Origin of the sequence: Caballeronia hypogeia (assembly GCF_001544875.2) — a bacterium.
GTDB classification, from domain to species: domain Bacteria; phylum Pseudomonadota; class Gammaproteobacteria; order Burkholderiales; family Burkholderiaceae; genus Caballeronia; species Caballeronia hypogeia.
In genome coordinates, this window is sequence record NZ_FCOA02000003.1 from 228,850 (window position 1) to 340,780 (window position 111,931).

Annotated in this window: 109 protein-coding genes, 1 tRNA gene and 1 pseudogene (2 of these 111 running past the window's edge); 52 read left to right on the forward strand and 59 right to left on the reverse strand. The window is 64.3% G+C overall.

Annotated elements, in window-relative coordinates; all coding sequences use genetic code 11:
- From AWB79_RS07095 to purT, 4 genes are all read right to left on the reverse strand, one after another.
- Window positions 1–102, reverse strand: the 5' end (the start) of a protein-coding gene (locus AWB79_RS07095; protein ID WP_061166694.1) for a DEAD/DEAH box helicase. It extends 1,395 nt beyond the left edge of the window; the window shows 102 of its 1,497 coding nt (coding positions 1–102); its start codon is at window positions 100–102; its stop codon lies off the left edge, out of view.
- Window positions 103–587: 485 nt separating this feature from the next.
- Window positions 588–944 (reverse strand): MliC family protein, encoded by a 357-nt coding sequence (locus tag AWB79_RS07100; protein ID WP_061166695.1) that lies wholly within the window; start codon window positions 942–944, stop codon window positions 588–590.
- Window positions 945–999: 55 nt separating this feature from the next.
- Window positions 1,000–1,170, reverse strand: coding sequence for a DUF6726 family protein (locus tag AWB79_RS40005; protein ID WP_198398985.1), 171 nt, complete (start codon window positions 1,168–1,170; stop codon window positions 1,000–1,002).
- A gap of 32 nt (window positions 1,171–1,202) precedes the next feature.
- The gene (gene purT, locus AWB79_RS07110; protein ID WP_061166697.1) at window positions 1,203–2,435 is read right to left on the reverse strand and encodes a formate-dependent phosphoribosylglycinamide formyltransferase; all 1,233 of its coding nucleotides are present in this window, start codon (window positions 2,433–2,435) and stop codon (window positions 1,203–1,205) included.
- 337 nt (window positions 2,436–2,772) lie between these two features.
- On the opposite strand from purT, the gene AWB79_RS07115 reads away from it, so the two are divergent.
- Together AWB79_RS07115 and AWB79_RS07120 are read left to right on the forward strand one after the other, a co-directional pair.
- Window positions 2,773–3,297, forward strand: coding sequence for an META domain-containing protein (locus AWB79_RS07115; protein WP_061166698.1), 525 nt, complete (start codon window positions 2,773–2,775; stop codon window positions 3,295–3,297).
- A gap of 211 nt (window positions 3,298–3,508) precedes the next feature.
- A complete protein-coding gene (locus AWB79_RS07120) occupies window positions 3,509–7,201 on the forward strand; it encodes a DNA translocase FtsK (protein ID WP_061166699.1) in 3,693 nt (1,230 codons plus the stop codon).
- A gap of 13 nt (window positions 7,202–7,214) precedes the next feature.
- Here the strand turns inward: AWB79_RS07120 and AWB79_RS07125 are convergent, their stop codons facing one another.
- The 3 genes from AWB79_RS07125 to AWB79_RS07135 all read right to left on the reverse strand — a co-directional run bounded on the left by AWB79_RS07125 (window position 7,215) and on the right by AWB79_RS07135 (window position 10,316).
- Window positions 7,215–8,270, reverse strand: a complete 1,056-nt coding sequence (locus tag AWB79_RS07125; RefSeq protein WP_232470838.1) for a transporter — start codon at window positions 8,268–8,270, stop codon at window positions 7,215–7,217.
- A gap of 88 nt (window positions 8,271–8,358) precedes the next feature.
- Window positions 8,359–8,922, reverse strand: a complete 564-nt coding sequence (locus AWB79_RS07130; protein ID WP_061166701.1) for an antimicrobial peptide resistance and lipid A acylation PagP — start codon at window positions 8,920–8,922, stop codon at window positions 8,359–8,361.
- A gap of 68 nt (window positions 8,923–8,990) precedes the next feature.
- Window positions 8,991–10,316 (reverse strand): lactonase family protein, encoded by a 1,326-nt coding sequence (locus tag AWB79_RS07135; protein WP_061166702.1) that lies wholly within the window; start codon window positions 10,314–10,316, stop codon window positions 8,991–8,993.
- 198 nt (window positions 10,317–10,514) lie between these two features.
- On the opposite strand from AWB79_RS07135, the gene AWB79_RS38075 reads away from it, so the two are divergent.
- A complete protein-coding gene (locus tag AWB79_RS38075) occupies window positions 10,515–10,667 on the forward strand; it encodes a DUF3096 domain-containing protein (protein ID WP_074168899.1) in 153 nt (50 codons plus the stop codon).
- 172 nt (window positions 10,668–10,839) lie between these two features.
- Here the strand turns inward: AWB79_RS38075 and AWB79_RS07140 are convergent, their stop codons facing one another.
- Entirely contained in the window at window positions 10,840–11,088 is a 249-nt protein-coding gene (locus AWB79_RS07140) for a hypothetical protein (RefSeq protein WP_061166703.1), read from the reverse strand.
- Here AWB79_RS07140 and AWB79_RS40770 point away from each other — a divergent pair.
- From AWB79_RS40770 to AWB79_RS07155, 3 genes are all read left to right on the forward strand, one after another.
- Complete coding sequence (locus tag AWB79_RS40770; RefSeq protein WP_269767919.1) at window positions 11,087–11,221, forward strand: hypothetical protein; 135 nt, start codon at window positions 11,087–11,089, stop codon at window positions 11,219–11,221. The genes AWB79_RS07140 and AWB79_RS40770 overlap by 2 nt on opposite strands.
- Before the next feature lie 399 nt (window positions 11,222–11,620).
- Window positions 11,621–13,513, forward strand: a complete 1,893-nt coding sequence (locus tag AWB79_RS07150; protein WP_061166705.1) for a glycoside hydrolase family 15 protein — start codon at window positions 11,621–11,623, stop codon at window positions 13,511–13,513.
- A gap of 353 nt (window positions 13,514–13,866) precedes the next feature.
- Entirely contained in the window at window positions 13,867–15,138 is a 1,272-nt protein-coding gene (locus AWB79_RS07155) for a polyhydroxyalkanoate depolymerase (protein ID WP_061166706.1), read from the forward strand.
- Window positions 15,139–15,254: 116 nt separating this feature from the next.
- On the opposite strand, the gene AWB79_RS07160 is transcribed toward AWB79_RS07155, so the two are convergent.
- Window positions 15,255–15,887, reverse strand: coding sequence for a TetR/AcrR family transcriptional regulator (locus tag AWB79_RS07160; protein ID WP_061166707.1), 633 nt, complete (start codon window positions 15,885–15,887; stop codon window positions 15,255–15,257).
- A gap of 379 nt (window positions 15,888–16,266) precedes the next feature.
- On the opposite strand from AWB79_RS07160, the gene rsxB reads away from it, so the two are divergent.
- The 3 genes from rsxB to AWB79_RS07175 all read left to right on the forward strand — a co-directional run bounded on the left by rsxB (window position 16,267) and on the right by AWB79_RS07175 (window position 18,283).
- Window positions 16,267–17,127 (forward strand): electron transport complex subunit RsxB, encoded by an 861-nt coding sequence (gene rsxB / locus AWB79_RS07165; RefSeq protein ID WP_061167001.1) that lies wholly within the window; start codon window positions 16,267–16,269, stop codon window positions 17,125–17,127.
- Between the two features lie 16 nt (window positions 17,128–17,143).
- Window positions 17,144–17,788 carry an endonuclease III gene (gene nth / locus AWB79_RS07170; protein WP_061166708.1) on the forward strand — a complete coding sequence of 215 codons (645 nt, stop codon included), beginning with the start codon at window positions 17,144–17,146 and terminating at the stop codon, window positions 17,786–17,788.
- 63 nt (window positions 17,789–17,851) lie between these two features.
- A complete protein-coding gene (locus AWB79_RS07175; RefSeq protein ID WP_061166709.1) occupies window positions 17,852–18,283 on the forward strand; it encodes a DUF1841 family protein in 432 nt (143 codons plus the stop codon).
- Window positions 18,284–18,380: 97 nt separating this feature from the next.
- Here the strand turns inward: AWB79_RS07175 and AWB79_RS07180 are convergent, their stop codons facing one another.
- The gene (locus tag AWB79_RS07180) at window positions 18,381–18,761 is read right to left on the reverse strand and encodes a c-type cytochrome (RefSeq protein WP_061166710.1); all 381 of its coding nucleotides are present in this window, start codon (window positions 18,759–18,761) and stop codon (window positions 18,381–18,383) included.
- A 42-nt stretch (window positions 18,762–18,803) separates the two neighbouring features.
- Window positions 18,804–19,169 (reverse strand): c-type cytochrome, encoded by a 366-nt coding sequence (locus tag AWB79_RS07185; protein ID WP_061121774.1) that lies wholly within the window; start codon window positions 19,167–19,169, stop codon window positions 18,804–18,806.
- 397 nt (window positions 19,170–19,566) lie between these two features.
- Here AWB79_RS07185 and AWB79_RS07190 point away from each other — a divergent pair, with 397 nt between their 5' ends.
- The 7 genes from AWB79_RS07190 (at window position 19,567) to AWB79_RS07220 (ending at window position 25,537) form a co-directional block, all read left to right on the forward strand.
- Window positions 19,567–20,409: an AAA family ATPase gene (locus AWB79_RS07190; RefSeq protein WP_061166711.1), complete on the forward strand. Its 843-nt coding sequence runs from the start codon at window positions 19,567–19,569 to the stop codon at window positions 20,407–20,409.
- A 9-nt stretch (window positions 20,410–20,418) separates the two neighbouring features.
- Complete coding sequence (locus tag AWB79_RS07195; protein ID WP_061166712.1) at window positions 20,419–21,009, forward strand: GNAT family N-acetyltransferase; 591 nt, start codon at window positions 20,419–20,421, stop codon at window positions 21,007–21,009.
- Between the two features lie 20 nt (window positions 21,010–21,029).
- Entirely contained in the window at window positions 21,030–22,205 is a 1,176-nt protein-coding gene (locus AWB79_RS07200) for a vWA domain-containing protein (RefSeq protein WP_061166713.1), read from the forward strand.
- 10 nt (window positions 22,206–22,215) lie between these two features.
- On the forward strand, window positions 22,216–23,424 hold the full coding sequence (locus AWB79_RS07205) for a benzoate/H(+) symporter BenE family transporter (protein WP_061166714.1): 1,209 nt from the start codon (window positions 22,216–22,218) through the stop codon (window positions 23,422–23,424).
- A gap of 68 nt (window positions 23,425–23,492) precedes the next feature.
- Complete coding sequence (locus AWB79_RS07210) at window positions 23,493–23,738, forward strand: hypothetical protein (RefSeq protein WP_061166715.1); 246 nt, start codon at window positions 23,493–23,495, stop codon at window positions 23,736–23,738.
- A 185-nt stretch (window positions 23,739–23,923) separates the two neighbouring features.
- Window positions 23,924–24,877: a transaldolase gene (gene tal, locus AWB79_RS07215; protein ID WP_061166716.1), complete on the forward strand. Its 954-nt coding sequence runs from the start codon at window positions 23,924–23,926 to the stop codon at window positions 24,875–24,877.
- A gap of 225 nt (window positions 24,878–25,102) precedes the next feature.
- On the forward strand, window positions 25,103–25,537 hold the full coding sequence (locus AWB79_RS07220; RefSeq protein ID WP_061166717.1) for a VOC family protein: 435 nt from the start codon (window positions 25,103–25,105) through the stop codon (window positions 25,535–25,537).
- Between the two features lie 12 nt (window positions 25,538–25,549).
- Here the strand turns inward: AWB79_RS07220 and AWB79_RS07225 are convergent, their stop codons facing one another.
- From AWB79_RS07225 to AWB79_RS07255, 7 genes are all read right to left on the reverse strand, one after another.
- The gene (locus AWB79_RS07225; RefSeq protein WP_061166718.1) at window positions 25,550–26,653 is read right to left on the reverse strand and encodes an FUSC family protein; all 1,104 of its coding nucleotides are present in this window, start codon (window positions 26,651–26,653) and stop codon (window positions 25,550–25,552) included.
- Window positions 26,654–26,791: 138 nt separating this feature from the next.
- A complete protein-coding gene (mctP, locus tag AWB79_RS07230) occupies window positions 26,792–28,342 on the reverse strand; it encodes a monocarboxylate uptake permease MctP (protein ID WP_061167002.1) in 1,551 nt (516 codons plus the stop codon).
- A complete protein-coding gene (locus AWB79_RS07235) occupies window positions 28,342–28,587 on the reverse strand; it encodes a DUF3311 domain-containing protein (protein WP_061166719.1) in 246 nt (81 codons plus the stop codon). Before AWB79_RS07235 ends, mctP begins: the two co-directional genes overlap by 1 nt.
- Window positions 28,588–28,811: 224 nt before the next feature.
- Window positions 28,812–29,702, reverse strand: coding sequence for a class I SAM-dependent methyltransferase (locus tag AWB79_RS07240; protein ID WP_061166720.1), 891 nt, complete (start codon window positions 29,700–29,702; stop codon window positions 28,812–28,814).
- A complete protein-coding gene (locus AWB79_RS07245; RefSeq protein WP_061166721.1) occupies window positions 29,699–30,181 on the reverse strand; it encodes a DNA-deoxyinosine glycosylase in 483 nt (160 codons plus the stop codon). The genes AWB79_RS07240 and AWB79_RS07245 overlap by 4 nt, the downstream gene beginning before the upstream one ends.
- The gene (locus AWB79_RS07250) at window positions 30,178–30,822 is read right to left on the reverse strand and encodes a chorismate--pyruvate lyase family protein (RefSeq protein ID WP_061166722.1); all 645 of its coding nucleotides are present in this window, start codon (window positions 30,820–30,822) and stop codon (window positions 30,178–30,180) included. Before AWB79_RS07250 ends, AWB79_RS07245 begins: the two co-directional genes overlap by 4 nt.
- A 154-nt stretch (window positions 30,823–30,976) precedes the next feature.
- Window positions 30,977–33,067, reverse strand: coding sequence for an alpha/beta hydrolase (locus tag AWB79_RS07255; RefSeq protein ID WP_157695707.1), 2,091 nt, complete (start codon window positions 33,065–33,067; stop codon window positions 30,977–30,979).
- 306 nt (window positions 33,068–33,373) lie between these two features.
- Here AWB79_RS07255 and AWB79_RS07260 point away from each other — a divergent pair, with 306 nt between their 5' ends.
- Window positions 33,374–33,631: a hypothetical protein gene (locus tag AWB79_RS07260; protein ID WP_061166724.1), complete on the forward strand. Its 258-nt coding sequence runs from the start codon at window positions 33,374–33,376 to the stop codon at window positions 33,629–33,631.
- Window positions 33,632–33,686: 55 nt separating this feature from the next.
- Here AWB79_RS07260 and htpG read toward each other — a convergent pair whose 3' ends face one another.
- Window positions 33,687–35,591, reverse strand: a complete 1,905-nt coding sequence (htpG, locus tag AWB79_RS07265; protein WP_061166725.1) for a molecular chaperone HtpG — start codon at window positions 35,589–35,591, stop codon at window positions 33,687–33,689.
- Window positions 35,592–35,803: 212 nt separating this feature from the next.
- Here htpG and AWB79_RS07270 point away from each other — a divergent pair, with 212 nt between their 5' ends.
- A complete protein-coding gene (locus AWB79_RS07270; RefSeq protein WP_232470839.1) occupies window positions 35,804–36,298 on the forward strand; it encodes a Rhs element Vgr protein in 495 nt (164 codons plus the stop codon).
- On the opposite strand, the gene AWB79_RS07275 is transcribed toward AWB79_RS07270, so the two are convergent.
- On the reverse strand, window positions 36,295–37,758 hold the full coding sequence (locus tag AWB79_RS07275; protein WP_061166726.1) for an aminotransferase-like domain-containing protein: 1,464 nt from the start codon (window positions 37,756–37,758) through the stop codon (window positions 36,295–36,297). The two genes, AWB79_RS07270 and AWB79_RS07275, sit on opposite strands and share 4 nt — an antisense overlap.
- A 181-nt stretch (window positions 37,759–37,939) precedes the next feature.
- On the opposite strand from AWB79_RS07275, the pseudogene AWB79_RS07280 reads away from it, so the two are divergent.
- From AWB79_RS07280 to AWB79_RS07310, 6 genes and pseudogenes are all read left to right on the forward strand, one after another.
- Window positions 37,940–38,611, forward strand: a pseudogene (locus tag AWB79_RS07280) (VOC family protein); the annotation flags it as partial.
- 156 nt (window positions 38,612–38,767) lie between these two features.
- On the forward strand, window positions 38,768–39,706 hold the full coding sequence (locus AWB79_RS07285) for a DMT family transporter (protein ID WP_061166728.1): 939 nt from the start codon (window positions 38,768–38,770) through the stop codon (window positions 39,704–39,706).
- A gap of 88 nt (window positions 39,707–39,794) precedes the next feature.
- Window positions 39,795–40,991 (forward strand): aminotransferase-like domain-containing protein, encoded by a 1,197-nt coding sequence (locus tag AWB79_RS07290; protein WP_061166729.1) that lies wholly within the window; start codon window positions 39,795–39,797, stop codon window positions 40,989–40,991.
- Between the two features lie 73 nt (window positions 40,992–41,064).
- The gene (locus tag AWB79_RS07295; RefSeq protein ID WP_061166730.1) at window positions 41,065–41,526 is read left to right on the forward strand and encodes a RidA family protein; all 462 of its coding nucleotides are present in this window, start codon (window positions 41,065–41,067) and stop codon (window positions 41,524–41,526) included.
- 86 nt (window positions 41,527–41,612) lie between these two features.
- On the forward strand, window positions 41,613–42,503 hold the full coding sequence (locus tag AWB79_RS07300; protein ID WP_061166731.1) for a PhzF family protein: 891 nt from the start codon (window positions 41,613–41,615) through the stop codon (window positions 42,501–42,503).
- 441 nt (window positions 42,504–42,944) lie between these two features.
- Window positions 42,945–45,374 (forward strand): bifunctional diguanylate cyclase/phosphodiesterase, encoded by a 2,430-nt coding sequence (locus AWB79_RS07310; protein WP_061167004.1) that lies wholly within the window; start codon window positions 42,945–42,947, stop codon window positions 45,372–45,374.
- 33 nt (window positions 45,375–45,407) lie between these two features.
- Here AWB79_RS07310 and AWB79_RS38860 read toward each other — a convergent pair whose 3' ends face one another.
- From AWB79_RS38860 to AWB79_RS07320, 3 genes are all read right to left on the reverse strand, one after another.
- Window positions 45,408–46,394: a fimbrial protein gene (locus tag AWB79_RS38860; RefSeq protein WP_232470848.1), complete on the reverse strand. Its 987-nt coding sequence runs from the start codon at window positions 46,392–46,394 to the stop codon at window positions 45,408–45,410.
- Between the two features lie 117 nt (window positions 46,395–46,511).
- Complete coding sequence (locus AWB79_RS40775) at window positions 46,512–47,126, reverse strand: fimbria/pilus outer membrane usher protein (RefSeq protein WP_269767920.1); 615 nt, start codon at window positions 47,124–47,126, stop codon at window positions 46,512–46,514.
- Window positions 47,068–48,861, reverse strand: coding sequence for a fimbria/pilus outer membrane usher protein (locus AWB79_RS07320; protein WP_269767921.1), 1,794 nt, complete (start codon window positions 48,859–48,861; stop codon window positions 47,068–47,070). Before AWB79_RS07320 ends, AWB79_RS40775 begins: the two co-directional genes overlap by 59 nt.
- Before the next feature lie 44 nt (window positions 48,862–48,905).
- Between AWB79_RS07320 and AWB79_RS07325 the strand changes: the two genes are divergently transcribed.
- The 3 genes from AWB79_RS07325 to tnpC all read left to right on the forward strand — a co-directional run bounded on the left by AWB79_RS07325 (window position 48,906) and on the right by tnpC (window position 51,250).
- Window positions 48,906–49,322 (forward strand): transposase, encoded by a 417-nt coding sequence (locus AWB79_RS07325; RefSeq protein ID WP_074169338.1) that lies wholly within the window; start codon window positions 48,906–48,908, stop codon window positions 49,320–49,322.
- Window positions 49,319–49,654 carry an IS66 family insertion sequence element accessory protein TnpB gene (tnpB, locus tag AWB79_RS07330; RefSeq protein WP_061167005.1) on the forward strand — a complete coding sequence of 112 codons (336 nt, stop codon included), beginning with the start codon at window positions 49,319–49,321 and terminating at the stop codon, window positions 49,652–49,654. The genes AWB79_RS07325 and tnpB overlap by 4 nt, the downstream gene beginning before the upstream one ends.
- A 63-nt stretch (window positions 49,655–49,717) precedes the next feature.
- On the forward strand, window positions 49,718–51,250 hold the full coding sequence (gene tnpC / locus AWB79_RS07335) for an IS66 family transposase (RefSeq protein ID WP_061166734.1): 1,533 nt from the start codon (window positions 49,718–49,720) through the stop codon (window positions 51,248–51,250).
- Between the two features lie 21 nt (window positions 51,251–51,271).
- Here tnpC and AWB79_RS07340 read toward each other — a convergent pair whose 3' ends face one another.
- From AWB79_RS07340 to AWB79_RS07380, 9 genes are all read right to left on the reverse strand, one after another.
- On the reverse strand, window positions 51,272–51,598 hold the full coding sequence (locus AWB79_RS07340; RefSeq protein WP_082862292.1) for a FimD/PapC N-terminal domain-containing protein: 327 nt from the start codon (window positions 51,596–51,598) through the stop codon (window positions 51,272–51,274).
- A gap of 211 nt (window positions 51,599–51,809) precedes the next feature.
- The gene (locus tag AWB79_RS07345) at window positions 51,810–52,550 is read right to left on the reverse strand and encodes a fimbria/pilus periplasmic chaperone (RefSeq protein WP_061166736.1); all 741 of its coding nucleotides are present in this window, start codon (window positions 52,548–52,550) and stop codon (window positions 51,810–51,812) included.
- Window positions 52,551–52,865: 315 nt separating this feature from the next.
- Window positions 52,866–53,438, reverse strand: a complete 573-nt coding sequence (locus tag AWB79_RS07350) for a fimbrial protein (protein ID WP_061166737.1) — start codon at window positions 53,436–53,438, stop codon at window positions 52,866–52,868.
- Between the two features lie 346 nt (window positions 53,439–53,784).
- Window positions 53,785–54,447 carry a retropepsin-like aspartic protease family protein gene (locus AWB79_RS07355; RefSeq protein ID WP_061166738.1) on the reverse strand — a complete coding sequence of 221 codons (663 nt, stop codon included), beginning with the start codon at window positions 54,445–54,447 and terminating at the stop codon, window positions 53,785–53,787.
- Window positions 54,448–54,546: 99 nt separating this feature from the next.
- Entirely contained in the window at window positions 54,547–55,005 is a 459-nt protein-coding gene (locus tag AWB79_RS07360) for a CopD family protein (RefSeq protein ID WP_061166739.1), read from the reverse strand.
- Window positions 55,006–55,194: 189 nt separating this feature from the next.
- Window positions 55,195–57,513 carry a DNA topoisomerase IV subunit A gene (gene parC, locus AWB79_RS07365; protein WP_061166740.1) on the reverse strand — a complete coding sequence of 773 codons (2,319 nt, stop codon included), beginning with the start codon at window positions 57,511–57,513 and terminating at the stop codon, window positions 55,195–55,197.
- A 32-nt stretch (window positions 57,514–57,545) separates the two neighbouring features.
- The gene (locus AWB79_RS07370; RefSeq protein ID WP_061166741.1) at window positions 57,546–59,525 is read right to left on the reverse strand and encodes a DNA topoisomerase IV subunit B; all 1,980 of its coding nucleotides are present in this window, start codon (window positions 59,523–59,525) and stop codon (window positions 57,546–57,548) included.
- A gap of 326 nt (window positions 59,526–59,851) precedes the next feature.
- Entirely contained in the window at window positions 59,852–61,786 is a 1,935-nt protein-coding gene (locus AWB79_RS07375; protein ID WP_061166742.1) for an ATP-binding cassette domain-containing protein, read from the reverse strand.
- Window positions 61,787–62,003: 217 nt separating this feature from the next.
- The gene (locus AWB79_RS07380) at window positions 62,004–62,414 is read right to left on the reverse strand and encodes a DUF4399 domain-containing protein (protein ID WP_061167006.1); all 411 of its coding nucleotides are present in this window, start codon (window positions 62,412–62,414) and stop codon (window positions 62,004–62,006) included.
- A 250-nt stretch (window positions 62,415–62,664) separates the two neighbouring features.
- Between AWB79_RS07380 and AWB79_RS07385 the strand changes: the two genes are divergently transcribed.
- On the forward strand, window positions 62,665–62,847 hold the full coding sequence (locus AWB79_RS07385) for a rubredoxin (RefSeq protein ID WP_061166743.1): 183 nt from the start codon (window positions 62,665–62,667) through the stop codon (window positions 62,845–62,847).
- Between the two features lie 41 nt (window positions 62,848–62,888).
- Here the strand turns inward: AWB79_RS07385 and AWB79_RS07390 are convergent, their stop codons facing one another.
- The 3 genes from AWB79_RS07390 to AWB79_RS07400 all read right to left on the reverse strand — a co-directional run bounded on the left by AWB79_RS07390 (window position 62,889) and on the right by AWB79_RS07400 (window position 64,623).
- Window positions 62,889–63,620, reverse strand: a complete 732-nt coding sequence (locus AWB79_RS07390; protein WP_061166744.1) for a class I SAM-dependent methyltransferase — start codon at window positions 63,618–63,620, stop codon at window positions 62,889–62,891.
- On the reverse strand, window positions 63,620–64,417 hold the full coding sequence (locus tag AWB79_RS07395; RefSeq protein ID WP_061166745.1) for a bestrophin-like domain: 798 nt from the start codon (window positions 64,415–64,417) through the stop codon (window positions 63,620–63,622). The genes AWB79_RS07390 and AWB79_RS07395 overlap by 1 nt, the downstream gene beginning before the upstream one ends.
- A gap of 131 nt (window positions 64,418–64,548) precedes the next feature.
- Window positions 64,549–64,623: transfer RNA gene (locus tag AWB79_RS07400), tRNA-Arg, on the reverse strand.
- Window positions 64,624–64,795: 172 nt separating this feature from the next.
- Here AWB79_RS07400 and AWB79_RS07405 point away from each other — a divergent pair.
- Window positions 64,796–65,113 (forward strand): hypothetical protein, encoded by a 318-nt coding sequence (locus AWB79_RS07405; protein WP_061166746.1) that lies wholly within the window; start codon window positions 64,796–64,798, stop codon window positions 65,111–65,113.
- A gap of 16 nt (window positions 65,114–65,129) precedes the next feature.
- Here AWB79_RS07405 and AWB79_RS39365 read toward each other — a convergent pair whose 3' ends face one another.
- Both AWB79_RS39365 and AWB79_RS07410 read right to left on the reverse strand, forming a co-directional pair.
- Window positions 65,130–65,294, reverse strand: coding sequence for a hypothetical protein (locus AWB79_RS39365; RefSeq protein WP_157695709.1), 165 nt, complete (start codon window positions 65,292–65,294; stop codon window positions 65,130–65,132).
- Window positions 65,295–65,354: 60 nt separating this feature from the next.
- Window positions 65,355–67,244: a bifunctional sugar phosphate isomerase/epimerase/4-hydroxyphenylpyruvate dioxygenase family protein gene (locus AWB79_RS07410; protein WP_061167007.1), complete on the reverse strand. Its 1,890-nt coding sequence runs from the start codon at window positions 67,242–67,244 to the stop codon at window positions 65,355–65,357.
- Between the two features lie 269 nt (window positions 67,245–67,513).
- On the opposite strand from AWB79_RS07410, the gene AWB79_RS07415 reads away from it, so the two are divergent.
- Window positions 67,514–68,371 (forward strand): shikimate dehydrogenase, encoded by an 858-nt coding sequence (locus tag AWB79_RS07415; protein ID WP_061166747.1) that lies wholly within the window; start codon window positions 67,514–67,516, stop codon window positions 68,369–68,371.
- Between the two features lie 73 nt (window positions 68,372–68,444).
- Here AWB79_RS07415 and AWB79_RS07420 read toward each other — a convergent pair whose 3' ends face one another.
- Window positions 68,445–69,125 carry a TetR/AcrR family transcriptional regulator gene (locus AWB79_RS07420; protein ID WP_061166748.1) on the reverse strand — a complete coding sequence of 227 codons (681 nt, stop codon included), beginning with the start codon at window positions 69,123–69,125 and terminating at the stop codon, window positions 68,445–68,447.
- A 130-nt stretch (window positions 69,126–69,255) separates the two neighbouring features.
- Between AWB79_RS07420 and AWB79_RS07425 the strand changes: the two genes are divergently transcribed.
- Window positions 69,256–69,657 (forward strand): hypothetical protein, encoded by a 402-nt coding sequence (locus tag AWB79_RS07425; RefSeq protein ID WP_061167008.1) that lies wholly within the window; start codon window positions 69,256–69,258, stop codon window positions 69,655–69,657.
- A 10-nt stretch (window positions 69,658–69,667) separates the two neighbouring features.
- Here the strand turns inward: AWB79_RS07425 and AWB79_RS07430 are convergent, their stop codons facing one another.
- Window positions 69,668–71,146 carry a sensor domain-containing diguanylate cyclase gene (locus AWB79_RS07430; RefSeq protein ID WP_082862300.1) on the reverse strand — a complete coding sequence of 493 codons (1,479 nt, stop codon included), beginning with the start codon at window positions 71,144–71,146 and terminating at the stop codon, window positions 69,668–69,670.
- A 297-nt stretch (window positions 71,147–71,443) separates the two neighbouring features.
- On the opposite strand from AWB79_RS07430, the gene AWB79_RS07435 reads away from it, so the two are divergent.
- The 6 genes from AWB79_RS07435 (at window position 71,444) to AWB79_RS07460 (ending at window position 75,683) form a co-directional block, all read left to right on the forward strand.
- A complete protein-coding gene (locus tag AWB79_RS07435) occupies window positions 71,444–71,947 on the forward strand; it encodes a YbhB/YbcL family Raf kinase inhibitor-like protein (RefSeq protein WP_061166749.1) in 504 nt (167 codons plus the stop codon).
- Window positions 71,948–72,056: 109 nt separating this feature from the next.
- Window positions 72,057–73,424, forward strand: coding sequence for an MFS transporter (locus tag AWB79_RS07440; protein WP_061166750.1), 1,368 nt, complete (start codon window positions 72,057–72,059; stop codon window positions 73,422–73,424).
- A 104-nt stretch (window positions 73,425–73,528) separates the two neighbouring features.
- Window positions 73,529–74,080 carry a type 1 glutamine amidotransferase domain-containing protein gene (locus AWB79_RS07445; RefSeq protein WP_061166751.1) on the forward strand — a complete coding sequence of 184 codons (552 nt, stop codon included), beginning with the start codon at window positions 73,529–73,531 and terminating at the stop codon, window positions 74,078–74,080.
- Between the two features lie 23 nt (window positions 74,081–74,103).
- Window positions 74,104–74,670 (forward strand): DUF4142 domain-containing protein, encoded by a 567-nt coding sequence (locus tag AWB79_RS07450; protein WP_061167010.1) that lies wholly within the window; start codon window positions 74,104–74,106, stop codon window positions 74,668–74,670.
- Window positions 74,671–74,753: 83 nt separating this feature from the next.
- Complete coding sequence (locus tag AWB79_RS07455; protein WP_061167011.1) at window positions 74,754–75,041, forward strand: DUF1488 family protein; 288 nt, start codon at window positions 74,754–74,756, stop codon at window positions 75,039–75,041.
- 69 nt (window positions 75,042–75,110) lie between these two features.
- The gene (locus tag AWB79_RS07460; RefSeq protein WP_061166752.1) at window positions 75,111–75,683 is read left to right on the forward strand and encodes a glycine zipper domain-containing protein; all 573 of its coding nucleotides are present in this window, start codon (window positions 75,111–75,113) and stop codon (window positions 75,681–75,683) included.
- 45 nt (window positions 75,684–75,728) lie between these two features.
- Here AWB79_RS07460 and AWB79_RS07465 read toward each other — a convergent pair whose 3' ends face one another.
- Window positions 75,729–76,022 carry a hypothetical protein gene (locus AWB79_RS07465; protein WP_061166753.1) on the reverse strand — a complete coding sequence of 98 codons (294 nt, stop codon included), beginning with the start codon at window positions 76,020–76,022 and terminating at the stop codon, window positions 75,729–75,731.
- A 159-nt stretch (window positions 76,023–76,181) separates the two neighbouring features.
- Between AWB79_RS07465 and AWB79_RS07470 the strand changes: the two genes are divergently transcribed.
- Entirely contained in the window at window positions 76,182–76,634 is a 453-nt protein-coding gene (locus tag AWB79_RS07470; RefSeq protein ID WP_061166754.1) for a PA2169 family four-helix-bundle protein, read from the forward strand.
- A 118-nt stretch (window positions 76,635–76,752) separates the two neighbouring features.
- Here AWB79_RS07470 and AWB79_RS07475 read toward each other — a convergent pair whose 3' ends face one another.
- Both AWB79_RS07475 and AWB79_RS07480 read right to left on the reverse strand, forming a co-directional pair.
- A complete protein-coding gene (locus AWB79_RS07475; protein ID WP_061166755.1) occupies window positions 76,753–76,974 on the reverse strand; it encodes a hypothetical protein in 222 nt (73 codons plus the stop codon).
- 306 nt (window positions 76,975–77,280) lie between these two features.
- Complete coding sequence (locus AWB79_RS07480) at window positions 77,281–77,619, reverse strand: BON domain-containing protein (RefSeq protein WP_061166756.1); 339 nt, start codon at window positions 77,617–77,619, stop codon at window positions 77,281–77,283.
- Window positions 77,620–78,077: 458 nt separating this feature from the next.
- Between AWB79_RS07480 and AWB79_RS07485 the strand changes: the two genes are divergently transcribed.
- Window positions 78,078–79,565, forward strand: a complete 1,488-nt coding sequence (locus tag AWB79_RS07485; protein ID WP_061166757.1) for an RNA polymerase factor sigma-54 — start codon at window positions 78,078–78,080, stop codon at window positions 79,563–79,565.
- Between the two features lie 144 nt (window positions 79,566–79,709).
- Here the strand turns inward: AWB79_RS07485 and AWB79_RS07490 are convergent, their stop codons facing one another.
- The 9 genes from AWB79_RS07490 to AWB79_RS07530 form a co-directional block, all read right to left on the reverse strand.
- On the reverse strand, window positions 79,710–80,618 hold the full coding sequence (locus tag AWB79_RS07490; protein WP_061166758.1) for a YihY/virulence factor BrkB family protein: 909 nt from the start codon (window positions 80,616–80,618) through the stop codon (window positions 79,710–79,712).
- Between the two features lie 131 nt (window positions 80,619–80,749).
- Window positions 80,750–81,097: a hypothetical protein gene (locus tag AWB79_RS07495; protein WP_061166759.1), complete on the reverse strand. Its 348-nt coding sequence runs from the start codon at window positions 81,095–81,097 to the stop codon at window positions 80,750–80,752.
- Window positions 81,098–81,227: 130 nt separating this feature from the next.
- Window positions 81,228–82,682, reverse strand: a complete 1,455-nt coding sequence (gene otsA, locus AWB79_RS07500; RefSeq protein WP_061166760.1) for an alpha,alpha-trehalose-phosphate synthase (UDP-forming) — start codon at window positions 82,680–82,682, stop codon at window positions 81,228–81,230.
- Window positions 82,683–82,871: 189 nt separating this feature from the next.
- Window positions 82,872–83,108: a hypothetical protein gene (locus tag AWB79_RS07505; protein ID WP_061166761.1), complete on the reverse strand. Its 237-nt coding sequence runs from the start codon at window positions 83,106–83,108 to the stop codon at window positions 82,872–82,874.
- Window positions 83,109–83,351: 243 nt separating this feature from the next.
- The gene (locus AWB79_RS07510) at window positions 83,352–83,570 is read right to left on the reverse strand and encodes a hypothetical protein (RefSeq protein ID WP_061166762.1); all 219 of its coding nucleotides are present in this window, start codon (window positions 83,568–83,570) and stop codon (window positions 83,352–83,354) included.
- 227 nt (window positions 83,571–83,797) lie between these two features.
- Complete coding sequence (locus AWB79_RS07515; RefSeq protein ID WP_061166763.1) at window positions 83,798–85,201, reverse strand: sigma-54-dependent transcriptional regulator; 1,404 nt, start codon at window positions 85,199–85,201, stop codon at window positions 83,798–83,800.
- Between the two features lie 359 nt (window positions 85,202–85,560).
- Window positions 85,561–85,797, reverse strand: a complete 237-nt coding sequence (locus tag AWB79_RS07520; protein ID WP_061166764.1) for a hypothetical protein — start codon at window positions 85,795–85,797, stop codon at window positions 85,561–85,563.
- 94 nt (window positions 85,798–85,891) lie between these two features.
- Complete coding sequence (locus tag AWB79_RS07525; protein WP_061166765.1) at window positions 85,892–86,209, reverse strand: ElaB/YgaM/YqjD family protein; 318 nt, start codon at window positions 86,207–86,209, stop codon at window positions 85,892–85,894.
- A 69-nt stretch (window positions 86,210–86,278) separates the two neighbouring features.
- A complete protein-coding gene (locus AWB79_RS07530; RefSeq protein WP_061167012.1) occupies window positions 86,279–86,635 on the reverse strand; it encodes a hypothetical protein in 357 nt (118 codons plus the stop codon).
- Window positions 86,636–87,272: 637 nt separating this feature from the next.
- Between AWB79_RS07530 and AWB79_RS07535 the strand changes: the two genes are divergently transcribed.
- From AWB79_RS07535 to AWB79_RS07545, 3 genes are all read left to right on the forward strand, one after another.
- The gene (locus tag AWB79_RS07535; protein WP_061166766.1) at window positions 87,273–88,340 is read left to right on the forward strand and encodes a sigma-54 interaction domain-containing protein; all 1,068 of its coding nucleotides are present in this window, start codon (window positions 87,273–87,275) and stop codon (window positions 88,338–88,340) included.
- A 297-nt stretch (window positions 88,341–88,637) separates the two neighbouring features.
- The gene (locus tag AWB79_RS07540; protein ID WP_061167013.1) at window positions 88,638–89,192 is read left to right on the forward strand and encodes a hypothetical protein; all 555 of its coding nucleotides are present in this window, start codon (window positions 88,638–88,640) and stop codon (window positions 89,190–89,192) included.
- Window positions 89,189–89,713 carry a hypothetical protein gene (locus AWB79_RS07545; protein WP_061166767.1) on the forward strand — a complete coding sequence of 175 codons (525 nt, stop codon included), beginning with the start codon at window positions 89,189–89,191 and terminating at the stop codon, window positions 89,711–89,713. Before AWB79_RS07540 ends, AWB79_RS07545 begins: the two co-directional genes overlap by 4 nt.
- Before the next feature lie 61 nt (window positions 89,714–89,774).
- Here AWB79_RS07545 and AWB79_RS39370 read toward each other — a convergent pair whose 3' ends face one another.
- From AWB79_RS39370 to AWB79_RS07555, 3 genes are read right to left on the reverse strand one after another with little or no spacing between them, the layout of a single operon-like run.
- Window positions 89,775–89,975 carry a type II toxin-antitoxin system HicB family antitoxin gene (locus AWB79_RS39370; RefSeq protein ID WP_157695710.1) on the reverse strand — a complete coding sequence of 67 codons (201 nt, stop codon included), beginning with the start codon at window positions 89,973–89,975 and terminating at the stop codon, window positions 89,775–89,777.
- Between the two features lie 18 nt (window positions 89,976–89,993).
- The gene (locus AWB79_RS07550; RefSeq protein ID WP_061166768.1) at window positions 89,994–91,349 is read right to left on the reverse strand and encodes an ABC transporter ATP-binding protein; all 1,356 of its coding nucleotides are present in this window, start codon (window positions 91,347–91,349) and stop codon (window positions 89,994–89,996) included.
- Between the two features lie 12 nt (window positions 91,350–91,361).
- Complete coding sequence (locus AWB79_RS07555) at window positions 91,362–93,125, reverse strand: ABC transporter permease (protein WP_061166769.1); 1,764 nt, start codon at window positions 93,123–93,125, stop codon at window positions 91,362–91,364.
- Between the two features lie 743 nt (window positions 93,126–93,868).
- Between AWB79_RS07555 and AWB79_RS07560 the strand changes: the two genes are divergently transcribed.
- Both AWB79_RS07560 and AWB79_RS07565 read left to right on the forward strand, forming a co-directional pair.
- A complete protein-coding gene (locus tag AWB79_RS07560; RefSeq protein ID WP_061166770.1) occupies window positions 93,869–95,554 on the forward strand; it encodes a sensor domain-containing diguanylate cyclase in 1,686 nt (561 codons plus the stop codon).
- Between the two features lie 125 nt (window positions 95,555–95,679).
- A complete protein-coding gene (locus AWB79_RS07565; protein WP_061166771.1) occupies window positions 95,680–95,943 on the forward strand; it encodes a hypothetical protein in 264 nt (87 codons plus the stop codon).
- A 30-nt stretch (window positions 95,944–95,973) separates the two neighbouring features.
- On the opposite strand, the gene AWB79_RS07570 is transcribed toward AWB79_RS07565, so the two are convergent.
- Both AWB79_RS07570 and AWB79_RS07575 read right to left on the reverse strand, forming a co-directional pair.
- A complete protein-coding gene (locus tag AWB79_RS07570) occupies window positions 95,974–97,317 on the reverse strand; it encodes an ATP-binding protein (protein ID WP_061166772.1) in 1,344 nt (447 codons plus the stop codon).
- A complete protein-coding gene (locus tag AWB79_RS07575; protein WP_061166773.1) occupies window positions 97,301–98,023 on the reverse strand; it encodes a response regulator in 723 nt (240 codons plus the stop codon). Before AWB79_RS07575 ends, AWB79_RS07570 begins: the two co-directional genes overlap by 17 nt.
- Window positions 98,024–98,270: 247 nt before the next feature.
- Here AWB79_RS07575 and AWB79_RS07580 point away from each other — a divergent pair, with 247 nt between their 5' ends.
- Entirely contained in the window at window positions 98,271–98,852 is a 582-nt protein-coding gene (locus tag AWB79_RS07580) for a Spy/CpxP family protein refolding chaperone (RefSeq protein WP_061166774.1), read from the forward strand.
- Window positions 98,853–98,920: 68 nt separating this feature from the next.
- On the opposite strand, the gene AWB79_RS07585 is transcribed toward AWB79_RS07580, so the two are convergent.
- Window positions 98,921–99,619 (reverse strand): pirin family protein, encoded by a 699-nt coding sequence (locus AWB79_RS07585; protein WP_061166775.1) that lies wholly within the window; start codon window positions 99,617–99,619, stop codon window positions 98,921–98,923.
- Window positions 99,620–100,144: 525 nt separating this feature from the next.
- On the opposite strand from AWB79_RS07585, the gene AWB79_RS07590 reads away from it, so the two are divergent.
- From AWB79_RS07590 to AWB79_RS07610, 5 genes are all read left to right on the forward strand, one after another.
- Window positions 100,145–100,831 carry an ABC transporter permease gene (locus tag AWB79_RS07590; protein ID WP_061166776.1) on the forward strand — a complete coding sequence of 229 codons (687 nt, stop codon included), beginning with the start codon at window positions 100,145–100,147 and terminating at the stop codon, window positions 100,829–100,831.
- Window positions 100,832–100,846: 15 nt separating this feature from the next.
- Window positions 100,847–101,560 carry an ABC transporter permease gene (locus tag AWB79_RS07595; protein WP_061166777.1) on the forward strand — a complete coding sequence of 238 codons (714 nt, stop codon included), beginning with the start codon at window positions 100,847–100,849 and terminating at the stop codon, window positions 101,558–101,560.
- A gap of 29 nt (window positions 101,561–101,589) precedes the next feature.
- A complete protein-coding gene (locus AWB79_RS07600) occupies window positions 101,590–102,369 on the forward strand; it encodes an ABC transporter ATP-binding protein (protein WP_061166778.1) in 780 nt (259 codons plus the stop codon).
- Between the two features lie 558 nt (window positions 102,370–102,927).
- A complete protein-coding gene (locus tag AWB79_RS07605) occupies window positions 102,928–104,076 on the forward strand; it encodes a porin (protein ID WP_061167014.1) in 1,149 nt (382 codons plus the stop codon).
- Between the two features lie 321 nt (window positions 104,077–104,397).
- Window positions 104,398–105,555: a porin gene (locus AWB79_RS07610; RefSeq protein WP_061167015.1), complete on the forward strand. Its 1,158-nt coding sequence runs from the start codon at window positions 104,398–104,400 to the stop codon at window positions 105,553–105,555.
- A gap of 96 nt (window positions 105,556–105,651) precedes the next feature.
- Here the strand turns inward: AWB79_RS07610 and AWB79_RS07615 are convergent, their stop codons facing one another.
- Complete coding sequence (locus AWB79_RS07615; protein ID WP_061166779.1) at window positions 105,652–107,841, reverse strand: patatin-like phospholipase family protein; 2,190 nt, start codon at window positions 107,839–107,841, stop codon at window positions 105,652–105,654.
- 326 nt (window positions 107,842–108,167) lie between these two features.
- Between AWB79_RS07615 and AWB79_RS07620 the strand changes: the two genes are divergently transcribed.
- Together AWB79_RS07620 and AWB79_RS07625 are read left to right on the forward strand one after the other, a co-directional pair.
- Window positions 108,168–109,463, forward strand: a complete 1,296-nt coding sequence (locus AWB79_RS07620) for an MASE1 domain-containing protein (RefSeq protein ID WP_061166780.1) — start codon at window positions 108,168–108,170, stop codon at window positions 109,461–109,463.
- Window positions 109,460–111,007, forward strand: coding sequence for an acyl-CoA-binding protein (locus AWB79_RS07625; RefSeq protein WP_063963454.1), 1,548 nt, complete (start codon window positions 109,460–109,462; stop codon window positions 111,005–111,007). The genes AWB79_RS07620 and AWB79_RS07625 overlap by 4 nt, the downstream gene beginning before the upstream one ends.
- Window positions 111,008–111,100: 93 nt before the next feature.
- Here the strand turns inward: AWB79_RS07625 and AWB79_RS07630 are convergent, their stop codons facing one another.
- Window positions 111,101–111,931, reverse strand: the 3' portion of a protein-coding gene (locus tag AWB79_RS07630) for a bifunctional transcriptional regulator/glucokinase (RefSeq protein ID WP_061166781.1). It continues 1,092 nt past the right edge of the window; the window shows 831 of its 1,923 coding nt (coding positions 1,093–1,923); the start codon falls outside the window, past its right edge; its stop codon occupies window positions 111,101–111,103.

Here is a 111,931-nt window from a genome sequence, read left to right on the forward strand (position 1 = left end):
CTCGCGCACCGCTTTCAGGATGTCGGCGGACAAACCGAACTGGTCGAACGTCGGCTCGGCGGCCTGTGCGGTGGACGGGTTCGTGGCGACGGAATCGGACATGGTGAATATATTGGCTTTCGCTAAAGTGCCGCTTGACGCGGCGCGTAAGAAATCGGTCGGGATACGGTCGATCGGGTGCGACCGGTCGCTTACGCGGATGTGTTTCGTGGCGCTCGCGGCGCAGTTGGCGCGCGCGGGCGCGTGATGCCGGGCATTACGGCTCGTTTTTGCCAGATCGGGCGAGCCCGGGTCGCCCGTTTTCCGCCCGTTTCCTTTCACGCGAGCCGGCGTTCCGATGGAACACCGCTTCGATGACGCCTTCAAGACAGGCGACAACGCTCTAATCTGGTCCGGCGGCTCGCTCGCGGTCATGACCGCTGACCGCGCCGCTGGCGAATGCTTGCGCTCAGGTCGGCATCGGACGGCGACGCCGCAAAGTTCGTGATTCTTCGTGGCCGCGGATTTCGAGGCCGTAAAGCCGTGCATTGTAGCACCGCGCGGGCGAGCGCTCCGGCGGCGCGCCACCGCGCCCGCCGCTTCCCGCGCTACTTCTTGCGCGCCTCGCAATCGGCGAGCAGCGGCGGGGCATCCTTCGCGGCCATTTCATCGTAGAGATTGGCCTGCGGGCCCTTGGTCCACCATGTGTACTGATCCGCCACATATTTCGCGCCGGAACCCGCGATCACGTTGACGAACAGCAGTTTGCGCCCGTCGACGGTCAGCGCCGCGAAACTCTGACGGTTGCGCGTGTTGGTGTATTGCACCGACACGCTCTTGCCGTCCTTGCAGTCATAACGCGTCGTCTGCGTCGATGCGGTCTGGATCTGCGGCACGGTGAGCGGCATCGCGGTTGCGGCCTGGGCGACGAGCGACGCCGCTGTGAGGGCAAGAAGTTTCTTCATCGTTCGGTTCGCTTGTTGGTTGAACGGGATGCGGGTGGCACGGTTTCCGGATGGATCAGGGATCGATGACGTCCGCGCACGCGTCGGTGGGCGCGGCCGCGACGTGGCCGACGACCGGCACGATCTTGAGCCCCGCCGACGCGATCCGGCACGGCGCGGCCGCGAGGCCACAGCCCGAGAGACCCAGAGAAGCCACGACGAACGCGGCCAGCACTTTCCATTTCACGTTGCTCGCTCCCGCCGACGCCGCAGCGCCGCTCAACTGGCCGAAACCGGCCTTACCTTCGACGCCGCCAGCTTCGCGCGCTCACGCGCCTCGCCGGTGTCGGCGCCGCTTGCCAGCGCGACGCCCATGCGGCGCTTCACGAAGCTCTCCGGCTTTCCGAACAGACGCAGATCGGCGCCCGGCACGGCAAGCGCTTCGGCGACGCCTTCGAACGCAATGCCCGCCTCGTCCAATCCGCCATAGATCACGGCGGACGCGCCCGGCGTGCGCAAAGAAGGATCGACCGGCAGGCCGAGGATCGCGCGCGCGTGCAGCTCGAATTCGGAGAAGCGCTGCGTCGCGAGCGTGACGAGACCGGTGTCATGCGGACGCGGACTCACTTCCGAGAACCAGACATCGTCGCCGCGCACGAACAGCTCGACGCCGAAGAGCCCGCGCCCGCCCAGCGCCGTCACTACTTTCGCTGCGACATCGCGCGATTTTTCCAGCGCCGCGGGGCTCATCGCCTGCGGCTGCCAGGATTCGACGTAATCGCCCGCCATCTGCAAGTGGCCGATCGGCTCGCAGAAATACGTCTGCGTCGCGCCGCTCGCCGGGTCCGCCGCGCGCACGGTGAGCTGCGTGATTTCATAGTCGAAATCGATGAAACCCTCGACGATCACGCGCCCGTGATTCACGCGGCCGCCCGCCATCGCGTAGTTCCAGGCGGGCTCGATATCGGCGTCGCTCTTCAGGACCGATTGCCCTTTGCCCGACGACGACATCACCGGTTTCACGACGCACGGAAAGCCGATCTTCGCGATCGCGGCCCTCATCTCGTCGAGCGATTGCGCGAACGCGTACGGCGAAGTCGGCAGGCCGAGCTCCTCGGCGGCCAGGCGCCGGATGCCCTCGCGGTTCATCGTAAGCTGCGTGGCGCGCGCCGTCGGGATGACCGTGGCGAGGCCGGACGCTTCGATGTCGGCGAGCGCGTCGGTTGCGATCGCTTCGATTTCCGGCACGATCAGATGCGGCCGCTCCTGCTCGACGAGCGCCTTGAGCGCGGCGGCGTCGGTCATGTCGATCACGTGCGCGCGATGCGCGACCTGATGCCCCGGCGCGTTCGCGTAGCGGTCCACGGCGATCACTTCGACGCCGAGACGCTGCAGCGCGATGATCACTTCCTTGCCGAGCTCGCCGGCGCCGAGCAGCATGACGCGCGTGGCGCCGGACGAAAGCGGCGTGCCGATGCGCGCGGCGGGCGCGCGAAGTGGATCAACTTGCATGAGTGCTCCGGACGAAAGTCGTGTGATGAGGCGGCATCGGGTGCGATGTTTGGGCGCGATCCTAACACGCAGCACCAGCGGCCATACAGCGTCGTCACAAGCGGTATTGACACGCGATCGGGCAGCGGAATTCCCTGCGCGAAGCCGATCGAAACCGGCCCCGCGGCAACGTCGGCGTGCATTTTGTTGCACGCCAGAGCTAGACAAATGGTTGGACGAGTGCGATACGCTTACGGTTTCGCCAGCTTCAGGATCATCGATGCCAACGCACTTCCATCGCGCGAGCGCAACGCACGCTCCACGCTCATCGTCACGTTTCCTGTCGCGTCGCCCGCAGATGTCTTCGCCGGTCTCGCGCGCGGGCGTGCTTGCTTGCACTGTGCTCGTCGCGACCAGCCTCATCGCCGGATGCGCGATGCCGAAGCACTCCGACGCGAGCGCGCCGCCCACCGATCCGTACAATCCCGCAGCCACCCAACTGCTCGACGACACGCAATGGCAACTCGCGAGCTGGACCGATGCGAACGGCCAGCCGCGCGCGCTGCCGCAAGCAGGCCAGGACGGCGCGCAGCCGCTGACGCTGGATTTCTCGACCGCGAGCGGTCGTCGCCGGGCAAGCGGCTATTCGGGCTGCAACCGTTTCACGGGCGCGTACGAACTGAAAGACGGCAAGCTGAACTTCGGTCCGCTCGCCGGTACGCGCATGGCGTGCGTGTCCGGCGCGGGCGCGGCGCTGGAGCAGCCGTATCTCGACGGACTGGCGCACGTCGCTAAAAGCGGCGTGCAGATGAACCCGCCACAGGCGCTGCAACTGACGCTCGAAAACGGTCAGGTGCTCACCTTTGCGCCGCGCGGCAAGTAAGCACGGCGGCGTGCGCGAATACGTCGCGCGTCGCGAACATGCGCGGTGTTGCGTAGTTGCGGCATACGCGTCGCGGGCGCGCCGCAGCCGTTAAACTCTCCGATCGAACTGCCCGGCCGAAAGACGCACAGAAAAGACCAATCGGGAAACCCATTGGCGCGGCCGGGCCGCAGTCTCATTCGTTTCACCCAACATTGGTTCACTCTCAAGCATGCACATGGTAGTTCTCGGCTGGTTCGGTGCATCGGTCGTATGGTTCCTTCCGCTCATCTGGCGCATCGTCAAGCTGGTGCTGCCGGGCGGCGATGGCCTGCGCGGCCCCGGCACGATCCGCCTCTGGCTCGGCTTTCTCGCCGTGCTGCTCGCGAGCAGCACGCTCGAGGGCGCGCTCGCGGGCTCGTTCGAAACGCAAGCGAACATCAATCTCTGCGGGCGCGCGCTCGCCGGCGCGTTGAGCGGACTTGCACATCCGTCCGGGGCGGGCGTAATCGCGGCGCTCGTGCTCGCGGTCTTTCTGCCGTGGCTGATCGAATTCAGCTGGCGTTCGGTGCTCGCCTGGGCTGACGAGGCATTCGGCTTCGGCCTGCCGCAAAGCTGGATCACGCCGCGCGAACGCCAACGCGATACCGAGCCGCGGCCGGCGAAGGAAAGGCGCGAGAAATCGCGTGACAGGTTGGCCGGCTGGTTCGAGCGGCGGGCGCGCGCGAGCGCCGCGCGTGACAGCGGTGAACGCGGATTGCGCAGCGAGCGCAACGAGCGTGGCGACGCGCCGCCTTCGCGCAGCCTGCCCGACGAGCCGACGCTCGGGCTGCCGGCCGGCCCTCGCAGCAGCCGCTACCAGCGTCCGACCGTGTGGCGCCCGCCATCGGTAAGCAAAGGCAATGCAAGCCGTGCGGCTGCCGCCGGCGCAGACGCTGTGGCCACCGCCGAGGCATATGCCAAGCGCCCCGCTTACGAGGCAGCGGGCGTCGCGCCGCCGGTCACGCAGACCGAGCCCGTCCCCCCCGCAGGTTGGCTGAATCCGGGTTTCGACACCGCGGCGCGCGATAACCGTGCGCATTTTCCGCCACGCCAGGCGTCGGCGTTCACGCCGTCGGGGTCGGGGTTGCGCGCGTCGGTAGCCGTCGAGCCGACCGTGCCGCCGGCGCGCAAAGCGCCTATGGCCGAACCGCGCGCCGAGCGCCCGCGCAGTTCGGCGACCTCGATGCCGGCGTCACGCGCGACCGGAGTCGCGAGCACCACTGCATCCGTCGCGACGGGCGCGATCGGCGCAACCGGCGCACGGACCGTGGGCCGGCCGACGTCGCCACAGACGCCTCCGGGCATCGTGCGGCGTCCTCCGGTGCGACCGGCCGTGAACAGCGCCGCCCGCGAGTTCGCGCCGGCGCCGCTCGCGGCACCGGCATTCTCGCGTCCGGCCACGCCGCCCGGACCGCCCACGCCGCCGCCCGCGCCCGAATCGATTCAGGCGACACTGCGCTCCATCGAGGAGAAGACGGCGCTGTGGACCTCGCTCGCGGGCGCCAGTCTCGCGCGCGGACACGTGGCTATGGCGAAATCGGCGCAGCCGGATGTGGCGGTGGCGCCATCGCCGACGCCATCGCCGATTGTTGAAGCTGATGCTTCGCCGATCATCGAGGCGGTCGTAGAAGTCGAGCCGACGTACGCGACACCCGAGCCGATAGTTCAGCAATCGGAGCCGTCGGTTCCAGCGTCTGCGGCAGACGAGCCCGTGATCAACGAACGCGACGAACGCATCGAAGCGCCGGTGATCGATGCGCACACCATCGCGCCCGCGCTTGTCGAACCGCCGCCGCTCTTCGCGATGCCGCAATTCGGCGCGACGCTTTCGGCCATCGCGCCGGCCGCGCCGGCCGTACCCGCGACGATCAAGCCGATCGAGCCGCTCGCGCCGGCAACAAGCGACGAAGCAAAGCCGGCCGACTCCGCGCCTGTAGAAGCCGCGCAGAAACCCGAAATTTTCGAAGAACCCGAAGTCGCGCCGACGCCGCGCATCGCGATGCCGTCCGAACCGCCGCTGCCCGTGTCGAGCACGTCCGCGACTTCGGCGCCGCAAGCTCCCCGGAACGTCCGCGACCTCACGCAGATCCCGCCGTGGCTCGACGCCATCGCGGCACGCGAGCACGCGAACCAGCCCCCTGCCCCGCCGCTTCCCGCTATCGTCGATGAGCAGGAAACCGAACTCGAAACGCAAGAAAACGAAGCAGAACCCGTCGCCGAACCCCAGGCGGCAGTCGATGAACTCGCCCCGCCGTCGAACATCGTGCGCTTTCCGGTAGCGAGCAGCGCGCCGGTCGCGCCGCTCGCACCGGCTCCGGTCTGCGCTCCAGCCGACTCGCGCGCCGCGCTGCGCGGCTCGGCGCCGACCGAGTTCGAATTCCACGCGCCGCACGCATCGGCGGTGGAACTGCCGACGCTCGATCTGCTCGAACCCGCATCCGGCGAAGTCGAGCCCGTCCCGGAGGAACGCCTCCTCGAAACCGGCCAGCTGATCGAGCAGCGCCTGCAGGAATTCAAGGTGCCGGTCACGGTGGTCGGCGCATCGGCGGGACCGGTGATCACGCGCTTCGAAGTGGAACCGGCGCTCGGCGTGCGCGGCAGCCAGATCGTCGGCCTGATGAAGGATCTGTCGCGCGGTCTCGGCCTCACGTCGATCCGCGTCGTCGAGACGATTCCCGGCAAGACCTGCATGGGCCTCGAATTGCCGAACCCGAAGCGCCAGATGATCCGCCTGTCCGAGATTCTCGAAGCCGACGTGTACCGCCATTCGAAGTCGAACCTGACGATCGCAATGGGCAAGGACATCATCGGCAATCCGGTCGTGACGGATCTCGCGAAGGCGCCGCACATGCTGGTCGCGGGCACGACGGGCTCGGGCAAGTCGGTCGCGATCAACGCGATGATCCTCTCGCTGCTTTACAAGGCGAAGCCCGAGGACGTGCGCCTCATCATGATCGACCCGAAGATGCTGGAGCTTTCCGTCTACGAAGGCATTCCGCATCTGCTCGCGCCGGTCGTCACCGACATGAAGCTCGCGTCGAACGCGCTCAACTGGTGCGTCGGCGAAATGGAGAAGCGCTATCGGCTGATGTCGGCGGTGGGCGTGCGCAATCTGCAGGGCTTCAACCAGAAAATCCGCAACACCGAAGCCGCCGGCAAGAAGCTGACGAACCCGTTCTCGCTCACGCCCGACGCGCCCGAGCCGCTGTCCACGCTGCCGCTCATCGTGGTGGTCATCGACGAACTCGCCGACCTGATGATGGTCGCCGGCAAGCAGATCGAGCAGTTGATCGCGCGTCTCGCGCAGAAGGCGCGCGCGGCCGGCATCCACCTGATTCTCGCGACGCAGCGGCCTTCGGTGGACGTGATCACCGGCCTCATCAAGGCCAACATTCCGACGCGCGTGGCGTTCCAGGTGTCGTCGAAGATCGATTCGCGCACGATTCTCGACCAGATGGGCGCGGAATCGCTGCTCGGCGCGGGCGACATGCTGTTCCTGCCGCCCGGCACCGGCTATCCGCAGCGCGTGCACGGCGCGTTCGTCGCGGACGACGAAGTGCATCGCGTGGTCGAGCATCTGAAGCAGTTCGGCGAGCCGGAGTACGAGGAAGGCATTCTCTCCGGGCCGACTTCCGAAGGCGGCGCGACGGGCGATCTTTTCGGCGACTCGCCGGACGCCGAAGCCGATCCGCTCTACGACGAAGCCGTGGCCTTCGTCGTGCGCACACGGCGCGCATCGATCTCGTCGGTGCAGCGGCAATTGCGCATCGGCTATAACCGCGCGGCGCGGCTCGTCGAGCAGATGGAATCGGCGGGCCTCGTCTCGCCGATGGGCAGCAACGGCAACCGCGAAGTGCTCGCGCCACCCGGCCCCGCCGAATAACGCGCGCCCTGCCCTACCAGAGCCGCAGGCGGCGCAGCAGGAAGATCGTGATGGCGGCGCAGCCCGTCATCACGCCGACCACGATCCAGAACGCAGCCGGGTCCTTCGTCCCCGGCAAGCCCGCCACGTTCATGCCGAAGATGCCCGTCACGAGCGTGGCGGGCAACAGCAACGCGGACATGATGGCGAGCCACAGCAGCTTGCGGTTCATGTCTTCCGCGAGCGCCGCGGCGATCTCGTCCTGCAGCAGCTTGGCGCGTTCGTAGAGGCCTTCGAGGCCTCCGCCCAGTCCGTTGAGCACCTGAATCGCCTGCACGAGCGATTCCATCGAACGCGGCTCGGCCCATTCGAGCCGGCGCAACACGAGTTGCGTCAGCGCATTGCGTTCCGGATCGATGAAGCGCTTCACCTCCACGATGCGCCGCCGCGCCTCGCCCAAAGTCGAGCGGCATTTGGAATGGCCGCCTTCGAGTACGGTTTCCTCGACGTCGTCGAGACAGTCGCCGATTTCATCGATGCGATCCGCGAAGGTGTCGTTCAGCGCGCGAATCAGCCCCGCGAACAGATCGACGGTGTCGCGGAAAGTCGCGCCTTCGAGCACCGCGTGACGCAGCCGGTCGGTCGACTGCAGCGGCCGCGCGCGCACGGTGACCATGCGGTGCTTGTCGACGTAAAAGCGCAGCGCGCCGGTCGCGCGATTGGCCTCGCGCGCGTCGGGCGCGGCGGCATCGGGCGTCTTGGCGACCAGTTCCAGATCCGCGACCACGCCATACATGAAGTTGCCGCCAATATGCACGCGCGGGCGCTTGTCCTCGCCGTTCAGGAATTCGCGCGCGACATCGGGCATCGAGGTGACGCCTTCGAGCCAGCCTTCGACGGCGTCGTCGTTCGCGGACAGATGCAGCCACGTCGGGCCGGTGCCCGCGATCGACTCGCGCGCTTCGTCCCAGGTCAGCCGGATCGCTTCGCCGCCCGCGAAGCTGAATGCGCTGATGAAGCCCGGCGGCGCCGCTTCGTTGCGCGCAAGCGAGGCGCGCCCGTTCGCGCCGAGTGTGGAAGTCGTATTCAATCTTGCGTTCCCTGCCATTTCCTTTCGATTTCCTCAGTACGCCTTTCAATTTCATTCGATGTGACAGGCGCAGCGGAAATGCATCGTACTAGAACTCGTAACGCCCCCAGAAAAACGCGACGTTACCGTCGTTCAGGCCCGGCAGACGCGGAATGAAGGTCGCCATGATCGAAGCGCGCCGGTAGCGGATCGAGCCGATCGGCAACGCGAGCGGCAACGGCAGGTAATGCGCGACATCGGCGCGCGCCGTGAACCCGACGAAGAACCCGCCGCCCGCCTGCAGGCCGCCCATCACCGGATTCGTGAACCACTGCCGCGCGTAGCCGCCGATCGGCTCGAAGTTGTGATGCGAGTCGGAGAAAGCGAACGCGAACAGAATGTCCTCGTTGCCGTTCGCATCGGTCCAGTGCTTGCCCGCGCCGCCGCCCCACGACCACGGATTCAGCTCGCTGCGATTGCTGTAGCCGTCAATGTGCCAGCCGTAGCCCGTCACGTAGAGATCCCAGGTGCCGTCGTGCACGACGCGCATCACGCGCTCGCACGCCGACGACATCCAGTCCCGCTTGTAATCGCACTCCTTGTCGCCTGCGCGGGCCGCGAGCGGCGCCCACAACAGTGAAACCGTGACCGCCTTGACCAGTGCTTTTTTCATTTCTTTCTGACCGCGTGTCGCCTGGGGGCGCGGCGCTGTCGCCGCCTCGGATCACGCCGCCGCGCGCATCAGGAAGGCGAAACGAACTTGAAATCGACCGGCGAGCCGATCGACAGCTTCTTCGGGTCCGAAGCAAGCTCACCGGTCTGCGGATCGCGACGGAAGAAGTACGCGCTGTCGCTTTCCTGATTACCGACGATGAGCCAGCGCCCCGTCGGATCGATCGCGAATTCGCGCGGCGTCTTGCCGAGCGTCGGATAGCGTTTGACGAGCCTGAGATGACCACTGTCCGGATCGATCGCGAACTGCACGAGCTCGTTCGCGTCGCCTCGATTGGTCGCATAGAGAAAGCGCCCGTCCGGCGACAGATGAATCGCGCCGCCGCCGATCTTGCCGCGGAAGCCCGGCGCGATCATCGACACGGCCTGCGCTTGCGTGAGGTTGCCGTCGCGGTAATTGAAAACGAGCACTGACGCGTTCAGCTCGGTCGTCAGATACGCGTGCTTGCCGCTTGCGTCGAAAACCAGATGGCGCGGGCCCGAGCCCGGTTTGATGGCCGTATAGCGCGCCTCGGTCGGGCCGAACAAGCCGCGGCTCGACGCGGACGGATCGGGCGTGTAGCGGTAGGCGAACACCTTGTCGATGCCGAGATCCTGCGCGAACAGGTATTTGCCATCGGGCGAGAACACGGTCGAGTGGACGTGCGAGTTGTCCTGCCGCCCTTTCACCGGCCCGGCGCCTTCATGATGCACCGTCAGCACCGAGGCGCCGACGCGTCCGTCGGAGGCCAGCGGAAACACCGCGAAGCTGCCGCCCGGATTCGACGCGACCGAGTAGTTGGCCGTGAGCAGATATTTGCCGTCCGGCGAAATGGCGAGATAGCACGGATCGTTGCCATCGGACGAAACGCGGTTGAGGAAGCTCAGCTGGCCGCTCGCGCGATCGAAGCGGAACGCGCTGACGCCGCCGCGTTGCGTCGCCGGACCGTTGTCGCCGGGCAATTCGTTCACTGCGTACACGTAATTTCGATCACTGCTCACGACCAGATACGACGGATTTACTGTCTGCGCCGACGCGATGCGCGACAGCTCGCCACTGCCCGTATCGAAGCGATAGACATAGATGCCCTCGCTCTTGCCGCCGCCGGTGTAGGTGCCGATGAGCAGGTCGTAGACTTCGCCGCTGGCCGCGCCCGTCGCGCCCGCGGCGGACGCGCCGCTCGCCGCGCCAGGCGCGGCCGATGTCTGGGCGAAAGCCTGCGCCGCCGCCAGCGACAGCACCAGCGCCAGACCTTTCGCCCAGGCGACGCGTTTCGCGGTTCCGACCCGCGGCGGGCGCGCGTCTTGCAAGACGGGAATCGGCGGCTGCGCGCCGCGGGGATGGCTCGGGTGCATGAAACCTCCTCATCGTCTCTTTGCTGCTTGTTATCAAGGGCGACGCGCGTAATCGCCAGCATCGCAAGGCCATCGATGTGCGGGAGCAAGTTCCGCTCCAAAGATGTGCGCCGTCCGCGAGAACGCGACCGCCGCCGCAATGCGCCTTGCACGTCAGGTCAACCGACACGATTCGAACCAACAACAGGAGTTGCCGCGATGACTATCCATCTGAGCCTTGGACCGCTGGTCTCGCTGATCGCCGGGATCCTCATTCTGATCATGCCGCGGCTTTTGAATTTCATCGTCGCGATCTATCTGATCGTGATAGGCCTGATCGGGCTGTTCGGCATGGGATCGGCTCATTTCTGAGCGTTGCCTGAGCTATCGCGCGTCAGTCGTTGTGACGCAAATTCGCGCGCGCGGTTCCATGGCGGTACGCCATGCACGCCCATGCGTGCACGCTCGCGCGCGGTCGATCCGCGCGCGGCGCGAAGCGTCACGAAAGGAGGCACGCGAACTGGCCGAGCCCTCTGCGGAACGGTCAGCCGTTGGCCAACTGGTCCAGGCGCAGGCGTCCTTGCAGCGACAACGCGCCGACCGAAACCCCGGCGACGCCGAAGGTGTAGTGGCTGAAGCAGCCGCGCTCCGTGAGGAAAGCGGCGGCGGCGTCCATCGCATTGCGCGACAGACCGAGGTGTTTGTGGTCGAGCGCAAGGAGCGGCCCGGCAGCGGACACTCCGCTCGCGGCGGAAAGAATGGCGATGCAGTCGGCTTTCGACGGATAGAGCATGGGATTCCGTTCCTCGAAACGCTACGTGATGAATCACAAGGGACCGGTCGGCAACGACGGCGAAACCGGCCTGCGCACGACGTACTGGGAAGCGCTGCATGGTCCGCCGGAAGCTTGCCGGGGGCATGCATGAAAGACAACTGAAAGGAAAAAGAGTTTCCGCGTGTTGCGGAATTTGGGAGAAGCACAGCGGCGTCTCACGAAGCTTCATTCTAAACATCAGTCGAATGATTTATCAACGGCGTGACGGAATCAAATCGGGCGCGATCGGCCGTTCGTTCGCGCCTTTCCGCCAAGGCGGCGCGAAGGTGCGCTGCGCCGCCGTTGCGCGTCGCGCTCACGCGTGGCCCGGTTTCCTGCTCGGATCGAACGATTGCGGCAGAATGCGGCCAGAAAGCATGCGTGGTGTCCATGACGTCGATAGACGTGGCGCCACGCTTCGCGCGGGGCGTGCAGCGCGCCCCGCTTCTTTTGCACAACCCGCGGCGCGCTTCCTTGCCGGAACGCGCCGCCAGCAGGAAGAAGTTCGCTTATGCCAGCTTTGATCGAAGACTATGCGATGGTCGGCGACGGCCACACCGCAGCCCTCATCTCACGCGACGGTTCCGTAGACTGGCTCTGTTGGCCGCGTTTCGACTCGGGCGCCTGTTTCGCCGCGCTGCTCGGCGCGCCCGAGCATGGCCGATGGCTTATCGCGCCAGAGATGCCCGACGGCGAAACGCCAGTCATCAAACGCCGCTATCGCGAGGACACGCTGATCCTCGAAACCGATTTCGAGACCTCTCAGGGCGCGGTGACCCTCGTCGACTTCATGCCTTCGCGCAACGGTCATTCGGAACTGGTGCGCATTGTCATCGGTCGGCGCGGCACCGTGCGCATGAAAATGGAACTGGTGCTGCGCTTCGACTACGGCTCGGCCGTGCCGTGGGTCAGCCGCCTGCCCGACGACAGCGGCATTCGCGCGATCGCCGGACCCGATCTCGCGGTGTTGCGCACGCCGGTCGATCTCGTCGGCGAGAACATGCACACGACCGCGTGCTTCGATGTCAAGCCGGGCGAGCGCGTGCCCTTCTCGCTCTGCTATTCGCAGTCGCACCTGCGTCTGCCGCACGCGTCCGACCCGCACACGCAACTCGCGCGCACGGAGAATCACTGGCGCGAATGGTCCGGCCAATGCGAACTCAAAGGCCGCTGGGCGAGCGCGATCCGCCGTTCGCTCATCACGCTGAAGGCGCTCGCTTACGAACCGACGGGCGGCATCGTCGCCGCGCCGACCACGTCGCTGCCGGAGCAGCTCGGCGGCACGCGCAACTGGGACTACCGCTACTGCTGGCTGCGCGACGCGACCATCACCCTGCTCGCCATGATGCGCGGCGGGTACTACGACGAAGCCCGCGCATGGCGCGCGTGGCTAGGCCGTGTGATGGCGGGCTCGCCTTCGCAGATTCAGATCATGTACGGCATCGCGGGCGAACGCCGCCTGCCCGAATGGGAGATTCCGTGGCTGCCGGGTTACGAGGGCGCGGCGCCGGTGCGCATCGGCAATGGCGCGGTCGATCAGTTGCAGCTCGATGTCTACGGCGAGGTGATGAACGCGCTGCACCTGGCGCGCGTCGGCGGCCTGCAAAGCGACGAAACCGCGTGGTCGATCCAGTGCGCCATGCTGCAACACCTCGACACAGTGTGGGAACAACCCGACGAAGGCATCTGGGAAGTGCGTGGCGGCAAGCAACACTTCACGTTCTCGAAAGTGATGGCGTGGGTCGCGTATGACCGCGCGATCAAGTCGGCGGAGAAGTTCGAACTGCCCGGCCCGATCGACCATTGGCGCGAAATGCGCGCGCGCATCCGCGCAGAGGTGCTGAAGAAGAGCTGGAATCCGAAGCTCAACTCCTTCACGCAGGCCTACGGCAGCGATGCGCTCGACGCGAGCCTGCTGCTCATTCCTCTGCTCGGATTTTTGCCGCCAAAAGATCCGCGAGTGACCGGAACCGTACATGCGATCGAGACGAAATTGACGCACGATGGACTCGTGAAGCGCTATCACACCACGGAAGTCGCCGACGGCCTGCCGCCCGGAGAAGGCACGTTTCTGGCTTGTAGCTTCTGGCTGGTCGACAACCTGGCGTTGCAGGACCGGATCGACGAAGCACACCAGATGTTCGAGCGCCTGGTCGGTCTGGCGAACGATGTCGGGTTGCTGGCCGAGGAATACGACACCGTGGCGAAGCGCATGGTCGGCAATTTCCCGCAGGCGTTCACCCACGTGGCGCTGGTGCACACCGGGATGAACCTGATGCGGCACGAAGAGGAAATGGCAAAGGCGACAGGGCAGCCTACCGGCTCGGGAGATCACGATGGCCATGAAAGCCGCGAGGACGCCGATGCCCAAACCGCTGTCGATGCTGCAACAGGAAAATCCTAAAGGACTGTTTTTTCTGGCGAATTAATCAATTCAACGGTAATATTGGTGCAACGCACAAAATATAAGCTGGTGAATGTGTTGTTTCTTGTCCGGCATTTTTAACCGGTTGGTTGAAGAGAACGTTTAATGCGCGGAAAATCTTGCGTCGACTCAAGGCGCGTCGCCTTGGGCCGTTAATTGCGCAGACAGATCTGGCAACAACGCATCATCGCAGGAACAGACAGTGCCCCGGCGCGCGGCGACAGCCCGTCGCGCCGCCGGGGATCATCGAATGCCGTTGAAGCGCATTGCCGGAAGCAGGTTTGCCGGGATCAACGGGCGTACCGGGTTTTACCGGAGTTATCGGGGCAACCATGCTCTATCAAATTCACGAATTCCAGCGAGCCTTGCTGTCTCCCCTCACGGCATGGGCTCAGGCCGCGTCGAAATCCTTCGTCAATCCGGCTAGTCCTCTCGCCTATGTGCCGGGATCGAGCCGGCTGGCCGCCGGTTACGAACTGCTGTACCGGCTCGGCAAGGACTACGAGAAGCCCGAGTTCGAACTTCACCAGATCGTCAAGGACGGTCACAACATTCCGATCGTCGAGCAGACGGTGATCGAGAAGCCGTTCTGCCGTCTGCTGCGCTTCAAGCGCTTCGCCGACGACAGCGCAACCGTCACCAAGCTCAAGAACGAGCCGATCGTGCTGGTGTGCGCGCCGCTCTCCGGCCACCACTCCACGCTCCTGCGCGACACGGTCAAGACGCTGCTCCAGGACCACAAGGTGTACATCACCGACTGGATCGACGCGCGCATGGTGCCGATCGAAAACGGTCCGTTCCATCTGGACGACTACGTCGAGTACATCCAGGAATTCATCCGTCATATCGGCGCGAAGGACTTGCACGTGATTTCCGTGTGCCAGCCGACCGTGCCGGTGCTTGCCGCCATTTCGCTGATGGCGAGCCGTGGTGAGGACACTCCGCGCACCATGACCATGATGGGCGGCCCGATCGACGCGCGCCGCAGCCCGACGTCGGTCAACTCGCTCGCGAACGAACACTCCTACGAGTGGTTCGAGAACAACGTCATCTACACGGTGCCGGCGAATTATCCGGGCGTGGGACGCAAGGTTTATCCGGGGTTCCTGCAACACGCGGGATTCGTCGCGATGAATCCGGAACGCCATCTCACGGCCCACTGGGACTTCTACCAGAACCTGCTGCGCGGCGACGATGACGACGCCGAGCAGCATCGCCGGTTCTACGACGAGTACAACGCCGTGCTCGACATGGCCGCCGAGTACTACCTGGAGACAATCCGCGTCGTGTTCCAGGAATTCCGGCTTGCGGAGGGCACATGGGAAGTCAACGGCGAGATGGTGCGTCCGCAGGACATCAAGCACACCGCGCTCTTCACGATCGAGGGCGAGCTCGACGACATCTCCGGCAGCGGCCAGACGCGCGCCGCCCACGATCTCTGCACGGGCCTTTCGGCGAAGCACAAGCGCCATTTCACCGCCGAGAAAGCTGGCCACTACGGCATTTTCTCGGGCCGTCGCTGGCGCACGATGGTCTACCCGCAGTTGCGCGAGTTCATCCTCGAACACGACAAGACGCCCAAGACGGAAGCCGTGCCCGCATAGTTACGCCCGGGACCGATTCCAGCGTTGCAAATGAAAACATCGCGCCTTGCAAGAGGCGCGATGTTTTTTCTTGGCCGAATTCGCGCCGTCGGCGCAAGCGCGATAACAGCTGCTTATCAGCGGCGTGTCAGATACGCCAGCAGCAATTCTGTATTCATGCGCACGATCTGATCGCGTTGAGACTGCTCGCTGAAATCGAGCCCGAAAGTCGCTTCCAGCGTGAAGCGATTCGAGACGATGTAATAGCCAAGGCCAGAGAGCGTCACATAGAACCTGAGCGGATCGACGTCGGGGCGAAACAATCCGGCTTTTTGGCCGCGATCGAGAATGGCCGTGAGCGTCGTGACGATCGGCGAAATGAGCTCGCGTATCCGGTTCGATCCTTTGATATATCGCGCCTCGTGCAGATTCTCGTTATTGATGAGACGCAATAGCTCCGGATGATCCCGGTAGTAATCCCAGACGAAATGCGCGAGGCGCGTCATGGCTTCGATCGGCGCGACGCCGTCGAGCTCGAGCGTGCGTTCGGCATCGACCAGCGCGGCGAGCGCGTGTTCGAGCACGGCCGTGAATAACTGCTCCTTGCTACCGAAGTAGTAATAGAGCATGCGTTCATTGGTTTCCGCCCGGCGCGCGATCTGATCGACGCGCGCACCAAACAGGCCTCCGGCAGCGAACTCTTCCGCGGCGGCAAGCAAAATGCGACGCCGGGTGCCTTCAGGATCTCTTTTGATTTTCGGCTGATTCATGGTGGCATGATTCGGGAGCCGCGTTGCCGGATTAGCGTCACGCGGCCCGCATTGGGGTACATGACGTGAACGGGCGCTGCCCAGGGTTATTGGGAAACACCGTCCTGCGGTCAAACGGAAAAGCGCTTCGATTATGCGCACATCGAAGAACATTGGCAATTGGGATCGAAGGCCTCCGGTCACCCCGCTTGCCGACTTCGGCGATAATGTCGATCTAAGCCGAGCGCGCGCCCATTCATTCGGGACGCGCGCCGAAAGAAGCAGTGTGCCGTCGTCGTGGACGCCGAAGTGTCAGCAGTCGTTTCGACGCATTCCGGAAGCGAGCCGCGATGCCCCGACTTTCACGCTGCGCCCGTCCCCCGCATCATCGTCATCCCTCGTGACTTCAACCGTTTCCAGCACGCTCGCCGAGCGCATCGAAGACCTGCTGCCGCAGACCCAGTGCACCAAGTGCGGCTATCCCGCCTGCCGGCCGTACGCGCAAGCCATCGCCGCGGGTAAGGCGAATTACAACCGGTGTCCGCCGGGCGGCGCCGAAGGCATCGCGCGGCTCGCGGCGCTTCTCGGCAAGCCCGATATTCCGCTCGATACAACGCATGGCGTGGAGCGCGCACGGCCTGTCGCCGTCATCGACGAGAACGTGTGCATCGGCTGCACATTGTGCATGCAGGCCTGTCCGGTCGATGCGATCGTCGGCGCTGCGAAGCAGATGCACACGGTCATCGCCGAACTGTGCACCGGCTGCGATCTGTGCGTGCCGCCCTGCCCCGTCGACTGCATCGCGATGATCCCCGTCACCGGCGAGCGCACCGGCTGGGATGCCTGGAGCCAGAAACAGGCGGACGCCGCCCGCGTGCGCCACGAGCAACGCGAGGCGCGTCTCGAACGCGAGCGCGCGGCGGCCGAGGCGCGGGCGAATGCGCGACAGGCGGCGCGCACGGCGCAGGCTACGCCCGAGACGAATGTAGAAGCGCAATCGGAAAAGCCCGCCACGAACGAAACAAATACCGACGCCGAAGCGAAGAAACGCGCGATCATCCAGGCCGCGCTCGAACGCGCCCGCAAGAAGAAGGAAGAGATGGCGCGGCAGGGCGCGGGCCCGAAGAATACCGAGCACGTGAGCGCCGCGGTGCAGGCGCAGATCGATGCCGCCGAAGAACGGCGTCGCCGGCTCGGGTTGTCGGAAGGCAAATCGGAAGACAAGAATGCGTCGCAGCCCGACGACGACAAAACCGCGTGAGCACGGATCACGAACCATGAACGCCACGAAGCGCCGCGCCATTTACGAGACGTTGCAGAGCCTCGATCCGCATCCGACGACCGAGCTCGAATACACGACGCCGTTCGAACTGCTGATCGCCGTGATGCTGTCGGCGCAGGCCACCGATGTCTCCGTGAACAAGGCAATGCGCAAGATGTTCCCTGTCGCCAACACGCCGGCCGCGGTGCTCGCGCTGGGCGAGGAAGGCGTGTCGGAATACATCCGCACGATCGGGCTCTATCGCACGAAGGCGAAGAACGTGATCGCGACGTGCCGGATTCTGATCGACCAGCATGGCGGCGAGGTGCCCGATGATCGCGAGGCGCTGGAGGCGCTGCCGGGCGTCGGCCGCAAGACGGCGAACGTCGTGCTGAACACCGCGTTCGGGCAACCGACCATCGCCGTCGATACGCATATCTTTCGCGTCGCGAACCGCACGGGGCTCGCGCCCGGCAAGGACGTGCGCGCGGTCGAAACGGCGCTCGAGAAGTTCACGCCGAAGGAGTTTCTGCAGGACGCGCATCACTGGCTGATCCTGCACGGGCGCTACGTGTGCAAGGCGCGCGTGCCGGAGTGCTGGCATTGCGCGATCGAGCCGCTGTGCGAATATCGGCCGAAGACGCCGGCGCCCGTCGAATGAGCAGGCGAAGGCTTCGCGATCTACAATGACGGGTCGAGAAACCCGCAATCGAATCAATACCTTATGTTCAATCCCAGCCGCGACGAAGTTCGCCAGTTCTTTACCGAAACCTGGCGCAAGGAGCGCGCCGGCGAGATCCTGACGCCGCTCGAGAGCATGGCCGCCGACTGGATCGGCGAGCATCCCGAGTATCACGACGCGCTCGCCAACCCGGATGCGCGCGAGGCCGACTATTCGCCGGATCGCGGCCAGACCAATCCGTTTCTGCATCTGTCGATGCATCTCGCGATCAGCGAGCAACTGTCGATCGATCAGCCGCCGGGCATCCGCCGCGCGCACGACCGGCTCGTCGCGCGTCTCGGTTCTCCGCACGACGCGCAGCACGCGATCATGGACTGCCTCGGGCAGGTGATCTGGGAAGCGCAGCGCTCGGGCACGCCGCCCGATACCGATGCGTATCTCGCGCTCATCGAACGGCGTGCTTCGCGCGACTAAGCAACGACGCATCGAGAGCGCATGCACCAAAACAAACACCCCGCATGCGCGGGGTGTTTTGCCTGACCGCCTGCGCGCGGAGAACCGCGCGCCCGGCTTACTTCTTCAGCACGAGACTGCCGTCGAGCGATTCGATGTAAGCCGCGAGGTCCTTCAGATCGCCCTGCGACAGGCTCTGAACCTGAGCCGCCATGATGGCGTTGTTGCGGCCGAAATTCGGATTGCCGTTGCCGATCTGATACTGGCGCAATGCCCAGTAGATGTAGGTCGCATGCTGACCCGCGAGACGCGGATACTCACCGCTCACCGGCTTGTTGAGGCCGGGGCCGTGACAGGCCGCGCAGTTGTGGCTGTCGGAAAGCGCCTTGCCGTTCGAGACGTCGGCGGCGTGCGCGCTGCCGAACACCGTCATGCCGATCAGCGCCGCTGCCGCGCCTGCTGCCTTGAAGCTTGAGTGAAGTGCCTTGGAGGGCTTCATGAATTCTCCTACCCGTTGTCGCTTTGCGTTGTCACGCGCGGATTACTTGTCGGGATTGTTCTTCGATTGGGGAGTTTGCGCGGCGTAGTACGCGGCGATATCGGCGATGTCCTGATCCGACAGCGTCGTCGCGATGGCGCGCATGGTGTCGAAATGACGGTCGCCCTTCTTGTAGGCATGCAGTGCATTGGCGATGTACTGCGCGTTCTGGCCGCCCAGCATCGGCACTTCATAGACTTCGGGGTACGCAGTCCGATAGCCCGGGATGCCGTGGCAGCCGATGCACATCGCGACCTTGCCCTCTGCGGCCTTCGCGTTGCCGACGACGTCGGCCGACGCCTGGGTCGCGAAGCCGGCGAGACCCGACAGCGCTGCAATCACGGCACATTTGCCGACGAAATTGTTCATAGCTCTTCTAACCTGGCTTGAGGGGAAATCCGGCGCTCACAAGGCCGCGGCCCGCGCCGAGCGCATTACAAGCTTCTCGGGACTGTTTGCTGCTACGGGGTCTGTCGCCACGCAGGCCAAAAAAATCGCGCTAATTGTACCGCGCGACCTACCCTCCGTCCACACGCGAACCGCGCAGAAGCCCTGCCGACAAGGGGAATCGGCTGAAAAGCAGCAGATCTCACTGCGACAATTCGTCCCTGTACAAGCGATGAACCCGCCTGCGCGCTCGCTTTCGACGACATCGGACGAACGGCCGAATCCGTCCGTGGAGCGGCTCAAACGATACCCGGCGGGGCTCAGTGCGGAAAGGTCTTCTGACTTATACTGGGATTTTTTCTCCGACCGGATCTTCGTCATGCGTTTCGAAGGCTCATCGCAATACGTCGCAACCGACGATCTCAAGCTCGCGGTGAACGCCGCGATGACGCTGCAGCGGCCGCTGCTCATCAAGGGCGAACCCGGCACCGGCAAGACCATGCTCGCGGAGGAAGTCGCGGGAGCGCTCAAGATGCCGCTCCTGCAATGGCACATCAAATCGACGACGAAGGCGCAACAGGGCCTCTACGAATACGACGCCGTCTCGCGCCTGCGCGACTCGCAACTCGGCGACGAACGCGTGAAGGACATCCGCAATTACATCGTCAAAGGCGTGCTGTGGCAGGCGTTCGAGTCGGACCAGCAAAGCGTGTTGCTGATCGATGAGATCGACAAAGCCGACATCGAATTTCCGAACGACCTGTTGCGCGAACTCGACCGCATGGAGTTCTACGTCTACGAAACGCGCGAGCTCGTGCGGGCGAAGCATCGGCCGCTCGTCATCATCACGTCGAACAACGAGAAGGAGCTGCCCGACGCGTTCCTGCGCCGCTGCTTCTTCCACTACATCAAGTTCCCGGACGCCGAGACGATGAAGGCGATCGTCGAAGTGCACTTTCCGAACATCAAGCAGGAGCTGCTCGCAGCCGCGATGCAGAGCTTCTTCGAGTTGCGCCAGGTGTCGGGGCTGAAGAAGAAGCCGTCCACGTCCGAACTGCTCGACTGGCTCAAGCTGCTGCTCGCCGAAGACATTCCGCCCGAAGCGCTGCGCTCGGAAGACCAGAAGCAGATCGTTCCGCCGCTGCATGGCGCGCTGCTCAAGAACGAACAGGACGTCGCACTGTTCGAGCGTCTTTTGTTCATGAACCGCAACCATCGCTAAGACAGCAACATGAGCCGCTGGATCGAACCCGTCACGCTGGAAGGCGAATACGTGAAGCTCGTGCCGCTCACGCTCGAGCACGAACAGGCGCTCACCGCCGCCGCCAGCGACGGCGAATTGTGGAAGCTCTGGTACACCTTCGTGCCCTCGCCCGACAAGACGCGCGCCTATATCGAGACCGCGCTCGACATGCGCGACCGGCTCGGCGCGCACCCCTTCGCGGTAATCGATACGAAAACCGGCGAGATCGTCGGTTCGACGCGTTACTTCGCCGTCGAGGAAGCGCACCGGCGGCTGGAAATCGGCCATACGTGGTACGCCAGGCGCGTGCAAAAAACGCCGCTCAACACCGAAGCCAAGCTGCTCCTGCTCACGCACGCGTTCGAGAAGCTGAACGCCATCGCCGTGGAGTTCCGCACGCATTTCATGAACCACGCGTCGCGCACGGCGATCGCGCGGCTAGGCGCCAGACAGGACGGCATCCTGCGCAACCACCAGATCGGAAAAGACGGCGTGCTGCGCGACACCGTCGTGTTTTCCATCATCCAGTCCGAGTGGCCGGCGGTGCGCGCCAATCTCAATTTCCGGCTCGACCGCTGAACCGCGATGGAGAGCGCGCCATGCTGATCGACTTCTTCTACTCGTTGCGCGATGCGAAGCTGCCCGTCTCCGTCAAGGAATATCTGACGCTGCTCGAAGGGCTGAAAGCGCAGGTCATCTCGCCATCGCTCGACGAGTTCTACTTCCTCGCCCGCATGACGCTGGTCAAGGACGAGAAGTACTTCGACAAGTTCGATCGCGCGTTCGGCGCGTATTTCCATGGCGTGACGCAACTGCCCGACGAGGCCTTCGACATCCCTCTCGACTGGCTGAAGAAGCGGCTCGATCGCGAGTTCACGGCGGAGGAGAAGAAGCGCATTGAGGCGCTCGGCGGTCTCGACAAGCTGATGGAACGCCTCAAGGAACTGATGGACGAGCAGAAAGGCCGTCACGAAGGCGGCAACAAGTGGATCGGCACGGGCGGCACGTCGCCGTTCGGGCATGGCGGTTACAACCCGGAAGGCATTCGCATCGGCGGGGAGTCGTCGGGGAATCGCACGGCCGTGAAAGTGTGGGACGAGCGCGCCTACAAGGACTACGACGATCAGGTCGAAATCGGCACGCGCAACATCAAGGTCGCGCTGCGGCGGCTGCGGCGCTTCGCGCGCGAAGGCGCGGCTGAAGAGCTGGACCTGCCCGACACGATTCGCAGCACGGCCGCCAACGCGGGCTGGCTCGACCTGAAGATGGTCCCCGAGCGGCACAACAACGTGAAAGTGCTGATGCTGCTCGACGTCGGCGGATCGATGGACGATCACATCAAGCGAGTCGAGGAGCTGTTCTCCGCAGCGAAGGCGGAGTTCAAGCATCTGGAGTTCTATTACTTCCACAACTGCGTGTACGACTATCTGTGGAAGCACAATCGCCGCCGTCACGCGGAACGCACGCCGACCTACGACGTGCTGCACAAGTTCACGCCCGACTACAAGCTGATCTTCGTCGGCGACGCGACCATGAGCCCCTATGAGGTACTGCAGCCGGGCGGTTCGGTCGAGTACAACAACGCCGAGGCGGGCGCGGTGTGGCTGCGCCGTCTGGCCGATCAGTTTCCGCATCACGCCTGGCTCAATCCCGAGCCCGAGCGGCTGTGGGAATACCGGCAGTCGATTTCCGCGATTCGCAACGTGCTCGGCAATCGCATGTACCCCCTGACGATGGCCGGCCTCGAAGCCGCAATGCGCGCGCTGTCGAAATAAGAACTCGAAAATGAAAACGTCCACCTCGGCGCCCGCTGCGCCGCGTTTCCTCTTTGACACGTCTGTCTCGACCATCGTCGCCGGCTTCGTCGCGATGATGACCGGCTACACCAGTTCGCTCGTGCTGATGTTTCAGGCGGGTCAGGCCGCGCATCTGAGCGACGCGCAGATTTCCTCGTGGATCTGGGCGCTCTCGATGGGCATGGCCGTCTGCACGATCGGCCTGTCGCTGCGCTATCGCGCGCCGATCGTCGTCGCGTGGTCGACGCCGGGCGCGGCGCTGCTCGTCGCGTCGCTGCCGAACGTCGCCTATGCCGACGCCATCGGCGCATTCATCGTCTGCGCCGTGCTGCTCACGGCCGTCGGCCTGACCGGCTGGTTCGACACGCTGATGAAGCGCATTCCGTCGGGCATCGCCGCGGCGCTGCTCGCGGGCATCCTGTTCGAGATCGGCATAGAGATCTTTCGCGCGGCGGAGCATCGCACTGCGCTCGTGATCGTGATGTTCTTCACATATCTCGCAGGTAAACGCTTCGTGCCGCGCTACGCGATTCCGGCGACGCTCCTCGCGGGTATCGCGCTCGCGGGCGCGCTCGGGCTGCTCGACTTCTCGCGCTTTCATGTAGCGCTCGCGCATCCCGTCTTCACGAGGCCCGCGTTCTCGCTGGCGTCGGCGATCAGCATCGGCATACCGCTGTTCGTCGTCGCAATGGCGTCGCAAAACGTGCCGGGCATCGCCGTGCTGCGCGCGGACGGCTACACGACGCCTTCCGCCCCGCTCATCTCGACGACCGGCATCGCCTCGCTCGTGCTCGCGCCGTTCGGCTCGCACGGCGTCAATCTCGCCGCCATCACCGCCGCCATCTGCACCGGCCGCGAAGCGCACGAGAATCGCGACAAGCGCTACACGGCGGCCGTCTGGTGCGGCGTCTTCTATCTGATCGCGGGCACCTTCGGCGCGACCATCGCGGCGCTGTTCGCGGCCTTTCCCAAGGAACTCGTCGTCTCGGTCGCGGCGCTCGCGCTGTTCGGCTCGATCATGAGCGGCCTCGCCAATGCGATGCAGGACGCCCGTCAGCGCGAACCGGCGCTCGTCACGTTCATGGTGACGGCCTCGGGTCTGACGCTGGCGTCGATCGGCCCGGCGTTCTGGGGGCTGATCGCGGGTGTCGTGACACATTTCGTGCTCAACGCCGGACGGCAACAACGCGGAGCCTAAAATGACGGAATCGGCCCTTTTTCCGGCCGACATCGCTCCGCAACAGATTTTCCGAGTTTCCTTCCGTCATGGCTTTGATCGACAAACTGCTGGCGCGCAGCGCGCCCGCCGGCGCCCCGAAACGCAAGACCATCGTGCGCGTGCTGCTCGACGACGCCGGGATCGTGCAAGACGTCGTGTTGAAGATGAGCTGCGGCGACACGACGAAAGACACGCATGCAGTCGACGAAGTTCGCAAGATGCGCTTCGCGCGCGGCCAGCTCGGCTCCGGCACGGTGCGGCGCTGGCACGAGCTCGCCTACGCGGCGGATTGAACGCGGACTCGCGCGCCCTGTCGAAACCGTCTCGCGCGGCGTCAGCGCGTTTGCCGCGCTCGGGACTAGAATGAGGGAATGAATCAGAGGCGCGCCGCGCGAAGGAAGTCGCCGCGCGGCGTCGCAATCATGGGCAATCCGCGGGTTACCGCAATTTGACAAGGCGCACGCGCCTGAGACTCGACATGACATCCGCTCTCGACCAGCTCAAGCAATACACGACCGTCGTCGCCGACACGGGCGACTTCCAGCAATTCATCCAGTTCAAGCCGCAGGACGCGACCACGAATCCTTCGCTGATTCTGAAGGCCGTCCAGAAGGACGACTACAAGCCGCTGCTCGAAAAGACCGTCAAGGAGCACGCGAAGAAGCCGATGCCGCAGATCATCGACAATCTGCTCGTGGCGTTCGGCACCGAGATTCTGAAAATCGTCCCGGGCCGCGTCTCGACCGAAGTCGATGCACGACTTTCATTCGACACCAAAGCATCAATCGACAAGGGACGCGAGATCATCAAGCTGTATGAGAACGCCGGCGTCGACCGCAAGCGCGTGCTCATCAAGCTCGCTTCCACGTGGGAAGGCATCCGCGCGGCGGAAGTGCTGCAGAAGGAAGGCATCCACTGCAACATGACGCTGCTGTTCTCGCTGGCGCAAGCGGTCGCCGCAGCCGAAGCGGGCGCGCAACTGATCTCGCCGTTCGTGGGCCGCATCTACGACTGGTACAAGAAGTCCGCGGGCGCGGAGTGGGACGAAGTGAAAAACGGCGGCGCGAACGATCCCGGCGTGCAGTCGGTGCGACGCATCTACTCGTACTACAAGAAGTTCGGCTACAAGACCGAGGTCATGGGCGCGAGCTTCCGCACGGTGAGCCAGATCACCGAGCTCGCGGGCTGCGATCTGCTGACGATCAGCCCCGATCTCCTGAAGAAACTCGCCGACAGCAACGACAAGGTCGAGCGCAAGCTTTCACCGGAGAACGTGAAGAACGAGAACATCGAGAAGATGGCCGTCGACGAACCCACCTTCCGCTTCCTCGTCAACGACGACGCCATGGCGACCGAAAAGCTCGCGGAAGGCATCCGCGCGTTCGCCGCCGATGCAATCAAGCTCGAAAAGCTGATCGCCGCGTTGCAGTGACGCCCTTCCCGCCCGAGGACGCGTGAAGATTCGTCCGCGTCCGATGGCCAGGGATGCGTCAGAGAGACCGCAAACGAACCAATTCATTGGTTCGATTTGCGGTTTTTTTTGTTGCGCCGATTCTTGACGCAATTTGACTTTTTCCGAGTCGGCATGGCATTTCGTTGCAATAGACTTTCGAGCTTTGGCGGCATGTCCGCTTCTCATGCACGGAGTCTTTCGGTCATGCAACTAGATACCTATGTTTTCTTCAACGGCGAGTGCGCCGCGGCGCTCGAACTCTATCAGGCCGCGTTCGGCGCGCAGATCGTGGCGCTGGTCCGCTTCCGGGACGCGCCGGACGGCGGCAATGCCCCGGCTGACTGGCAGGACAAAGTCATGCACGCCGTCTTCTGCGTCGGCCCGAATGCGATTCTGGTTTCAGACGGTCGTTACGGACAGCCCCGCAGCGACTATGCGGGCTTCACGCTGTCGATCTCCGCGGACGATGCGCAATCCGGCGAGCGCATCTTCAACATGCTCGCGGACGGCGGCACGATTCTCACGCCGTGGCAATCCACCTTCTGGACGCACGGTTTCGGCATGCTGACGGATCGTTTCGGCGTGCCCTGGCTCATCAACGTCGTCAACGAAAGCGAAGCGCAGGCAGCCGCTGCCTGAGCGCCAGGCATCTCAACCGTTGAGCGGCCGCGCGCCTTCGATATTCCACTGCCGCTCGATCTCCGACAGACGCAGCCGCAAGCGTTCCACCTGCTCGACGAAGCGCATCGCGAGCCAGTGCATGCCCTGCGTCGTTTCGTTGCCGTGGTCCGGGCAGGGTTGCGGCGCCGCTTGCGAATCCACCGTGCGGTAAAGCAGGCCGACACGCCCGAAACGCAGCGCGCGCGCCATCTGCAAAAGCTGCTGCCGCACCGCGTACTCGCGCGGTGAACACGCGACCGCGAAGCGGCTCGGCGACGCGCCCGAGACTTCCGGCATCGACATCACCAGCATTTCCAGCGCCGCGAGAATCGAGCGATGCAGCCGCTGGATTTCCTCCAGCCGCGCGATCGGCACATCGGTTTCCTTCGAGACCGACTCCATCAGCCCGCGCGACTGCACGAGACGCTGGCTCATCGCGAAGAAGCGGCGCGCGGTTTCCTCCGCGTGAAGCGGCGTGCCGTCGAGCAGACTGCCGTAGATCTTCGCGCATTCGCGCAGATTGTCCGCGAGCCGATAGCGCCACGAATAGGTCGCGTATTGCGGCAGCACGAACGAGAACGCCAGCGCGATCACCACGCCGATCATCACATTGGCCGTGCGCCACAGGCCGGTGGTGAACGGCAGGTCGCCATGTCCGGAGACGATGACCATCGTGATGCCCGTGAGCAGCGCGACATAGCCCGCCTTGCCGATCGCGTAATAGGCGCAGCCGCCCGCGATCACGCACATCAGCACGAAGAACACCATCAGCGAGCCGGTCAGCGTCTGGGCGAGAATGAGGACGAGGCCGAAGCCCGCGCCGAGCATCGTACCGATGGCGCGCTCACCCGCCTTCTTGCGGATGTTGCCGTAATGTTGCAAGCCGCCCACCACGACCAGCACCGAGACTGTCGCCCACACGCCGTGCGGCACGTCGATTCCTGTGGTGACGGCGATCGACATCGCCACGGCAAGCCCGACGCGCAAACCGTGAATCAGATTGGCGTGCCGGTAACGGAAGTACGGCGAGCCGATCCAGTGAAGCAGGCGCGAGACACGGCCGCGCCTGAGTGAGCCCGATGTCGGAGAAAGCATGGTTCGCTCGCGTCGATGAAGACACCCGCCTGTCACGAAGGCCGCCGGAAAGCACAACGCCCGTAGCGGCCAGCGGCTGCTACGGGCGTTTTACCAGCTTTTCGCGTGCCGCGCCGGGCACGCGCGCGTTCGCTTGAATCAGCTTTCCACGATATCCAGATAGTCTTCCGGACGCGTGCGGTCTTCCGAGCGCTTGAGGCCCAGCACGCGCACGAGCGCGGAAACGACGATCGAGACGATCAGGTTGACGATCAGCGCCCACACGGCCGCATAACCCGGCACGACATAGCCGAACAGGTGCAGCGGATAGATCGAGCCCTTCAGTTGCAGCGACACGGCCATCCACGTACCGACGCCGATACCGACCGCCCAGCCGATCAGCAGGCCGCGATGATCGAGCACGCGCGTGTAGAGGCCGAGCACCAGCGCGGGCAGCGTCTGGATGATCCAGATGCCGCCGAGCAGTTGCAGTTGAATGGCGTAGGTCAGCGGCAGCGCGAGAATGAACACGACCGCGCCCACCTTCACGATCAGCGACACGAGCTTGGCGACGTTGGTTTCCTGCTCCGGCGTCATCGACGTGTTGATGAACTCGCGATGCACGTTGCGCGTGTACAGGTTCGCCGCCGCGATCGACATGATCGCCGCCGGCACCAGCGCGCCGATGCCGATCGCCGCGAACGCCACGCCCACGAACCACGACGGGAAGTAATGCAGGAACAGCGCCGGCACCGCGAAGTTCGCGCCGTAGGCCTTGAAGTACGACGCGAACTCGGGCATGTCCTTCACGCCCGAGGCGAGCGCCATGTAGCCGAGCAGCGCGAGCAGGCCGAGCACCAGCGAATACGCCGGCAGGAGCGCCATGTTGCGACGGATCGTGTTGCCCGAGTTCGACGAGAGAATCGCCGTGACCGAGTGCGGATACAGGAACAGCGCGAGCGCCGAGCCGACCGCGAGCGTCGCGTACGCGCTGTAGCCGTTCAGGCTGGCCGCGTCGGGCGCCTTCAGCAGGATCTTCTCCGGCGGCACGACGCTGAAGATATGGCCGAAGCCGCCGAGCTGAGCCGGAATCACGATCATCGCGGCGATGATCGTGATGTAGATCAGCACGTCCTTCACCACGGCGATCATCGCGGGTGCGCGCAGGCCCGACGTGTACGTGTACGCGGCGAGAATCGCGAACGCGATGATCAGCGGCAGATCGCCCATGAAGCCCTGCGTGCTGAAGCCGAGCGCGCCGATCACCACTTCGATGCCGACGAGCTGCAGCGCGATGTACGGCATGGTCGCGACGATACCCGTCAGCGCGATCGCCAGCGCGAGCATGCGGCTGTTGTAGCGCGCATGCACGAAGTCGGCGGCGGTCACGTAGCCGTGACGCTTCGCGATGCTCCACAGCTTCGGGAACACGACGAACGCGAACGGATAGATCAGGATGGTGTACGGGAGCGCGAAGAAGCCCGTCGCGCCCGCGCCGAACACGAGCGCCGGAACCGCGACGAACGTGTAAGCGGTGTAGAGATCGCCGCCGAGCAGGAACCACGTGACGATGGTGCCGAAGCGGCGTCCGCCGAGCCCCCATTCGTCGAGCTGGGCGAGATCGCCTTTACGCCAGTGCGCGGCGATGAAGCCGAGAATCGTCACCCCGACGAAGAACAGAACGAAGACGAAGGTTGCGGTGGTGTTCATCATCGCGCGCCTCCTTGCCGTTTCGACGGCAGCGCCTTCGTCTTCTTATAGACGACGGCGGTGATGACCGCGCTGATCAGCACCCACAGAAGCTGATACCAGTAGAAATACGGAAAGCCCCACAGAACGGGCTCGATCTTGTTGTAAAACGGCACCCATACCACACCGATCCAGGGAAGGATCAGAAGCCATAGCCAATGCTTGTTGCGCGGTTGTCCGGTGCCGGTCGCAGCTTCGTGAGCCATAACCGTCTCCTCTTGTTTTGATTCGCTTAGTTATTGCGAGCCCGGCGGGATTGCCGGTCGTCGGATAGACATGCCGCTGAAAGCGCCCCGAAATAACAGAGGGAGTATATGGACCCTTAAAAGACGGTCAAGCAGGGAGAATCCCGACTATTCCGCTGATTTGAAAGGAATTTGTAAATAGGCCAAAACCCTCGTAAGAGCGCTTTGGCCGAGCGCGTCCCAAATCAGATGGAGAACGAGCCGCTGGTCGGGACGCCCGCGCTTTCGGCGAGACCCTTCACCCATTTGCGCGCGGGCAGATCGAGTTGCGCTTCGATCAGCTTCGCGCGCGTTTCGAGCGCGGCGAACGGCACCTCGAGCGCGGGTCCGGCGAACGCCAGCGCGACGCGATTGCCGTCGTGCACTTCCGGCAGCGCGATCACGCGATGATCGAACGCCTCGTTCAGATGGCGCATGTTGCGCACGAAGCTCGGATGGTCGCCGAACAGGTTGATCGTGACGACGCCCGCTTCCGGCGTGAGGCACGCGCGGCAGGCGCGATAGAACGACACGCTGTCGAGCACGGGGCCGCGCGCGGTGGCGTCGTACAGATCGATCTGCAAGGCGCCGATGGTGCCGTGATTCGCGCGGTCGTTGGCGAATTCCCACGCGTCGCGCTCGGTGACGGTGAGGCGCGCGTCGTCGTAAGGCAAGCCGAACATCGCGCGCGCGGCGATCACGACCGCCGGATTCAATTCGACGGCTTCGACCTTCGCGCGCTTCAGAAAACGATGGCAGAACTTCGTCAGGGCAGCCGCGCCGAGACCGAGCTGCACGATGCGCCCGGGCGTTTCGATGAAAAGCAGCCACGCCATCATCTGCTGCGCGTATTCGAGCTCGATGTGATCGGGCTTGCGCAGACGCATCGCGCCCTGCACCCATTCGGTGCCGAAGTGCAGATAGCGCACGCCGCCCTCTTCCGAGAACGTTACGGGCGCGAAGCGCGGCTTGCGCGGCGCTTCGATACGCGGCGCGTTGGCGAGATCGTCTTCGTCGCGATCGCGTCTGGATTTGCTGTCTTTCTTGCGGCCGAACGCGCGGGCTTCAGCGGACGCACGCTTGATGAGGTTCGTCATTGTGTAATGAGGATGTCGCGCCAGATGCGCAATTTTTGGTCGAACGAGAGGATAGCATTGGCCGCGCTCGACGACGGCAGCACGAGCGTTGCGTAGCCCGCGGCGGCGAGCACGGGCGCGAACTTGCCCGAGGTCTTGCCGTTGAAGCACACGCGCCGCAGCTTCGGAAAGCGCGTACGGAACGCGGCGAAGTCGTTGGGCGATGCGTTGCGGATCGCGCTGTCGAGACTGCCCTCGCGCTCGCAGGCGGCGAGCACGTCCCACAGGCCGATGCCATGCTCGATCAGACGCGCCAGGCGCGCGTCGTAGTCAAGCCCGTGCAGATCCTCGCCTATCGCCGCGCCGACGAGCCGCCAGAACTGGTTGCGCGGATGGGCGTAATACTGGGTCGCCGCGAGCGACGCGACGCCCGGAAAGCTGCCGAGTATCAGCGTATGCGTCGCTTCATTGCCGACCGGCTCGAATCCGGCGAGCTTCATTTCGCCTCGCCGCGCGCAACGCGTTTCGCATGCGAGCTCAGATGATCGTAGGAACGCACGTGTTCGCGATGACGCCTTTTATCGTCCGATGTCGCGAGCCGGGTCCACAAGGCATCGAGCATGCATTCCGTGACCATCAGCGGCGCACCGTGACGCCTGAATACCGAGCGGCGCGCGACCAACGCATGCGCTGCCTGCCCGCCCTGCGCCGATGCAAGCCGATAAAGCGGATGCCGCGCCGTGAGCACGCGGTTCGTCAACACCGAGCGCGACACACTGCTGTCGCTGTAGAGCAATTCAGCGAGCGGCCGCGTGCGCAAACGGCGCATGGACTGCCAGATGCCCGTGCTGTGCGCGAGCGGCACGATGCTGTGCGCGACGACGAACGGCACGCCATCGACCTTCAACACGACTTCGCGCGTCCAGACAGGCGTGCGCGGCGTGACGCCGAGCGCGCGCGCTTCGTCGCGCCAGGGAAGATCGACGGCCTCGCGCGTGACTTCGACCGTCACCGTGCCGAGCGTACGCAAGTGCGCGGTCAGCGAACCGCCGCGTGTGAGCCAGTCCTTTTTAACGTCGGTGAGGGAGGGAAACGGATTGATGCGCCAGTCGGCGCAGACCGGATCGATGGGCGTTGGCATGCCGCCGATTATAAGACGAGCGCCTGCCACGCCCCGGCGAACCCACGGACACCGCGTGCCGCAACGGTGTCCGTGGAACGCGCGCGCTCACCGGTCCGCGCGTGAGTCGCTCCAGGAAAAGGAGCGCAACGCGCGAACCAGTCTCACGCGAACTTCACTGCGGACGGCCGAAGTTCTGGAATTCCAGATCCGTGAACACGATCGAGCCCGAAGCCTTCGGCAGCGCGAACTCGACCTTGGCGAGGCTCGACTTGTCCACGCCCTTGAACGCCGCGAACGGGAGCGACACCATGTTCAGCAGTTGAGCAGGTGCGCCCTTGGATGAGAACGGCTCGTCTTGCGGATCGTCCACGAGCGGCCGGCCGTCGCCCTTCGGCTTCGGAGCGAGATACAAGGCGTCGCTGAAGTCGCTTGCGTTGAGCGACGCCGACTTGCCTTTGGTGTCGGTGAGCGTCACGACCACTTCCTGGCCCATCGGGCGCACGACGGCGACGCGGAACGTGAGCGAGTCGTACGCCGCCGCCGACACACCCTTCAGGTCGGTGCTGATCTTTGCGTTCGGTTGAGTCCAGGTCAAGCGCAGCGCGTCGGCGACCGAAAGATAGCCGCCGCCTGCCGGCGCCCTGCCGGCGGGATCCAGATGATCCTGCATCGTGAACTCGGCAGGCGTGTCGGGCATGCACAACGGAAAGAACCACGGCCTCGGCGAATAGGGAATTGCGCAGGCGGCCATCTGGTCGAAGCCCGTCACGAAGAAAGCGCCGCCCAGGAGATTGCTGGACCACGCGTTCATATCCTGGAAGCGCTGTAACATTTTCGAATCCGACGCTGGCTTCTGGATCGTCAGGAGAGCTCGCTCGTCACAGACCGAAGAACCGGCCGGGCATGCGGCGGACGGCAACTGCGCAAGGCCGTTCCAGTAGTCCGCGAACTTCGTCTCGCTGCCCACGAAATAGCGCATGAACGAATTGATGAGGAACGTTCCGGCTCGCCGCTGATCGTCCGCCGACAAGCGCGGACCACCGTCCCGTACGGAACAATACGACTTGAAATTCGCGTTCAGTACTGGGTTGGTAGCCATGTCGTCCTTTACCCAGACGGTGTTGAAGTAGTTGTGATTGGCACCGTTCACCACGACCTGGAATCGCGGGGCCGCGTCGTACTGGGTTCCGATCCGGTTCCGATCGAAAGCCTGCGCGCCGCTCAGCATGGAGACGTCTCCGTCGCAGGACGGCACCAGGACAGCCAGCGGGACATTGCTCACCCCGACGTTCTGATTGCTGTCCGTGGTCCCGACCATGATGCCCGCGCGAATGTTGTAGGGGGGCGCCGTCTCGGCTCCCGCGGCAAAGAAGATGTTGTACTTGGTGATCGCCGCCGTGAATCCGTCGTTGTTGATTTTCGAGCCGTCTCCCACAGCCGCGACGAGATCGGGATAGTCGCTGAAGTCCGACGGCTTGGCGACGATGGCGCGCATCAGTTCTTCGACGCTCACGCCCTTGCGCGTCAGGTTGTATTTGATGGCGTACGAAACGCCCTGTCCGCCGCGTGAATGTCCCATGATGCCGACCCGATCGAAATCCAGCTTGCCTCGCAGCGCGCTCAGCACGCCCGGGCCGCCGTTCGCGTCGATCTGGCGCATGCGGTCGAGTGTACCGAGCAACAACTGCGCGCGCGTCTGGCTCGACATATCGCCCATGCCGACGCCGCTGATCTTGCCTGCGTCGAGCGACAACACCACGTAACCCTGCTGTGCCAGATCGCGCGCGAGATAGTCGTAGCCCTGATAGCTCGGGTCGGTCGGTTCATGGTTGCCGTGCAGGAAGAGCACGACCGGATAACGGTCGGTGCGGGCATCGGCAGTCGCGGCCGCGACGGGATAGCGCAGCCAGCCGCGCACGGCAAAGGCGTAAGCGGTCGGAGTCACGACAACCGGATTGCCCTTGTCGTCGGAGAACGACGCAGAATCGCTCGAGCTTGTCACCACCGTGCCGAGGTCGTACTGAATCGCGAGAGAAATGGCGTACTTCGCCGCGTCGCTCGTCGCGGGCGCGACGCTCACGAAGCGGCTCGAAGACGGCGTCTTCGAGCCGCCCGTGTCCAGCGCGGGACTGGGCGGCGGCAAATCCGTCCCCGGCACCGGGACCGCACTTCCCTGAACCGATCCACCACCACCGCATCCGCTCAATCCGAGCGATACGCCGAGCGCGCACACCAGGAGCGCCACCATCACACGTCGTTTCATTTTCCTTTTCCCTCTGAGACCCCAGCCTTCTGAGGTCGGATCCGAATGAACGCGGTCCGGACGCGTTCGGGCGGCGGGAGTCTAGGGGACGAGCGATTGAGCGATCAATGCCAACTGACAATTAACTACAAACGAACGGCGGGCCGATTCGTGTCGCCGCGCCGCGCTCGAGGACACAATTCACGGCGCGTTGATTGCCGCTGTTAAGAAGATTCGTATGGAGCCACCCGGGGGACCGTCTGAAACTGACTCACCCGCACGTACGCGCGGCGAAAACGTTGACCCGTCCAAACAAGAGGCTCCCGAATGTCGGAAAACAAGAAACAGACATCGAAGAAGGTCGCGCATCTGGCAGCGGACACGCTGCACGATCCCAAAGCGTCGAAAATCGCCAGGAGCCTCGCCGCTTCCGCGTTGTCACAGTCACATTCCCGCAAGCAGACTGGCGCGGAAATGGAGCGCAAGGCAAGCGAAGTGCTTCATAGTCCGAAGTACTCGAAGGACACCAAAACGCTCGCCGCATCCGTGCTCGCTCAGTCCAACAAGGAGCGCAAGAGCAAATAAAAACGCGCCGCCGGTTCCCCGGCGGCGCGTTCACTTTTCAGCGCTCCGCTACACCTCAGCGCGACAGCAACAGCGCATTGGTCCGCTTCACGAAGCTCGCCGGATCATCCAGCGCGCCGCCTTCCGCGAGCAAGGCCTGATCGAACAGCAGATGGCACCAGTCGACAAAGTTGGCGCTGTCGGCCTGCAACGCCTTCACCAGCGGATGCTCCGGGTTTACTTCCAGAATCGGCTCGGATTGCGGCGCCTTCTGCCCCGCCGCCTTCAGCATGCGTTGCAAGTAACCGCTCATGTCTCCTTCGTCCGCCACGAGACAGCTCGGCGAATCCGTCAAGCGGAAGGTGAGGCGCACGTCCTTCGCCTTGCCTTCGAGCGCTTCCTTCATCTTCTCGACGAGCGGCTTCAGCTCCTCGCCGACCTTTTCCTGCTGCTGCTTTTCCTCGTCGTTCAGCGCGCCGAGATCGAGGTCGCCGCGCGCGACGCTGACAAGCGGCTTGCCGTCGAATTCGTTGAGGAACGACAGCATCCATTCGTCGACGCGATCCGTGAGCAGCAGCACCTCGACGCCCTTCTTGCGGAACACTTCCAGATGCGGGCTGTTCTTGGCGGCCTGCCAGCCGTCGGCGGTAACGTAGTAGATCTTCGTCTGCTCGGGCTTCATGCGCGCGACGTAGTCCGCGAGCGAGACGGTCTGTTCGTCGGAATCGTTTTGCGTCGATGCGAAACGCACCAGCTTCGCGATGCGCTCGCGATTGCCGAAGTCCTCGCCGATGCCTTCCTTCAGCACCTGGCCGAACTCGTTCCAGAAGCCCTGATACTTCTGCTTTTCAGCGTCATCGGTCGCTTCCGCCGACGCGCTCGCGACCTCTTCCAGCATCGACAGCACGCGCTTGGTCACGCCTTCGCGGATCGCCTTCACATCGCGGCTTTCCTGCAGGATTTCGCGCGATACGTTCAGCGGCAAATCCGCCGAATCGACCACGCCCTTCACGAAGCGCAGATATGCGGGCAGCAGTTGCTCGGCGTCGTCCATGATGAACACGCGCTTCACGTAGAGCTTCAACCCGCCGCGATGCTCGCGGTTCCACAGATCGAACGGCGCGTGCTTCGGCACGTACAGCAGTTGCGTGTACTCGCTGCGGCCTTCGACGCGGTTATGCGTCCACGCGAGCGGCTCGTCGTGATCGTGCGAGACGTGCTGATAGAACTGCTTGTACTGCTCGTCGCTGATGTCGTTCTTCGGGCGCGTCCAGAGCGCGCTCGCCTGGTTGACGGTCTCGTCTTCGTCCTTCGTGACCATCTCGCTCTTCTCGGCGTCCCATTCTTCCTTTTTCATGAGAATGGGCAGTGCGACGTGATCCGAATACTTCTGGATGATCGATTTCAGCCGGTGCGACGACAGCAGATCGTCCTCGTCCGCACGCAGATGCAATGTGATGGTCGTGCCGCGTTGCGCGCGCTCGATGTCCTCGACTTCGAAATCGCCCTCGCCCGCGCTCGTCCAGCGCACGCCCTGGCTCGCCGGCAGCCCGGCGCGGCGCGTCTCGACGGTGATCTTGTCCGCGACGATGAAGCCCGAGTAAAAGCCCACGCCGAACTGGCCGATGAGGGCGGCGTCCTTCTGCTGGTCGCCGGAGAGCTTCGAAAAGAATTCCTTGGTGCCCGAACGCGCGATGGTGCCGAGGTGCGAAATGGCTTCCTCGCGGCTCATGCCGATGCCATTGTCGTCGATGGTGACGGTGCGCGCGGCCTTGTCGAACGACACGCGAATGCGCAGGTCCGGATCGGTCTCGTACAGCGCGCTGTTCTCGATGGCTTCGAAGCGAAGCTTGTCCGCGGCGTCGGACGCGTTGGAAATCAGCTCGCGCAGGAAAATTTCCTTGTTGCTGTACAGCGAATGGATCATCAGGTGCAGAAGCTGCTTCACTTCTGCCTGAAAGCTCATGGTTTCTTGCGCCATGGTCGGGTCCTCTGGTGTTGATTTCGTGAATGCGATCGATTCGGCATGCGCCTCGTTCCACGCGGCCAATTCGTGCGATATAAGGGCGTCCAGATGTTTTTCAAGAGCGCGCCCCGGATAAGATGGAACTTCCGAACGACCGATCTTTCGCGATGCCATTCCTGCGCCAACACGACCGCCATGCCCGGCCGCTCACAGCCAATGAAGTCGACATGGCTCGGCTCGTGTTCCGCGACGCGATCGATTATTCGCGCGTGAAGGTTTTCGCCCGGGCCTATCTGCCGTTCGGCCTGCAGCCGCGCCGTACCGCGATGGCGCCCAACGGCAACCTCTATTTTCCACGCGGCTGCTTCCAGGACGACTTCTCGGCCTGCGACCTCGTCGATCGCATGTGGTTCATTCACGAGATGACGCACGTCTGGCAATTCCAGCTCGGCTATCCGGTCAGGCTGCGGGGCGCGATCCGCATCGGTCTGCCATATGCGTACCGGCTCGCGGACGGCAAGCGCCTGTCCGACTACAACATGGAAGCGCAAGGCAATCTGCTCGCCGACTGGTTCGCGCTCAGGTACTGCGACGGCCAGGCCCGGCTCTACGAGCATCGTTACCGGCATCTGCCGGGCGCGCTGGCGCTTTATGAAACCGTGCTTGCGGATTTCATTCGCGCGCCGTCCGGGCGCCGCAACCTGCCCGGGCGCATGCGCTAGGCGCTGCGCCGCGACCCTTTATCCAGATAGCTGGCGAGAAACTCGGACAGCGCCGGATCGCCGCAATTGGCGATGTTGAAGCGCATCCACGTCGTCGGCGACTGATGCGGCGAGAACAGACTGCCTGGCGTCAGCAGAAAGCCCGCTTCATGCCCGGCTGCGGCGAGCCCGTCCGAGTCGACGCTCGCGTCCGCCCACAGAAACATGCCCGCCGACGGCGTCGCGAACAGCCGAAATCCGGTGCGCTCCAGCATGCGCGCGGTTTTCTCGCGCACGCCGTCGAGCCGCGCGCGCAGCCGCTCGACGTGCCGCCGGTAGTGCCCTTCGGTCAGCACCTTGTAGACCACGCGCTCGTTGAGTTCGGGACTCGTCATGCCGACGAGCATCTTCTGATCGGCGAGCGCCTTCGCCACCTCCGGCGCCGCCGCGATATAGCCTACGCGCAGATTCGCCGCGAGCGTCTTAGAAAAACTGCCGAGGAAGATCACGCGCTTCAACTGATCGAGCGAGGCGAGGCGCGTCGCGGCAAAGTTCGTCGGACAGAGATCGCCGTAGACATCGTCCTCGACGACGATGAAGTCGTATTCCTGCGCGAGTTGCAGAATGCGATACGCCTGCGCGGCCGTCAGCGACGTGCCGGTCGGATTCTGCAGCACCGAATTGATGATCAGCATTTTCGGCCGCCACGTCGCGACGAGCGTCTCCAGCGCGTCGAGATCCGGGCCGTCCGGCGTGTACGGCATGCCGACCAGCCGCGCGCCCTGCGACGCGAAGCGGCCGAACATCTGAAACCACGCCGGATCGCCGACGATCACCGCATCGCCGGGTTTCACATAGAGGCGCGAAATCAGGTCGATGGCCTGCGTGATGCCCGACACCAGCACGATCTGCCGCGCCGCCGAAGCACCGATCTCCAGTTCCTCCAGACGCGTCTGCAACTGCTGGCGCAGCGGCAGAAAACCTTGCGGCGTACCGAAGCCGAGCATCTGCGCGCCGCTCTGGCGCGACAGCGCACGCAGCGCGTTGGTGATGAGTTCGCCGTCCAGCCAGCGGCCGGGCAGATAGCCGAGTCCCGGCCCCTTCTCCGGGCTCGACGTATGCAGCATGTTGCGCAGCAGCCAGACCACGTCGATCGTGTTCTGCACCGGCTCGCGCTCCGCCGCCGCGACGGGCGGCTCGCCTTTCGCGACGAGCGTGGGCGCGCCGCGCTCGCGCACGTAGAAACCGGAGCCGCGGCGCGAATCGAGATAACCGTGCGCGACGAGACGTTCGTACGCCTCCACGACGGTGAAGCGCGACACGCCCTTGTCGAGCGCGAGCTTGCGGATCGACGGCATGCGCATGCCGGGACGGAACACGCGCTCGTCGATGCGGCGCCGGCCCCATTGCACCAGTTGATCGACGAGCGTGAGCTGCGCGGCGTCGTGCGGGGCGGGAATCTGGTCGAGCGGAACGGACATGCGGGCCTCCGGAGTTCGGCTGGACGCACGGGTGCGTCGATATGAACTGTACCGAATAGTATTGGGCCGATTGTACCGTTACTGTTACGGTGTTAGCGGCTACATTTTGCGTTCGGGCTGCCCGGCGTGCGGCCAAGGAAGCGTTATCCTGTCGGCCCCTGTTTTCCTCGCCGCGCCAGCCATGACCGAACATCGACTCAAACTGGATCACCTCGTGATCGCCGCCCGCACGCTCGACGAAGGCGCGCGCTTCGTCGCCTTGAAATTCGGCGTCGAAACGGCGCCGGGCGGCGCGCATCCATTGATGCGCACCCACAACCGGCTCCTGAATCTGTGGGGCGGCGCGTATCTCGAAGTCATCGCGATCGATCCGCTGGCCGAATCGCTCACGGCCGAATCGCCGCGCCCGCGCCTCTTCGCGCTCGATGACCCTGAAATGCAGCGCCGCCTCGAAGAGCACGGCCCGCAACTCGTGCACTGGGCCGCGCGCGTCGACCGGCCGAAATCGCTCGTGCGCTGGCGCGAGCAATATCCCGAGCGCATTGCGCCGGTCGCGGCGATGTCGCGCGGCGGCAACACATGGGGCCTTACCGTGCCCGACGACGGCGCGTTCCCAGCGTGGCAAGGCGCAGGGGACGGCGTGCTGCCTTCGCTGATCCAGTGGGACACGCCGCGCCATCCGAGCGGCGCACTGCCGGAAACGGGCATCGCGTTGCGTGCGCTGACCGGGTTTCATCCCGACGCGGCAGCGGTCGCGGAGCAGCTCGAGTGGCTCGGCGCGGCGCACCTGATGCGGGTCGAGCCGACGGCGGGCGCGCCGGCGCTGGTCGCGCAGTTCGATCTGCCGGACGGCTCGGCGCTCACGCTCGGCGAATCGGCGGAGCAGGCGCAGGCGCGCGAGGAAGAGGCGCAACAGGCGGCCAGGCGCCGTCGCGTGAAGAAGACCGAAGAGCCGCAACCCGCATCACCCGATACACCCGATACATCCGAATAAGGGAGACACCCCACGATGAAAACCCGCGAAACCGAAGGCATGTTGCTCGGCCTGATCGGCGTCGTCATTTTCAGCCTGACGCTGCCGATGACGCGCATCGTCGTCGCGGAAGTGCATCCGCTGCTCAACGGCCTCGGGCGCGCGCTCGTCGCGGCGCTTCCCGCCGCCGCCCTGCTCGCGTGGCGCCGCGAAAAGCTGCCGACCTGGCCGCAGGTCAAGAGCCTCGCCGTCGTATCGCTCGGCGTGATCATCGCGTTTCCGGTGTTTTCGGCGTGGGCCATGAAGACCGTGCCCGCGTCGCATGGCGCGGTCGTCAATGGCCTTCAGCCGCTGTGCGTCGCGATCTATGCCGCGTGGCTCTCGCACGAGCGGCCGTCAAAGGCGTTCTGGGCGAGCGCGATCGCGGGCAGTGCGATCGTCGTCGCGTTCGCGTTGCAGGCGGGCGGCGGCGGCTTGCAGGCGGGCGATCTCCTGATGCTCGTCGCGGTCGGCATCGGCGCGCTCGGCTATGCGGAAGGCGCGCGACTCGCGCGTCAGATGGGCGGCTGGCAGGTGATCTGCTGGGCGCTCGTGCTCTCCGCTCCATTCCTGCTGCTGCCCGTCGCCTGGCTCGCGTGGGCGCATCACGCGGCGCATCCCGAGCCGCTCGCGCTCAAGACCTGGCTCGCGTTCGGCTATGTCACGCTGTTCTCGCAGTTCATCGGCTTCTTCGCCTGGTACGCGGGCCTAGCCATGGGCGGCATCGCGCGCGTCGGACAAGTGCAACTGCTGCAGATCTTCTTCACGATGGCGTTTTCCGCGCTGTTCTTCGGCGAGCACGTGAGCGCGTCGACGTGGCTGTTCGCAGCCGCCGTCATCGTGACCGTCGTGCTCGGCCGCAAGGCGGCGGTGCGTCCGGCGCCGCTTGCCGGCGCGGCCCCGTCGGCGGCGGCCGGCACGACGCACGCAAGGTGACGCACTCGCGCGATAATTGCTGCTTCCGGCCCGCGCCGCGATAAAAACCGATCCAGCGACAACCCCCCAGAGACAACCGAGGCATTTCATGAATCAAGCCGATCTCCGCGCCACGCCGTGGCAACTCTCCGAACGCGCCCGCAAGCTCACCAGCTCGGCGATTCGCGAAATCCTGAAAGTCACGGAGCGGCCCGAAGTCATTTCCTTCGCGGGCGGCCTGCCCTCGCCGGCGACTTTTCCGGTCGAGGAAATGCGTCACGCGTCGGAACGCATCCTGCGCGATCAGCCGTCGGCGGCGCTCCAGTACAGCGCGACGGAAGGCTTCATGCCGCTGCGCGAATGGGTCGCGGCGCGCTACTCGGTGAACGGCGTGACCATCCGCCCGACACAGGTGCTCATCACGACCGGCTCGCAGCAGGCGCTCGACCTGCTCGGCAAGACGCTCGTCGATCCGGGCAGCCGCGTGCTGGTCGAGACCCCGACGTATCTCGGCGCGCTGCAATCGTTCTCGCTGTTCGAGCCGCACTACGTGCAGGTGCCGACCGACGAATCCGGTCTGATTCCCGAAGGACTCGACGCCGCGCTCACCGCGAACGCGCGCCTGCTCTACGCCCAGCCGAACTTCCAGAATCCGACCGGCCGTAGGCTGCCGCTGGAACGCCGCCGGGCGCTCGCCGCGTTCGCGCAAAACGCCGCCTTCCCGGTGATCGAGGACGATCCCTACGGCGCGCTCGACTACGCCGGCGCCCCGCTGCCGACGCTGCTCTCGATGTCGCCCGACCACATCGTGCATCTCGGCTCGTTCTCGAAGGTGCTCGCGCCGGGCTTGCGCGTGGGCTACATCATCGCGCCCGAGGAACTGCACTTCAAACTCGTGCAGGCCAAGCAGGCGACCGACCTGCACACGCCGAGCCTCACGCAGCGCATCGTCTACGAAGTGGTGAAGGACGGCTTTCTCGATCAGCACGTGCCGAAGATCCGCGCGCTCTATCGAGACCAGTGCGAGGCGATGCTCGCTGCGCTGGAACGTCATATGCCCGCCGGAGTCGAATGGAACCGTCCGGAAGGCGGCATGTTCGTGTGGGTCAAGCTGCCCCGGCACATCGATTCGATGAAACTGCTGGAACAATCCATCGCGCAGAACGTGGCCTTCGTGCCGGGCGGTCCGTTCTTCGCGAACGAAGCCGAGCACAATACGATGCGCCTGTCGTTCGTGACCGTGCCGCCCGCGATCATCGACGAAGGCGTGGCGAAGCTCGGCGCGCTGATTCGCGCGAGCATCTGATTCTTCGGGGGCGCAGGTCCGCGCTTCGCGCCCCTTCTTCTTTCATCCAGTTTCCAGTTACGAGGAGCAACCGATGGCATCCAACGTGTACGACAAGCTGAAGGAACTCGGCATCGAACTGCCCGCCGCGGGCGCACCCGCCGCCGCTTACGTGATGAGCGCGCAAAGCGGCAACACGGTGTATCTGTCCGGGCATATTGCAAAGAAAGACGGCAAGGTGCACGCCGGCAAGCTCGGCGACAACATCACGACCGAGGAAGGCCGAGCGGCGGCGCGCAGCGTGGCCATCGACCTGATCGCGACGCTGCATGCGCACGTCGGCGATTTGAACAAAGTGAAACGCATCGTCAAGGTGATGAGCCTCGTGAACTCCACGCTCGATTTCACCGAGCAGCACATCGTGACGAACGGCGCGTCCGAGCTGATCGCGGAAGTGTTCGGCGATGCCGGCAAGCATGCGCGCTCGGCCTTCGGCGTGGCGCAGATTCCGCTCGGCGCATGCGTCGAGATCGAGATGATCGCGGAAGTCGCATAAGCCGCGCCCTGCTCGCTTGCAAGCGAAACCCGACGCGTTGTGCGCGTCGGGTTTTTTTATGTCCTGAAAGAGGCCAAACGAAAGCCATGCCCACACGCACCGTCCAGTTCAAGCAGGTCGATGTCTTCACGGCGATTCCATTCAAGGGCAATCCGCTCGCCGTGATCTTCGACGCCGAAGGTCTTTCCACTGAACGCATGCAGGAAATCGCGCACTGGACCAATCTCTCGGAGACGGCCTTCCTTATGCCGCCGACCGACCCGCGCGCCGACTATCGCGTCCGCATCTTCACGACGGCGCTCGAACTGCCGTTCGCCGGACATCCGACGCTCGGCAGCGCGCATGCGCTGATCGACAGCGGCTATGCACCCAAAACTCCCGGCCGGCTGGTGCAGCAATGCGGTGTCGGACTGGTCGAACTCGCCGATCGCGGCGATGGCGAATGGGCATTCGCCGCCCCGCCCGCCACCATCGCGCCGCTCGACGCAACCCAGAACGAACGCCTGGCCGGCGCGCTCGCACCGGCCGTAATCGATTTCAGCGCGCCGCCATCCGCCGTGAACAACGGCGTGCCGTGGCTCGTCGTGCGAGTGCGGGACGCGGCGCAGTGCCTCGCGATGTCGCTGCATGGGCCCGCGCGTGCAACGCTCGAAGCGCTCGTCGCGGAAACCGGCACGCATGGCATCGCGGTTTATGGACCGCATGAGCCGGACGGTCCCGCGACCTTCGAGTTGCGCGTGATCCTGCTCGGCGCGGAGAACATCGAGGATCCCGTCACGGGCAGCGCCAACGCGGCGCTGTCGACGCTGCTGACGGCGCAAGACAAGCGCCCCGGCATGCGATTCACGGTGCGGCAAGGCACGGCGCTCGGGCGCGACGGCCGCGTCAGCATCACCTACGACGACACGGCGAGCGGCGCGCCGGTGTGGATCGGCGGGCGCTCGGTAACTGTGATCGACGGCACATTCGGCATCTGAAACAATGACCTGAGCGACTCCAGCGGCCGCGCGTATACCCCCAAGCGCGGCCCCTTTCTTAATCCCGGAGCCTTCGTTAATATCTGAACAATCGGGGATCAGAAAGCAATCGCGGTCCACATCGACGCAACCCAGGCGTCGTCAGCGTGGACGGCTCGCGCCGCAGCGCAAACGTATGCTCCTAATAACGCCGAAAGCTCGTCGTCACGCTCATGCCGGGCTTCGGGCGTTGCTGCGCAAAACGGCTCGCCGAACGGCCGTTGCGATGCTTCCCGACACGTACCGAATCCCGGTTAGACAATCCGCCGACTCTCCGTTGCGCGCCGCGCGCGGTATATTCACTCGTCCCGACCGAACGCCCCAGAACATGCATCGCTTCATCCACTTCGCGCAGTTCGCAGCACGTCACGCGCCATGCGACGCGGCGTGGACGGACGCGCCATGAAGCGCATGCGCATGCACGCCTTCAGCGACGCGCTGCTCGGCGCGCCCGCCGCGCGGCGCCGGCGCGCGCTGCTGGCCATTCCGGTGCTCGGCAGCTTCGTGCTGGTGCTGTTGTGGGCGGTGATCTTCGCGCGGCTTTCCGTCGAACGCGAGGCGACCACGCACGAATCGATGGCCTCCGCCGCGATCCTCTCGTCGGCGCTCGAGCAACACACCATCAAGGCGATCCATCAGGTCGACCAGATCACGCGCTTCGTCAAGTTCGAGTACGAGAAGTCGCCCGACAACTTCGACCTGATCGCGACGGTCGAGAAAGGCGTCGTGCAAAGCGACACGCTCGTGCAGGTGTCGCTCATCGACGAATACGGCACGCTGATCGCGAACACGCAGGACCCGCATCCCAAACCCATCGACTTGTCCGATCGCGAGCACTTCAAGATCCACGCGCATTCCAACGACGACCTGCTCTACATCAGCCGGCCTGTGCGCGGGCGCGTCTCGGGACTCTGGACCTTGCAGATCACGCGGCGGCTCAATCATGCGGACGGCTCGTTCGCGGGGGTGGTCGTCGTCTCGGAAGATCCGGCGTATTTCACCAGCGACTTCTACAACGTCGCCTCGATCGGGCGCGAAGGCGTGATCGCCGTCGTGTCCGACAACGGCTCGGTGCTCGCGCGCAGCACGGGCGGCAGCCTCGCCGAGGGTGCCGCGTCGAGTGCGGTGACGAAAGGCGGCGCGCATAGCGCGAGCAGCACGGGCAGCGAGCGCGCGCACGGCGAATTCAGCGCGAGCGGCGTCTATCCGACGACCGAGCATGCGTCGGGCATCTATGTCGATCCGATCGATCATGTGAAGCGCATCGTCGCGTACCGGCATATCGACGGCTACCCGCTCGGCGTGCTCGTCGGCCTTTCCGAGCGCGAGGAGATGGTGGATTACAACCACACGCGCAACGTCTATCTCCTGATGGCGAGTTTCATCTCGCTCGCCATGCTCGGCTTCTTCGCGGTGGCGACGGGCCTGATCGGCAAATTGCTCGGGCGCGAGCGCGAGATGACGCATCTGGTCGAATACGACCTGCTCACGGGTTTGCGCAACCGCTACTCGACGCTGCGCGCGCTGCGCCTGGATGTCGCGCAACAGGAGAACATCGGGCGGCTCGCGCTGCTGTTCATCGACCTCGACAACTTCAAGACGGTCAACGACACGCTAGGCCACAACGCGGGCGATATCGTCCTGCAGATGACGGCGTCGAGGCTCGCGGAGACGGTCGGGCAAAGCGGCACGCTGTCGCGCATCGGCGGCGACGAGTTCGTGGTCGTCGTCAAGGGCGACGATGTCGAGCAGCGCGCGGTCACGCTCGCCAACGACATCTCCACGATGTTCGCCACGCCCTTCGACGTGCGCGGCAGCGCGTTCGTGCTGCATGCGAGCATCGGCATTGCGCTGTTCTCGGTGTCGAGCGAAAGCGAGATCGATCTGCTCAAGAAAGCCGACCTCGCGATGTACAGCGCGAAAGACGCGGGGCGCAACTGCTATCAGTTCTATTCGCCGCAGTTGTCGCATCGCGCCGATCATCTGATGAAGTGGGAGCAGCAACTGCGCGTCGCCCTCACCGAGCAGCAACTGTTTCTCGTGTATCAGCCGAAGATCGATCTGTCGCGACGCTGTATCACCGGCTTCGAGGCGCTCGTCCGCTGGAATCATCCGCAGCATGGGCTGATTCCGGCGAACGAGTTCATTCCGGTGGCGGAGTCGACCGGGCTGATCGTCGCGGTGGGCGATTTCGTGATCCACACCGCGTGCATGCAGCTCGCGCAATGGCAGCGCGATGGTTATACGGGACTGTCGCTCGCCGTGAACATCTCGGCGGTGCAGTTCTGGCGCGGCGATCTGCTGGAGACGGTCGCACGCGCGATCGAGACGAGCGGCATTCCGCCCGACAAGCTGGAGCTCGAAATCACCGAAACCGTGATGGTCGAATATCCGGAACTCGTGCAGGAGAAGATCGTCGCGCTGAAGCGGCTGGGCGTGCGCATCGCGCTCGACGACTTCGGCACGGGCTATTCGTCGCTGTCGTATCTAAACCGTTTTTCGGTGGATACGCTCAAGGTCGATCGCTCGTTCATTCAGGCTATTCCCGAGGACCGCAGCGTCTGCGTGATGGTGTCGGCGATCGTCAATCTGGCGCGCTCGCTGGGATTGACGGTGGTCGTGGAAGGCACCGAACGCGAAGAACAGATCGCGTGGCTGGCGGCGCTCGGGCCCGTGGAAGCACAAGGCTTCCTGTTCTCGCGGCCGGTTCCGGCGGATGGCGTGCAGGCGCTGCTGGATCGCTTTGGCGTATGCGGATGGCTGCGCGGGTCGTCGCCGCGTGGCCGGCGGGAGGCGTCGAATACCGCGCTCAGCGACGAGCGCGGCGGGTGATGGCGCGTCGAGACGACAGGTGCGCGCGTATTCCTACTGATAGGACATCGTGAACGTCGCCAGGCCCTTGACCGTCCCGGCCGTGACCGCGCCCGTGCGAACGTAGCGCGCCGTCAGGGGAATCTGCAACATCCCGTTCGGAGAGTCGCCGATGGGCCATTGGTTCGCGTTGCCCGGCGTGGCGGAATCCGCGCCGAAAACAACCGGTGAACCGGCCGTGTTGAGAATCTGAATACCGATACCGGCTGCGCTCGAATCGGCAGTCAGTTGCAGGCTGGTGCCGCGATTGGCCGGATTCACCGCATCGGTCAGCGTGATGAGCACCTTCGCCCCGGTCTGGCACGTCAACGACAACGTGAACGGCTGCGGCGCCGCTACCGCGCCCAGGCCCGAGGAAAACGCCCGCGTGTCGGCGGTGGGCATGATCACTGAAACGGAAGTCTGATTCACCGAGCATGTCGCCTGTGTGAGCACGCCGTTTGCGCTGCCGGTATAAAGCGGGCTCTTGGCCCAGCTGCCGCCTGAATCGCTGTGACGATAGTTGATGTTCACTCGCGGTGCCGACGTGAGCGTCGCGGCGCCCGCTGCAATCTGGCCTGTTACGACGAAGCTCGCAGTGACGGTCAGGTCGGGCGAATAGGCGTCTATGGGGCCCGTGAATGAACAAGTCAGCGTCATCCCGCCATTTGCCAATACGACATTTCGTGCACCGCAATAAGCGGAGTTAAAGCTGTAACGCACGCCAAGCCCGGGAACGCCTGTCGGATAGACATCGGAAAACCCTGAAGCCGGGGCGACCGGTACGCTCAGGTCGGCCCAGAGAGTCGACGCTTGCCCGGCAGGCAGCCAGCAGGGGAATTGGAACCCATCGGGTGCGAGCGTGGCGACGGTTTGCCCGACGGCCGCGCCGACCGGCACCGGAATGGTTCCTGCAGAAATGGTTTTATTGACGTTGGCCACCTCGCAACTGAGTCCTGCATGGGCGCTGCACGAAAAGAATCCCAGCAATGCCACCATCACGATGCGCAAGATATTCCTCAAGCATGGCGACTTCGGTCCGCTTCTGCGCGCAGCGCCCCCGGGAAGCCAGGACGGTTCGTTCTCGATGAGAAGAAACGCGTCCATCTCCGTTGGCTCTCAGTGTGCGCCCGAAGGCATCTTCGAATTTGTCGCCACCAGCGAAACGCCGACACAATGCGTCTCGACCGACGCATAGCCCGCGCTGCTCTTCTCGCTCTTGCCCTTCTCCGCCGGTAACGAATACGCAATCGTGCAGCGATTGCCCGTCGCGTCGCCCCATCGCACCGTCAACGTGCCGCTGTCCTCCATGCCGCGCGCGAAAATCCGGCTGTCCTGCGCGACGACGCCGACCACGCGGCCTTGCGCATCCGTCACCTCCGCGCCGAACGGCAACGCTTCGCCGCCCATGCGCGGCGCGCGGATCAACGCGGCGCGGCCCGTCACCGTCTTGTACTTGAGCAACACGACCGAGCCGAAATGCGGCGCGGAACGTTCCGACGTCGATTCGAATTCCACTTCGGTCGACGTGCCCTTCGGATCGATATCGACGGTATTCATGCTATAGGGCGTCATGAACGGCACCACCGCATAACCACGCGAATCGACCTTCACGCCGCTCGAACCCGACACCGATGCGCCCTCCGCGCCCTTCGCCTCGACGATGCCGAACGTATCACCCACCGTTTGCGACAAGGTCACGCCGCCCGGATGCGCGACGATCGAACCGCTCACGCCCGCCGAAACCTGCGACGAGTTCGCGCCCCCGCACCGACGCCGACACCTGCGCGTAAGGCGCGCGATAAATGCCGCTCGCGCCGGCGTTCGCGCCGATGTCCGACCCTGCGCCCTGGCTGGCGGCGCCATACACGTTGTATGAGTACTGGTTGCTCGCGCCGGCCGCGCCGCTCAGGCTCGCCTGCACGCTCGACGCATTCCTGGCGGCGTTCGCGTTCATCGTCAGTTGCGGCGCATGTTGCGAGTGACCGAGCGGAATGGTCGTGCTCAGCATGATCTCGTTCGACATGGTGCCGTCCGCGTTTGCCGTGCGCCCGGCCGTCAGGCTATATGTGCCGTACTTGAAACTGTTCGAATACCCCGTCTGGAAGAATAGATCACGCCCGCCGCGATTCCAGTACGTTTGCGACGAGGCGGTCGCGAACACCGACGCATTGTTTTTCAGCGGCTGATTCACCGTCAATTGCGTGCGGCCGCGCTGCCGGTCCGTGACGTCGCCGCCGTGCTCGGCATAGTCGCGTACGCGCGCGGCATCGGAGAAACCGAGATAGCCTGCGTCGGAATACCGATATGAACCGAGCGTGAAGCTGGTATGGGTCGCGTCGATGAACTTGCTGTATGCGATGCGCAAGCTCCGGCCGCTCGCCGTCTGCACGCCGGGAATCTGCGTGCGCGCCGTGGTGACGTCCGCGGAGAAGGCGCCGAGCTTCGTGTTCAGCGCCGCGCCCACATTCGCCGCGAGGTAGCCCTGGGCTGCGATCGTGCCGCCATAGAGCGTGACCAGATTGGTGAGACCGCGCTGCACGGTCAACTGGGCGAAGTTCGGCTTGCTTTCGAGGGACTCGTCGCGCAACTGGCCGGCGGTGACGGCGAAGCGCGTGGTGCCCGGGCGCAACGACTGCGCCACGGCCGCATAGGGCACGGAGAACTGCTTGGTGCGGCCATCGGCTTCGGTCACGGTGACGTCGAGATTGCCGCCGTAGCCTGTCGCGTACAGATCCTTGATCTCGAACGGGCCCGGTGACACGCTCGTCTCGTAGATGACCTGGCCGTTCTGGCGCACCGTCACGCGCGCGTTCGAATCCGCCGTGCCGCGCACGACTGGCGCATAGCCGCGCAGGGATTCCGGCAGCATGCGGTCATCGGTTGCGATCTGCGCGCCGCGAAACGCGACGCTGTCGAACACGTCGCCGGTGGTTTGCGCGTCGCCGAGCGTGGCCTGCGCCTTGAACTTCGGCAAGTCATGCTGCACGTAGGTCGCGATGTTGTCGAGCTCCGTGGCCTGCCCGGTCGAAGCCGTCACCGACGACTGATGCCTGAAATGCCATGCGCCGATATTCACGCCCGCGTTCAATCCCAGGTATTCCTGCGTCGAGTGCGCGCCGCCGGCGTTGGTCTGATACGCGTTCGCGTTGTAACTGAGGAAACCGGCGTTCACGCCCTTGTCCCACAGTTCCGGCGAGACATAACCGCGCGCGATATTGCGCGTGTATTTCTGGGGGATGGAAATCGAGAGCTTCTGCTCGGCGAAATCGAAGTCAACGGAAGCGCCCGGAATTTGCGCACGCGGGTCGATGCACGCGTCGGCGTTCTGAAGAGCCGCGTCCTGCGAGTGCTCCGCGGCGATCTTCTCGAAGTCGACGCCGAAGCCTTCGAGCATCTTGCGGGTGAGGCACGGCGTGGCGTTCGCGCCGCCGTTCGACGCAACGAAGCGGATGTCGTCAGTAAGCAACCGGCGAAGTCATCTTGATCTGCAAGTCGAGCAGCCGGACGATCATGTCCATTCAGATTTTAAATGGACATGTGTACATGATGGACGAACCCGAGGTGGTCCAGGATGTTGTTCAGCCGACACGGCGCCGGCGGCATAGCAAGGAATTCAAGCAGATGGTCATTCGGGCGGCAATGCAGCCAAACGTGTCGATTGCGGCCGTGGCACTGCATTACCGGTTGAACGCCAACCTGCTGCGCGGTTGGGTTGCGGCGCAGGAGGAGCGCGATGTCGCTGAAGCGGCGCGACAGGAGTTGAATGTCTCGACGTCGGAATTTGTTCCACTGCAGATGCAAAATGGTTTTGCAGGGGCGACGCACATCGAGATTGAGGTGCGCAGAGGCGCGACGTCGATCACGGTGCGCTGGCCGCTGTCGGCCGCGAGCGACTGCGCAACTTGGCTGCAGGGGTGGTTGCGTTGATTCGCATCGATGCCATCTGGCTCGCGACGGAGCCGGTCGACATGCGCGCCGGTGCTGATACGCTGCTTGTGCGCGTGGTCAAGGTGTTCGGGTCAGTGAGGCCCCATCATGCCTACCTGTTTGCCAATCGTCACTCGACCCGAATGAAGGTGCTGGTCTACGATGGTCTGGGTATATGGCTCGCCGCACGCCGGCTGAACAAGGGGCGCTTCGTCTGGACGAACGGCGAGCAGGCAGTGAGCGTTGGGCTGAGCCCTGAACAGCTTCGGGCTCTCGTGATGGGACTGCCGTGGCGCACTCTCGCGCCGGATCATGCAATCACAGTGGTTTGAGCCCTGTGACTACGTAAACTGTTTCGCTTCACCGATGTACGGGGTTCTGGCAGACTGGTCTGCATGAAACTGCCCGCCGATCTCGACGCCCTCAGTACCGAACAGATACGCGAACTGAACGCGAAGCTGATGGCCGAAATCGCCGAGAAAGAAAGAGAGTTGCAGTACCGGCAAACACGTATCGACCAGCTTACGCACGAACTCTCGGTCATCAAACGGCAGCAGTTCGGCAGGCGCAGTGAGCAGCTCAACAAGGAGCAACTGAGCCTGCTCGAGGAAGCGCTCGATGCGGATCTGGCGGCGATCGGGCTTGAGCTGCAGGGGCTGAAGTCCGGCGAGCGGGCTGGTAAACCACGTCAACAGCCAAAGCGGGCACCGCTTCCTCCCGAGCTGCCACGTACCGACATTCATCACGAGCCGGATAGCACGATCTGTACGTGCGGCTGCGAACGCGTTCGTATCGGCGAGGACATCAGCGAAAAGCTGGATTACACGCCCGGCGTGTTCACGGTAGAGCGGCATATCCGGGGAAAATGGGCGTGCAAGGCATGCGAGACGCTGGTGCAGGCTGCGGTGCCGCCTCATGTGATCGACAAGGGTATCCCGACCACCGGCCTGCTCGCCCAGGTGCTGGTCGCCAAGTACAGCGATCACCTGCCGTTGTATCGACAGGAGCGCATCTTTGCGCGGGCGGGTCTGGCAATCGCGCAATCGACGCTCGGCGCCTGGGTTGGCGAGTGTGGCGTGCGCCTGCAGCCCCTGGTCGATGCACTTCGCGAAGAAGTGTTGCAGCAGGCGGTACTGCATGCCGACGAGACGCCGGTACAGATGCTTGCGCCGGGAAAGGGCAAGACCCATCGAGCCTATCTGTGGGCGTACAGTACCACGCAGTTCTCCGATCTGAAGGCTGTGATCTACGACTTCGCCGAGAGCCGCGCTGGCGAACATGCACGCGCATTTCTAGGCGAGTGGCGCGGCAAGCTGACGTGTGACGACTATGGAGGCTATAAGGCCAGCTTCCAGAGCGGCGTGACGGAAACGGGGTGCCTGGCCCATGCGCGTCGTAAATTCTTTGATTTACACGTCAAGCACCAGAGCGAGCTGGCCGAGCCCGCGCTGCGATACTTCGGCGCATTGTATGAAATCGAACGCGACGTCGCGGAACTCGAGCCCGATAGAAGACGTCTTGTGCGTCAAGAGCGGGCTCGCCCCATCGCCGACGAGCTTCATGCATGGTTGCTCACGCAACGGCAGCGTGTGCCGGACGGATCCGGGATCGCCGCAGCACTCGACTACAGCCTCAAACGTTGGGAAGCGCTTACGCGCTATCTGGATGACGGGCATGTGCCTGCGGATAACAACTGGGTCGAAAATCAAATACGGCCATGGGCCTTGGGAAGGTCGAACTGGTTGTTCGCAGGCTCTCTGCGTGCCGGAAAACGCGCGGCCGCGATCATGACATTGATCCGCTCTGCACAACTGAACGCGCATGATCCGCTGGCTTACCTCAAGGACGTGTTGACGCGCTTGCCGACACACCGAGCCTCCGACATCGCGCAACTGCTTCCTCATCGTTGGACGCCGGCCGCTGCTTGATCATTTACGCGATTGCCCACGTCAAGATGCCTTCCCCGCGTGCTTACTGTCGTCACGGGCGACGCGACTCTCGTTCACGAAGATATCGACGGCGTAGACACCCGGCGAAACGACATTGCCGCGCGCGAAGCGTGAGACGTCGACACCCCGGTTCGCGTCGAGTTGCAGGAAAGTCGCATCGAACTCGACGTCCTGATTCGCTTCGCTTGCGTGAAGCTCCGATGCAAGGCCGATGCCGGCGCCCATCGCGAACGCGTACATGACGAGCGCCGCCACGGGGCGCAGCATGAACGACGACGCCGTTTGCGCGGGGGCTGAAGCGTGCGGTGCATCTCGACGTGCTCTCATGTCCTTGGCCTCGGTTCCGACCGATTTTCCTGAATCAGTGCGATGAACCGATGCTAAGGATTTATGAGATACGAATATCTAGGACGATTGCTAGTTTTGAGATACGAAACTGAAACAGATCATTTACATCGCACCGTTATAAGTGAGGCAGCCGATGTTTTCGAGATGCACGGGCGTCGATCTGCCGGGTATTGCCCGGTTGCGGGTGAGCTCACTCGGAGACGTTGGCATCCCCTTCTATGGGGCCGCCGAAATCGCTGATGGCAAGGTAGTGCACTTTGCCCGCGCGCACGCCACTCATCTGCGGCACAGGGATGACCTCGGTGCCGTGCGGCGGCACCATGCCGCCTCTTTCGTTCTTGTACGTGCGTCCGTTCGCGGTGACCTGAATTTCGCTAAACGAAACGTAGTAAGCACTCGGATTCGAAACGGCCAACGCATTACCTGCGCCCTCCGACGCAGGCACGATTTTCCATGCGAGCGCCTGGGGAGCCTCTTCTGGCTTGCCAGGGAGCTTCGGCGGCCGCATAAAAACCTTGATGCGCGTGCGGTAGGCCAGCTGGAGCGTATTGGCGTCGGACTTGGCGTCGACCTTGGGCGGCACATCGAGCACGTTGAGCCAGTAAATCGACTCCCGGTCCTGCGGCAATGCAGCGCCGCTGAACATGACCCGCAACGTCTGCGACTTGTTCGCATCCATGCGGAAAATGGGGGGAGTGATGACAAAGGGCGCCTTGCTGTCGCCGGGCTTGGTGTTCGCGTCGCCATCGTCCATCCAGACTTGGACGAGAGATGGATTGCGGCTGTCGTTATTGAGCTTGACGGTGACTTCGCGCTGATCCAGCGGATAGACCACGCGCGTTCCGTTGATCGTTACGCTTGCCTGAACCGTGGCTGTGAATATTGCAAGGGATGAGGTCAATGCAACAAGTTCGGAAGTCAGTGCTCTCATTGCGGCCGCCTGTAGATTGCCACGAACACTGTTATCTATAGACCCGAACACGTGCCTACGCAAATGCTCGGGTCTATCGTGCTGCTTTTGCTTCCACTGCATTGCTGCTACTGCAACTACTCAACTTTCACTACTGGACTGCTATTTCTTCACTTCTACTGCGTCACTTCTACTGCGTCGCTTCTACTGCATTAATGCTACTGCAACTACTCAACTTTCACTGCTGGACTGCTATTGCTTCACTTCTACTGCATCACTTCTACTGCGCTACTGCTGCTTCAGCTACTCAACTTTCACTGCTGGACTGCTACTGCCTTACTGATACTGCACCGAGTATTGAACCGATGTGTTCACGCTACCCGCGCTCGCCTTGCCAGTTGCGTAATACTGAGCGAAGTAGTTCAACGTTGCCGCGCCGCCCGAGATCGCCGCGCCGTTGCTGGCGACGTCATTGTTCGCGTTCGTCAGGATGTTGATCGGCTGCATGTTCTGGTTCAACAAGCGCACCTGCACGTTAGCGGCCGGCGACGCGGAAGCCTGATTCACCAGGTTGCCGCTACCTTGATCGACGGTCGGGCCGTTTTCGAAACGGGCCACCACCTTCGTCGCCGTGCCTGAGCAACCGCTCAGTTTCAGCGTGATATCGCCGAGGCTCGACATACCCGCCGTCGCCCCAGCGGACGACAGAGCGCCCGCCGAAACCGTCGGCAAGGTTGCGGCGACGTTGGCCGGCGAGCCGTTCGCCACGCTGTTGATCGAGCAAGTCGAGTCCGACACCGCGCCGGCGATCGAGATCGTGCCGTCCGCCGCGTGAGCCGTATTCATGGACATGAGGGCAACGACGGCCATCGACGAAAAGGCTGCTGCAAGTGTGAGACGCTTCTGCATGGTTTGCTCCGAAAACTTGGATAAGGGATTGCTTTCAAGCCAAGACACGCCGAAACGAATATGTCGTCACGCGATGCCTGAAATTCACGCTTTCCATCCGTCCCGCTCTGAAGCGCGGTTGAGTTCTGCGGTGTTTGGCGTTGAGAGAATGTTAGGGGAGCGATACTAGGATTGCTCTAATCCAATTCTCAATTCGAATCGGATAAGACTAGGACCATGTTTCAAAAGTGTGCGCACAGCAGCGCTCTCATGGACATGGGGAATCCGCCGCGGACGCCGGAGTGCGTTGCTGAAATTTTGGCTCAGCGCTCTGACGAGCGCGGATCTCAGCGTAGTCGCGGTTCGATCATCGGCGCGCGATCGGCCACTGAGCGGGCGCAAAACGCACGTCGAAGCGCGACAGAAACGACTGTCCCAGCAAGCCATCGACACCGGCGCCGAACGCGGCGCCACCACTGTCGACCGTCACCGGCACGTTCGCAGCCGACACGCTTTTCAAAGTAACGGAATTGGCCTGCGTGAGTTTCGCGACGCGTATGCCGTTCGCCGTCTGAACATGGATCGGACGCGCGCGTTCGCTGGCGACGCGGGCCCGTTGCGCGAACGCGGACGTCAACGCCACGTACGAGGCTCCCGTATCCACGATGAAGACGCCCTCCGCGCCATTGACCCTGGCGCGGACGCGGATGGTCGTGCCCGCGGAACGCGGAAAGCTTGCCTGTCCCGTCGCATAGTCCGACACGCACGCCTGCTTCGATGCGTAGCGGGCGATCATCGACTGCGCCTGTGCGTTGCCGGCGCGATCGGGGCTTGCGGACTCCCACATCCGGATCATGCTGGCCGCGTCGCAATAACGCCCCGCCCGCGCGTAGATAGCGGCTGTGCGAATGAAGAGATTGCTGCTGACGGTGGCGCGGTCGGGTTCGAGCGCGAGCACCTGCATATAGTCGGCTAGCGCCTCGTCGACGCGTTCCGCGCCCTCGTACGCGCGTCCGCCGAGTGCCTTCATCGCCGCCCGGTTGCACGGCTGTTCGCTCAACCGATCGATGAGCCTGCATCGGCCGAGAATAGGAAAAGCTCGAAATCACGCGGACACGCGCATGAAGCCTCAAAACCCGCGCGACAACACCGCCGTGCCGATCGTCACCACGCCCAGCACGAGATTGATCACTACGAGCCGCCTGACCGTGGCGACGGCGCGCGCGCCATCGGGCCAGTTCTGCGCCTGCACCGCGCGACGGATGCGCGGAAACACCGCGAAGCGGATATGCCCGAAGATGAGCATCATCACGATGCCTAGGCCCGCCATTGCATGCAATGTCCACACGGCGTGGCCACCGCCGAACTCCATCAGCAGAAAGCCGCCGGTGATCAGAATCACCAGCACGGCGCCGCCGACCCAATTGAAGAAGCGCGCGAAAACCGCTTCCCAAAGCGGCAGACGCAATTGCGGCGTGAGATCGCCGAGCGCGGGGCGCAGACAGAAGTGCGCGAAGACCATGCCGCCGATCCAGACGGCTACGCCAAGCAAGTGCAGAAAGAGCGCGGCTTCGATGGCTTTGTTCATTGTGTTCCCGGGCTGACTTCGTTAGCTAAAGTTTGGCCGTTCGACTGAAGCTTCGCGCAGCAGTTCCAGCCGGCTTGCGACAAACACAAAAAAAGAAGCGCCTCGCCGCATGATCGCGACGAGGCGCTCCTCGATGATGCCCGCATGCGCGATGCCTGCATGTCGGCATCGCTTCACGAAAGTTCAGGCTTACTCTGCAAACACCGGCCGCAACTCCGTCACCTTCAACGACGAATCCGGCGCGCGTCCCTTCCTCGCACGCTTGCCCAGATGCAACTGCAACTGCGAGCCGGCAAGCTTCTCGTCCCTCACCTTGCCGCCACGCCCGGTGCCGATCATCATCACGCCGCGTGCGTCGATCGCGAGCGCCTGACGCAGCGTTTCCTTCGGATCGAGCGCCATCAGCGTGACGCCGCGGCCGCCGCCCGAGAGCGTCTTCATCTCGTCCATGCCGAATACGAGCAGACGGCCCGTGCTCGACAGACACGCGATATGGTTCGCGCCCGGCAACACCGGCATCGGCGCGAGCGGCGCGGCGCCTTCGTCGATGGTCATGAAGGCCTTGCCCGCCTTTTGACGGCTCACCATGTCGCCGAGCTTCGCCACGAAGCCGAAGCCATTGCTCGACGCCAGCAGCAGTGGCTGCTCCGCATTCGCCGCAAAGTAATGCAGCAAATGCGTGCCCGATTCGAGTTCGATCAGCGACGTCACCGGCACGCCGTCGCCGCGCCCGCCCGGCAGCCCCGCGACCGGCACGGAATACACTCGCCCTTTGCTGCCCCACGCGATGAGCGAATCGGGCGTGCGCGCCTGGAATGCCGCGTAGAGGCCATCACCCTGCTTGAAGGTGAAGCCCGCCGGATCGAGTCCGTGGCCCTTCAGCGCCCGCACCCAGCCCTTCTGCGACACGACGACCGTCACCGGCTCGTCGACCACGCGCGCCTCGAACGTCGCGCGCTTTTCCTGCTGAATGAGCGTGCGGCGATCGTCGCCGTACTGCTTCGCGTCGGCTTCGATTTCCCTGATGAGCAGACGCTTCATCGCCGCGTCGCTGTTGAGCAGTTCTTCGAGCTTCTTCTTTTCGTCGCGCAAGTCGGACAGCTCCTGCTCGATCTTGATCGCCTCGAGCCGCGCCAGTTGACGCAGCCGGATTTCGAGAATGTCTTCCGCCTGCCGGTCGGAGAGATTGAAGCGCGCGATCAGCGCCTGCTTCGGTTCCTCGGATTCGCGGATGATTCGAATGACTTCATCGATATTCAGGAAGACGATCATCCGCCCTTCGAGAATATGGATGCGGTCATCGACCTTGCCCAGACGATGCTGCGTACGCCGCGTGACCGTGACGAAACGGAAGCCGATCCACTCGTGCAGGATCTCGACGATGCCCTTCTGACGCGGACGCCCGTCCGAGCCGATCATCACAAGGTTGATCGAAGCATTCGATTCGAGGCTCGTATGCGCGAGAAGCGAGTTGACGAACTCGGTCTGATCGAGACGGCTCGACTTCGGTTCGAACACGAGCCGCACGGGCGCGTCCTTGCCGGACTCGTCGCGCACGGCGTCGAGCAGGCCGAGCAGCGTCTGCTTGGTCTGCTGCTGCTCCGGCGTGAGGGTCTTCTTGCCGAGCTTGATCTTCGGATTGGTGAGTTCCTCGATTTCCTCGAGCACCTTCTGGCTCGACACACCCGGCGGCAATTCGTTGATGACGACCTGCCACTGACCGCGCGCGAGTTCCTCGATCTTCCAGCGCGCGCGCACCTTCAGGCTGCCGCGCCCCGTCTCATATGCGGTCGAGATTTCGGCGGGCGACGAGATGATCTGGCCGCCGCCCGGGAAGTCCGGTCCGGGCAGCTTTTCCATGAGACCGGCGTGTCCGATCTTCGGATCGCGGATCATCGCCACCGCCGCGGTCGCGACTTCGCGCAGATTGTGCGACGGGATTTCCGTCGCGAGTCCCACCGCAATGCCCGATGCGCCATTGAGCAACAGGAACGGCAGACGCGCGGGCAGAAGCTTCGGCTCTTCGAACGAGCCGTCGTAGTTCGGCATGAAATCGACGGTGCCCTGATCGATTTCATCGAGCAGCAGGCGCGCGATGGGTGTCAGGCGCGCTTCGGTATAACGCATGGCCGCGGCGCCGTCGCCGTCGCGCGAGCCGAAGTTGCCCTGACCGTCGATGAGCGGATAGCGCATCGAAAAGTCCTGCGCGAGACGCACGAGCGCGTCGTATGCCGACTGATCGCCGTGCGGATGATATTTACCCAGCACGTCGCCGACCACGCGCGCCGACTTCACCGGCTTGGCGTTGGACGCGAGGCCCATCTCGCTCATCGCGAACAGGATGCGGCGCTGCACTGGCTTTTGTCCGTCGCAGACATCGGGCAGCGCACGGCCCTTCACCACGCTCACCGCGTAGTCGAGATAGGCGCGTTCGGCGTAGTCGCCGAGGGTCAGTTGTTCGCCGTCCGGTGCGGTCTGTTCGGCGAAAAGATCGTCTGTGATTCCCATCGATTATCCGTTGTGCGTTGCTTAAGTCGAGCTCAGATGTCGGCTTCGACTTCGTTGCCCTTCTCCTCGAGCCAGCTTCGGCGCGACGCGGCTTCGCCCTTGCCCATCAGCATCGTCATGCGCGCGACGGTCAGATCGAAGCCGAGATCGCCGAGCGCAACCGGCAAGAGGCGCCGCGTGTCGGGATTCATCGTCGTGTCCCAGAGCTGCTCCGCGCTCATTTCGCCGAGCCCCTTGAAGCGGCTGATGGTCCATGCCGTTTCGCGCACGCCGTCCTTGCGCAGCTTGTCGAGGATCGCTTCGAGTTCGCCTTCGTCGAGCGCGTAGAGCTTCTGCGCGGGCTTCTTGCCGCGCGCGGGGGCGTCGACGCGAAACAGCGGCGGACGCGCGACGCACACATTGCCGCGCTCGATCAGTTGCGGAAAGTGCTTGAAGAACAGCGTCAACAGCAACACCTGGATATGCGCGCCGTCGACGTCCGCGTCCGACAGGATGCAGATCTTGCCGTAGCGCAGATTCGAGAGATCGATCTGCTCGTCAGGGCCATGCGGGTCGACGCCGATCGCCACCGCGATGTCATGCACTTCGTTGTTCGCGAAGAGCCGGTCGCGTTCGGTTTCCCACGTGTTCAGCACCTTGCCGCGCAGGGGCAGGATGGCCTGGAATTCCTTGTCGCGGCCCATCTTCGCCGAGCCGCCCGCCGAGTCGCCCTCGACGAGGAACAGTTCGTTGCGCGTGATATCGGTCGATTCGCAATCGGTGAGCTTGCCCGGCAGCACGGCCACGCCCGAGCTCTTCTTTTTCTCGATCTTCTGGCCGGCGCGGGTGCGCGCCTGCGCCTGACGGATCACGAGTTCCGCGAGCTTCTTGCCGTATTCGACGTGCTGATTCAGCCACAGCTCCAGCGCCGGCCGCGAAAACGACGACACGAGCTTGACGGCGTCGCGGCTGTTGAGACGCTCCTTGATCTGCCCCTGGAACTGCGGATCGAGCACCTTCGCCGAGAGCACGAACGACACGCGCGCGAACACGTCTTCCGCGAGCAGCTTCACGCCTTTCGGCTGCAGGTTATGAATCTCGACGAAGTTCTTCACGGCCTGAAACAGGCCGTCGCGCAGGCCGGATTCGTGCGTGCCGCCGGCGGGCGTCGGAATCAGGTTCACATACGATTCGCGCAGCAACGGACCTTCCTCGCTCCACGCGACGACCCACGACGCGCCCTCGCCTTCCGCGAAGGTTTCCTCGGTGTTCTTCGAGCTTTCCGCGTAGCGCTCGCCTTCGAACAAGGGAATCAGCAGGTCGCTGCCGCCCATGCCTTCGAGCAGGTAGCCGCGCAGGCCGTCTTCGTACTTCCACGTCTGCCGCTCGCCGGTCTTCTCGATGACCAGCACCACTTCGACGCCCGGCAAAAGCACCGCCTTCGAGCGCAAGAGACGCTGCAATTCACCGAGCGGCAGATTGGCGGAATCGAAGTATTTCGGATTCGGCCATGCGCGCACGCGCGTGCCGCTTTTCTTCTCGCCGCGTTCGGGCGCGCGCGTCTTGAGCTGCTCGACGACATCGCCATTGGAGAACGCGAGTTGCGCGACCTTGTTGTCGCGCCACACGGTCACTTCGAGACGCGTGGCGAGCGCGTTCGTCACCGAGACGCCAACGCCGTGGAGACCGCCCGAAAACGTGTAGGCGCCGCCCGCGGCCTTGTCGAACTTGCCGCCCGCATGCAGTCGCGTGAACACGATTTCGACGACCGGCACGCCTTCTTCCGGATGCAGGCCGAACGGAATGCCGCGGCCGTCGTCGTCGACGGACACGGAACTGTCGTTGTGAAGTGTGACGACGATCTGCTTGCCGTAGCCGCCGAGCGCTTCGTCGGAGGCGTTGTCGATGACTTCCTGAATGATGTGCAGCGGATTCTCGGTCCGCGTGTACATGCCGGGCCGCTGCTTGACCGGCTCCAGGCCCTTGAGCACCTTGATCGATGCTTCGCTGTAGCCGGCCGCCTTGGCTTGCATGACAGATCGCTTGCCTCGTGTCGAATCTGCCGCCATTGCGCTGGATTTTTTCGTGGACATAGTTGAACGTTGGTCCGGCTTCTCGTGCGTCCTCGCGGAAAAGGTCACGACGTGACGCCCGAAATGCCGGCGCATGCTTGATGTTGTGCCTGGCCGGATGCCTGCCGGACGGGACAAAAACCCGTCCGCCGATCCGAGCCGCGCAGAGAGAATAGCGGTTTTCGCCCGCCGCGCCCACCTCGGGCGCAGAAAACGGACGCGGCGCGGGACCGCTTTCGCGCGGTCGGCGGTCATCGATGCGCCCTGCGCGCGGCCCGCAAAAGCGCTTACTTGCGCTTGGCTTCCAGCTCTTCCCAGCGCTCCAGCGCAACCAGCAATTCCTCTTCGATCGCCGCGTGCCGCTCCGAAAGACGCGCGCCTTCCTTCGCGTCCTTCGCGAAGATCGAACCGTCTTCGAGCTGCGCGCCGATCGCCTTCTGCTCCTCTTCGAGCTCGGCGATGCGCGCGGGCAGCGCTTCCAGTTCGCGCTGTTCCTTGAACGACAGCTTCACGGTGCGCTGCGCGTTGCGGCCCGCAGCGCTTTCCTTGGGCGCCTCGTCTTTCGGCGCTTCCTTCGCGCTCTGACGCGCCGCTTCCTCCGCGATACGCTCCGAACGTTCGCGCTGAATCTGCCAGTCGGAGAAACCGCCGACATACTCGCGCCACTTGCCGCCGCCCTCCGCCGCGAACACCGACGTCACCACGTTGTCGAGGAACGCGCGGTCGTGGCTCACGAGCAACACGGTGCCGTCGTAATCCGCCAGCAGTTCCTCGAGCAGTTCGAGCGTGGGAATGTCGAGATCGTTGGTCGGCTCGTCGAGCACGAGCACGTTCGCGGGACGCGCGAACAGGCGCGCGAGCAACAGGCGATTGCGCTCGCCGCCCGACAGCGAACGCACCGGCGAGCGCGCGCGCTCGGGCGCGAACAGGAAGTCGCCGAGATAGCTCATCACGTGCTTCTTCACGCCGTTCACTTCGACCCATTCGCTACCCGGGCTGATGGTGTCGGCGAGCGACTTGTCGAGATCGAGCTGCGCGCGCATCTGATCGAAATACGCGACCTGAATGTTCGTTCCGGTCCGCACGCGCCCTTCGTCTGGCTGCAGTTCGCCGAGAATGAGCTTGAGCAAGGTGGTCTTGCCCGCGCCGTTCGGACCGACCAGACCGATCTTGTCGCCACGCATCACAGTGGCCGTAAAGCGGTCGACGATCGTGCGCTCGCCATAGCGCTTGGTCACATCGGTCAGTTCAGCGACGATCTTGCCGGACTTCTCGCCCTGCCCGACATCGAGCCTGACATTGCCCTGCACGTTGCGGCGTTCGGCGCGTTCCTGGCGCATTTCGACGAGCCGCGCGATGCGCCCGACGCTGCGTGTGCGCCGCGCCTCGACGCCTTTGCGAATCCACACTTCCTCTTGCGCGAGCAGCTTGTCGAATTTGTCCTGCTCGATTTTTTCGACTTCGAGCTGCTGCGCCTTGCGCGTCTGATAGGCGCTGAAATTGCCCGGATACGACAGCAGCCGCCCGCGATCCAGTTCGACGATGCGCGTCGCCACGCGATCCAGAAACGCGCGATCGTGCGTGATGAACAGCAGGCCGCTTCGCAGCGTGACCAGCAATTCCTCGAGCCAGCGGATGCCGTCGAAGTCGAGATGGTTGGTCGGCTCGTCGAGCAGCAGCACGTCCGGCTGGACGACGAGCGCGCGCGCCAGTGCGACGCGCTTTTTCATGCCACCGGACAGGTCGCCCGCACGCGCGTCGCCGTCGAGGCCGATCTGCGCGAGCGTGGTCGCGACGCGCGTGCGCCAGTTCCACGCGTCGCGCGTGTCGAGCGCCGATTGCAGCGCGTTCATGCGCGCGAGCAGCTCGTCGTGCTTCGCGCCTTCGGGCGTGTCGGCCAGCGCGTGCGCGACGGCGTCGTATTCGTCGAGCAGCGCGCGCGCATCGGTCAAGCCGGAGGCGACGACATCGAACACGGAGGCGTCGAGATCGAATTCGGGCTCCTGCGGCACGTAGACGGTCGTGAGCTCGCTCTGACGCGTGACGAGGCCGTCATCGGGCGCCGCGAGACCCGCGACGATCTTCAGGAGCGACGACTTGCCCGCGCCGTTGCGGCCGATCAGCCCGACGCGCTCGCCGGCTTCGAGCGAGAAATCGGCATGGTCGAGCAAGGCGACGTGGCCGAACGCGAGCTGCGCGTCCGATATGGAATAAAGCGACATGGGGAAAACCGGATGAAGTGCGAACAGTGGGCGCAATGAGCAGGCGAAGCGCAACCGCCGATGGAAGCGGCCATTGTACCGGGCGCGCCGCGCCGCGCCGCTGCCTGCGTCGTGCGTTGGCCGAACGGGCTAGGCGCAGCCCGAATCGTGCCTGAAAGAAAAAGCAAAAAGGCCGCCCGGATGCGCTCCGCGACGGCCCTTCCTGGCGGCGACGCGCCTACTGCTGCACGTGCACCTTGATGGTCGAGCTCATTTCCGGCCCGTACGAGCGATGCTCGCCGTCGCCGAACTGCATCGTCAGCGTGTGGTCGCCGGGCGGCAGCTTCACATCGGCTTCGGTCTGGCCCTTGCCGAAGTGCAGCGACGTGTCGTTGGCCGGAATGACGGTTCCCTTCGGCAGCGGCTTGCTGTCGATCAGCAGATGATGATGCCCCGTGCCCGCGGTCGTCGTGCCGGCCGGCGCCACCGACATGCCGTCGACGCCGAATTTCACGTGGACCGGGCTGGTCACCGTCGCGCCGTCCTTCGGCTCGACGAAATAGACGCGCGCCTGCGCGTGCGCCGCGCCGGTGTACGACAGCACGAGCGCACCGGACAGCATCGCACCCAAGAACTTCTTGTTCAGCATCGTCTTCTCCATGTGAGGGAAACCGGTCGATGGCGCGGGATCGGCGCCGGAAAGCGGAAAAAAGCATACACCGCGCTTTCGATCGAGCGTATCGGGACCATCCTGCGGGCGATCCGAGCCGCACGACGCCGCGGTTCGCGGCCCGATCGGGCAGGATTCATCCCAATTACTGTAAGATGCCGGGTCGCCGCGGCGCGCGTCTCTCACGCGCCTCGCGATCCGTTTATTTCTTTCGAATCAAGAGTCTGTCGTGAGCGAAGTCATCGAATTCAAAAGCTGGGTCTGCCTCATTTGCGGCTGGATCTACAACGAGGAAGAAGGCCTGCCGGACGAAGGCATCGCCGCCGGCACCCGTTTCGACGACATTCCCGCCGACTGGCGCTGCCCGCTGTGCGACGTGGGCAAGGCCGATTTCGTCGTCGTCGAGTTCTGATGCGCGGCCGCCGCCCTCTCGCGCGGCGGCTTTCATGCGATTCAGCGCGCCACCGCGATCAGTTCGCGGCTCGTTTCGGCCACCGGCGCGCGATCCCAATCCCCGTACCAGTCGATTTGCGCGAATCCCGCCGCGTGCAGCAGGCGCGTCAGCTCGTCGCGCGTGCGAAAGCGTAATTCGCTCGCCGCCTCCAGCGTCTCTCCCTCCGCAAAGCGATAGCGCGTCGTGAACGCGACACGCCCGGACGTCCCCGGATCGGGCTCGGCATGTCGTTCCTGCCAAACTTCGACCATCGTTCCGTCGGGCGCTTCGATGCGCCGCGTCGAACGCTCGCGCGTCCAGTTCTCCCACGCGCGGGCGGCCGGATTGCGGCTCTCGAACGCGATCACGCCACCTCGCCGCAGCGCGCGACGCGCGGCTTTCAAGGTCGCGAGCAGCGCGTCGTCGTCGGGAAAGACTTGCGCGACGTGGCCCGTCATCAGTAGCAAATCCGCCGCACCGACGAACGGCAGCGCCTGCGCATCGCCTTCTACCCAGGTCACGCGGTCAGCGTCGGGACGCGCACGCGCCACGCGCAACATCTCCCGCGACGGATCGATGCCCGTCACGCGATGCCCGCGCCGCGCGAGTTCGCACGCGAGCATGCCCGTGCCGCAGCCGAGATCGACCACATGCCGCGCCGAATCCGCCAGTGCGATGTAGAACGACGTGTCCGGCGCGAACGGATTGAGCGCGTCGTAGAGCGCGACCAGGCGCGGGTCGTGATAGAGCATCAGCGGCTCTGATACGCGAGCGCGTCGCGCATCGGCTGGCTGCCGACGATGATCGGGCCGGTGAACGGCGTATCGAGATCGAGGATCACGAGCACGGCGGAGGCGATCGACAGCGCGCCGAGCATGATCGTCACGAGGGAAAGCGCGTTGCGCGGCGCGATCAGGCCGAAGCACAGAAAGATGATGAGCAGCCAGCCGACGAGAATCCGGTCGAACGGATAGGAAATCGACCCGTGCGATTCCTCGATCAGCTTCCAGCGCAGCGCGAGCAACTGTTCGAAGCGCGCGGCGCTCTCGGTGGCGAGCACGTGATGATAGGCGTCCTGCGGCTGCAGCATGCGCACGGCGTGCTGGGCGCGGCTCAGCATCGCGCCGAGTTCGGGGCTCGCGAGATCCTCGTTCTTCTTCAACGGCTCGATGGCCGGATAGTCGCCCGGCGGATGCGGTTCGAGCGGCCAGGTGCTGGCGATCGCCGCCGCGGTATAAGACTTCAGGACACGGCGGGCATCGTCGAGTTCGGCGCCGTAGTCGCGCATCGCGCGGTCGAGTTCGATCAGCGAGGTCGCGTAGCTGCGCATGTCGTTGTTGGTCGTATCGAACATGGTTTTCGCCGATGCGGTCAGCAGACCGAGCACGAGCGCCGCGAACGTGACCAGCATACCGACGAGCAACTGGATCAGTTGCACCGTCTCCTGCGCCTTGTGCTCCTCCGGCAGCAAAGGCCGCACGATGGCGCCCAGGCCGGTGGCGGCGAGCAGGAGAGCGAAGACGAGCACCGCGGACTGGATTTCGGTCATGAAAGCATGAGCCGTGACGGCGACACTGGGGTGGTCGCATTATCGACGGGAAATCGCTTCCGGTTCAATGCGGGAGAGTGAAGAACAGGCGGGAAAAGACCGGGACCGCGATGGACGGCGCGTGAGATTCGTGGTCCCCCCGGCAGGAATCGAACCTGCATCTAGCGCTTAGGAGGCACTCGTTCTATCCATTGAACTACGGGGAGCGGACCGCGCGCGGCCGAGAGCATCGGCGAGCGAGCGCAGAGTATAGCAAACGCTATCGGCCACATTGGCTGTGGCGCGCAAAATAAGCGATTCGGTCGCGGCTTCCCGAAATCGCGCGAATTACGGGTTTTCACCTATCAAGTTCCGCCGAAGCGCGCCGCCATCGGAGTAATGGCCCCTTTTCCCGATATCAAGCCGCAGGGTGCGTTTTCGGCGTTGCTGGCAGACCAGGATTTGACGCACCTCGAACTGGTGCTGCGTCGTTCGTTGTCGTGCGATCTCGGCGGTCCGTTGCTGCCGCCCTCGTACTGGCGCGAACGGCTCGCAGCCATCATGCGTCAGTCACACCTTTCGCACACGCAGATCCAGACCGTGCATCGGTTGTATTTGCATATCGATGAATTCGAAGCCGCCGCGCGCCGGCCCGATACCGCTGCGCCCACGCCCACCGCCGCAGCGGGCGGAAACATCGAGGCAAAGAGCGCCTGAAGCGCCCCGGCGCGCTTCAGTGCCGATGCCTGCGCCACCATTCGTGCAACGGATGCCGATGCGCGTGCTCGCGCGCCGCCATGCGCTTTTGATACTCGTCGCGCCAGTCGTGCACGAGCAGCACGAGGATGATGGTCGCGAGGCACACGAGCCCGACGAAAATGCTGGAAAAATCGAACATGGCGCCCTCCTGCCGTGCAATGCCGCCATGTATCGATTCTAGGTCACGCTTCGAGCCGCCTCACGCCGCCCGCCGCGCGCGCTGCTGCGCATGCGCCGCGAGCCGCACCGCCGCGTTGGCCGCGCCGTAACCGTCGTAGCCGCCGCGCCGCTCGATCACTTCGAGGAAAAAGCGCTGATCGAGCTGCTCCGTGTACGCGTGGTAGAACTCGCCGCCGCGCTCGTCGCGATCGTAGAGGATATTGTGCTCGCGCATCGTGTCGATGAGATCGTCCGGCAGGCCGAAGCGCGCGACCAGATCGTCGTAGTAATTGCCCGGAATGCGCAGGAACCGGACGCCATCGGCTTCGAGGCGCGGGATCGCGTCGAAGATATCGGGCGTGCTGAACGCGACGTGATTCAGACCCGAGCCGCGATACGTCGAAAGCGATTCCGACACCGCCGTATAACGATCCACCGACGCGTTCAGCGCAATGCGCACCGAGCCGTCACGACTGCGCACCGCGCGGCTGCGCACGAGACCATAAGGGTCCGGCACGAGCACCGCCGCCTCGGTCTCGAAGCCGAACGCGCTGCGGAAGAACAGCACCCAGGTGTCGAGCGCATCGGCGGGCAGCGAGAGACACACGTGGTCGATGCGCGACAGCGGCCCGACTTCGTACGGACCGTCGATGTCGGTGAGAACGAAGTCCGATTCCCACAGCGTCGGGCCGCCGGGCGCTTCGTCGACGAAATAGTCGAGGCTGCCGTCCGGCGACTGCACGCCGGGCACCTCGCGCTCGTTCGGACCGATGCGTCCCGAGAACGGCTTGGAGCCGTATGCCGCGGCGCGCTCGAACGCCTGCTTCGCGTCATCGACATGAAATGCCGACGCGCACAGCGACAGGCCGTGCTTCATGAAGAACGCGCTCGCGAACGAATCCGCTTCGGCGTTGAGCACGATCGAGCCCGCGCCATGCCGGTACAGCGCGACGTCCTTCGAACGATGCTTGCCCGCGAGCCTGAAGCCGAGCTTGCCGAGCCATTGCGCGAGATGCGCGCGCGTGCTGTCGTCGACGGCGAATTCGAGGAACTGGAAGCCGATGTGCTCCGGCGGCGCGGGTGGATTGAACAGCTCCGGCGGCGCGTTCTCGCCCATCAATGCGCGAGTCTGCTCTTCGAGGAAACGCAGCGAGCGATAGCCGTCCGCCGCGGTGATCGTGGTCGGCGCGGCGCGAAAGCCGTCGTTGAAGATTTCGAGCGACAGCGGGCCCTTGTAACCCGCTTCGAGCACGCGTGCGGTGAAACCCGCGACGTCGAATGCGCCCTGCCCCGGAAAGCATCGATAGTGGCGGCTCCATTCGAGCACGTCCATCGCGAGAATCGGCGCGTCGGCGATCTGCACGAACGCGATACGATCGCCCGGAATCGACGCGATCTCCTCGATGCTGTCGTTGATCGACATCGTATGGAAAGTGTCGAGCGCGAGCCCCAGGCTCGGATGATTCACCGCATCGACGAGTTTCCACGCGTGCTTGTACGAATTCACGTAGCGGCCCCACGCGAGCGCCTCGTACGCGACGATCACGCCCGCCTCCTGCGCGATGTTCGCGAGCACGCCGAGCTGATCGGTGATCAGCGCGTCGTCGCGGATCACGTCCGGCGACACGCTGCTGCACACGAGTATGCGGTCCGTGCCGAGCTCGTGCATCAGCTCGAACTTGCGCTTCGCGCGCTCGACGTTCTTCGCGAGCCGCTCGGGGCTCACGCCGTCGAAATCGCGGAACGGCTGGAACAGATAGATTTCGAGGCCCAGGTCCGCGCACATGCGGCGCACGTCGGCGGGCGTGCCGTCGAAATACAGCAAATCGTTTTCGAAGATCTCGACGCCGTCGAAACCCGCCGCCTTGATGGCCTGCAGCTTCTCGGGCAGCGTGCCGCTGATGGACACCGTCGCGATGGAAGTCCGGATTGAACGCAGCATCGCTGCCTCCTCTTGCAATCAATGAGATGCGGGGATGGATCGGAGCGGTGTCTTCCAGTTTAGAACGTCCGCGCGGCGGACGTGGCGGAAGTGACGCAAGCGCGCAATCCATGTCATTGTGCGAGATAATAACAAACTAACTAGACCGTACAAATTAGTGAAAACACGAACCGACAAGTCTCGCGCGTGCGTTCACACTGCGACGTACTCAATTTCGCACTGCAGCATGCAGTGCTCATCCATGCCGGAGCGCACGCATGACCAACAAGACTTCGTATCTCATCGGCCTGATCGGATCGGGCATCGGCGGCTCGCTCACGCCCGCCATGCATGAAAAGGAAGGCGCGAATCTCGGGCTCAACTATGTGTATCGGCGTATCGATCTGCAGGCGCTGGAGCTCGAGCCCGCCGCCCTGCCCGATCTGCTGGATGCCGCCGAGCGCATGGGTTACGACGGCCTGAACATCACCTATCCGTGCAAGCAAAGCGTGATCCCGTTGCTCGACGGCCTCGATCCGGACGCACGCGCGCTCGGCGCGGTGAACACCGTGGTGCTGAAGGACGGCAAGCGGGTCGGCTACAACACCGACTGGTCGGGCTTCGCGCGCGCGTTCCAGCGCGGGCTGCCGGGCGCGCCGCTCGAGCGCGTCGTGCAACTGGGAGCGGGCGGCGCGGGCGCGGCCGTCGCGCATGCGGCGCTCGCCATGGGGGCGCGCGAACTCACGCTGTTCGACTCCGACGAAGCGCGCGCGGCATCGCTCGCGGCCGAACTCGGCGCACGCTTCGCGGATCGCGTCGTGAAAAGCGGCGGCGATCTGCGCGACACGCTGGCGCAGGCGAGCGGCCTCATCCACGCGACGCCCACCGGCATGGCGAAGCTGCCCGGCCTGCCGCTGCCGGCCGAGTATCTGCACAAGGAATTGTGGGTCGCCGAGATCGTCTATTTCCCGCTCGAAACGGAGCTGCTGAAAGTGGCGAAGGCGCTCGGCTGCCGCACGGTGAGCGGCGGCGGCATGGCGGTGTGTCAGGCGGTCGATGCGTTGCGCATCTTCACCGGCCGCGAGCCGGATGCCGAGCGCATGTTCGCGCATTTTCAGAGCCTGCTGGAACGATAAGCGGCTCGACGCAAACTAAAACGGCGACCTCGTTGGAGCGTCGCCGTTTTTGCATTCCGCGCGGGAGAAAAGCTCAGTCGTCGCGCCGCATGAAACGCTGCACCGCATCGACGATCATCTCGCGATGACGCGCCCGCGAACGCGGTCCCGACGGATCGCGCCCGAACGCCGCGCCCCATGTATGACGATTGCCGACGCGATGAAAGCAGAACGAGCTGATCATCAGGTGCAGGTCGATGGGATCGACGTCGTCGCGAAACTTGCCCGCCGCGACGCCGCGCGCGATCAGTTCCTCGATGGTTTTCACGACCGTTGAATTGCGCGTCTTGAAGGTCTTCGATTGTTCGATGTACTTCGCGCCGTGAATGTTCTCGATGGTCACGAGCCGCACGAAATCGCGATGCTTGTCGTGATAGTCGAACGTGAAGCCGACAAACTCGCGCAATGCTTCTTCCGGCTCCATTTCCGCGAGCTGCAGTTCCTGCTCGAGCGCGCGAATATCGCCATAGACCTGCTCCAGCACCGCTTCGTACAACCCTTCCTTGCTGCCGAAGTAGTAGTACAGCATGCGCTTGGTGGTGTTGGTGCGCTCCGCGATGGCGTCGACGCGCGCGCCGGTCAGGCCCATCGCCGAGAACTCCTGCGTGGCGATGTCGAGAATGTTCCGCTTGGTCTCCTCCGGATCGTACTTGCGCCTCCCTTCCACCGTGGTCGACGAGGGCGCAGCACTGGCGGCCTTGCTTCCTTTTTTCATTTTTCTGTCTGAGAACGGCATTGGAAATCGATTCTAGCACGCGATATTGGCGCATCTTCGCCATAACGGACATTCGGCGCACGGGGCTTCACCTATAATTTTTCGACCCCGCAGACAAATGAAAAAACCGATGCGCAAGACATCTTCGAATCTCATCGCCGGCCTGTTTCTCGCTGCCTGTTCACTGAGCGCTTCGGCGCAAACGGCCGTCCCGCCCGGACATCCTCCTCCCAAGCAACTGATGGCCGCCGAAGGCGTCATGACGAGCGCGAACATCGCGCGCGGCGCGGCGGACGTCTGCCATATCGATGCCGCGAAGATCGCGCGTTTCAAGGATGTCGTGCGCACGAGCTATCCCGATGCGCCCGACTTCGAAGGCGAATGGAAGCTCGGTCTCGCACAGGCGCAGCCGACCGTCGATCGTTTCGCCAAGCTGAAGACCAGCAATCCCGCCGAGTATCAGAAGGAGATCGGCGAGGCGTGCCCGGCGCTCAATCGCGGCATCGACGAAGTGACGACGCAACAGCAATAAGCTGCAGCGCTCAGCCGTTCTTGTCGTCGTAGTGCGCGCGCTTTTCGGCGTACATCACGGCGTCGGCGCGTTGCAGCATCGCTTCGAGCCGCTCGCCGTCCTGCGAGGTCGCCGCGCCCATGGCGAAAGAAAGCGGCATGCCGGAATAAAACTGATTATTCACTTCGAGCAACTGACGGATGCTGTCCATCACGGTTTCGGCGCCGCGCTCGTCGATGCCGGGCAACAGCACCATGAACTCGTCGCCGCCGATTCTCGCCGCCTGAAACGGCTTCTCCACCGCCTTGCCGAGCACTTCGCCCGCGCGGCGCAAGAGCGCGTCGCCGGCGGCGTGGCCGAGCTGGTCGTTGACCGCTTTCAGGCCGTTCACGTCGACCGCGATCGCCGTCACCGGGAACGGTCCCTTGCGCTCCAGCCGGTTGATCTCATCGATATAAAACGAACGGTTCTTGAGCTTGGTCAGCACGTCGTGCTTGCCGAGAAACTCCAGATACGCTTCGGCCTTCTTGCGCGCGGTGATGTCCGTCAGCGCGACGAGCACGAGATCCCAGCGCGCCTCGTGTCCCGGAAACACCGAGAATTGCAGATGGACATGCACCTCGTTGCCGTCTAACGCATAGTTGAGCACCTCGCGCTGATGGAACAGCTTGCCGTCCCACAGATCGATCAGTTGCTCCTGGAAGTGCTGCTGCATGTCGTCGCGGAACACATCGGGCAGGCGCGCAAGCAGCGTTGCCTTGTCGGGCGCGGCGAACATGCGCAGCGTGTGCTGATTCACGTCGCGCACGTGGATTTCCTGCATGCAGCGCTCGACGAACTCGGGATGCACGTTCGTGAATGTGCGAAAGTCGACAATGCCGCGCTCGCGCACATCATCGAGCAGCGACTTCACGGAGCTGAAGTCTTCCACCCACAGCGACACCGGCGAATGCTCGAACAGCCCGCGCGCGTAGAGCTCGCTCGCGGCGGCGGTGCGCCGCATCGCCTCCAGTTCGGTGATGTCCTCGATCGTGACGAGCACGCGGCTCCAGGTCTCTTCGTGTCCCGGCAGGATGACGGCCTTGAGCAGCACGTCGAGACGCCGTCCGTCGAGCGTGTAGTTGACCGTCTGGCTCACGAAGCGCGACTTGCCGGACCACAACTGCTCGAGTTCGTCGACGTGCGTGGTCAGCATGTCGTCGCGAAACACGCGACCCAGGTTGTGCACGAGATGATCGACGTCCTTCGCGCGAAACAAAGACAAGGTGCGCTCGTTGACCTTCACCACACGAATCCGCGACGAGCATTCGGCGATCTGCGCCGGATTCTCGCCGAGGTAGGCGCGCAGGTCGGTCACGCCGGCCGCGCGCCAGCGCTCGAACTGCTCGCGCACGGCGCTGAAATCCTCGAGCCAGAGGGACACGGGTGCGAGTTCGAACATGTCGGCATCGTCCGTGGGCGCGCTCGCCGGCATGAACTGGGCGGCAACGCGGCGCGGGTCGTTTGGCATGGTCATCCTTTCGGCTGGCGCCGGCTCATCGTGAGTCGTCGATCGATACCTGAATTCATCTCATTATTGTAGCGTGCGATATTTCCGCGCCCCGAGCCCGATGTTTCGGCCACGAGCGCCATATCGGGGGCGGATGCTAAACTCGATTGGCTCCGTCTCGAGAAAACCTGTCTCGTGCAAGCCTCTCGGGCACATTTGCTGCACGCGTCGACGAGACCGGGTCACGCAGGCGCGGAACCGCTGCCGCGCGCCGGGCCGCATCCATTCACCCCGCTAGAAGAAGGAGGCACGACTCTCATGGCTGATTTCCGTATCTGGTCCGACGACTTTCCCGCGAACGGCTTCATGACGCACGCGCAGGAATTCGACCAGCAGGCCTTCGGCGGCTCGGGCGAGAACATCTCCCCGGCGCTGCAATGGGAAGCGCCGCCCGCCGACACGCGCAGTCTCGCGCTCACCGTCTACGATCCCGACGCGCCCACCGGCAGCGGCTTCTGGCACTGGATCGTCGTCAACATTCCGGCCGATGTGCGCTCGCTGCCGCGCAACGCCGGCAAGGCCGACAGCAGCCTCTTGCCGCAAGGCGCGCTGCAACTGCGCAACGACTACGGCACGGTCGGCTTCGGCGGCGCGGCGCCGCCGCGTGGCGACAAGCCGCATCGCTATATCTTTCGCATTCACGCACTCGGCGCGGAAAGCCTGCCGCTCGACGTGAACACGACCAACGCGGTCGCGCGCTTCATGACCCATCTCAACGAGATCGATTCGGCGACCTACACCGGTCTATACGAACTGAAATAAGACGCTGGCTCCCGGCGCGGCGGCGTACAGCCGCGCGCCGCCGCCCGACCGAACAAGCCATTTGACAACGGCGCCTCATAAGAGGCGCCGCGCCACTCCCCGCCCATCGATGGATTCCGAACAAGGTCTGCCGCTGCCCCAGCGCTACTGGGCCATTGCCGTCGTCGCGCTCGGCATTACGCTCGCCGTGCTCGACGGCGCCATCGCCAACGTCGCGCTGCCGACCATCGCGCGCAATCTGAATGCAACGCCTGCCGATTCCATCTGGGTCGTCAACGCTTACCAGTTGACCATCACGATTTCGCTGCTGCCGCTCGCCTCGCTCGGCGATCGCATCGGCTACCGGCGCGTGTATATGGCGGGCCTCGCGCTCTTCACGCTGTCGTCCTTCGCGTGCGCGCTGTCGGGGTCGCTTGTCGCGCTCACCATCGCGCGCGTGGTCCAGGGCTTCGGCGCGGCGGGCATCATGAGCGTGAACACCGCGCTCGTGCGCATCATCTATCCGCCCGAACATCTCGGGCGCGGCATTTCCATCAACGCGACGGTCGTCGCCATCTCGTCGGTGATCGGGCCGACGGTCGCGTCGGGCGTGCTCGCTGTCGCGCCGTGGCCGTGGCTCTTCGCAATCAACGTGCCGATCGGCCTCGCGGCCTTCGCCATCGGCTGGAAGTCGATGCCGCGCACGCCGGGGCATCGGCAGCCCTACGACTACATCAGCGCGATCATGAACGCGCTGTTCTTCGGCATCGCGATCGTCACGGTGGATGGCATCGGGCACGGCGAGCATCGGCCGTATCTGATCGGCGAGATCATCGCGACGGTAGTCATCGGCTATTTCTTCGTGCGGCGGCAACTGACCCAGAGCGCCCCGCTCCTGCCCGTCGATCTGTTGCGCATTCCGGTGTTCGCGCTCTCGGTGGGCACCTCAGTGTGTTCGTTCTGCGCGCAGATGCTGGCGTTCGTCTCGCTGCCGTTCCTGCTGCAGGACCATTTCGGCATGAGCCAGGTCGAGACCGGCTTCCTGATGACGCCGTGGCCGCTCGTGATCGTGTTCGTCGCGCCGATCTCCGGCGTGCTCGCGGACCGCTATCCGGCCGGTTTGCTGGGCGGCATCGGCCTCGCGATACTGACCGTCGGACTCGTGCTGCTCGCAACAGTCGGCGCGCATCCCGGCGCCTTCGACATTTCCTGGCGCATGGCCGTTTGCGGGCTCGGCTTCGGGCTGTTCCAGTCGCCGAATAATCGTCAGATGCTGGCCTCCGCGCCGCGTCATCGCAGCGGCGGCGCGAGCGGCATGCTCGGCACCGCGCGGCTGACCGGGCAGACGCTGGGCGCGGCGCTCGTCGCGCTGATCTTCGGCATCGCGCCGCAGCAAGGCGGCGTGGTCGCGCTGGCCCTGGCGGCGGCATTCGCGGCCGCTGCGGCCGTGGTCAGCATGCTGCGCCTGACGGGCAAGCGCGGCGTCGAGGCGGCCTAGTTCGTCCCTGCGCAGGCCGTTCGCTGGGCACACCCTTTGCTGAAACTTCGAGCATGGATTCCGCACGCGCGGAACGTTCGAAATCAGCAACAAGGAGTGTGTTCATGGCCATTTCCCTCAACGGCTTCAAGGTCGCGATTCTCGCTGTCGACGGCTTCGAGCAGGCCGAACTCGTCGAGCCACAACGTGCGCTCACGGAGGCGGGCGCTCAGGTGCATGTGGTGTCGCAGAAGCCCGGGCAGATTCAGGGCTTCAAACACGTCGACAAGGGCGACAAGGTCAATGTCGATGTCACCTTCGATGCCGCCAACGCCGGCGACTACGATGCGCTCGTGCTGCCGGGCGGCGTCGTCAATGGCGATGCGATCCGTCTCGACGCGAAGGCGCAGAGCTTCGTGCAGGAGGCGGATCGCGCCAAGAAACCCATTGCGGTGATCTGCCACGGCGGCTGGCTGCCGATCTCGGCGGGCATCGTCGCGGGCCGCACGATGACGAGCTGGCCGAGCCTGCAGGACGACGTGCGCAATGCCGGCGGCACGTGGGTCGATCAGGAAGTGCAGATCGACGGCAACCTGATCACGAGCCGCAAGCCCGACGACATTCCCGCGTTCAACCGCGCGCTGATCGAGGCGCTCGGACGCGCTCGCGCCGCTTGAAGCGGCGACAACGGAGCCTGTCGATGATCAATTCCTCAGCGTCACACTTGTGCGCGTTCGCGCTGACACTCGGCGCCGTCTGCGCGCTCGCGGCGTTCCCTTCCGCTCATGCCGACGACACACCGGCGAGCAAAAGCGCCGCGCAAGCCGAAAAGCTCTCTCCGGCCGACCAGCAGTTCCTGCAGGACGCGAGCGCCGCGGGCGCGACGGAAATCGCCGCGAGCAAGCTCGCGCTCACGCACGCAAGCGACCACCAGGTGCGGGAATTCGCACAGCGAATGATCGTCGATCACACCAAGCTCGCGCGCAATCTCGACGTGCTCGCGAAGCGCCACGGCATCACCGCGCCGGCCGCCGCCGACTCCGCCTTGATCGGCAACCTGCAAAATCTTCAGGGCGCCGAATTCGACAAGGCCTATATTGAAAAGGTAGCCGTCGACGGGCATCAGAAGGCGGTCGAGTTGTTCAGGAACGAAAGCGAGAGCGGCAAGGACACTGCGCTGAAGGCGGCGGCGACCAAGGCCTTGCCGGTCATCAGCCACCACTATGCGATGGCCCAGCAACTCGCGAAAACGAAGGCCGCACCATGAGCCACACGAATCTCGCCGTGCGCGCCGCCATTCCTCGTGCCCATGCGCGCCCCGATGCCCGTCCCGCCTATGAGGACTCGACTATGCACATCACGTTCGCAGACGCAGCCCCTGTCTACGACGGCGACGATCTCGCCGTCCACTTTTCCGCTCTCGTCGACAGCGAGCCGGTCGTTTGCTCGATCACGGCCGAAGCGCTGGAAGACCATTTCGGCGCGAAGTCGTCGCGGGAGGACGACTTGCTCGTTGCGTTCGCGCACGGCACGGCGCGCATTCGCGCGGTATGCGCCGAAGCGCTCGACGAGAACGGCGGCCGCGCGGTCGTGCTGAGAAGCGGATTGTTTCGCGTCGCCGGCATGGAGCCGGAGTGAGCGCGCGCTGACGGACGCGCACGCCGCGATCGACGAACCGGTTCAACCCAACGCCAACAAGGAGGAAACATGTCCCTGATCATTGCGGGCCGATTCCAGACCTTTCCCGCCGCGGAATCGGCAGCCCAGCGGCTCTTCGCGCGCGGCTTCGTGGAAGAAGACGTGACACTGTTCTTCGTCAATCCGAGCGGCCAGCACGCGCGCTATCCGGTCGGCGGCGACGTCGGCACCGACGCGGGCGCGAGCGGTGCGCCCAAGGGAGCCGGCAAGGGCGTGACGATCGGAGCGGTCGCGGGCGCAGTGGTGGGCGCGGCCGTGTTCGCGGTATTTCACGCACCGTTGCTCGTTTCGGTGATCGCGGCGGGCGTCGGCGCTTATGTGGGTTCGCTGATCGGCGCGATGTCGCATACGAAGAAACCGCGCGTCGCCACCCAGGCCGAGGAGCCGATGCGCCACGCGGGCTTGCTGGTGGCCGTGCATGTATCGGCCGATTCGCAGGATCAGGCGGCGACGATATTGCGCGAGGCTGGCGGCATGGATATCGAGCGCGCTTCGGGCCGTTGGAAACAGGGCCGCTGGAGCGATTTCGACCCGCTGCAGCCGCCGCATCCTGTGAACGAGTTCGCGCAATCGCGCGTGTGAACTTCCGCCGATGAAGAACGCCCGCGCACGCGGGCGCTCTGCGTTTCAGACCCAGAGCGCGTGATCGCGGGCCTGGCGCGTGGTGGCGCGCATGCAATCGGCGGGAAGAGCGGCGGGCAAACTGGCGGGCAGCAGCTCCGCCTTCGTTGCGCTGGCGACGGGCGATTCGCAGATGCGCCCATTGTTCGCGCCCGATGACGCCGCCGGTTGATCGGTGGAAACGCGCTGGCGCACATGCAAGGTAACCGCCGAGGCGACGATCGCCACGAATATCAGAAACTCGCGATTCGCGAGCTGATTGAAGAATTTCACGCTGTTCTCTCCTGTTGCCGTCGTCATGCGCGCATCTCGTGTCGGACACGCGCTGTGTAGTGCCGTGTTTGACAGCAAGACACATGCCGTGCGGTCGGGTTGCGGGCACGCCTCGTGCGCAATGAATCGCGAGCCGCAATCCCGCAGCTACGCAGTGGCAATGTCGAAACGAAAAGGAGGTGTTACATGAGCACGAATGTCGTATCGGTACTCAACGATCTCGTCGAAACCTCGAAGGACGGTGAAAAGGGTTTTCTGAAGGCGGCCGAGGACACGCGCGATCCGAGCCTCAAGCTGCTGTTTCAGAACCGCGCGCAGAAGTGCGCTGAAGGCGCGCGCGAATTGCAGGACGCGGTTACACATCTCGGCGGCAAGCCGGAAACCGGCGGCTCGATGACGGGCGCGCTGCATCGCGGCTGGGTCGATGTGAAGTCGGCCATGACCGGTCACAGCGATCACGCGATTCTCGCCGAATGCGAGCGCGGCGAGGACGCGGCGAAGAAGAACTATCGCCAGGCGCTCGACAAGGAACTGCCCGCCGATGTCCGCGCGATCGTCGAACGCCAATATCAGGGCGTGCTCGAGAATCACGACCGTATTCGCGATCTGCGCGACCAGTACGCAGCCGCGAAGTCCTGATTCGATGAAGCAGGCGGCCCCGCGTGTGCGGAGGCCGCCAAAAGCGAACGGCCGCGCAATGCGGCCGTTCGTTCGTCAAGCGCGTAGCGACGCGCTACAGGGCTTATGCGGCTAACCCTTATTGCGGCTGGCCCTTGTCGTTGGTGCCCAGCGCCGAAGCAGCAGCGGCAGCGGATGCGCCCTTCTGCTTGTGCGCCTTGTTCTGCTGGTGCAGATAGGTGCCCTTCTGCTTCGTCGCCTGCGCGCCGCTGGCGGCTGCGTCGGAGGCTGCCTGCGCGAACGCCGTCGTCGAGAATGCCAGCGCGAGCGCGCCGATCAATGCCATCTTTTTCGTCTTCATGAAGAGCTCCTTTTGTCCGGGACTCTGAAACGCCGGGCTATTGCACGTTCGCGAGCCGCCTGTGTAAGTAACGTCCTGAACGGTCGTACTCGCTATTTGAGTTTCGAAGTGCTGCGAGTGAAGCGACTTTAACGATGCGACTTGATGATGCGACTGAAGCAGGCGAGGCAGCAATGCCCTCATGCGCGAACCCGCGCTGTGCCCGACTCAGCGCCCTGGGCGCCTCGTCGAACCTAACGCGGGTCCGGACCTGCCGATTCTCAACCGCGGCCCGCCGAAGCGAGGCCGGGCATACGCACTATGCCATTACTTCGCGGCAATTTTAAGATGGTTCTTCACGGAAGCAACACCCGAGACGTTCGAGACGACATCTTCCGCGGCGGTCTTGTCTTCGGCCGACGGCACCGAGCCGGTCAGCGAAACAACGCCCGCGCGCGTCTTCACGTGGATATGCGTGGACTTCACGTTCTTCGCGCCGAGCAGCTCGGCCTTGACCTTGGTGGTGATCGCGCTGTCATCGACCTTCTGGCCCATCGACGTGTCGGCCTTTGTCGAAGACGCCGCCGTGGTTTGTGCGCCAACGTTCAGCGCGAACACGACACATGCGATGCCACCGGCTGCCTTCAGGATTTGAGTCGTCTTCATGGCAATACTCCCATTTTTTCGATTCTGGTCTTGCACGCCCCGCGTAGCGACTGTTCCCATGTGCGAGGCGGCTCTTTGTCACGTTCGCGCCGTAGCACGCGAAACGTCCCTTCCCACCCGCAACTTGCGTGCCGCCCCGCTCGTCATGGCGATCCGCTCGCTTTCCGCGCGCCGCGTGAAACGCGTTCGTGCGCTTCCAGACAAATCTTCGACGTTACTCCGAGCAGCCGTCGGCACGCACTCCCCGCGCGGCGGGAACGTCCCGCGAAACGCGCGGCGCTTTTGTCTGAGCGCGTGTAAAAACTGCGTAAAAGAGGCCAGCGAAAGACGCAAAAAGAATGCAGCGACAAGGGAAAAACGCTGTCGCGGCGCGCGTTTGCCGGACAATGGCACGAATGCTGCTTTATTCCCTCGCAAACCTGCCCATCACGTCCAGAACAATCGAGGATTAGCAAGCAATGCCGCCTACACTCGAACTCCGCGCGAAGCAAAGCCTCGCACTCACGCCGCGTCTTCAGCAGTCGGTCCGTCTACTGCAACTCTCATCGCTGGAGTTTCAACAGGAACTGCGAAACGCGCTCGACACCAACCCCTTTCTCGAATACGACGAGTCGCAGACCGAGGACAACGCGCTCGGCGCGGACAATGGCAGCTCGATGACCGACTCGACCTTGTCGACGGCCACCGACACCACGTCCGAAGCGCCGCTCTCGACCGAAACCGGCATGGAGAGCGAAGCGTCCGCCGACACCAGTTCGCGCGACGACAACGTGAGCGAATTCTCCTCCGATCCGTTCGGCCGCGGCGCGTCGCGCAACAACGGCGACGGCGAGGGCTCAGATCCCGCCGACTGGGTGCGTATCGAACCGTCGCTGCACGAGACGCTGCACGACGCATTGCGCCTCTATCAATTGAACGAACGTGACCGCGCGGTCGCGCAACTCATCATCGAGGCGCTCGACGACGACGGCTATCTGCGCCAGGAGTTGAGCGAGCTTGCGGCCGTCGTCGAGATCGAGCCCGCGATCGGCGAGGATGAACTGAGCATCGCGCTCAAGCTCGTGCAGTCGCTCGACAAGCCGGGCGTCGGCGCGCGCAACCTGTCCGAATGTCTGACGCTGCAACTCGACGCTCTCGACGCAGAGATCCCCGGCCGCGAGGTCGCGCGCGAGATCGTCGCGCATCATCTGGAGCGCCTCGCGCGGCGCGAGCAGGCCGAACTGCAGAAGAAGATCGGCTGCAGCGCCGATGAGTTGCGCATCGCCTGCGCCCTCGTGCGCCGTCTCGATCCGAAGCCGGGCGAGAACTACGGCCAGAGCGAGGACAACTACGTGGTGCCGGACGTCATCGTGCGTCAGGTCAAGAAGAGCTGGGTCGTGACGATCAACCCCGCCGTGCTGCCGCGCGCGCGCATCCACCGCATGTACGCGGAACTGTTCGCGCAGTCGGCGGGTGCGAGCCGCTCGCCGCTCGCGCAGCAGTTGCAGGAAGCGCGCTGGCTGATCCGCAATGCGCAGCAGCGCTTCACGACGATCCAGCGCGTGGCCGAGTGCATCGTCTCGCATCAGAAGGCATTCTTCGACTATGGCGAGATCGCGCTGAAGCCGCTCGTGCTGCGCGATGTCGCAGACGAGCTCGGCCTGCACGAATCGACCATCTCGCGTGCGACGGGCAACAAATACATGGCGACGCCGCGCGGTATCTTCGAGTTCAAGCACTTCTTCCCGCGCGAGCTTTCGACGGAGTCCGGCGGCACCTGCTCGGCCGCGGCCGTGCGCGCGCTGCTCAAGGAAATGATCGCGAAGGAGAACACCCGCGATCCGCTGTCGGACGTGAGTCTGGCGAAGATGCTCGCGGACCAGGGCGTGATCGTCGCGCGTCGGACGGTGGCGAAGTATCGCCATCTGATGAAGGTGCCGCCCGCGGAATTGCGTCGTCAGGCGTGAAGCCGCGAGACTGATTTCTCGCTCTCAAGCGTTCGGCGACGACCCGGTCAAGCGAGGCGCCTGAACGACAGGAGCGTAGGCGACAGGCCGTCCGTTCGCGGACGGCCTTTTTTTGCGCGCGATATCCGTGGATGGGTCTGGCGTTCAGCGCCAGCCCGACGCGCGGTGCGTGCGCTTTCTCGCCGCCGTCGCCGCGAGTTCCGCGCCCAGCAGGAACACCGCCGCCGAGTAGTAGAGCCACATGAGGATGATCGCGAGCGACCCCGCCGCGCCGAACATGTTCGCCGTGCCCGCGTGGTTCAGATAGAACGCGAACAGCCGCTTGCCGGCCTCGAACAGCATCGCGGCCGCCGCCGCGCCGAGCGCGGCGTCGCGCCACAGCATGCGCGTGGTCGGCAGGAACTTGAGCAGCACGCTGAACGCGATCATCAGCACACCGAGCGATATCACGCGCCGCGTGAGCCCCGAGAGCACCACGAACGGACTGCCGTCGCCGAGCACCCAGTGGCCGAGAACTTCGACAAGCGCGTCGGCCACCAGCAGCGCGGCCACCAGAAGACCCGAGCCGACGACCAGACCGAACGACATCACCCGCACGCGCAGCAGCGTGACGATGCTCTCGCGCGTGCTGACGGCGGGCGTCGGCCAGATCACGTTCAGCGCGCTGTGAAGCGAAGAAAACGTCGCCGATGCGCCGATCAGCACGCCCGCCACCGAGACGATCGCAGTGCTGCGCGCGATATCCGCGTGCCACGCGTTCGCGACGATCGCCTCCAGCGCATGCGCCGCATCCACGCCGACGACGCCGCTGATTTCAGCGAAGAGGCGCCCCTGCACGGCGTCGGCGCCGAAGAACACGCTCGCCACGGCGATCACGATGACGAGTGTCGGCGCGAGCGAAAACGCCGCGAAGAATGCGATCGCGGCCGAAAACATCAGGCAGTGATCCTGGGTCCATTGCGTGACCGGATCGACGATCCACGAGAGCCAGCCGAAACGCGACGTGCGTCCCGAGGCGATCGGTGCGGTTTCGGAAGGAACGTCCTGGTCCATCGGCTGAGGGCGTGCGCGCAGCGAAAAGAGTCAACGGACGATGTTAGCCCCGCAGTGCGTTGCGCGTGTAAAAAGCGGCGCGCTCCGCGTGGAACGCGCCGCTTTCGGGCTGCTTTGCGCCGCGAGTCGGATTACGGCTGCTCGTCGTCCGGATCGGCGTCCTCGTCGGCCAGGTCCCGGGTGATGCCTTCGACTTCATCGGGAAGAATGTCGGCATCGGTTTCGAGATTGTTGTCGCCATCCGCCGACGCCGCTTCGCCCGTGCCATAGCGGTCCGTGTCGCTGTTCAGCTCGGCCTCGGACTGCCCGAGCGCGTGGGCGTCGAGTTCGTCCTCGATTTCCCCCGGATAGCGCTTTTCCCCCTGCACGTCCGAGCCGCTGTCGGACGAATCGCTGGGTCCAAGCGCGCCGGTGCCGTGTCCCTTGCCGTATTCCACGCCGTCGTCTTCGGGCGGGTTCAGTGTGCTTCCGCTCATCATTGACCTCCTTCGATCGTGTCCCTGACGAACCCGCAAGTCCCATTCCGCGAACGAAGCGCCCGCACACGAAAAAGCCCCGCGCTTCTCGCGAAGCGCGGGGCCGTCAATGCAAGACAATTTTCTGCGCGGATCAGGCTTTCGCCGCCGGACGCTTCGCCTCGGTCGCGCCCTGCCTTACCGTCTTGACGGTCTTTTCCGTGACGGACGTAGCCGTCGCGACGCTGCGCAGATCCGACAGGAACGAATCGCGCCACACGGAAAGATTGTTCTCGCGCAGCGGCACCATCATGTCTGCGTGGCGCGCCTGACGCTCGGCGAGCGGCATCGACAATGCGCGCTCCAGCGCCTCCGACATCTGCGACAGATCGAACGGATTGACCACCAGCGCACCCGGCAGCTGATCCGCCGCGCCCGCGAACTGCGACAGCACGAGCGCGCCCGGATCGGCCGGGTCCTGCGACGCGACGTATTCCTTCGCGACCAGATTCATGCCGTCACGCAGCGGCGTCACATAGCCGACTTGGGAAAGGCGGAACAGCGCCATCAGCAGATTGCGTTCGTACTTGCGGTTGAGATACTGGATCGGCGTCCAGTCGAGCTGCGCGAAGCGCCCGTTGATGCGTCCGGCCTCGCCCTCCAGATTCTGACGGATGCGCTGATAGGTCTGCACGTCCGAGCGTGTCGGCGGCGCGATCTGCACGAGCGACACGCGGCCATGCCAGCCCGGCGCGTTCAGAAGCAGCCGCTCGAAAGCCTGGAAGCGCTCGACGAGTCCCTTCGAATAATCGAGGCGGTCCACGCTCATGATGAGCTTGCGGCCGCGCATGCTGTCGCGCAGGCTCTTGACCTGCTTGCGGTTGGCGAATTGCTCGGCGGCCTTGGCGATGGCGTCCGGATAGATGCCGATCGGATACGCGCCGACCTTGAGCATGCGGCCGAAGGCCTGCAACATTCCGTCGTCGTCGTTGAAGTGGCCGCGCCCCGTGCGCTCCACATAGTCGATGAACGACTGCTTGTCGGCGTCCGTCTGAAAGCCGACGACGTCGTACTGGCACATCGCCGCGATCAGTTCCTCGTGCGGCGGCACGGTGCGCATCATCTCCGGCACCGGAAACGGAATATGCAGGAAGAAGCCGATCGGATTCGCGACGCCTAGCTTGCGCAGCTCCTGCGCGAACGGGAGCATGTGATAGTCGTGCACCCAGATGATGTCGTCGGGCTTGAGGAACGTCTTCAGCTTCGTCGCGAGATTCGCGTTGACGCGCATATAACCCGCGTACTCCTCGCGATCGAAGCGCGAGAGGTCGTTGCGATAGTGAAACGTCGGCCACAGCGTGGCGTTCGAGAAACCCCGGTAGTACTGGTCGTAATCGCGGCGTGTGAGCCCGACCGTCGCGTAGGTCACCTTGCCGCCCTTCTCCACGACAGGAGCGCCCGCCTCGCCGACGATCTCCCCGCTCCATCCGAACCACACGCCCCCAGTCTCCTTGAGCGCGTCCAGAACGCCGATGGCCAGGCCGCCTGCGCTCGGCTTGCCTTCCTGGATCGGCGCGACGCGATTCGATACCACGATCAATCTGCTCATTACAGCATCACCTCATCAGTTGTCGTTGCATGCTCGAATTGGCGATTAAGGGTATGCAACATCTGTGCCTTTCTACTGATTTTGGTAAATAAATATTTGTATGGAGATGTTACGGACGAACGAAAACACGCGACGCGCGGGCGTCGCGTAGAAGTTTTCTTTTTATGCCGGATCGCGGACCAGCCGAAGTCACGAGTCCTGCTCGGAACCCAGGTCGCGCTGATATTCGATTCCCTCGCGCCGCACACCGCCCTGGTTATGCTCGCCATCGGGCGGAGTGCCAGGCGCGGGGCGGTTCTGGCCGGCGGGATCGTGGTCCGCGGGCGGCGCGGACGCGCTCTGCGCACCGGCGGCCTTGGCGGCTTCGGCGCGCGCTTCGCGCTTGGAGGAATGACGCGCGGAGCGTCGAAGTGCGGGGTGCCTCATGATGCCTCCGGAAAAGAAGGCCGTCGCGGTAGTGACGTCGGCGGCGTCGGGCCAGTGCGCTACGGGAGCGCAGCTTCAGAAAAAATGACCGGCGACCACGCGTGTCGACGGTCATTGTTGCGTCGTCCGTTGTAATCCCTACGTCTGGGATGAAACTTATTCAAACCTTGCACGAATTCTGGGCATTGTCCAACGTCTGCGGTTCAACGTCCTGCGGCTTGCCGCGAGTTCGCTGCTGACCCGCTAATACACGTGCGGCATATCACCCGGTCCCGGCGGCGGGTCGCCGATCGGCTGGGACGGCGGCACGGGCGGCTCGCGCGTCGGGTCCGGAATCGTGTCGGGCTGATTCGGCGTGTCCGGTGGCTGATCGGGCGGGGTCACCGGCGGGTCCGGCGGCTGCGGCGTCTGTGCTTCGATACGGGCACCTTCGAAGGTGCGAGCGGGAACGCTGAGGGACATGACAGGCTCCTTGCGGTCTTGTGATCGTACTTTTCCGCATCCAGCGCGCGTGCGCCTTCGCGCAATGCGCGGATGTCACCAGATCGGCAGCAAGGTACATGCCCCTCGGAGCGGCTCGGCCCGCATCCTCCTGTCACATTATCGGCGGATAAAACGCGCCTGCCAATGAAAAACGCCTGCGCTTTTTGCAAGCAGCAGGCGTCATTTCGTCTAAAGATAAACGAAGTTCAAGGATTTTCGTGGTCGGACTCGCTGGCGTCGCCGCTCTCGCCGACGGCCGCCTTATTGGCGTCCTCGCCGTATTCGACAAGCCGGTTGTAGAGCGTCTTCAGGCTGATGCCGAGGATTTCAGCCGCGCGCGTCTTCACGCCGCCGCACTGATCGAGCGTCGCGAGAATCAACTGGCGATCGGCCTGAGCGAGCGAGGTGCCGAACGGAATCGTCACCGCCGTGCCCGCCGATGGCTTCGACAGCGAAATCTGCAGCGGCACGGTAGCCGTGCTGTCCGAATCGGACGCCGACATGATGTACGCGCGCTGCACGTAGTTCTTCAGCTCGCGCACGTTGCCGGGCCAGTTGTAGGATGCCAGCATTTCGCGCACGGCCGACGGGAAGTCCTTCTTCGTGTTGTAGCGGGCGTTCAGCTCGTCGAGGAACGCCTGCCCGAGCAGTTCCACGTCCTTGCCGCGCTCGCGCAGCGGCGGCAGGTTGATGGGGAACACGTTCAGCCGGTGATAGAGGTCGAGCCGCAGCTTGCCTTCGAGCACCGCCTGTTCCGGATCACGATTGGTCGCGGCGATCAGGCGCACGTCCGTCTCGATCTCCTTGGTCGTACCGACGCGCATGAACATGCCGGTCTCGAGCACGCGCAGCAGTTTCACCTGCAGCTCGATCGGCATTTCGGTGATTTCGTCGAGGAACAGCGTGCCGCCGTTCGCGCGCTCGAAATAGCCCTTGTGCTGACGATCCGCGCCCGTGAACGAACCGCGCTCGTGGCCGAACATTTCCGATTCGATCAGGTTCGGCGAAATCGCCCCGCAGTTCACCGCGATGAACGAATGTTTGCGACGCAGCGACAGCTCGTGCAGCGTCTGCGCGGCGACTTCCTTGCCGGTGCCCGATTCGCCTATGAGCAGCACCGATGCCGCCGTCGGCGCGACGCGGCCGATCTGGTCGTAGACGGTTTGCATGGCGGGAGAATTGCCGAGCATCAGACCGAAGCGGCCCATGCGGCGCAACTCGCCGCGCAAGGTGCCGATTTCCGCCTTCAGGTCGCCGGCGCGCGGCAGGCGCGAGAGGATCGCCTTCACGCGCTGCATGTTGATCGGCTTGACCAGATAGTCGGCGGCGCCCATCTTGAGCGCGCTGACGGCGGATTCCACCGTCGCGTGTCCGGTGATGACGATCACTTCCACGCCGGTGCGAGGGTCGAGGTCCTCGAAGAGGTCGACACCGGTGCCGTCGGGCAGTTTGAGGTCGGTGAACACTACATCGGGCGTCTGTCGCACGAGCTGGATGCGCGCCTCGCGCAGGTCGCTGGCGGTGGCCGTCGTCAGTCCGTCTTCGCCGATGATCGCGGCTAGCGCCTCGCGGGTACTGGGATCGTCATCGACAATCAATACGTGTGGCATTGCGTCTTGAATTCTTCCAAAGCGTTTCAGGGTCACACGCCGGGTGTCGGCGCGGTCTTCTCCGGGCGGCGAGCTCGCCGCGCGGGCCGGTGCGATTCACGGCTGGCCGATCTCAAGAATATTCGGGCACCACGCGAAACGCGCGAAAAATAAAATAATTACCGATGTGCTGCACGCTTGGCATATCTCCACCGCAAGTTTTTCCATTTAGGCAACTTATGGGCGGAGTTTCGCTGATTATAAGCGCTTATCAAGATGAAAACGCACGCTGGTTCAGCGTGCGTTTCATTGATCGCATCATTGTCAATTTATTCAGCCGGAGTGCCGGCCTCGCATCTCAGCCGGCGCAAAAAGCCGCTTCAGCCACGCGGGAAATGCCAAGCGTCCGCAGTGCCGCCGACCGCGCCGTGGCCATTGACGGCGCTCGCGCCGGCTCCGGTGGCGGGAGTCAGCACCTTACCGCCCTCGTCCTCCCAGCGGCTCAGGTCGCGCGCCGAGCGTCGCCCGGCGGCGTCCTGCGATTGCATCCATTTCCATGCGAGAACGCCGCCCACCGCGAACAGCGCACCGAAAATTCCGATCGTAGGCCGTGCCATTTGTGTTTTCTCCCATCGTCATGAAAATTCACTGTCGCATTTGAAGCGGGCGACACATCGAATTCGCCGCTTGAGTCAGGTGATTCGCGAGAAATCAGCGAGACACCAGCAATCCGACGAGAAAGCCAACACCCGCCGCAATGCCAAGCGATTGCCACGGATTGTCCTTCACGTATTTCTCGGTGCAATCGACGCTCGCGCGATAACGGTTCTGCGCGCTCGCCTGGGCGTCGTCCAGCGCGACGCGCGCCGAATCCACATGATCGCGCAGGCGTGAGCGCAGCGCGTCGACACCTTCGCCCGGCAGCGTCGCCGAGAGCCGCACCAGTTCTTCAGCGTCGTTGAGCAGCACCTTGATGTCTTCGATGATCTTTTGCTTGCCCAACGCAAGCTGGACAGTCGTTTGACTCATGGAATGAAGTCCTCGCCTAAGTGGGGTCAGTAAGAGTGACGCGCGGTCGGCATGGCGCCAATCGGCCCGCTAGCGCGTATCGGCCACCGGCACGCGCTGCACTGGCAAGCGCTCGCCGGCCGCGATCCGTGCGCGCAGGCTGCGCACGACGCCGCTTGCCGTCAAGGCGCCGCCCATCGCGCCGAACACGAAGCTGGTTACGTTGGCGGCGCGCGCAAGCGCGGCCGTGCCCGCCGCATAGCCTAGCACCGCACACATCAGCGCGGTGACCAGCGCGACCGCGGCCCAGTGATAGATGTCGATCGGTTCCCCGGCCGCGAGTTCCTGGCGCGCGCCCCCCGGACGCTGCGCGCGCCGCGTGCGCGCAAGCCGCGCGGGATTCGCGCGGTCGGGCGCTGCGACGTCGGATTGAAGGAAGTTTTCCATGATGCGTTTGCCTCTCTCGCCCATCCTTGTATATGTGCGCCCGCTGCATTTCGCCGGGACGCGACTTTCACTGGCTTTTGCTTATGGCTACGATGAAGCAGCTTTCGTGCCAGTCCGGATCGGTCGGGTTTCGTGCGAGATCCCGGCGTATGATCGGGTAAGTATTACGCCGTCGCCTTGTAAATTCCCGATCGATACGGCGAAGCTTGCCGGACGCGCCATGCATGACGCGCGTCGGTCGGACAAATTGCGCGTCGGAGCGGGACGCGCATTGCCGCAAGGTCGTTGCGAATGGTTAAATAGCGTTTATGAGATAGCTTCGTTTGCAATGATCCGGCGCCGCGAAAGCGCGCCTCGCAGACGACCCCGGACCGACGCACGACCAGGAAACCGGCTCACGGACATCGTGAGCACGACGGCAGCGCGCACGGCGCGACACATGCCAGGGCGCGGTCATTCACGGATGCGCCGCACGCGCACGCCCGATCGAGCCGCCTGGACCAGTTGAACCGACCGGCCCGATTGCAACGAACGGCAATGGACCCACGCGGCGGAAGGCTGCACCGGGTCCGTTCGCGCATGCCGCGAGCCGCCGTCCGTCCATCACATTCGCAGAACTCAGGAACGATCAGGACACATGGCGTCAACCGATCTGGACCCACCGCCCACCGCGGTCGGAGACACACCCGCGCAGAAAAAGCGCAGCGCGGGCGACGTGCCGGGCTTGAAGTCCTATGGACTGCTCTATGGCTCATCGCCCGTCATGCAGGAGTTGTACGCGCAGATCGAGCGGGTCGCCGCGACCGATGCGACCGCGCTCATCATCGGCGAGTCGGGCACGGGCAAGGAGCTCGTCGCCCGGACCATTCACGATCTGAGCGGGCGCCGCGACGCGCCGTTCATCGCCGTGAACTGCGGCGCGATTCCCGACAATCTGATCGAGGCCGAGCTCTTCGGACACGAGAAAGGCAGTTTCACGGGCGCGGTGCAAGGGCGCATCGGCTATTTCGAGCATGCGAACGGCGGCACGCTGTTTCTCGACGAAGTGACGGAGATGTCGCCCGTGCGTCAGGTCAAGCTGCTGCGCGCGCTCGAGACCGGCACGTTCTTCCGCGTCGGCGGCAACGATCTGATCAGTTCCGACGTGCGCGTGATCGCCGCCACCAACCGCGATCCTGTCGTCGCGGTGAAGGAAAACGGCCTGCGCGAGGACCTGATGTATCGCCTCGCCGTGTTCCCGCTGCGCGCGCCGCCTCTGCGCGAGCGCGACGCGGATCGCGAACTGCTCGCCCAGCATTTCCTCTCGGAGATGAATGCGCAGGAAGGCACCAGCAAGGTTTTCAGCAAGCGCGCGCTCGACGTGCTGCGCACCTATTCGTGGCCGGGCAACGTGCGCGAACTGAAGAACACGGTTTATCGCGCGTTCATTCTCGCGGAGAAGACCGTGGAGATTGCGCATCCGCATCTCGCATCGCGGGTGAAGAAGCCCGTGACGCAAGGCGACGCGATGAACGTATGGGTCGGCACGCCGCTCGCGGATGCGCAGAAACAGATCATCCTGGGCACGCTCAAGCACTGCGGCGGCGACAAGCGGCGCGCGGCAAAGGCGCTCGGCGTCAGCCTGAAGACGCTGTACAACCGCCTGGGCGCGTACGAAAACGAAGACACCGAAGGCGGCGATTCGCGTTCCGAGCACGAAAGCTAACGGGCTCTCGTTTGGGACGGCCATCGAGCGGGCGCGCAATGTCGCGCCCGCTTTTTTTTCGCCCTCTCTTCCGCGCGATCGAAGCGTGGAACGCAACGTGCTCACGCCGCTTGCAATTTCTTGCAATTTTCACAGCCCGGTAATTAGAGGCTTGCTTCAAAATGCGCGAAGCCCGCGCACCGCCGTGCCGCGCTAGCGTTGCCGGGCGGTGCCCTGAAGGCGAAACCTCAAGAAGATTCGAGATTCCGATTGCTTGCGTTCGCAGGCGCCGGAATCGGCAAACGAAGGAACAGCAACATGCAGATCAGGCTCCATCGGCGCGGACCGCGCGCCACGGCGCTCGCCGCGATCACCTCGGGCGTCATTGCCTGCCTGAGCCTTGGCGGATGCAACTCACTATATAGCGAAGGCGCGACGGCCGGCGCCGGTATCGCGGGCGCGGCGGTGGCCAACAGCGTCACCAGCAACGCGGCGGTGGCGACGGGCATCGGTCTCGGCGCGGTCGCGGCGGCCCGCGCGGGCGTGCAGTACTCGCAGCGCGTCGTCCATACCAACACGCAGGACCAGATCGCCTCGGTCGCGGGACCGCTCGGCGTGGGCGCGGTCGCGCCGTGGAAGATCGTGCATTCGGTGCCGATCGAGGAAGACGAGAAAGGCCGTGTGACCGTGAGCCGCACGATCAGCAGCGGCGCGCTCGATTGCAAGGAGATCGTGTTCTCGGTCGATCGCGATGCGACCAAGGACCGCCCCGCCGACAGCGCCTTCTACGTGGCGTCGGTGTGCCGTGACGGCAACAAGTGGAAGTGGGCATCTGCCGAGCCGGCGACGCCGCGTTGGGGCGCGCTGCAATGAGCGTACGGTTCGACGTACCTTTGGCGCTGCGCGTGAGCGTGATGGCGGCGGGCGCCGCGGCCTGCGTGACGATGAGCGGCTGCGCGTCGCTCGGCGCAGCGACCGGCGCGGTGGCGGGCATCGCGACGGGCGCGTTCACAACGAATCCGGCCGTCGGTTTCGGCGTGGCCGTGGCGGTGCAGGCCGCGACCGACGAAGTCGTCAAGCACACGATGAAATCGCTGCATCAGGATCAGCAGGTCATGATCGCGGTGACGGCCGGCATGTCGCAAGTCGGCGAGACGCGACCGTGGCAGGTCAAGCACACGCTGCCGGTCGAGAACGGCCATGGCGAAGTGCGCGTGTTGCGCGAATTCAGCAGCGCGCTCGCGACATGCAAGGAATTCGCCTTCTCGGTCGTGGATGGCGATGACGCGAAAGCGCCCGCGGAGTGGTATATCGCTACCGCTTGCCAGCAGACGGAAGGCTGGAAGTGGGCCTCGGCGGAACCGGCTGTGGAGCGTTGGGGAAATCTGCAGTAGTGCTCCCCCGGATCGGTCGACGGGCGCGGCTGTCCTTGCGGACGCCGCGCTTTTTTGCGTCTCAACCATTGGCGATCACTTCCGGCGCGACGCGCGCGAGAAAACCGCTGCGCGTGTCGCGACGATCTTCCACGTAACTGTCGATCTTGTGCCGGACGAAAAGGCAGACGTCGCGCCGCATTGCGCCGAAAGTCAGCCGAACGGCTAACCCAAAAAACAAAAAACGCAGCGCCCTTCCGGGGCAACCGCGCTTTTCGATCAAGCCGTGAAGCGAGCCGACTCAGGCCTCCACGTCCTCCAGACTCAGCATTTCCGTCTGGTCGTTATACGAGAAAATCTCGCCGTAGCGTCCCCAGTCGATCACCGCATCGAGCGTTTCCTGCGCGGCCTTGTCGGAGAGAAAATCCTCTAGCTCCTGCTCGAAGCGCAGCCGAGGCGCGCGATGTCCCGGCCGTTCGTTCAGCACCTTCTTGATCCGCGCCGCCAGCGGCACGTGACGAAGCAGATGCTCGGCGAACATCATCTTGCGTTCCTGCGTGCCGAATTCCGCGAACACGCGCGCCTGCGGCGTAAGGAAAATATCGCCCTCGCGCACATCGGCGAAACCGAGATGCTGCAGCACTTCCGCCACCGGAAACAGGTCGTCCACCTCCAGATGCAGCGTGCGCGCGATCTCGGGCATGTCCGCGCGACCGTGATACGGCGCGGCCGCCAGCGTTTCGATCAGACCCGCCATCAGGTTCGTGGACACGTCCGGCAACCAGGTTCCCAGCTCCAGCCCCTTCTTCTTCGTTTCGTCCATCTGGCGCGCGGTCATCTTTGCGTAGATGTCGTCCACCAGCCGGCGGAACGCCGGATCGAGACGATTGCGCGGATGCTTGAACGGCACCTTGATCTCGGCCATCACGCGTCCTGGATTCGACGACAGCACCAGAATCCGGTCGCACATGAACACCGCTTCCTCGATGTTGTGCGTGACGATCAGCACCGACTTGATCGGCATGCGCCCTTGCGTCCACAGATCGAGCAGATCGGTACGCAGGTTCTCGGCGGTCAGCACGTCGAGCGCGGAAAACGGCTCGTCCATCAGCAGCAAGGTCGGATCGACGACCAGCGCCCGTGCGAAGCCCACGCGCTGGCGCATGCCGCCCGACAACTCGCGCGGATAAGCGTTCTCGAAACCGTCGAGACCGATCAGGTCGATCGCGGCCAGCGCCCGCTCGCGCCGTTCGCGCGCACCGACGCCCTGCGCCTCCAGCCCCGCTTCCACGTTCTGCAGCACGGTCAGCCACGGAAACAGCGCGAAGGTCTGGAACACCATCGCGACGCCCTTCGCGGGCCCGGTCAAGGGCTTTTTCAGGTAAGTGACTTCGCCGGCCGTCGGCTCGATCAGCCCGGCGATGATGCGCAACAGCGTCGATTTGCCCGAGCCCGAACGGCCGAGCAGGCCGACGATCTCCCCTTCGCGCAGCGCGAGGTTCGCATCGTCGAGCACGAGCAGCTCGCCCTGCGTCTTGTTGAAGCCGCGGCTCACGTTCTGCACGCGCAGGATTTCTTCGCCCAGACGCGGCGGCGTGCCTTGCGGGCGTTGCGCGCTCGTCGCAGCGGACGTCTGCGTAGTTTTAAGGTTCTGCATCGGAACTCGTCCTCAATCCAGCCGGAGCCTTGCTTCGGCATAGGCGTATAGCGGGCGCCACAACAGTCGGTTGAACAGCGTGACGAACAGCGACATCACGGCAATGCCGAGAATGATTTTCGGGTAGTCGCCCGTGGCGGTCGTCTGGGCGATATAGGCGCCGAGACCATGCGCGACGACTTCGGTTTTGCCCCACGACACCGCCTCCGCGACGATGCTCGCGTTCCACGCGCCGCCCGAAGCGGTGATCGCACCGGTGATGTAGTAAGGAAAGATGCCGGGCAGCATGCACTTCTTCCACCACTGCCAGCCGCGAATCTGGAAGTTGGTCGCGGCCTCGCGATAATCGTTCGGATATGAAGACGCGCCGGCAATCACGTTGAAGAGGATATACCACTGCGTGCCGAGCACGATGAGCGGCGACAGCCAGATGTCGGGGTTCAGGTTCCAGCGCACGATCACCACGACGAACACCGGAAACAGCAGATTCGCCGGGAACGCGGCGAGGAACTGCGCGAGCGGCTGGATCTTCTCCGCGAGCGCGGGCCGCAGCCCGATCAGCACGCCGACGGGCACCCAGATGACCGACGCGATCGCGATCAGCACGATCACGCGCAAGAGCGTGATGAAGCCCATCAGGAACACGTGCCCGACCTCGCCCCAGGTCACGCCGGTCGACACGAACGACACGACCTTCCACACGACGAACACCGTGATCAGCAACAAGGCAGTGCCCCAGGCGATGTCGCCGACGCGCGTCGACGGCACTTTCGCGCGCAGCGGCAGCCCGACGTTCTCGAACGCGCCCTGCAGCGACGGCAGTTTGATCGGCACGCGCGCGGCCTTCGCGAGAATCCAGCCGGCCGGCACGAGCAGGCGGTGAATCAGGCGCGTGCGGCGGATCAGGTCGAGCAGCCACGATTCCGGCGCGTTGCCCGAACTCGTGAACTCCATGCGGAACTTGTCGGCCCATGCGACCAGCGGACGGAACATCAGCTGGTCATAAGCGAGGATGACAACGATCATCGCCAGGATCACCCAGCCGATCGCGCCGAGGTTGCGCTCGCCGATGGCCGTAGCCAGATACGCCCCGACGCCCGGCAGCACGATCGTGCGATTCCCCACCGTGATCGCTTCGGAGGCGACGACGAAGAACCATCCGCCCGACATCGACATCATCATGTTCCAGATGAGGCCCGGCATCGAGAACGGCACTTCGAGCTTCCAGAAGCGCTGCCAGTTGGTGAGGTGAAAGCCGCGCGAAACTTCGTCCAGATCGCGCGGCACCGTGCGCAGCGACTGGTAGAAGCTGAAGGTCATGTTCCACGCCTGGCTCGTGAAGATCGCGAAGATCGCCGCGCATTCGGCGCCGATCACGCGCCCCGGGAACAGCGCGAGAAAGAACGTGACCGTAAACGAGATGTACCCGAGCACCGGCACCGACTGGAGGATGTCGAGAATCGGCACGAGCACGAGCGAGGCACGCCGACTCTTGGCGGCGAGCGTGCCATAGATCAGTGTAAAGACGAGCGATGCGACCATCGCCAGCAGCATGCGCAAGGTCGTGCGCAGCGCGTATTCGGGGAGATTGGCGGGATCGAGCGAAATCGCCTGGGTTTGCAGCGTGGAGATCGGCGCTAGAGTCTCATGGAACCCGACGGCGGCGAGCGCGATCATGCAGATGATCATCGGGAACGCGACAAAGTCCCAGCGGTTCGGCAGGAGCCGCCAGGCCGACGCGTTCGCCGTGCGATTCAGATTGAAACCAAATTCCATGAGAGGCCCTCCCCCGTGAGGCTGAATTTCGACCGCGGCGAACGCGGATTGGTGCTAGTGACGGCGAAAGCTCCGTCCGGCGGGCAAGCGGCCTTGGCCCGGGACGACCCCGTGCTCAACGCACGCGGCCGCCAAAAAGACGACAGGACGTCATGCTCGGGCGTCAAACGGCGCCAGGCTGCCGCCGCGTCGGGAAGTTGCTCCTGCTGAACCGGGCGACACTACACCAACCGCTGTGACAGGCACAACCTTCATACGTCGCGGCACGCCATTTGTGCGATGTTTCTGTTGCTCTTCGGCACGGCAAAGGCAAAATGAAGGGGCTGTGCGTACTGCTCGTGCCCCGCGCCGGCTTGCTTACGCTTCCTTTCAGTCCGGCGGCTTGATGCCGGACCCGGGCGGCGAGTCTAGCGGCGCATCGGCGTGGCGGGCGCGCCTTGTGTTGGGCGCACGTCGCCGGCCGTCACAAGGCGCTTGATAGGCGGCAAAAAACATCGTCCAATCTTGGCTTATCACGAACAATAAATTGAGCGCCGAAGCGATGCGAGACGCCAGAAACGAGCCGGAAGACCGCCTGCACGAAGCGCGCCGCCCTTCAGGGCGCCCGAGCCGTGCGGATGCGGACATGACGCGCTGCAATCGCCGCGCCAGCATCTCACGCTCCGGGCAACCGGTGGCGCCGCTCGTCTCGCGCGGCCCCCGCCGTGCAGGCGCGGCGTGACCTTCGATCCTGTCCGAGACCGATGAACAAGCCCATCCTGCACCGTCTGATCGCGACGCTCGGCCTTGCGATGCTGACGTTCGCGTGCTGGATAGCCGCCGGCTTGCTGTCGGACCGAATGGTACAACAGGAGATGACCTCGACGGTGCGCACCGAGCGGCAGATGGCGGCGTCCATCGTCGATAACATGGCTCAGATCATCGCGAGCGACCTGGCGATGTCGCGCGCCATTCCCGCGACGCTCGCGCAGATGGACCTCACCCAGCGGGCGCTCGCGGAGTCGCGGAATTATGCCTCGAACCCGGCCGCGACGGAAATCGAAAGACGCGCCGACTGGAGCGCGCGTCCCGCGCTCGAAAAAGTGAACAACTTCCTGCACGACGCACAGGGCTTCTCCGGCCTCGATTCGATCTGGCTGGTGAACGACCACGGGTTCTGCATTGCGTCGAGCAACGCGGGAGAGGACGACAGCTTCATCGGCTACGACATGAGCGGGCGCGGGTACGTGGTGCGCGCATTGCTCGGCGGTTTCGTCGAGATGTACGGCGTCGGGCGCCTGTCTGGCGAGCCGGGCATCTTCATCGCGGCGCCAGCGTACGAAGACGGCATTCTCGTGGGAGCGGTGATCGCCAAGGTGAGCATCGACCGGCTGCGCCACTGGGTATCGCGCGCGGGGACATTCGTGACCGACGAGAACGGCGTCGTGGTGATGGCGCACGACGGCCGGCTCGAGTACGAGGCGATGCCCAACGCGCCGGTCGCGCGCATGACCGAACGCGAGCGCCTCGAACATTACCGGCGCGAGTCGTTTCCGGAGTTGCGCGTGTCGCACATCGGCGAGCAGATGCGCGCCTCCGAGCACTGGCTCGGGCCGGCGCTAGCGCAGACCTTCTACGCCGCCAACGGCAGCAACGTGCCGTCGCTGTACGACGAGCGCACCGGTCTCAACTCCGGGCTGTCGGCGCATATCGTGCATCCGCTCACGAGCTGGCCGGAAATCAGCCGCAATCACAGCCGCGACCGCCTGCTCGTGTTTCTCACGATGGCGGGCGTCGTCACCCTCGCCATCGTCATCGCGATCTCGTATTCGCGCGAGCGACGCCTGCACCGCGCCACGCGCGATCTGGCCGAGCAGTTGCAATCGGCCAACACGCTGCTGTCGGCCGAGGCGCGCCATGACGCGCTCACCGGCGCGCTGTCGCGGCGCTACTTCCTCGACACGCTGCGCCATGAAGTCGAACTCGCGCGCTCGGTCGGCACGCCGCTTTCGGTGGCGATCGCCGATCTCGACCATTTCAAGCAGATCAACGACCGCTTCGGCCATGCGTCGGGAGACCGCGCGCTCGAGCACTTCGTCGAGGTGTGCCGTGCGCAGTTGCGTGCGAGCGATGCGATCGGACGGCTGGGCGGAGAGGAGTTCGGCATCCTGCTGCCGCAAACCTCGCTCGCCGATGCGCAAGCGGTGCTCGAACGGCTGCGCAAGCGCTTCCATCACGAGCATTGCGCGCATTTGCCGGACGACGCGGTGCTGTCGGTGTCGATCGGCATCACGGAGCTCGCGCCCGAGGACGCCCTCGAATGGATCCTGTCGCGGGCCGATCTTGCGCTCTACGAGGCCAAATCGCGCGGGCGCGACCGCAGCGAGGCGCGCCCCGCCGATCCCGCGCCGCCCACGCGTCATCCCGAGAACACGCTCGCGGGCAAATGACGCGCTGCTGTTTCCTGTAACGCCGCGTCATCGCACGGTCATGCGTATGTCGCGACGCATGCGCATCCCGCAGGTATCATCGATGTTCGATATCGAAAGCTGCCGGTTCCACCGGGGAGGATTGCATGAAGGGAAATCTGGTCATCGTGTGCCGCGATCAGGACGCTGAAACGTTCGACCAACTGCTCGCCGAGTACGGCTCGTTTCAGGTGCGGCTCTCGTCGACGACATGGTTCCTGAAGATCGACCTCGCGCCGGAGGCGATCCAGGACGAAATCCTCTCGCGGCTTGGGAAATACACGACGCACTACATCTTCGAGGCGTCGACGGTGACGTACAACACGGTGGACAGCGAGGCGGCCTCGGCGCTCGAAACGCTCTTCGACTGAAAACTACCCGGCTTCGCTACGAGCGCGCCGTCACAGCGCGCGCTCTTCCTGCTGCGGGCCGGCGCGCCGTTCGGCGAGCGGCCGCGAAGCGAGCTCGACGGGAAAGGTCATCGTGACCTGCAACCCGCCTTCCGGACGATTGCCGATTTCGCACTCGCCGCCCGCGCGCCGCGCGAGCCGCTCCACGATGGCGAGCCCCAGCCCGCTGTGACCGCTTCCGCCGCGCGCCGGGTCGAGCCGGACGAACGGACGGCTCGCCTTGATCAGATCGTCCGGCGCGATGCCCTTGCCGTGGTCGGACACCGACAATACCCAGCCCTTCGCGTCGCGCCGCGTCTCGATGACGACCGGCGGCGCGCCGTATGCATGCGCGTTGTCCAGCAAATTCGACAGCAGCCGGTCCAGCGTGGCCGCGGGCAGCACGAAAGCCGGGCCGGCCTCGAGCTTCAGACGCACGGTCTGCGCCCCCGGCGACACCGCGCGATAGGCCCGCGCGATGCGCTCGCATTGCTCGTCGACCGGAACCGGCTCGCTGCCGTCCGGGCGGTCGTGCGCGAACACGAGGAATTGATCGACGATATGCGCCATCGAGTTGACGTCGCGCACGACGCCGTCGCGCATTTTCTCGTTGTCCATCATCTCGGCGCGCAGGCGCAGGCGCGCGAGCGGCGTCTTCAGGTCGTGCGCCACGCCCGCGAGCATCACGGCGCGGTCGTTCTCCGTCTGCGAGACTTCGCGGACCATCTGGTTGAAGCCGTGCGTGAGCTGACGCAGTTCGCGCGGGCCGCGCTCGGGCACGGGCGGCGTCGGCTGGCCGCGCCCGAAGCGCTGCACCGCCTGCGCCAGCGCGCGTAACGGATACTGAAGCTGCCACGCGCCGACCAGCGCGGCGAAAACGGCCGCCGAGAAGATCACCACAAGCCATACGACCATGCGGTCGCGTGAGCGCGGCGGGCGCAGCGGCTGCACCGGCACCACGATCCAGCCCGCGTCCTTCGCGCCATGCACCCACACGCTCGGCGGCCCGCCGGGTTCGCTCAGACGGACATCGGTGCCGTCGGGCAGACGGTCTTTCAGGTCTTCGATAAAGCGCTGCAGCGGCGGCGGCGGAATGTCCCCGGCCGGCTGCTTCGGCACGTCGGGGCTTTCGAGCGCGACCGTATGCACGCGCGGCGGCAAGGGCTGATCCGGCGTATTCGCGATGTGCTGACGCACCGCCTCGACCAGAAACACGGCTTCCTCGACGGCAAAGCGCGTCTGCACGTTGTCGCGCTCGAAGCGGATGATCGCGAACCACGCGACATGCGACAACACCAGCATGCCGATGACGATGACGACCAGCCGCCCGAACAGCGTGTCAATTGCCCGGCGCATTTTGCTCGCCGTCCGGCACGAAAACGTAGCCGCGCCCCCGCACCGTCTGAATGAAGCGCGGCGCGGACGGGTCCGTCTCCAGGATGCGGCGCAGGCGCCACACCTGCACGTCGATGCCGCGGTCGGTGCCGTCGTATTCCGGGCCGTGCAGCAGTTCGAGCAGGCGCTCGCGGGTGAGCGTTCGCATCGGATTGTTCACGAAGATCTTGAGCAGCGCGAATTCGCTGCCGGAGAGCGTGAGCGGACGGTCGTCCTGTTGCAGCGTGCGCGACTGGAAATCCAGGCGGAAGCGGCCGAACGAAAACGGCTCGCGCTGCTCGGGCGCCGCGGACGGAATCGTGCGGCGGCGGCGCAGCACGGCCTGCACGCGCGCCAGCAGCTCGCGCGGATTGAACGGCTTGCCGAGGTAATCGTCCGCGCCCAGTTCGAGACCGACGATGCGGTCCACGTCGTCCGCGCGCGCGGTCAGCATGATGACGGGGATGTCGTCGCCGGATGCGCGCAGGTGCTTGAGCGCGGTCAGGCCGTCGACGCCCGGCATCATCAGATCGAGCACGATCAGGTCGGGGCGCTCGCGTTCGATGCGGCGTTCGAGTCCACCGGCGTCATGCAGCACCGATACCTCGATGCCCTGCCGGACCAGATAGTCGCGCAGAAGGTCGCGCAGTTCGGCGTCGTCGTCGACGACAAGGATTTGCGTAGTCATGGGAGGGAGTTTAGCGCGTGAGTCCGGCCTCGATTGATGACAGCCGTGCCATAAGGGTTACCGGGTGTTACGACGAAAGCGGGGCGTAAACCGGCGTAACAAGCGTCAAGCATGCCGTAACACGCGGTCCGGCGCGAACCCCTACGCTGTGTCTCACCGACAAGCGCAAGGCCTCGACGAACTTTCGGATCCCGTCGAACAGTCTTTGCGGCTTCGGCATCGACACAACAATCCAGGGAGTACCAAGATGGCCAAGCAATACCGCATTCTCACCGCCGCCGCCGCTGCAATCGCGCTGACGTTCGGCGCGGCCCACGCCGCCACGACCGACGCGCCGCCCCCGCCGCCCCCCGGCGGCCACGCGATGATGGGCGGTCCCGGCGGCCCGGGCGGGCATCGCATGGAAATGCGCATGCAGAAGCAACTGGACGAACTGCACGCCCAGTTGAAGCTGAACGCGGACCAGGAAAAACTCTGGCAGACCGCGCTCACCACGATGAAGCAGAACCATCAGCAGATGCGCGAGGCGCACAAGCAGATGCACGACCAGTTCAAGTCGATGGAGAACCAGCCGATCCTCGATCTGAACGCGATGCACGCCGCGCATCAGAAGCTGGAGGAGCAGAGCGCGCAACTGCGCGAGCAGACCGCGACCGCGTGGCTGAACTTCTACAACGGTCTGAACGATCAGCAGAAGACCACCGTCAGCACGGCGCTCAAGAAGCACTTCGCGAAGATGCGCGAGCACGAGCACAAGATGCACGAGCGCTGGGGCAAGCGCGGCGGTGCGGACGGCGCGGCGGGGGCGTCGGCGACCGCGAAGCCGTAAGCGGTCTTGGCGCATGAAAAAGGCCGCGGAGCGTGAAGCTCCGCGGCCTTCGTCACATCAGACAACGCTTACGCGAGATCGAACAGCAGCACTTCCGCGTTGTCGCCGCGCTCGAGCGTGACCTTCGACAGATCCTCGATCTTCGCGGCATCGCCCGCGCCGAGCGGCTCGCCGTTGACCGACACCGCGCCGCGCGCCACGTGCACATAGACGCGGCGGCCGGCCGGCACGTCGAACTCCGCGCGCTCGTCGCCGTTGAAAAGACCCGCGTAGATGCGCGTATCCGCTCCGATCTTCACCGAACCTTCGTCGCCGGCGGGGGACGCGATCACGCGCAGACGGCCGCGCTTTTCGTCATCCGCGAAGCGCTTTTCTTCGTAGCCCGGCGCACCGCCCGGCGCATCCGGAATGATCCAGATCTGCAGGAAGTGCGCAGTTTCCGTCGGCGAGCCGTTGAACTCGCTGTGGCGCACGCCGGTGCCGGCGCTCATGCGCTGCACGTCGCCGGGACGGATGGTCGAGCCGTTGCCCATACTGTCCTTGTGCGCCAGCGCGCCGTCGAGCACATAGCTGACGATTTCCATGTCGCGATGGCCGTGCGCGCCGAAACCCTGCCCGCCCGCCACGCGGTCTTCGTTGATCACGCGCAGCGCGCCGAAGTGCATGTTCTGCGGATCGTAGTAATCGGCGAAGGAAAAGGTGTGATACGAATCGAGCCAGCCGTGGTTGGCGTGACCCCGTTCATTGCTGCGGCGAATCTCGAGCATGATGTTTTCTCCCGCCTTGGGCGTTGATTTGCGATGGAGAGAATGTAAGGGCGACGCCCCTTCGGAACAACGCGCGCAATGGCACTACATTGTTCTGCCCATGTGTGTAATCGGAAGCTTCCGGCTTCGCGCCCGCGCGCCGTCCCGGTTCGGGTAAAATACCGCGCTTTTCGGGGTCGCCGCGCCGCGGCCTCGCGCGCCGAGGCATGCAGCATGAGCCAGTCGCAGGCAAAAACGCGCCCGGCGGCCCGGCGATGACGCGCCAGCAGGGTAAGCAGCAACGGCAGCACGCAATTTTGACCATCTAGAATACCGACCGCTGGCCGAAAAGCAGAAGCGGGCCGCTGAAGGACAGCCGAAACGCGCGGGGTTGCGCCATTGGCTGAGGAGAGAGATGAAACCATACGCATCGCGCGTCGCACCGCCATCCACGGACGCGACCGTCCGGACGCAGCGAGCGAACGACCGCCGCGTGCCGCGTTCGTCGCACTCCATGCACGTTAGGCACCTTACCAAGGAATCACCATGTTGCAAGGCTACGGTCCGCTGATCCTCGCGGGCACCTGGCAGACCGTCAAGCTGGCGGTGCTGTCGCTCGCGTTCGCCTTCGTGATCGGCCTCATCGGCGCGGCGGCGAAGCTGTCGAAAAACCGCCTGGCGTCGGGCGTCGGCACCGTCTATACGACGCTCATTCGCGGCGTGCCCGATCTCGTGCTGATGCTGCTGCTCTTCTACAGCATACAAATCTGGCTCAACCAGCTGACCGACCTGTTCAACTGGGATCAGATCGACATCGACCCGTTCCTCGCCGGCATTCTCGTGCTCGGCTTCATCTACGGCGCGTATTTCACCGAAACCTTCCGCGGCGCGTTCCTTTCCGTGCCGCGCGGCCAGCTCGAAGCGGGCGCGGCCTACGGCATGACGCCGTGGCAGACCTTCTCGCGCATCATGTTTCCGCAGATGATGCGTTTTGCGCTGCCGGGCATCGGCAACAACTGGCAGGTGATGGTCAAGGCGACCGCGCTGGTGTCGATCATCGGTCTCGCGGATGTCGTCAAGGCCTCGCAGGACGCCGGCAAGGGCACGCTGCGTTTCTTCTTCTTCACGCTGCTCGCGGGCGCGGTGTATCTCGCGATCACCACGGTCTCGAATCTCGTGCTGATCTGGCTGGAACGGCGCTATTCCATCGGCGTGCGCCGGGCGGACCTTTAAGAGCGGCACAGGATCATGATCGAAATCATCCAGGAATACTGGAAGAACTACCTCTTCACCGACGGCTACCGCATCACCGGTCTCGCGATCACGATGTGGCTGCTGGTCATTTCCATTGGCCTGGGCTTCTGTCTTTCGGTGCCGCTCGCGGTCGCGCGCGTCTCGAAGAACAAGCTCCTTTCGCGCGCCGTGTGGCTCTATACGTATGTGTTTCGCGGCACGCCGCTGTACGTGCAGCTGCTGCTCTGCTACACCGGGCTGTACAGCCTGCAGGTCGTGCGCGATTCCCTGCCGCTGGCGGAATTCTTCCGCAGCGGCATGAACTGCACGCTGCTCGCGTTCACGCTCAACACCTGCGCCTACACGACGGAAATCTTCGCCGGCGCGATCAAGGCGACGCCCTACGGTGAGATCGAAGCGGCGCGCGCCTACGGCATGTCGGGATTCACGCTGTATCGGCGGGTGATCCTGCCTTCGGCGCTGCGCCGCGCGCTGCCGTATTACAGCAACGAAGTCATCCTGATGCTGCACGCCACGACCGTCGCCTTCACCGCGACCGTGCCGGACATCCTCAAGATCGCGCGCGACGTCAACTCGGCGACCTATCAGTCGTTCGAGGCGTTCGGCATCGCCGCCCTGCTCTATCTCTGCATTTCGTTCGCGCTCGTGTGGCTGTTCCGCCGCGCGGAGCATCGCTGGCTCGCGTATTTGCGGCCGCAAGGCAAGTAAGCCATCGATAGCCGGAAGGACCACCGTTCATGAATTCCCAGCAGCACAAGCTTTTCGTCGACGACATTCACAAGCAGTACGGCAGCAACGAAGTTCTCAAGGGCGTGTCGCTCAAGGCGAACGCGGGCGATGTCATCAGCATCATCGGCTCGTCGGGCTCGGGCAAGAGCACGATGCTGCGCTGTATCAACTTCCTCGAGCAGCCGAACCAGGGGCGCATCGTCGTCGATGGCGAAGAAGTCCGCACGATGAAGGACAAGACCGGCGCGCTCAAGGCCGCGGACCCGAAGCAGCTGCGCCAGGTGCGCTCGAAGCTCTCGATGGTGTTCCAGCACTTCAACCTGTGGTCGCACATGAACGTGCTGGAGAACGTGACCGAGGCGCCCGTGAACGTGCTCGGGCTCTCGAAGAAGGAAGCCGAGGACCGCGCGCGCACGTATCTGGAAAAGGTCGGGCTCGCGCCGCGCGTGGAAAAACAGTATCCGTCGCATCTGTCGGGCGGACAGCAGCAGCGGGTGGCGATCGCGCGGGCGCTGGCGATGCATCCCGACGTCATGCTCTTCGACGAACCGACTTCCGCGCTCGATCCGGAACTCGTCGGCGAAGTGTTGAAGGTCATGCAGACGCTTGCCGAGGAAGGCCGCACGATGATCGTCGTCACGCACGAGATGGCGTTCGCGCGCAATGTTTCGAACCATGTCGTGTTTCTGCATCAGGGGCGCATCGAGGAAGAAGGTCATCCGGATGCAGTGTTCGGCAATACGAAGAGTGATCGGCTGAAGCAGTTCTTGTCGGGGAGTCTGAAGTAACCCGCATCGAATCGGCCCGGAACACGCTTCCACTCCAGAAAAGGCGCCCGCGAGGCGCTTTTTTTGCGTCCCCGACCTGCACGATGCACGTTATCCCCGAGCCGCCATGGCTTAGCGCTGCCACGCTGCCGCGTCAATAGGCGATCAACCCGACCCCGAAACTTACATTGCGCTGAAGCCCTGATTCCATAAGGCTTTGCGAGGTGTTTCCCATGCTATGGGTCGCGTTCCTACCACATGGGCATTGCATTTTTGACACAAACCACCGTCATCTGTCATTTTTCTTTGGCGACCATAACGTAATTTGTTAAATTGGTAACGAAAGTACCAAAACGAAGTACGCAAAAAGTAGTTTTACTTCAAAAGTCCAAAAGAAACTGAGGAACGACACCGATCGACGGATCGGCGTCTGGTTCGCGCCCACGAACGCGTGAATCGTCACTAGCACCACAGCCCGCGCGTGTCCTTCCTCTGAAAAACAATTTTCGGTTGGGTGCGCTCGCATCGGACCACACAGCAGCACTTGGGTTCTATTTCTTGACAGGGTTGGAGGAGATGATGAAGAAAGCTTTGCTCGCGTCGGCAGCACTGCTGGCGTTCAGCGCGGGAGCGTACGCACAGAGCAGCGTCACGCTGTACGGCCGCCTGGACGCCGGACTTGAATACATGAACGGTGTGCCGACCGGTCCTGCCGGCGCGCCCGCCACTGGCTCTTCGCACCGCTTCAAGGCGGAGAGCGGTGACTGGGGCACGAGCTTGTGGGGTTTGAAGGGCGCTGAAGATCTGGGCGGCGGTTATCGCGCCGTGTTCCAGTTGGAAGGCAGCTTCAACACGATGACGGGTCAAGGCCCGGGCGGCGGCGGCCTCTTCAATCGCTGGGCGACGGTCGGTATGGCGAACAACCAGTTCGGTACCCTGTTGCTGGGTCGTGAGCTCTTCATCTCCAACGGCGTGTGGGACTTCGATCCGTTCGGTCAGTCGAACTGGTCGTCGGCATCGCTGGTGCGTGGCCGCAACTGGCCGCAATCGAGCAACAACATTTCGTACCAGTCGCCGAAAGTCGCGGGCTTCGACTTCTACGGTCAGTACTCGCTCTCCAACGCGACGAACTGGAACGGTAACGGCACGACGCCGCAAGGCCGCGAAGCTGGCGCGTACATCACCTACACGTCGCCGCTGTTCCAGATCCGCGGTATGTACGATGAAATCCGCAACCCGGCGAACGGTACGCTGGGCGGCGTGTACAACCCGATCGACGGCGGCTCCGGCGGCAACGGCGCGTACGCGTATTCGCGTGAGTACACGGCGATGTTCAACGTGTTCCTCGGCCAGTTCAAGATTCAGGGCGCCTACCAGGCCATCCGCACGGCTGGCATGACGGGCCAGTTGCCCGGCCAGCCGACCACGCTCGATCACGAGTGGGGCGGCGTGACGTGGCAGGCAACGCCGGCAGCAGCGCTGATCGCGGCGGTCTATCACGTGAACGGCAACAACGGCGCGGGTAATGCCACGATCTACACGGTGGGCGGCTCGTACAACCTGTCCAAGCGCACCCTGCTCGACCTGCAGGTCGCGACCGTGCAGAACAGCAAGACCGCGAACTACGGCCTGAACGCCAACAACTACGGCTCGGCTGCTTCGACGGACAACCCGTTCCCGGGCCACAGCCAGACGGGCGTGTACGCAGGCATCCAGCACTCGTTCTAAGCGACGAGGCTGCACAGAAAAGAGCTTTACAGAGTTTTCACGCTGCTGCGAGAGGCGCGTATCGGTGCGGTGCCCGAAAGGGTATCGCACCGTTTTTTATTTCGGCGCGCGGTTCGCGTCGCACCCCGGAAGGATTTGTCGAGATAGCGAATAAAAATTACAAATCGAAAGACTCGTAAAAAGATAGTTATCCTCCAGAATTCGAGATCGGTCGGAGCCGATGGGAGACATGGGCTGTTCGCCATCCGCGCTCTGAAGCACTCGACCGAAACACGAGGCAACACGCCAAGGATCCATTTTTTACGAGGTTCAGAGGGGATGATGAAGAAGCTTTTGCTCGCAGCCGCGGTGCTGCCGACGTTCAGCGCGGCTGCGCAGGCACAGAGCAGCGTGACGCTGTATGGCCGCATCGATGCGGGGCTCGAATACATGAACGGTGTGCCGACCGGCGTCGGTCCGAACGGCGCCACCGGCAGTTCGAGCCGCTTCCGCGCGGAAAGCGGCGACTGGGGCACGAGTTTGTGGGGCATCAAAGGCACGGAAGACCTGGGCGGAGGCAATCGCGCGGTGTTCAAGTTGGAAAACGGCTTCAACGCGATGAACGGCGCGGCGCAAGGCAACCTCTTCAATCGCTGGGCAACCGTCGGTATGGCGAACGACCAGTTCGGTACGCTGTTGCTGGGTCGCATGCTCTTCATCTCGAACGGCGTGTGGGACTTCGATCCGTTCGGCCAGTCGAACTGGTCGTCGGCATCGCTGGTGCGTGGCCGCAACTGGCCGCAATCGAGCAACAACATTTCGTACCAGTCGCCGAAGGTCGCGGGCTTCGACTTCTACGGTCAGTACTCGCTCTCCAACGCGATGAGCTGGAACGGTAACGGCACGACCGCTCAAGGCCGTCAGGCAGGCGCCCAGATCACCTACACCGTCCCGCTCTTCCAGGTTCGCGGCCTCTATGATGAAATTCGCAATCCGAACAATGGCTCGCTCGGCGGCGCATACAACCCGCTGAACGGCGCAAACGGCCTGAACCAGGCCAACGGCAACGGCGCCTACGCCTACTCGCGCGAATACACGGCGATGTTCAACCTGTTCCTCGGCCAGTTCAAGGTTCAGGGCGGCTATCAGGCCATTCGCACGTCCGGCATGGCGTTCCAGTTGCCCGGCCAGCCGACCACGCTCGATCACGAATGGGGCGGCGTGACGTGGCAGGCAACGCCGGCCGCCGCATTGATCGGCGCGGTTTATCACGTGAACGGCAACAACGGCGCGGGCAACGCGACCATCTACTCCATCGGCGGATCGTACAACGTGTCGAAGCGCACGCTGTTCGACCTTCAGATCGCGACCGTGCAAAACAGCAAGGGTGCGAACTATGGCCTGAACGCCAATAACTACGGCACGGCCGCTTCGACGGACAACCCGTTGCGCGGTCACAGTCAGACGGGCGTGTACGCAGGCATCCAGCACTCGTTCTGATGCGCTGAAGTCCTGATTCGCGCGGCTGACCACCGCTGCATGAGCGGGCGATGCGCTCACAGGCGCATCGCTTTTTTTGGATCGCGCCGCCTTCGTTCAGAAGCGCGCGCCGAACTGGAAGTAGACGCTCTGAATGCCGCCCGGCGCCATCGCGTAACCGAGATACACCGGCCCGAGCGCCGTCGTCGCACCGACGAACACGCTCAAACTCTTCTTCAGGTTGTCGAAGCGCAATGCTTCGCGATTGGCGGTCGCGTTGCCTGTTTCACCCGTTACGCCGAGGTACAAATCGCGCACGACCTGTCCATTCGGCGAGGCGACCTGAAACTGGTACGTCAACTGACTGTAGAACAGGTAGTTTCCGGAGAACTGGTTCACGCCGTACGCCGCGAGTTGCCGGAACCCGCCGAGGGTAAACGGCGTGCCGGTATAACGCGATGCGCCCGCCTCGATCGTCGCGTTGACGCTATGCCGGCCCACACTTGCCGCGCCCGTCGCGCTGGCTTGAAGCATCCGGTATGCATTGTCTCCCGCATCGAAGGACAGTCCGCCCTCTGCGCGAATCAGATACCCGGAGCGCGGAAACAGCGCGTCATCGAGTTGGTCGATGACAACTTGCACGCGGCCAAACGACTGCGTTTCAGACGTCGCGGGCAACGAATACGGAATGAGGTCGTTGTCCACGGCCAGGACTATGTCCTGATTCGCCTTCGACCGCTGATAGAACATACCCACGCCGAGTCGCATCTCGCCAAGATGCGACAGGGGAAGAGCAAAATCCAGCCCGACCTTCGCCTGTTGATTCCAGGTGCGCAGCGCCGGCGTCTTGCCCGTCACCGTCGGATAATCCTTGGGGTCGACGTACTCATTCACCAGTGTCTGGGAAATCTCGGCATAGGGTGCGAGGTAGTACCCGAAGCCGCCCAGAACAGGCTGGCGCAACTCCGTGTGAAACCGCTGTTTCATGTCGCCCAATGTCAGATCATTGCGCCACTCCAGACCGGACGAAGTAATCCACGGTCTTCGATGCCCGATGTTGACTTCGAACCCACCACCGCCGTCAAAGTCCGTTGACAACCCGACGCCGAACAGCAGGAAGTTCGGACCCCAACTCTTCTCGGTCGCCTTTACGCGCAGACTATTGACGCCATCGTCATCCGAGAAATCATGGGAGACGCTCTCGAAGTAACCCGTCGCCTGCAGGCGCGCGACACTCTCGTTGACCGCGTGCGGATCGTAGGCATCGCCTTCGTTGAACGGCAGATAACGCTGGATAAAATCCGGTGGAATCTTGCCCGCGCTCTTGATTTCGATCTTGTCGATGCGCGGCGCGACGTGTCCGGTCACCGCGCGATGCTGGGCCTGATAAGCCGCATAAGCGTCCGGCGACAGCGAGAGCCCGGCGAGCTTGCCGCTCAGGGCCTCCGCGGCGCGCTCACCGGAGGCGATCGCCTCGCGCGCGCGCGTGAAATCGGTGAAGCCGATACCGGTGAGATCCGGACTGATGAGCACATCCGTCACGGTGAGCGACTCCTTCTGCACGCGCACGTTCTGCCCGATGAGAATGCCAACCATCTGCTGCGCCACGTCGGCCGGGGAACTGATCTCCGCGCGCGTGCGCAAGGGCGTGCCGATATGTACCGCGATCACGATATCGGCGCCTAGCTCCCGTGCGACGTCCACCGGCAGATTGTCGACGATGCCGCCGTCGATCAGCAGGCGCCCATTCACCGTGACCGGAGAGAACAGACCCGGCGCCGCCATGCTCGCGCGAATGGCCATCGGCAGCGAGCCGTGATCGAACACCACGCGCTGGCCGTCTTCGAGATCGGTCGCGACCGCGCGAAATGGAATCAGCAGTTGATCGAACGAGCGGTTCGGGGGCACCGAGGCAGTCCACTCCTGCAGCAGCGCGAGCAGGCTGTTGGCGCGCACGAAACCGCGCGGCAGCTTTGCCTTGCCCGAATCGTCGAAGCCGAACGGCACGGAGATCGGATAGTCGAGTTCATCCTCTCGGCGTGTCTGCGGCAATTGCGTGCGCGATACGCGGTCGAAGGCCACGTCGCCGAGATTGACTGATGAAACTTTGCTATCCAGATCATCGGCCGACAGACCCGTGGAATACAAGCCGCCGATCACGGCGCCCATGCTGGTGCCGACCACCATGTCGATCGGAACGCGCAGCCGCTCCAGCACCTTCAGCACGCCAATATGCGAATAGCCGCGCGCGCCGCCGCCCGACAGCACGAGGGCGATCTTCGGACGCGACGTGGCCGACGCGTGCACGGGCGTCTCTTGAGCAAATGTAGAGAAGGAGGATATCTGCAGGCAAACCGCCAGCAACAACGAGACGAACGAACGCATCAGACGGCAGCGCGCGACGCGACTTGCGCGACGGGACGCGGATAAACGAGGAAAACGAACGGATTCTAGAAGCCCCTCGGGCCCTGTTGCCCAACACCACAAAATGTTTCATCGCGTTTGGCCTATTGCCAACGGACCTGCAAAATTCTCTCGCCGATGCCGTCATTTCGGAATCCAGAACCTTCAACGGAATGACGCCGGCGGATAGTCTCGCGCCAATTTTTGAACAAAACGCGCGAGGTGTTTGCATGCGTCGGTCATCCAGTCTTGTCGGCCTGCTGTGGGCCATCCCTTACTTCATCGCTGCCTGCGTATCCGCCGCCCTCAGCGCCGGCACCGGTGCAAGCGCAGCCGCCTCTGTCTGGCTGCCCGCGGGCGTCGCGATGGCCGCCCTCATGCTCACGCGGCCGCGAGGCTGGTTCGCCGTCATACCGGCGCTCGTCGGCGCCCAGTTCGCGTTCGGGCTGTTGCGGGGCGTGGGCGCGGTCGATGCGCTGCTCGTCGCGATCGCGCTGGCCGCGGCTCCGGCCGTCGCGCTCGCAATCGTGGTGCGTTTCGCGCGCACGCCGCTCTCGGGCCTCTATTTCCTGCGCGCGCTCTTTCTCGCGGCGCTGATCGACAGCGCGCTCGCGATCTGTATCGACGTGACCCTTCACGCACCCGCGCTCTTCGGTCTGCCGCCCGATGCACCGATGCGCGCGCTCGCGCACTTTGTCGGAATTTTCGTATTGACGCCCGTGTTCACGGCATGGTCGCGCTTTCGTCCGAGCCGACGAGTCGCGCATGGCGTGACCGAGCGCGTGATCGGAGCCATCGCGTTCGTGGCGCTGGTGCCGTGCGCGCTGTTCGCCTTCGAGGCGCCGGTGTTCGGCCAGCTCGCGAGCAATCTCGCGGTCGGCCTGAGCTACGTGCCGCTCGTGCTGTGCGTCGTCATTTCGCTGATGTGGGATGCGCGCGGCGGCGCGATGTCAGTGCTCGCACTCGCGATCATCGCGCTCTTGCAGACGGTGACGGGCCACGGTCCGTTCGCATCCACGCTCGATGACAGCTCCCTGATCGGCGCGCAGATCTATGTGGCGACCGCCTCGGTGCTCGTGCTCCTCACGACCACGCTGCACGGTCATCGCGAGCGCGCAATGGAGCGCGCCCATCGCTGGCGCACGAACATCGAGCTCGCGCTCGCCGGCAGCGGACAGCTCGTCTACTGTCTCGACGCCCGCAGCGGGCGCATCGAATGGGCCGGCGACATCGAAGCGATCGCCGGTTACGACGCGCGCGAGCTCGCCACGCAGGAGGCCGTGCTCGCCATCGTCGCGACCGAGGATCGGGCCCGTCTGCGCGCGCAGTGGCTGCGCGCGGCCGCCGGCGTGCCCGGCGCCGAGATGACTTTCACGCTGCGCACGGACCGCGACACGCTCGTCGCGGTAACCGATCACACCACGCCCACCGACGATCTGGGCGACGGCCCGGGCTTCATCGTCGGCATCTGGCGCAAGGCCGCGCAGCAACCGGAATCCGCGGTGAGCGCGGAGGTGGCGGCATGAGCGCGAACCGCACCGCCGCGCTGCTGATCCACGGCCTCGGCGGCACGCAATTCGATCTCGGCTCGCTGCACAAGACGCTCAAACGCGCGGGAGTCGACACGCACTCGCTCACCCTGCCCGGCCACGGCGGCACGCCACACGATCTCGTCAGCGTGCGCGCGGAAGACTGGCTCGACGCAGTGCGCGAGAAGTACCGTCAGGTGATGCAGCAATACGACACGGTGCATGTCATCGGCATGTGCATGGGTTCGTTGCTCGCGCTCTCGCTGTGCGCCACGGAGTCACACCGGCGTGGCCGGCTGATCACGCTCGCCGCGCCCGTGTATATCGACGGCTGGGCGACGCCCTGGTACACGGCGGCGCGCCACGCGTTCTACTGGCTGCCGCTGCTGCCGGAGCGGATGCGCATCGACGAGGACGAGCCCTTCGGCATCAAGAACGCGCTGGTGCGCTCGATCGTCAAGGCGAAGTTCGAGCGTGGCGACAATTTCCACTACCGCTGGGTGCCGCTCGCATGCCTGCGCCAGGTGGATCGCCTGCGCCGCATGGTGATGCGCTCGGCCCACGCGATTCCCTGCGAAACGCTGATCATGCATGCGCGCGAGGATGAGCTGACGAGCCTGCGCTCGGCCACGTTCCTGCACGATCAGATCGAGGATACGGAACTCGTCGTGCTGGAGAACAGCTATCACCTGATTTGCGTCGATAACGACCGTGAGACCGTCACGCAGAACGTGCTGCGCTTCCTCGACCTCGCCGCGGACAGCGCGGCCGTCGCGAACGAGCCGGTGGAAGACGTGCCGATGTCGGACGACGAAGTCCGTGATCTCACGACGCGCTATCTTTCAGCGATGGCCGCGCAACGCTTCGAGGCCGCCTTGCCGCTGTTCGCGTCGAATGTGGTGTGGGCGCAGTGCGGCGGTGGCGAAGCGCTCGCGCGCGACTATCAGGGGCGCGGCGCGCTCGTCGATCTGTTCTCGACGCTCCTAGATCGCTCGGGTGGCACGTTCGCGTTCCGCTCGTTCGGCGAGCCCGTGTTCGATGGCCAGACCGTCACGGTGGAAGCACGTTATTCCGCCACTCACGCAGGACGCCAGCTCGATGCCCGGGCACGGGAAACCTTCACGCTCAGTAACGGCCGCGTCGCGCGCGTCGTGCACGAGCCGCTCGACGACGGCACCGAGTCCGCTTTCTGGAACGGCGCCGGAGGGCCGGCGGGCGCGCGACGTGCTGCGCCCCAGACCGTGATCTCCGCCGAACTCGCCACGCTCGACGGCGCCGCGCTCGAACAGGGATTCGTCGTTGCGCAGGCGCGCCTCAAGGCCTTGGCGCGCCGTCCGTCGAACGATACGCTGCTCGCGCTCTATGCCTGCTACAAGCAGGCGACGCACGGCGATGCGCCCGCGGAACGCCCGTCCGCGCTCGATCCGGCAGGTCGCGCCAAGCACACCGCGTGGACCGAGCTTCGCGGCGTGAGCGGCGACGAGGCGCGCCGCCGCTATATCGCGCTGGCGGGACAACAGGAACCGGCGGCGGTCGCGTAGCGCGGCACGGCGAGTCATCCACGTTTCAAAAAAAAGGACGGCCCATCAAACGGGTCGTCCTTTTTCATTGAAGCATCCCCGCCTCGGCCACGCTCAGTCCCGCGCCATCCCCGATGCACCGTGGCTCAGCCAGTCGAGCACGGCGGCCGCGTCGTCGTCGCCGGCCGACCGCGCTTTCGCGACCGTCTCGGTGAGCTTCGCGCCCGGCTTCGGCGCGGCCCGCCGGATCGCCACCCCGACGGCGAGAATATCGATGATCAGCAGATGCAGGATGCGCGAGATCATCGACAACTGCGATTCGCGGATCTCGATGTGATCGGTCTCGAGCGCCACGGTCGCGCGCTTGGCGAGCGGTGTGTTGCTCGACGTGATCGCGATCACCGTCGCGCCCTGCTGCATCGCCACTTCGAGCACGCGCAAGAGTTCCGGCGCGCGCCCCGACTTCGATACCGCCACGATCACGTCACCCTTGCCAAGCAGCGCGGCGGAGGCGGCCTGCATGTACAGATCGCCGTACGCGATGGTCGGGATGCCGAAACGGAAGAACTTGTAGTGCGCATCCTGCGCGACGATGTTCGAATTCCCCAGCCCGTAAAACTCGATGCGCCGCGCACCGTTGAGAATGTCGATCGCGCGCTCGACGTTCTCGAAGTTCAGATGCTCGCGCAATTGCAGGATTGCGGACACGGTGTTGTCGAGCACCTTCGCGCCGAAGTCGGTGGCCGTATCGCCGAGATGCACCTGGCTATGGCTCACCGGAATCGTGCCGGTCAGGCCGGTGGCGAGCTTCAGCTTGAAGTCCGACAAACCCTGACAGCCGAGCGAGCGGCAGAAGCGAATCACGGTCGGCTGGCTCACGTCGGCCTTGCGTGCGATGTCGATGATCGGATCGTTGATGATCGAGCGCGGGTGATTCAGCGCGAG

Bases quoted from the DNA above. Each gene is read 5' to 3' on its own strand.
- AWB79_RS07100 (WP_061166695.1), bottom strand. From the start codon at position 944: ATGAAGAAACTTCTTGCCCTCACAGCGGCGTCGCTCGTCGCCCAGGCC.
- purT (WP_061166697.1), bottom strand. From the start codon at position 2,435: ATGCAAGTTGATCCACTTCGCGCGCCCGCCGCGCGCATCGGCACGCCG.
- AWB79_RS07115 (WP_061166698.1), top strand. From the start codon at position 2,773: ATGTCTTCGCCGGTCTCGCGCGCGGGCGTGCTTGCTTGCACTGTGCTC.
- AWB79_RS07120 (WP_061166699.1), top strand. From the start codon at position 3,509: ATGCACATGGTAGTTCTCGGCTGGTTCGGTGCATCGGTCGTATGGTTC.
- AWB79_RS07130 (WP_061166701.1), bottom strand. From the start codon at position 8,922: ATGAAAAAAGCACTGGTCAAGGCGGTCACGGTTTCACTGTTGTGGGCG.
- AWB79_RS07135 (WP_061166702.1), bottom strand. From the start codon at position 10,316: ATGCACCCGAGCCATCCCCGCGGCGCGCAGCCGCCGATTCCCGTCTTG.
- AWB79_RS38075 (WP_074168899.1), top strand. From the start codon at position 10,515: ATGACTATCCATCTGAGCCTTGGACCGCTGGTCTCGCTGATCGCCGGG.
- AWB79_RS40770 (WP_269767919.1), top strand. From the start codon at position 11,087: ATGGGATTCCGTTCCTCGAAACGCTACGTGATGAATCACAAGGGACCG.
- AWB79_RS07140 (WP_061166703.1), bottom strand. From the start codon at position 11,088: ATGCTCTATCCGTCGAAAGCCGACTGCATCGCCATTCTTTCCGCCGCG.
- AWB79_RS07150 (WP_061166705.1), top strand. From the start codon at position 11,621: ATGCCAGCTTTGATCGAAGACTATGCGATGGTCGGCGACGGCCACACC.
- AWB79_RS07155 (WP_061166706.1), top strand. From the start codon at position 13,867: ATGCTCTATCAAATTCACGAATTCCAGCGAGCCTTGCTGTCTCCCCTC.
- AWB79_RS07160 (WP_061166707.1), bottom strand. From the start codon at position 15,887: ATGAATCAGCCGAAAATCAAAAGAGATCCTGAAGGCACCCGGCGTCGC.
- nth (WP_061166708.1), top strand. From the start codon at position 17,144: ATGAACGCCACGAAGCGCCGCGCCATTTACGAGACGTTGCAGAGCCTC.
- AWB79_RS07175 (WP_061166709.1), top strand. From the start codon at position 17,852: ATGTTCAATCCCAGCCGCGACGAAGTTCGCCAGTTCTTTACCGAAACC.
- AWB79_RS07180 (WP_061166710.1), bottom strand. From the start codon at position 18,761: ATGAAGCCCTCCAAGGCACTTCACTCAAGCTTCAAGGCAGCAGGCGCG.
- AWB79_RS07185 (WP_061121774.1), bottom strand. From the start codon at position 19,169: ATGAACAATTTCGTCGGCAAATGTGCCGTGATTGCAGCGCTGTCGGGT.
- AWB79_RS07190 (WP_061166711.1), top strand. From the start codon at position 19,567: ATGCGTTTCGAAGGCTCATCGCAATACGTCGCAACCGACGATCTCAAG.
- AWB79_RS07195 (WP_061166712.1), top strand. From the start codon at position 20,419: ATGAGCCGCTGGATCGAACCCGTCACGCTGGAAGGCGAATACGTGAAG.
- AWB79_RS07200 (WP_061166713.1), top strand. From the start codon at position 21,030: ATGCTGATCGACTTCTTCTACTCGTTGCGCGATGCGAAGCTGCCCGTC.
- AWB79_RS07205 (WP_061166714.1), top strand. From the start codon at position 22,216: ATGAAAACGTCCACCTCGGCGCCCGCTGCGCCGCGTTTCCTCTTTGAC.
- AWB79_RS07210 (WP_061166715.1), top strand. From the start codon at position 23,493: ATGGCTTTGATCGACAAACTGCTGGCGCGCAGCGCGCCCGCCGGCGCC.
- tal (WP_061166716.1), top strand. From the start codon at position 23,924: ATGACATCCGCTCTCGACCAGCTCAAGCAATACACGACCGTCGTCGCC.
- AWB79_RS07220 (WP_061166717.1), top strand. From the start codon at position 25,103: ATGCAACTAGATACCTATGTTTTCTTCAACGGCGAGTGCGCCGCGGCG.
- AWB79_RS07225 (WP_061166718.1), bottom strand. From the start codon at position 26,653: ATGCTTTCTCCGACATCGGGCTCACTCAGGCGCGGCCGTGTCTCGCGC.
- mctP (WP_061167002.1), bottom strand. From the start codon at position 28,342: ATGAACACCACCGCAACCTTCGTCTTCGTTCTGTTCTTCGTCGGGGTG.
- AWB79_RS07235 (WP_061166719.1), bottom strand. From the start codon at position 28,587: ATGGCTCACGAAGCTGCGACCGGCACCGGACAACCGCGCAACAAGCAT.
- AWB79_RS07240 (WP_061166720.1), bottom strand. From the start codon at position 29,702: ATGACGAACCTCATCAAGCGTGCGTCCGCTGAAGCCCGCGCGTTCGGC.
- AWB79_RS07245 (WP_061166721.1), bottom strand. From the start codon at position 30,181: ATGAAGCTCGCCGGATTCGAGCCGGTCGGCAATGAAGCGACGCATACG.
- AWB79_RS07250 (WP_061166722.1), bottom strand. From the start codon at position 30,822: ATGCCAACGCCCATCGATCCGGTCTGCGCCGACTGGCGCATCAATCCG.
- AWB79_RS07255 (WP_157695707.1), bottom strand. From the start codon at position 33,067: ATGAAACGACGTGTGATGGTGGCGCTCCTGGTGTGCGCGCTCGGCGTA.
- AWB79_RS07260 (WP_061166724.1), top strand. From the start codon at position 33,374: ATGTCGGAAAACAAGAAACAGACATCGAAGAAGGTCGCGCATCTGGCA.
- htpG (WP_061166725.1), bottom strand. From the start codon at position 35,591: ATGGCGCAAGAAACCATGAGCTTTCAGGCAGAAGTGAAGCAGCTTCTG.
- AWB79_RS07270 (WP_232470839.1), top strand. From the start codon at position 35,804: ATGGCTCGGCTCGTGTTCCGCGACGCGATCGATTATTCGCGCGTGAAG.
- AWB79_RS07275 (WP_061166726.1), bottom strand. From the start codon at position 37,758: ATGTCCGTTCCGCTCGACCAGATTCCCGCCCCGCACGACGCCGCGCAG.
- AWB79_RS07285 (WP_061166728.1), top strand. From the start codon at position 38,768: ATGAAAACCCGCGAAACCGAAGGCATGTTGCTCGGCCTGATCGGCGTC.
- AWB79_RS07290 (WP_061166729.1), top strand. From the start codon at position 39,795: ATGAATCAAGCCGATCTCCGCGCCACGCCGTGGCAACTCTCCGAACGC.
- AWB79_RS07295 (WP_061166730.1), top strand. From the start codon at position 41,065: ATGGCATCCAACGTGTACGACAAGCTGAAGGAACTCGGCATCGAACTG.
- AWB79_RS07300 (WP_061166731.1), top strand. From the start codon at position 41,613: ATGCCCACACGCACCGTCCAGTTCAAGCAGGTCGATGTCTTCACGGCG.
- AWB79_RS07310 (WP_061167004.1), top strand. From the start codon at position 42,945: ATGAAGCGCATGCGCATGCACGCCTTCAGCGACGCGCTGCTCGGCGCG.
- AWB79_RS07325 (WP_074169338.1), top strand. From the start codon at position 48,906: ATGTCCATTCAGATTTTAAATGGACATGTGTACATGATGGACGAACCC.
- tnpC (WP_061166734.1), top strand. From the start codon at position 49,718: ATGAAACTGCCCGCCGATCTCGACGCCCTCAGTACCGAACAGATACGC.
- AWB79_RS07340 (WP_082862292.1), bottom strand. From the start codon at position 51,598: ATGAGAGCACGTCGAGATGCACCGCACGCTTCAGCCCCCGCGCAAACG.
- AWB79_RS07345 (WP_061166736.1), bottom strand. From the start codon at position 52,550: ATGAGAGCACTGACTTCCGAACTTGTTGCATTGACCTCATCCCTTGCA.
- AWB79_RS07350 (WP_061166737.1), bottom strand. From the start codon at position 53,438: ATGCAGAAGCGTCTCACACTTGCAGCAGCCTTTTCGTCGATGGCCGTC.
- AWB79_RS07355 (WP_061166738.1), bottom strand. From the start codon at position 54,447: ATGAAGGCACTCGGCGGACGCGCGTACGAGGGCGCGGAACGCGTCGAC.
- AWB79_RS07360 (WP_061166739.1), bottom strand. From the start codon at position 55,005: ATGAACAAAGCCATCGAAGCCGCGCTCTTTCTGCACTTGCTTGGCGTA.
- parC (WP_061166740.1), bottom strand. From the start codon at position 57,513: ATGGGAATCACAGACGATCTTTTCGCCGAACAGACCGCACCGGACGGC.
- AWB79_RS07370 (WP_061166741.1), bottom strand. From the start codon at position 59,525: ATGCAAGCCAAGGCGGCCGGCTACAGCGAAGCATCGATCAAGGTGCTC.
- AWB79_RS07375 (WP_061166742.1), bottom strand. From the start codon at position 61,786: ATGTCGCTTTATTCCATATCGGACGCGCAGCTCGCGTTCGGCCACGTC.
- AWB79_RS07380 (WP_061167006.1), bottom strand. From the start codon at position 62,414: ATGCTGAACAAGAAGTTCTTGGGTGCGATGCTGTCCGGTGCGCTCGTG.
- AWB79_RS07390 (WP_061166744.1), bottom strand. From the start codon at position 63,620: ATGCTCTATCACGACCCGCGCCTGGTCGCGCTCTACGACGCGCTCAAT.
- AWB79_RS07395 (WP_061166745.1), bottom strand. From the start codon at position 64,417: ATGACCGAAATCCAGTCCGCGGTGCTCGTCTTCGCTCTCCTGCTCGCC.
- AWB79_RS07405 (WP_061166746.1), top strand. From the start codon at position 64,796: ATGGCCCCTTTTCCCGATATCAAGCCGCAGGGTGCGTTTTCGGCGTTG.
- AWB79_RS39365 (WP_157695709.1), bottom strand. From the start codon at position 65,294: ATGTTCGATTTTTCCAGCATTTTCGTCGGGCTCGTGTGCCTCGCGACC.
- AWB79_RS07415 (WP_061166747.1), top strand. From the start codon at position 67,514: ATGACCAACAAGACTTCGTATCTCATCGGCCTGATCGGATCGGGCATC.
- AWB79_RS07420 (WP_061166748.1), bottom strand. From the start codon at position 69,125: ATGAAAAAAGGAAGCAAGGCCGCCAGTGCTGCGCCCTCGTCGACCACG.
- AWB79_RS07425 (WP_061167008.1), top strand. From the start codon at position 69,256: ATGCGCAAGACATCTTCGAATCTCATCGCCGGCCTGTTTCTCGCTGCC.
- AWB79_RS07430 (WP_082862300.1), bottom strand. From the start codon at position 71,146: ATGCCAAACGACCCGCGCCGCGTTGCCGCCCAGTTCATGCCGGCGAGC.
- AWB79_RS07435 (WP_061166749.1), top strand. From the start codon at position 71,444: ATGGCTGATTTCCGTATCTGGTCCGACGACTTTCCCGCGAACGGCTTC.
- AWB79_RS07440 (WP_061166750.1), top strand. From the start codon at position 72,057: ATGGATTCCGAACAAGGTCTGCCGCTGCCCCAGCGCTACTGGGCCATT.
- AWB79_RS07445 (WP_061166751.1), top strand. From the start codon at position 73,529: ATGGCCATTTCCCTCAACGGCTTCAAGGTCGCGATTCTCGCTGTCGAC.
- AWB79_RS07450 (WP_061167010.1), top strand. From the start codon at position 74,104: ATGATCAATTCCTCAGCGTCACACTTGTGCGCGTTCGCGCTGACACTC.
- AWB79_RS07455 (WP_061167011.1), top strand. From the start codon at position 74,754: ATGCACATCACGTTCGCAGACGCAGCCCCTGTCTACGACGGCGACGAT.
- AWB79_RS07460 (WP_061166752.1), top strand. From the start codon at position 75,111: ATGTCCCTGATCATTGCGGGCCGATTCCAGACCTTTCCCGCCGCGGAA.
- AWB79_RS07465 (WP_061166753.1), bottom strand. From the start codon at position 76,022: ATGACGACGGCAACAGGAGAGAACAGCGTGAAATTCTTCAATCAGCTC.
- AWB79_RS07470 (WP_061166754.1), top strand. From the start codon at position 76,182: ATGAGCACGAATGTCGTATCGGTACTCAACGATCTCGTCGAAACCTCG.
- AWB79_RS07475 (WP_061166755.1), bottom strand. From the start codon at position 76,974: ATGAAGACGAAAAAGATGGCATTGATCGGCGCGCTCGCGCTGGCATTC.
- AWB79_RS07480 (WP_061166756.1), bottom strand. From the start codon at position 77,619: ATGAAGACGACTCAAATCCTGAAGGCAGCCGGTGGCATCGCATGTGTC.
- AWB79_RS07485 (WP_061166757.1), top strand. From the start codon at position 78,078: ATGCCGCCTACACTCGAACTCCGCGCGAAGCAAAGCCTCGCACTCACG.
- AWB79_RS07490 (WP_061166758.1), bottom strand. From the start codon at position 80,618: ATGGACCAGGACGTTCCTTCCGAAACCGCACCGATCGCCTCGGGACGC.
- AWB79_RS07495 (WP_061166759.1), bottom strand. From the start codon at position 81,097: ATGATGAGCGGAAGCACACTGAACCCGCCCGAAGACGACGGCGTGGAA.
- otsA (WP_061166760.1), bottom strand. From the start codon at position 82,682: ATGAGCAGATTGATCGTGGTATCGAATCGCGTCGCGCCGATCCAGGAA.
- AWB79_RS07505 (WP_061166761.1), bottom strand. From the start codon at position 83,108: ATGAGGCACCCCGCACTTCGACGCTCCGCGCGTCATTCCTCCAAGCGC.
- AWB79_RS07510 (WP_061166762.1), bottom strand. From the start codon at position 83,570: ATGTCCCTCAGCGTTCCCGCTCGCACCTTCGAAGGTGCCCGTATCGAA.
- AWB79_RS07515 (WP_061166763.1), bottom strand. From the start codon at position 85,201: ATGCCACACGTATTGATTGTCGATGACGATCCCAGTACCCGCGAGGCG.
- AWB79_RS07520 (WP_061166764.1), bottom strand. From the start codon at position 85,797: ATGGCACGGCCTACGATCGGAATTTTCGGTGCGCTGTTCGCGGTGGGC.
- AWB79_RS07525 (WP_061166765.1), bottom strand. From the start codon at position 86,209: ATGAGTCAAACGACTGTCCAGCTTGCGTTGGGCAAGCAAAAGATCATC.
- AWB79_RS07530 (WP_061167012.1), bottom strand. From the start codon at position 86,635: ATGGAAAACTTCCTTCAATCCGACGTCGCAGCGCCCGACCGCGCGAAT.
- AWB79_RS07535 (WP_061166766.1), top strand. From the start codon at position 87,273: ATGGCGTCAACCGATCTGGACCCACCGCCCACCGCGGTCGGAGACACA.
- AWB79_RS07540 (WP_061167013.1), top strand. From the start codon at position 88,638: ATGCAGATCAGGCTCCATCGGCGCGGACCGCGCGCCACGGCGCTCGCC.
- AWB79_RS07545 (WP_061166767.1), top strand. From the start codon at position 89,189: ATGAGCGTACGGTTCGACGTACCTTTGGCGCTGCGCGTGAGCGTGATG.
- AWB79_RS07550 (WP_061166768.1), bottom strand. From the start codon at position 91,349: ATGCAGAACCTTAAAACTACGCAGACGTCCGCTGCGACGAGCGCGCAA.
- AWB79_RS07555 (WP_061166769.1), bottom strand. From the start codon at position 93,125: ATGGAATTTGGTTTCAATCTGAATCGCACGGCGAACGCGTCGGCCTGG.
- AWB79_RS07560 (WP_061166770.1), top strand. From the start codon at position 93,869: ATGAACAAGCCCATCCTGCACCGTCTGATCGCGACGCTCGGCCTTGCG.
- AWB79_RS07565 (WP_061166771.1), top strand. From the start codon at position 95,680: ATGAAGGGAAATCTGGTCATCGTGTGCCGCGATCAGGACGCTGAAACG.
- AWB79_RS07570 (WP_061166772.1), bottom strand. From the start codon at position 97,317: ATGCGCCGGGCAATTGACACGCTGTTCGGGCGGCTGGTCGTCATCGTC.
- AWB79_RS07575 (WP_061166773.1), bottom strand. From the start codon at position 98,023: ATGACTACGCAAATCCTTGTCGTCGACGACGACGCCGAACTGCGCGAC.
- AWB79_RS07580 (WP_061166774.1), top strand. From the start codon at position 98,271: ATGGCCAAGCAATACCGCATTCTCACCGCCGCCGCCGCTGCAATCGCG.
- AWB79_RS07585 (WP_061166775.1), bottom strand. From the start codon at position 99,619: ATGCTCGAGATTCGCCGCAGCAATGAACGGGGTCACGCCAACCACGGC.
- AWB79_RS07590 (WP_061166776.1), top strand. From the start codon at position 100,145: ATGTTGCAAGGCTACGGTCCGCTGATCCTCGCGGGCACCTGGCAGACC.
- AWB79_RS07595 (WP_061166777.1), top strand. From the start codon at position 100,847: ATGATCGAAATCATCCAGGAATACTGGAAGAACTACCTCTTCACCGAC.
- AWB79_RS07600 (WP_061166778.1), top strand. From the start codon at position 101,590: ATGAATTCCCAGCAGCACAAGCTTTTCGTCGACGACATTCACAAGCAG.
- AWB79_RS07605 (WP_061167014.1), top strand. From the start codon at position 102,928: ATGAAGAAAGCTTTGCTCGCGTCGGCAGCACTGCTGGCGTTCAGCGCG.
- AWB79_RS07610 (WP_061167015.1), top strand. From the start codon at position 104,398: ATGAAGAAGCTTTTGCTCGCAGCCGCGGTGCTGCCGACGTTCAGCGCG.
- AWB79_RS07620 (WP_061166780.1), top strand. From the start codon at position 108,168: ATGCGTCGGTCATCCAGTCTTGTCGGCCTGCTGTGGGCCATCCCTTAC.
- AWB79_RS07625 (WP_063963454.1), top strand. From the start codon at position 109,460: ATGAGCGCGAACCGCACCGCCGCGCTGCTGATCCACGGCCTCGGCGGC.